Here is a 110,299-nt window from a genome sequence, read left to right as displayed (position 1 = left end):
CATCTGACTGCAGTGGGTGCGTCCGTCGCACCTGTAAAGCTCAGGCGCTGGCGGCATTGCTCCCGCAGCGTGCTCCGCCACGAAGCGATCACCGGAGCGCTCAGACGCATACCAGCCCACGGCGCCAATGCCCAGCAGCGCGAACAGTGCCGCCCGCCAAGAGCGGTTGGCGCGTCTGCCCGGCGAAGCGCGCATTCGGCCTTGAGGCGCCCGGGCGTGCTCATTGGGGCGGCGGACCCGCGTTGCGCGCAAGGCGCCCTTGGGATCGGCCTCGATGTCGAAGTGCAAGCGCTCGTTCACCACCGGGCGCGGGCTGTCGGCCGGCAAAGCCGACACATGCACGAAGACTTGAGGGCCGCCGCCGTCGGGCGCGATGAAGCCAAAGCCGCGGTCGTCGTTCCACCGCACCAAAGTGCCAGATGCGCGTTGACGTGCCTCCATCTTCCGCTCCCCCTCTCTGTCTCAGAGCCATACGAAATTTATGGCGTGGTGCGGACATGAATGGCTCTTCCGCCCTCCAGTCTGAAGCTGGTGCGACGGAACCCGACACCGTTCGCAGCCGAAACCGGGACACCATTCCGGCTCGCCTGTTCGTCACACGTGCGCACCAAATCTGTCATCCCATGTTCCTACGGTCCGCGTGATCGGCTTTCGGTGGGTGTGGCAATGGCGTCTCGAAAAAGTGTGGTGGCCAATGCCATATCCGACGGCCTGATGCCGGTGGCGGAATACGTGCGCATGTCGACCGACCACCAGCGCTACTCCACCGAAAATCAGGCAGACGCCATCCGGGCCTATGCGGCCGCCAACAATATGCGCATTGTCCGCACCTACCGCGATGAGGGAAAAAGTGGGCTGGACATAGGCGGGCGCGATGCCCTCAAGCAACTGCTTGCAGACGTGCGTTCTGGGCGCACTGACTTCAAGGCGATATTGGTCTACGACGTCAGCCGCTGGGGCCGCTTCCAGAATGCGGACGAAAGCGCGGCCTATGAATACGAGTGCGCGAAAGCCGGCATCAAGGTCGTCTACTGCGCGGAGCCTTTCGACAACGACGGCTCTCCACTGTCCACGATCTACAAAAGCATCAAACGCTCAATGGCCGGGGAATACAGTCGAGAGCTGTCCACCAAGGTCTTTGCCGGTCAGTGCCGTTTGGTCAAGCTTGGCTTCCACCAAGGAGGATTGGCGGGGTTCGGGCTGCGCCGCGCACTGCTCGATGAACAACGAAATCTCAAGGGCGAGTTGAACATCGGTGAACAAAAGAGCATCCAAACCGATCGCGTGGTTTTGGTGCCTGGCCCCCCTTGGGAGGTGGCCACGGTCGAACGGATCTACCGCCAGTTCGTGTGCGATGGAAGGAGCGAGCGGCAGATCGCCGATGAACTCAACGCCGAAGCCAAACGCACCGATTTGGACCGCCCGTGGTCGCGCGCCACCGTCCACCAAGTGCTCACCAACGAGAAATACATCGGCAACAACGTCTACAACCGCACTTCATCGAAGCTCAAGCAAGCAACGGTGCGCAATCCGCCTGAGCGCTGGGTGCGCTGCGACGGCGCGTTTGAAGGCATCATTTCTTTGGAGCTCTTCACCCAAGCCCGTCAGATCATTGCGTCCAGAAGCCTAAGGCTAAGTGATGCGCAGATGCTGGAGCTCTTGGCGACACTCTGGCGCCGCGCAGGCACGCTGTCAGGCCTTGTCATTGACGAAAGCGAAGACATGCCATCGAGCACCAGCTACCAAACCCGTTTTGGTGGACTGCTGCGGGCGTATGCGTTGGTGGGATACACCCCGGACCGCGACTACCGCTACTTGGAGATCAACCGGTCCTTGCGTGCTTCGCATCCGGACGTTGTGGCACAGGTGATGCAGGCCATTCGTGGCGGTGGCGGAGAAGTGGTGCAAAACGCCGGCAATGATCTGCTGCACGTCAATGGTGAGTGGACGGCTTCTGTCGTGCTCGCCCGAAGCCAAGTCGGGTCGGGCGGAAATCTGCGTTGGAGCCTCCGATTTGACACCAGTTTGGCCCCTGACATCACGTGTGCTGTGCGCATGGACAGCAGCAACGAAAATCCTTTAGACCACTACCTGATCCCCAGATTGGACATGGGCGCATGGCCCCAGCGCTTGGGCGAAGACAATGGCGGGTTGATCGATGGATACCGATTTGATTCGTTTCAGTCGCTGGCTGAACTGGCCGCACGGACACCTTTGGAGGACGCGGCATGACGCAACACGCGCGCGAGGAAGTGCACACCATCCCCATTCGGCAGATCTATGTGCTGAACCCCCGGTCGCGCAACAAGCGTGTGCAACAGGAAATGATCGAGAACATCCGCTCTGTGGGCCTTAAGCGCCCCATCACGGTGGCGCGGCGACCCAAGCCTGAGGGTGGATACCACTACAACTTGATCTGCGGCCAAGGGCGCTTGGAAGCCTTCCGGGCTCTTAACCAAACCGAGATTCCAGCATTCGTGCTCGACGCGACACAGGAAGATTCACTGGTCATGAGCTTGGTGGAGAACGTCGCCCGACGCAACCACACGCCACTGGAGCTGATGCAAGAGATTGCCCGGCTGCGCGAGCGCGGCCACACGGATGCCGACATCGCCAGCCGCATCGGCGTCAGCCCACCGTGGATCAGTGAGGTGGGGTCACTCTTGTCGCGTGGGGAAGAGCGCTTGGTGGCGGCTGTTGAATCGGGCGTTCTGCCCTTGAGCATGGCGATGGTCATTGCCAAAAGCAGCGAAGAGGGAGTCCGCGAGGTTCTGGCCGATGCCTATGAGAATGGATTTCGTGGGCGAAAGCTCGATGCTTTGCGCCGCCTTATTGAGTCGCGGAGCAAGTCTCAGCGTGCGCACAGTGGGCCCAACAGCAAGACCACCATCAAGAAGAAGCCGCTGACACTGGCGCAAGCCCGCCGTATGTTCGCCGAAGAGGCGGAGAAGCACCGCATCGTCATCCAGCGCGCAGAGTTCGCCAATGAAACGGTGTTGTTTTTGGTGCACGCGTTCAAGCATCTGGTTCGCACCAGCGAATTTGTGGAGCTGTTGAAGAAGCAAGGTGTGGAAAGCATGCCGTCCCAGCTCAATCGGAAGATGCAAGAATGAACGATGAGACAAGCGGGGTTCCCAAGCCGACATTCATGCGCAAGTGCATTCGTGTGCCGCTGTCAAAACTGATCGCGCTCAAACCCATCAAGCCTGATGTCAAGCGGGGAGGCAAGTATCAACAGATCCTCACCTCAGTGCGCGAGGTCGGCTTGGTCGAGCCCCCTGTGGTGAAACAAGCGCCACACAAGAAAGGATGCTATTTCGTTCTTGACGGACATTTGCGCGTTGAAGCCTTGCGGGATTTGGACGTGCCGGAGGTGGATTGCTTGATTGCCTTGGAGGACGACACCTACACCTACAACAAGCATGTCAACCGCCTGTCAGCCGTGCAAAACCACCGCATGATCGTCAAGGCTGCGAACAATGGCGCGTCGCCTGAGCGCTTGGCCAAGGCATTGGGCTTCACGCCTGAAACCATCCGCAAGAAGTTCAAGCTGCTCCAAGGCATCTGCGAAGAAGTGGCCGAACTGCTGGCAGACAGCAATTGCCCGCAAACGACGTTCGATGTCTTGCGGCGCATGAAGCCTGTGCGGCAGATCGAGGCAGCCGAGCTGATGCTCGGAAACCGGGATTTCAGTGCCGTGTTCGCCAAAGCGCTCCTCCTCACCACGCCGCCAGAGCAACTGGTTGCTCCCGACAGTCGGGCCAATAAGGCTGCTGGCGTTGGCCAAGCCACAGGCATTGAGCGGGAGCTGGCCACACTGCAAAGCCGCGCCAAAATCTTGGAGGACAGCTACTCCGATGACCTGATGGTCTTGACCGTCACCAAGGGCTATCTGACGACGCTCCTGAGCAACGCCCCGATCGTGCGCTGGCTGACCAAGCATCACCCCGAATACTTAAAAGAATTCGAGCGCATTGTGGACATGGAATCGCTGCCGGGCGTTGCGCGGGTGTCAGGCAACGGGGCCCGGCACGTCTCAAACAAGGCTCAGCCATCATTGTGAGTGGTGGTGTCGCGCCCAGTTCCACAGATGGGCGCTTGCCAACAGCAAGCCCGCGCGCACGGTAACAAGCACCTCGCGCCGCGGCAGCGGATCAGGGCGAACGCCCGCCGCATGCCGAATTTAAAGTGGTGCCAGACCCGGATGAGAGTACATGGCCGGCCAAGGCAGTCGATCCGAAGTTGGTGGCGGATCTTGATCGGCGCATAGCCCTCAAACGCGCCGGCATCGAGACCGTGTTGCTCAACGGGAGACGCGATCTCATAGGTCTGTGGGCAACTGTCTTGGCGCGAAGGCAGAGTGTGGAGTCTGCACTCAAAGAGGCGGTCGCACACTGCGCCCAAGCCGACGCGGATGTGTCGGGCGCGGCGCGATAGCAATGGGCACGTTCAGTCGTGTGCCGAATTGAAGGTGGCGCCCGACCCGTATACGTTAGCCGGCATGCGCCACTCCACGTCGTTGGCTTATTGGCTAGGCCCAACTCTCCAGACCGTCAAATTTTGGATCGTTCCTTCTGAGGTCTTTCGGGCGCGTGCGCGGGATCAATATAGCTGTCGATGGCTTGAGCAATAGCCTTCGCTTCCTCCTCACAAATAAACTCCAAGACCACCTTGTGGGCCGATGACTCAGGCCGCTCCCAGACCAAAGGTCCAAATTCGCGGGCATGCTCGACATAGGTCTCGCTGGCGTGGGCGGTCTCATCGAAGGCTATTTGGCACAGTTCCGTAGACAGAGGTGTGCTTCCGTCGAACGCGGCGAAAACGCGGATGTCGTCACGCAGGTCAGGGCGGGCATGCCACAAGTCTTTCACCCTGCGGGAGATGAGTTCGCACTGCGCTGCGCGCAGGAGGCTGTCATTCCACCACTCGATAAGTGCATCGAAGCTCTTGAAATATTGTTCCTCCGCGGCGCTCCCCTTTGGCCTGATATGAAATCCCGGTGCCGGATACCGCCCTTGACGAATATCGATGCCAATGGCGTGAAAATAACCATGTGTCAACAGTTGTGGGTGCATTGCAATTCTCCTTGTTTTTATTATTTGTAATTCTATTTTTGGCCTTGTCAATGATTGCTTTTGTTGGCGATAAGCCCGGAATCCCTTAAATTTTTCGTCTGCATATAGGCAAAGGCAATCTGGTTATTTGGTTTCTGCTTACTGAAATGGCAAAATGAAAAATTAATTTGTTGGGTGTCGAATTGGTCGTTTTGATCTGAACCGAACGACAGCGACTGCAGCGGCACTGTCGATGTCGCCAAAGGCATCCAACATCAGCTGCAGTGCCGCCTCTTCGTTGTAGCCGCCAGAGCCTGCACCAATGATCGGGAAGGCCGCTGACGCGAACTTGCGTTCCTCAACAATCGCCATCGCCGAACGCACCGAGTCCTGAATCGACTGCTGCGAACTGCGCCACAGCATGTTGATCCCAGCCACATGGATGATGTTCTTGAAGTCTAAGCGACCTGCCGACGTCAACACCGCGCCTCCCAGTGGGATAGCGCCGGCGCGGGCAACTTCTATGAAAGGGCGAACGCCGCCCCGGCGTTTGATCGCCCCTGACACGCCTTGCGGCAGCAGCATCCACCACGGAATAATGTTGCGATTCCAAGGGTTGACGATGGCCTCCACGCTCTGATCGAGCAAATCGCCTTCCACGACGATAGGGCGCATCCGCGGTGGGCGTATGTTGTCTTGGTTCATAAGCTTCTCCATTTGATGTTGGGTTGTGGTGTGTGTGCCGATCTCGATGGTCAAGTGAAATGCGCAGCCAGTCAGCGCGGACGAATCCGCGCTGACCGTGGTGGCTGTTACGGGTAGTGCTTGGACTTGTTCTTGAGCTGCGTATCGAACTGTCCTTTGGTGTAGACCGGTAAAGCCACGATCGGCTGATACTTCGACAACGTGATCACTTGCCGCCGCACGGTTTCCTCAGGCACCTCGCCGCGGTAGTGGTGGCTGATGACCTGCGATTGGTCGCGCATGGCGTGGCCTGTGATGAGAGAGATATCTCGGTCAGGAACCCCTTTGGCAGAAAGCATGCTCACCAGCGTGCGGCGGAAGGCGTGAAACCGGCAGTCGCCGTCAAAGCCGAGCGCAGCCATATATTTGCGGAACTGCTGCACCAAGCCTTGGCTATACAATGCGTTCGTCTCACCCGTTTTCTTGTTGTGCCCAGCCGTCAAATGCGGAAACAACCGCGTGCAAGTGGCATCCTTCAGGTCTTGGAGGTAGACAAGAAATCCTGCGTCGATGAGTGGTTGCGCGATGGGGATGTTGCGCTCTGCGCTTTTGCCTTTGAGTGTTTGCCGGCTGAGCGCGCCTGCGGTGTGGGCCAAGTCACTGTCCGCGGTTTTGCGGATGGCAAAGAACCACCGGCCGTTGATGCACACCACGTCCGACACCTTCATCTGTGCGACTTCACCAACCCGCGCACCGGTATACAGACCGATCATCGGCGCCCACCAACGGTGGGGGTGGTGTTTCGCCCACGCAATGAATGTCTCGGGATTGAAGATGCGCTGCAGTTCGTCGTCGGTCAGCCAGCGCGGACGCTTCCGTCGTTCGCTGGTCAAATCGCGTTTCGGTTTCGTGAAGCCATCCATTGGCGACATTGAGATCGCATGTGCGTCCTTCAATGAATTGAAAAACCGGCACAGAATCGCGTGGTGTTTCGACATCGTCCCGTCTGCGGTTGGCCGGACTCTTTCAAGGCGCCCCAACTGCATGAGGTCTTCAGCTTCTTTGCCTGCATAACGTGGATCCGTGAAGCAGTTTTTCGGTGCCCACAGCATCAGATCCCATAATTGTCGGATCTGATCGCGGTCGATGGTCGAGGCCAGCATGTCGCCATACAGATGTTTGAGCGCGGCCAATGACTGTCGATAGGCCGCAACGGAGTTGCGTGTCAAATTTCTGCGGCGCATGTCTTCCAGAAAATCATTGATCTCGACAGAGATCGCGCGTGCCGGCGCGCCAAGAGGAAGTGGTGGTGTTGTCCGCATCTCCTCAGCCGTGCGTCTCTGCCTTGGCTTTCGATTGAGACGCCGAAACAATCTCTCGAACTGCGTAACTGATGCTTCATCTGGGAAGGTGACGTTCTTGAACGAGACGTTCCTTCCTTCCACCAATTCGATCAGGAGAGCGGTTGGTGCTTTTCCTGCTGTGCTTGCTGTGTTGCTCATTTGTAACTCCAGTTGTGAAAAACCAACTGGTGATACGAGGTTATTTTATTCTGTCAACGGGTTGCCTCTGACTGGCTTGACGGACGTTCTGATGAGCTAATTGTGGTTGATATATTTCGTGCGTAGTGGCTCGCGAGGTGCATATTTTTCGTAGGAATTTCAGTCTGTTATCAATGCATAAGATATGCGAACGGATTTGCATTTGTTGTTCAGCGTAGAACTTTACATACTGTTTAACGTTCAGTTTTCTTGTTTGTGAGACCGGATACATTGTCTCCATTGCTCAAACTGGGCTGTCTTGATGACGTATTCCGTCGGCTCAACGGTCACAAACTCGACCTTCAAGCGGAAAATTGTCCCTGTGACTTGCGTAAAGGCGCCAGAACATGTCTTTCATGCCATTTTTGCACTCGGTTTCGTGGGAAATTCATTTTGGCTGCAAATAAGTGTGAGACCCTCGGCATTTTTATTTCTTTTTTTGTGAGCTGTCTCAATGTTTTATGGCGATGACTTTTGGGTCGAATTATTATCGGAGCCCTCAGCTAATACAATGTTTTGAAGGATCTCGTTGAGTGGGCGGTGCATCCAACTGTTCCATGGCATTTATGCGCCGCTTTGAATTGCGGAGTGTTGCGCGCGTTTCTTTTTTGAAACACCTTGGCATGCGCCTGCGATAGACATGGTGTCTATACCCGTTGCATGTTGGATGCGGGCATCAGACGGGGGATCAATATGGTCAGCAGTCGGTCCGTAGAGAGTTCGTCAGAAACGAGTTCTCCGAAGAAGAAGATCGCGTTCACGGCAATTGCAATATCACTTTTGGCCGTATTGGCTAATGGCTTCTCAGTGGCTGACAACGGCCTCAATTTATGGGATCGAATCAGCCGCCCCAGCAGTGTTGTTCCTAGTGGCGGGGTTCCCAGCGCACCCTCTCCTGCGCCCTCGAAGCAGCAGGGTGGGGCCAGCAGGGTGGACACTGGGGGCATTGCCGGCCCTATAGATGCTCCGACAGCAGCGCCAGGTCCGCCTGCAGGATCAAGCTCAGGCAACGCGACCGCCTCTGCACCTCCTGTGCCACAGGCCAGTCCCCAATCTTTCGCAAATCAGCATGTCGTCATAGAGCAGGCCCCAGCAGCCGAGCCTGCCGCGCCTGCAGGGCGCTCGCAGGTGCCAATCTATCCGCCCGGTCCTGAGCCGATCGATATCTCTGAGCCCACTTCGCTCATTTCGAATGCTTCCAATGCCATGGTTGCTTCGGTTTCCGGCGGCAATGCCTGTCGGCCCCACATCAACTACTCGGCCAACACCACGGTCGCCGCCACGGATGCCCTGACCCGCCCGGGCAACATCAAATGTGTCCAAGCTCCTCTCAGTGGAGAGATGACGGTTGTTCTTGAACTCTGCGGCGGGCAACGCAAACGCATCCAATCCATCACGGTGGAGCGCCGCGCCCACGACCAAAACAGATCCAGATCTACCGTCGGGGCGTTTTATTACTCGCTGCTCGACAACGGCGATGAAACTTTGCCGCAGCCGATGGAGGGCCGATACGGCGGAATACACACCGCAACATTTCCGCCGACTGAGGCAACGCATGTCCGCATCAATGTGCGCACCATGCCGCGACGAGGGAAGGGCGCACCGATCTACCAGCAGCTGTGCTCAATCGTCGCTAGCTAACGCAGGCCGCCGGCATCCCAATGGGGTGCCGGCGGTGCCAGTTGCGTTTAGGTCTCTCCGCTCTTCTTCAAAGAGCGCCTGACAGTCGTCAGCACCTTTTCTTGGGCCTCGGCCGGCAACTGCGCGAATGCCGTGATCAGCTCAGCCATAGCTCCTTCGGCAAAGAGCGCCGGCAGGGGAACGCCCAGTTCCTTGGCCATGGCGTCGAGCGTGTCCAAGTCGGGCACGTGGACACCCTGCTCATAGCGGTTGATCCGCGCCGACGCCACATCTGGCGGCAATCCCATGCGCACCCCCAAATCCGTCTGCGAGATGCCCTGCGCTTGGCGCAGGGCGCGCAAACGTTGGGCGAACCGGCGTCGGACGGGGCCAATAGGCATATCTGAACAGGATGCCTGTCCGACGATTCCCAGCATACTACGAATATCGTAGGATTGCTCCGCGGCCAGTTGGTCGCGCTGGCAGAGGATGGAACCGATGTTCAGAACCACAGCACGGGTGTTGGCTGTCGCCAGCCTGCTGGTGACCGCCGCCGCCCATGCCGCGGACGGCCGGGTCTGCACCAGTGACCCGTCGACCGGGCAAGAACTGATGAAGACCTTCGACGCCGCAACGGCTTTTACCTGTGAAGGCATGGACGGGAAGCACCGCATCTCCGGCCTCTACAAGCAAGGTTGGACAGTGGCGCACGTCCTGCCGGCCTCCCGCTCCGATGACGGCCCGATACGCACCTATTGGGTGCTTGTCATCGAAAAGCGCTGATCTTCAGCGCCACAGGAGGTTTTCATGCTGGCCGCATTCGGACGTTTGACCCTTGGCTCCACCACGCCCACAAAGTGGACGTTTTTGACACCGATGGTTGTCGGTGCACTCGGGGTGCCCATCGCTGTGCTGGACCCGCTCTTGAGCATGTTTTTCCCCGCCAGCGCGATCGCACTGATGGGTGGCGTGGTGGGGGCGATGTATTTGTTCTTTTTCGGCCACATCCGCCGTGCTGCGGTGTTTTTGGCTGGCGGCTTTGTCGGCATGGTCGTGTGGCTGCCGCTGTCCTTGTTCATGCAGTCCTTGTTCCATTAATCAAAGCGCACGCAGTCCACTTGGCCCCGCCTTTGGCGGGGCCCTTTTTATGTCAAATGTGGCGGAAGCGGCCTGCGCTTCAAGTAGGCGTCCCCAACACGCCGCGCTTCTTCTCTCAGTGTGGGGTCGCGCCCGTCCTCTGCAGCACGCAACAATGCTGCGACCAGTTGCGCGTCATCCAAGTGGTCCGCGCCCGCCAACACCACCAACTCCGCCCACCGCGCGCGTTGTATGCGCATGGTGCGACGCATGCGTTCTTGCGTGCGCAACGCCGCGCGCTGGCGTTTTAGAAGATCCAACGCCTGCACTTGTGCTGCACGCTCGCCTTTGTCCCGCGTTTCTCTCTTCATTGGAACGTCCGTTGTGGTGGACCGTCATTCAACGAATGCTGAACGTGTTGTCAAGTTGATGGTGCCAAAAAAGCGCAAGTATGAGGGCGGAAACGAGCAAAAAAAACGGCAAATCTGGAGCAAGAGCGCGCTTATGCATTGCCCCTGCGGGACAACGCGCGCCAAGAGCAAAAGCCTAAAAAAGCCCAAGCGAAAAGAGCGAAAACAGCTCTTGCCAAAGCGAAAAAAGCTGAAAGAACGCTGCGTGGCGGAACCAGAAACAACAACAAAACAACAACAAAAAACAACAACGGAGGCGACACCCGTGGCTATTTATCATGCAAGAGTGAAAACCATCAGTCGTTCAAAAAAGCACTCCGCGCTGGCTGCCGCAGCCTACCGCGCGGGCATGCTCATCGTGGACCACCGCACAGGCGAACGCCACGACTACCGCCACAAGCGCGGCGTCGTGGAAACGATTTGCGTTGCGCCAAAAAATGCACCTGCTTGGTCAGCGCAGCCCCAACAGTTGTGGGCCGCGGCAGAAGCTGCTGAGCGCAGGAAAGACGCAGCCGTGGCACGGGAGTTTGAAGTTGCGCTCCCGCATGAGCTGGACGCCAACCAACGCCATGCGTTGGTCAAAGACATCGCGTCGGCTTTGGTGCGGCGCTACAGCTTCGCAGTGCAGGCCAGCATCCATAAGCCCACCCAAGGTGGCGTCAACCACCATGTCCACATTCTGGCCACCACCAGACGGATTGCGGCTGATGGTCTCACCGAAAAGACGCGCGAGCTTGATGGAAAAATATCAGGCAGTGAAGAAGTGTCGTGGGCGCGGGAAATGATTGCCGATACGATCAACGAACACCTGATCCGCGCCGGTGTAGAAGAACGTGTCGACCACAGAACGCTTGAAGCGCAAGCGCAGGCGGCTTGGGAGCGCGGCGACCACGAAGAGGCTCTTGTCTTGGCTCGGCGTCCCCAACGCACGCTGGGCAAAAACGCCGCGGCCCTTGAGCGCAAAGGCGTGGCCACAGAGATTGGAAACGACAACATCAAGATTGAACTGAACAATGTGGAGCGCACCACAAAAGCGCTTGCCAAGCTGGCGCAGGCCAGCGCGTCACCAGAAGAGTTGGCAGACGATATTGCGGGCTCCACCCTTGAGGACTTCGTTGTTCCTGACGCCGACGCCATCAGCAACCGAGGTGGAGAGAAAGAGCAAAAGTTGACGGCTGAGGAAGCATGGAGCCAAGCACAAGAGGTTTGGAACCAGCACATCTTGCCCAAGATCTCGGTGCCCATGGAAAGAACAAAGAGGGTGATGGCCGAGATGGCGGAGCGTGTGCGCGTGTATCTGCACGACAACGCACTGCCGGCGGCGGTCAAAGAGCTGTTGCGGCGGCTTGAGGTGCTCAAGCGCCGCATCGAAACACCACAGAAAAATAGGCAGTCACATCAGCGGGCTCTTGATCTCGCGCGCCGCGCACAGTGGGCGCTTGAGAGGACCAACCGGGTCAATCCCACGGGGCGCGACATCGTGGCCCGGGTGCGCCGAGAAAAGTGGTTGACGCACCTTGGCGATTGTGTGCGGGTGGCCGGTCAGCGTTTGAGCCCAGAGCGTGTGCGGGCGGACAATGACGCCATAGAGATCGGGGCTGCGGAAGTTGAGCTTTGGAGCAGGCATGTTCTCAATCGTTTTCCCATTGAGGGGATTGCGCACGACAACAATGAAGAACCCAAAGAGAGTGGTGTGGTCTTGGCGTTCCGTCCGCCTTCTGGACCGGCATAAACAAGAACACCCCGCCTCGGCGGGGTGTTCTTTGACTGCGGTAGACTGGTCAGTGCACTTTCGGTCGCGGGACAGTGCCCGGTGGAGGCGCGTCTTTCGTTGAGTTCGGTGTGGTGTCTTCTTGTGGATCGGTGTCAATTTGCGGATCGTTGATGGGGAGGGCTCTGCGCAGTTCGTCTCGACGCTCATCAGAAATGCCGCGTGCGACAACGCTGACTTGAACCCCATTCTTTGTGTCTGTTGTTTTGGGTTTGAGGCTCGGTGCTGGTGCTGGTGCTGGTGTCGGTGCCGGGTTCGTTGTCTGTCCGCCGGCAGATTTCGTCTCGCTGGCGTCGATCAGTTCCTTGGCCAACACCAGTGCCATCCGGAGGCGGACGCGGTGGTCGTGCAAGGAGATGTCGTCGTCATACAGCATTCCTGATGTCAGCAGGCTTGTGGCGATTTGGGTCAAAGGTGTCAAAGACATGTGTCACACTCACTTTTGTTGTTTGGGAGTGCTCATCCAAACAAATAAATGTCGCGACACAAGACGTGTTGGTGGCCGTTCGGGGCGGAAAATTCGACACCTTATGCATCGCGGAATTTCCGCTGATTTTGTTCATTGTGGATTTACTTATTTCGCGGTCAACACCGCATCAATTGCTCAGAACCCTGCGCAGGCCATTGAGGTCGAGCCCATAGTTCAACACGCTCAGTCCGGCCGATCTCACATCGCCCGCACTGGTGCCGTGCAGCTTTTCCCGTGGCCTGAGGTCTCGGCTGTATGTGCTGTGGTGTTCGTCGCTCAGCTCATGCCCCACAATTTGCGCGCGCAGTTCGGACGCCACTGCCCGCCCTTGCATTTCTTGGATCATGGTCTTGCGCAATGAGTGGAAGCCCCGCTTCCCGGGGTCCCAATCCTGCGCAACCATCCCAAGGTGACGGCCAAAGGCCTTGGTGATCCAGTTGCCAGCACCGTTTTTTGCAGTTGGGCTTGCATTGGTGAACAGCCGGTCGTTCCCCTTTGACTTGAGTGTGTCCACCCATTGCTGAAACCCCAAGTCCAGCAGGTGCGGGTGGATGGGCACAACGCGCTTGCTGACATCCGTTTTGAGATGTTGGTGCTCGCCTTCGTCCGTGAAGTTGATGCATGGAATTCCATCTTTGACGAGGATGTCTGCAACACGCAGTTGCCCGACCTCCGAAACACGTGCTCCGGTGTATAGGCCAATAAGACACGCCCATCGGAACGGAAGCTTCTGTTTTTCCAAAGCCTCTGGGGCGAACAAGGCTTGAAGCTGCTCAGTGTCGTATGCCTTGAACGAATATTTCTTGCGCCGCTCACGCTTCTCACGGGATGAATAGTTGTTGTGTTCAGTGCATGGGTTCTGATCCTGCGGGTAGTGGCCCGTTGCCATAGCCCAACTGAAAAAGCTGTCTTCGCCACCGATGAAGCTTTGTTTGCTGTCCAACGTCGGCGAGGCGATGTGGTTGTCGCGCATGTGCTGAAACCACCGCGCAACATCATTGCGGGTGATGCTTCCCACTTTCTTGTTGGCGCCCAAGAACTCGGTCAGGTCCGTAATGGCGGTCGCCTTTGTGGACAGCGTTTTGGGCAGGGTGCGGCCGGCCAGTGACGCAAGCCATGCATCTTTCGCCTTGCCCAACGTGATGGGCACGATATCGGCCGAACTGGCGGACCGTGCAGGGACAGCACGTTGGGCAGGGGTTGCAACAACAGGCGTGGCAGAGGCGGTGTTGCGCGTCGCACTCCGATACAGGCGCGCATCCTCTGGCGTATCGATCTGCCAGATTTCCTTGATCGTCCCGTCCGGCTTGTGCACACGCTCAACGGTCAGGTCGCGGGTCTTGCCAGCGGTGACCCCGGCAATAAGAGCATCCACGCCCTTTTTATCTGACCAACCCATTGGCAGACCCCGCAAGAGAGTGAAGGCCTGAGCATATCCATCGGCCAGTGCCAAGGCATTGACTTGGGCTTGACGCAGGTCGGTCGTGCGCAAGGTGCGCTTGATGATCCGCCGCCCAACAACGAAGTGCAGGTCAGTGGGCACCCGTTGCCGGAACGACCAAAGGCCAGTGGACGAACGAACAAGATGGTGTGGGATGCGCATCGGGGCGATGTGTCCCGATTTGTGTCCTGCCCCCAGTTGGGCCCAGAAACGAAAAACCCCTGACGAGTCAGGGGTTTGCGTAATCTGGCGGAGAGAGGGGGATTCGAACCCCCGAAGCGCGGTTTAGACGCTTACACACTTTCCAGGCGTGCTCCTTCAACCACTCGGACACCTCTCCGGAGCCTGACAGGCCGCCGAGGCGGGCCGTGCAGGGCCGGGAATTCTAGCCGGCGCCGCGCCGGGGGACAAGTTGTGCCGGCGCGGTCCGCTCCCGGACCGATCGCGCCTGGGGAGCGAGGGTGGGGCATGGCACAATGCCGGACCGGTCCGCGCGCGCTGCGCCGCCGGCCGGCCCGATCCCGCCGCGGCGGCGTCGCCGGCCTTGCGCCGCGCTCGCCAGGCGCCGCGCGGACCGCCTCCCGCCACCACCCGTGTCCAAGGATCCGATGTCCTATCTCGTCCTCGCCCGCAAATGGCGCCCCAAGCGTTTCGCCGAACTGGTCGGGCAGGAGCACGTGGTGCGCGCGCTGACCAACGCGCTGAGCACCGGACGCGTGCACCACGCCTTCCTGTTCACCGGCACCCGCGGCGTGGGCAAGACCACGATCGCGCGCATTTTCGCCAAGTCGCTCAACTGCGAGCAGGGCACCTCGGCCGATCCGTGCGGCGAGTGCAACGCCTGCCGCGACATCGACGCCGGCCGCTTCATCGACCTTCTGGAAATCGACGCGGCCAGCAACACCGGCGTGGACGACGTGCGCGAGGTGATCGACAACGCGCAGTACATGCCCAGCCGCGGACGGGTCAAGGTCTACCTGATCGACGAAGTCCACATGCTGTCCAAGTCGGCCTTCAACGCCTTGCTCAAGACGCTGGAAGAGCCGCCGGGGCACGTCAAGTTCCTGCTCGCCACCACCGACCCGCAGAAGCTGCCGGTGACGGTGCTCTCGCGCTGCCTGCAGTTCAATCTCAAGCGTCTGGACGAGCAGCAGATCGCCGGGCAGATGACCCGGATCCTCGCGGCCGAGGCGATCCCGGTCGAGGATGCGGCGATCCGCCAGCTGGCCAAGGCCGCCGACGGCAGCCTGCGCGACGGCCTGTCGCTGCTCGACCAGGCCATCGCCTACAGCGGCGCCGGCAGCGCGGGCGTCGCCGGCGGCGAGCAGGCGCTGCAGGGCGCGGCGGTGGCGGCGATGCTCGGCTCGGTCGACCGCACCCGCGTCGGCGCGGTGCTGTCGGCGCTGGCCGAAGGCGACGGCCGCCGTCTGCTCGACGAAGTGGCGACCCTGGCCGAGTTCTCGCCCGATTGGGGCAACGTGCTCGAATCGCTCGGCGACGCGCTGCACCGGATCCAGGTGCGGCAGCTGGTGCCGGACGCGGCGGTCGAGGCCGACGGCGTCGATGTCGACGGCCTCGCCGCGCAACTGCGGCCCGAGCTGGTGCAGCTGTGGTACCAGATGAGCCTGGGCGGCCGCCGCGACCTGCCGCTGGCGCCGAGCCCGCGCGCGGGTTTCGAGATGAGCGTGCTGCGCATGCTCGCGTTCCGGCCCGGCGCGGGCGGCGATGCCGCGCCGCCGTCGGGCTCGGGCGGTCGCGGCGAACCGGCGCGCGCGGCCAATGCCGCGGCGCAGGCGGCCGCGGCGATGCGCGAGATGGGCGGCGGGCCGCGCACGGCCGCGGCCGAGGCGGCGCCGCCCGCGCTGGCGGTGCGCGAAGCGCGCCCGGCCTATGTCGCCGGCGAGCACGCCAGCGACGATGCGCCGCCGTGGGCGCCGCAGGAGCCGGCAACGGCGCCCGCCGGCAGCGTGTCCGCGCCGAAGCCCGCGGCCGCACTGAAGCCCGCGACCGAGCCGCCCGCGAATCCGATGCGCGAGGCCGCGCCCGCACGCGCGTTACCGGCGATGTCCAACCCGTTCGAGGACGCCCCGCGCGACGCAGCGCCGGTCGCGGCGCCGAAGCCCGCGCCGCCGGTCCGCGCCAATCCGTTCGAGGACGCCGCGCGCGACGCGGCGCCGGTCGTGGCGTCGAAGCCCGCGCCGCCGGCCCGCGCCAACCCGTTCGAGGACGCTGCGCCGGTCGCGGCGTCGAAGCCCGCGCCGCCGACCCGCGCCAACCCGTTCGAGGACGCCCCGCGCGACGCAGCGCCGGCCGCAGCACCGAAGCCCGCGCCATCGGCTCCCGCCAATCCATTCGAAGACGACCCGCGCGATGCCGACCAGCTCGCCACCGCATCGTCCGCGCGCGGCCCGATGTTCGAGGACGACCCGCGCGACGCGCCGCCGCCGCGCGCGGCCGTGGCGCCGCCCGTGCCCGTCGCGCCGCCGGCGCCCGCCGCGCGCGAGGACATCCTCGCTCCGGCCGAACCGATCACCATGCCCGCGCGCGCCGCCGCGCCGGCCGGCGCCGCCGCCATCGCCGACGACGGCGCCTGGCACGCGCTGATCGACGGCAGCGGCCTGCGCGGGCCGGCCCGGATCCTGGCCGAGCACGCCGCCTTCCTCGGCTATGCCGGCGGCGTGCTGACCCTGGCGCTGGGCCCGAACGACGAACACCTCAAGGCGCCGGCGCTGATCAAGCTGGTCGCCGACGCGCTGGCCGCGCCGTTGGGCGCGCCGCCGCAGATCCGCTTCGAGACCGCGGCGGACAGCGCCGGCCACGGCAACGGCGAGTCGGTGCACGCGCGCAACCTGCGCGCGCGCGACGAGCGCCAGGCGCGGGCCGAGGACGTGTTCATGAACGATCCGGACGTGCGCCGGCTGATCGAGCAATACGGCGCCCGGCTCGTGCCCGATTCGATCCGCCCGTTCGACGAAGCCTGACGGATCGGCGCGGCCGCCCTTGCGCGCGGCCGCCGCCGGCCCAACACCTGTAGCGTCGGCGCGGCGTGCCACACTCGCCGCGCGCGATCCGCCGGGACGCTCGGCCCGGATCGCCCGAGCGACCGGTTCGCCGTGCTCGCCGCGCCGACCCGATCACCGAACCCTTCACGAAAACAGCAGGACCACCACCATGCGCGGCAACATCGCCCAACTCATGCAACAAGCGCAGAAGATGCAGGAAAACGTGCAGCGCGCCCAGGAAGAACTGGCCAAGATCGAAGTCACCGGCAGTGCCGGCGGCGGCATGGTCAGCATCACCGTCACCGGCCGCATGGAGTGCCGCAAGGTGCGCATCGATCCCAGCGTGCTGAGCGACCAGGAAATGGTCGAGGACCTGATCGCCGCGGCCTTCAACGACGCGGTCAACAAGATCAACGCCGAGTCGCAGGCGAAGATGTCGGCGGCCACCGCCGGCATGCCGATGCCGCCCGGCATGAAGCTGCCGTTCTGAGCGGGCGGGGCTGAATCCCATGGGTTTCCATATCGGTATCACCGCCGCGCTGGTCGCGGCCGGCCTGCTCGGGCTGGATCTCTACGCCACCTGGGCGGTCTGGCGCGAGCCGGATCTCACCGGCGCGCAGAAGGGCCTGCAGTCGGCGATGGTCTGGCTGCTGCCGCTGCTGGGCGCGATCGTCGTGCTCAACGTGGTGCGCTCGATGAACCGCGAGCCGACCGCGCGCAGCACCTTCACCACCTCCGAGTGAACGCCGCCGCCGCGAAGGGCGCGCGCGCATGAGCAGCGCCCTGCTCGAACAACTGATCGACGCGCTGCGGGTGCTGCCGGGCGTGGGCCAGAAATCGGCCCAGCGCATGGCCTACCACCTGCTCGAGCGCGAGCGCGCCGGCGGCCAGCACCTGTCCGCGGCGCTGAGCGAGGCGATCGAGAAGATCGGCCACTGCGTGCGTTGCCGCGACTTCAGCGAAAGCGAGGTTTGTCCGACCTGCGCCAGCGCCGCGCGCGATGCGCACCTGCTGTGCGCGGTGGAATCGCCGGCCGACCGGCTGGCGATCGAGCAGGCCACCGGCTACCGCGGCCTGTACTTCGTGCTGCAGGGCCGGCTCAGCCCGCTCGACGGCATCGGCCCGCGCGAGCTCGGCCTGGACTCGCTGGTCGCGCGCCTGGCCGAGGGCGAGGTGCAGGAACTCATCATCGCCACCAACCCGACCGTGGAAGGCGAGGCCACCGCGCACTACCTAGCGCAATTGGCGCGCCAGCACGCGGTCAAGCCGAGCCGGCTGGCGCACGGCGTGCCGCTGGGCGGCGAGTTGGAATACGTGGATCGCGGCACGCTGTCGCATGCGTTCGGCAGCCGGACCGAGGTGTGACGATGTTCGGGATTCGGCTCGGTGTCGGTCGCGGTCGCGGCGCCGCCCGCGGCCGGCGCGGTCGGGGTAACGGCGCGGCTGGTACGCTTCGCCGGTCCCGAGTCCCAACGAGCCCGCCATGACCGACCCCACCATCTTCGGCAAGATCATCCGCCGCGAACTGCCGGCCGACATCGTCTATGAAGACGACGACCTGATCGCGTTCCGCGACATCGCCCCGCAGGCGCCGGTGCACGTGCTGTTCGTGCCGAAGACGCCGATCGCCACGCTCAACGAACTCAAGCCCGAACAGGCCGCGGTGGTCGGCAAGCTCGCCTACGCCGCCGCCCAGTACGCCAAGCGCGAGGGCTTCGCCGAAGACGGCTACCGCGTGGTCATGAACTGCAACGAGCACGGCGGCCAGACCGTGTTCCAGCTGCACCTGCACCTGCTCGCCGGCGACCCTCTCGGCCGCTTCGGCACGCCGCGCTGAGCCGCGGCGGGGCGTCGGCGACGCGGGCCGCGTCGCCTGCTGCGCGCGACCGCCGCCGCACAACGAACGAAGGCGCCCCAGGGGCGCCTTCGTCGCATCCAACGGGCGCGGCCTCAGCCGCGCGCGGGACTCACCACCAGCCCCACCACGGCCACGGCGACGGACGTTCGATCACGTCGACCTGCTGGCGCAGCGGCCACAGGTAGACCACGTCGGCGTCGAGCTTGGGCAGGCGATAGTCGTACTCGCCGATGCGGCGCGATTCGAAGCCGTCGATGCGGCCGGTGAAGGTCACCTCGCGGTTCTTCTCGAACAGTGCCGGATCGTAGAACCCGGTGCGGCAGGCCAGGAAGCGGCCGCCGGTGTCGTCGGTCGCCCAGTACGGGCGGCCGGTGTCGCCCAGCCGGGTCGAGATCATCTCGAAACAGGTGCGGTTGGCCTGCGGCTCGACGCCGACGATGCGTCCGCCCCAGCGCACCACCGAACCGGTGGCGTCGCGGGCGGCCGCGTCGGACGGAGTGATCGCGGTGAACGCCCCCTGCAGCGGCTGGGGCGCGGTGGCGCAGGCGCTGAGCAGCGCGGCGCCGGCGGCTAACAAGGCAAGACGGAGGCGGTTCATCGAGGTTCTCCAGTGCGGGTCGGGCGGTGCGCGCGTAGCGTCCGGACCAGTTCGTTGCGCAGTGCTCGGGCTTCGCGCCGCCCGGGTTGGCTGTCAGCGTACCGCCAATCGTTGAAACTTTGGCTGAGCCGGCGCAGCGGCGCGGCCAGATCCGGCCGCGCCTTGGCGACGCGTTCAGCCCAGGCCAGGGCCGGCTCGTGCGGCTCGCGCTCCAGGCCCAGCCGGCGGTAGCGGCGGCCCAGCGCATGCCAGGCGCGCAGCACCGGGTCGCGCTCGCGTTCGCCGCGGCTGCTGAGCCAGATCATCCAGGCGCCGGCGAGGCTGGCGAACAGCACGAACAGCGCGAGCAGGCGCGGGCCGTCGAGCCGGTCCACGCCGAACGGGCGCAGTAGCCGCTCCTGCCGGCTGGCGTCGAAGCCGAGCACGAAATCGTTCCAGCCGCGGCGCAGCCAGTCGCCGACGTTGAACAAGGGCGTGGACGCGCCGATGCCGCCGAACAGGCCGCCGGCGCCCGGGGTGCGGTCGGCGAGGGTGTCGTAGATGCGTTCGGGCGCGATCGCGGCGGTCGGGTCCATGCGCACCCAGCCGCGCCCGCGCAGCCACACCTCGGCCCAGGCGTGGGCGTCGGAGCGGCGCACCAGCCAATAGCCGCCGACCGGGTTGTAGTAGCCGCCGGCGTAGCCGGTGACCACCCGCGCCGGAACCCCCGCCGCGCGCATCAGCACCACGAACGAGGAGCTGAAGTGCTCGCAGAAACCGGCCTTCTGCTCGAACAGGAATTCGTCCACCGAGTGCCGGCCCAGCAGCGGCGTTTCCAGGGTGTAGGCGAACTCGCGGTGGAACATGCGCATCGCCCGCTCGACCACGGCGGCATCGTCGGCGCCGGCCTCGCGCCGCCACTGCGCGGCCAGCGCCAGGGTGCGCGGGTTGTAGCCGGCCGGCAGTTCCAGCGCGGCGCGGCGCAGCAGCGGCCGCAGCTCCGGCTCGAACGCGCGCGGCGGCGAGGAGCGCAGGCGCCAGCGGCTGAGCGAGGTCAGCGAGCGCTCCGCGTACAGGCCGTAGTCGTAACTCAGTTGCGAGCGCGCCGGCGCGGCCAGCGGCAGGTCGAGGGCGACGAACTGGCGATTGTCGGTCGCCTCGACTTCCAGGTCGTAGTCCCAGACCGTGGCCGAGGCCTGGAACGGCGCCGCCGGCAGGCCGCGGAACCAGCGCGGCTGGGTCCAGGTGCGGCCGTCGAAGTCCCATAGCACCGGCCCGCGCCAGTACATCTGCGAGGTCGGCGGCGCGGCGCCGTGGAAGCGCGCGCGCAGGGTCACCGTCTCGTCGTTCATCAGTTCGATCAACTCGCCCGGCGACATCCGGTCGGACAGGCCGGGGCGGGCGAGGGCGCGGTCGGGCACGCCCCACAGCGGCGCGGCCAGGCGCGGGAACAGCCAGAACACCGCCAGCGCCAGCGGCAGGCCGATGCCGATCAGGCGCGCGATCGACCACAGTTGCTGGCGCACCGGCGCGGCCGGCTCGGGCGGCTGGCCAGGCAACGCCAGCGCATCGAGTTGGGCCAGCCGCTGCAGGGTGACCAGGGCGAACGTCGAGGCCGCCAGGCCCAGGGTCAGCGACAGCGGGCCCTGGTCGAGCAGGAAGGTCGCGAACGGGCCGAACAGGGCGAAGCCGATCAGGCTGCGCGCATCGCGCAGGGTGTAGGTCTCCGAGGGTTTCAGCGCGAACATCGCCGCCAGCAGCGCGCAGCCGGTGTCGCGGCCGACGGCGAAGCGCGCCAGCACCAGCACCGTGCCGACCAGGGCGATCACCAGCAGCAGCCGCACCAGCGCCGGCAGCGGCCGCCGCCAGGACAGCGCGCCGACGACCAGGCCGGTCGCGGCGACGACCGCGGCGATCTTCGCCGGCAACTGCAGCAGCAGCGGCAGCAGGCAACTGGCGCCGGCCAGCAGCGCCCAGCGGCGCGCGCCGGGTTCCAGCGCCGCGGCGGGCAGGGCCTCAGCCATGCGGCATCAGCGCCAGCGCGCGCAGGCAGGCGTGGCGATGGGCGGCGCCGTTGCCGGGGCCGAGCGGGTTGTGGCCGGGCAGGGTCAGGCGATAGCGGCAGCCGTCGCGCTCGGCCTCGTCGACCCAGCGCGCCAAGCGCGAGATCCGGGTTTCCTGCGGCAGGCCGTGCAGGCGGTGCCAGTCGAGTTCGACGTCGGCGCCGAGCGGTTGTTCGTACTCGCGCACCAGCAGCGTGTCGCGCCGCGCCGAATGCTTCCAGGCGATCGTACGGCGCGCGTCGCCGGGGCGATAGTTGCGCAAATGGTGGACGTCGTCGCCGCTGGGATGCAGCCGGGTCACGGTCGGATCGCCGCCGCCGACCGGCAGCGGCGGCCCGTGCGCTTCCGGCGCCGGATACACCAGCAGCGGCGCTTCCGGCCACACGTGCGACCAGGCCCGCGCCAGCCCGAGCGGACGAGTGGTGGACACGCGCAACTTGGGCAGGTCGAACCAGCCGCGGCGGTGGGTGGCGATGCGCAGCTCGGCTTCGCCGGCGCCTTGTTCCAGGTCCAGCCGCGCCGGTTCGAGTTCGCCGGCGAGCCCGTCGTCGACCTGCAACCCCTGGCGCGGCCGGTCCGGCGCGGCGCGCGCGTGCACCCGCACCCGTATCGCGCTGCCGGCCGGCACCGGCTCGGCGTCGACCGCGACGATGCGCAGCCCGGCCAGTTGCAACTGCGCCGCGATCAGGCTGGCCAGCCCGGCGCCGCCGAGCAGCAGCGCCAGCAGGAAGGCCGGGTTGTTGTTGTAGTTCAGCGCGCCCAGGATCATCGCCGTCAGCAGCGCGCCGTAGAACGCGCCGAAGCCGGTCGGCAGCACGTAGATGCGGCGACGGTCGAACTGGACCGGCAGCGCCTCGGGCAGGCGCGGCCGGGTCCAGGCGTGCATGCGCGCGCGCCCGCGCCGCCATAGGCTGCGCGCGGCGGGGGCGGGCGCGGCGTCGGCGCGGGCCGGGGCCGCGCTCAATCCACGGCCACCGCGTAGAGGATCGACTTGGCCAGGTCGGCGGCGGCGTCGGCCTCGGCGACCAGGCGATGGGTGGCGACCGCGGCGAACAGCGCCTGCACGTCCTCGGGCACCACGTGGCCGCGGCCGAGCAGCAGCGCGTAGGCGCGCGCGGCGCGCAGCAGCGCCAGGCCGGCGCGCGGCGACAGGCCCACGCGCACGCCCGGGTGCTTGCGGCTGCGCGCCAGCAGCGCCTGCACGTAGCCGATCAACGCCTCGCTGGCGTGGACCGCGTCGACCGCGCTGCGGATCGCCTGCACGTCCGGCGCGCTCAGCAGCGCGCGCGCTTGCGCGATCAGGTGGCGGCGGTCGGCGCCGGCGAGCAGGTCGCGCTCGGCGGCTTCGTCGGGATAGCCCAGCTGCAGGCGCAGCAGGAAGCGGTCGAGCTGCGAATCGGGCAGCGGGTAGGTGCCCGACAGGTCGACCGGGTTCTGGGTGGCGATGACGAAGAACGGATCCGGCAGCCGGTGGCTGCGCCCGTCCACGGTCACCTGATGCTCGGCCATCGCTTCCAGCAGCGCGCTTTGCGTGCGCGGCGGCGCGCGGTTGATCTCGTCGGCGAGCAGCACCTGGGCGAACACCGGGCCGGGATGGAACTGGAACTGGCGCGAGGTCGGATCGAACACCGACACGCCGACCACGTCGGCCGGCAACAGGTCGGAGGTGAACTGCACGCGCTGGAACTCCAGGCCCAGCGTCGCCGCCAGCGCATGCGCGAGCGTGGTCTTGCCGAGGCCGGGCAGGTCCTCGATCAGCAGGTGCCCGTCGGACAGCAGCGCGACGAAGGCCAGGCGCACCGCCTGCGCCTTGCCGAGCACCAGCGCGTTGACCTGCGCCTGCGCTTGTTCGAGGGCGCTGCGCAGGCCATCGGTTAGGATGGCCGCGTCGTGCGTCGCGCTGCTTGCGGTGATCTTGCCTGCGCTCATCGGGCCTGCCGTGGTGTGGTAAAGACGGGTGAAGTCGAAGATGTCGTTTTTGTCAGGTTCGTGAGGGTCGGCGATGCGGCGCACGCGCTTATGCGATGCGCGTCAACAAATCGCGGCGCGATCGCGTTCTCGCCGGCGCGGACGATCCCCAAACATTCGAGAGTGTAGCGAGGTCGGGTGCCGATGCGGGACAGGGACGAAGCCAGCGCGATGCGCAATGTGTTCTGGGCGCTGTGGACGCTGGTGTTGCTGCTCAAGCTCGCCGTCGCCGCCAAGCTGCCGCTGTTCGTCGACGAAGCGTTCTATTGGCAGGAAGGCCGCCATCCCGCCGCGGCCTATTCCGACCTGCCCGGACTGACCGCGTGGCTGGCGCGGCTGGGCGTGGAGTTGGGCGGCACCCGCCCGCTGGCGCTGCGCGCGCCGTTCCTGGCCATCGCCGCGTTGGTGCCCTGGCTGCTGGCGCGGGTGACCGCGCGCGAGTTCGGCGCGCGCAACGGCTGGATCGCCGGCAGCTATGCCTTGCTGTTGCCGCTGTCGGGCACGCTCGGCTTGCTCGCCTTGCCCGATGCGATGATGGCGCTGGCGACGCTGCTGTGCCTGGACGCGGGCGCGCGCCTGCTGCGCCAGGTCGATGCGCGCAGCGCGGTCGAACTCGCCGCGGGCCTGGCCTTGGGCGCGCTCAGCCACTACCGCTTCATCGCGGTCATCGGCGTCGGCTTCCTGGTGCTGATGCTGCTGCCCGAAGGCCGCCGCGCGCTGCGCGACGTGCGCGTGCTGACCGCGGTGGCGATCGGCGCCTCGGCCTGGGCGCCGCTGGTGGCCTGGAACCTCGACAACGCCGATGCCGGCCTGCGTTTCCAGTTGGTCGACCGGCATCCGTGGGCGTTCCACACCGACGGCCTGTGGTTCGTCGCGATCCAGGCCTTGCTGGTCACCCCGTTCCTGTTCGCCGCGCTGCTCGCGGCCGGTTGGCGCGGTGCGCGCGATCCCTCGCCGGCGACGCGCTACTTCGCCTTGCTCGGCAGCCTGATCGTGCTCGGCTTCTTCGTGCTCGGCTTTTTCGCCGACACCGAGCGGGTCAGCTTCCACTGGCCGTTGCCGGGTTTCATGGCGTTGCTGCCGTTGCTGCCGCTGGTGCTGGCGCGCTGGCCGGAATGGGCGCGCGGGTTGTGCGCGGGCCTGGCCGGCGCGGCGCTGCTGGCGATGCTGGGCTATTACGTCGCGGTGTCGCGGCCGGAGTTGCGCGCGCGCAGCGCCGGCGAGAAGTGGTACCCGGCCAACTTCGCCGGCTGGGACGAGCTGGCGCGCGCGGTGCGGGCGAAACTCGCGGCGATGCCGCCGGGCACGCGCCTGGTCGCCGACAATTTCAAGGTCGGCGCCGAGCTCGGCTTCGCCCTCGACGATCCGCGCATCGCCGTGCTCGATCATCCGATCAACCACAAGCACGGCCGCGCGCCGCAACTGCGCTTGTGGGGCCTGCACCGCGACGGCCGCGCCGACTGGGGCGAGGGCCCGGTGCTGCTGGTGGTCGGCGCCACCGAGGTCGCCTACAAGAATCTGCTGCAGCGCTATCACGACCTGTGCGCGATGGTCGGCCCGCTGCCGCCGCCGCAGGTGCTCAACGTCGATCACGGCCGCCAGCGCTTCGTCCTGTTCGCGTTCGACGGCGCGCCGCGCAGCGGCGACTGCACGACGCCGGCGATGGCCTGGATCGACCAGCCCGCGGCCGGCGCGCGGGTCGGACCGGGCGCGTTCGCGGTCACCGGCTGGGCGTTCAAGGACGGGGTCGGGCTGGACAAGGTCGAGGTCATGCTCGACGGGCGGGTGGTGGCGCAGGCCCATTACGGCCGCGAGCGCATCGGCGTGCGCGAGTACTGGACGCTGCGCGACGGCCGCCGTTCCAGCGACCCGCAGCATCCGCAGGTCGGCTTCGAAGCCACCGTGCAGCTCGATGCCGAGCCGCCCGGCCGCCACTGGCTGGGCCTGCGCCTGCACGGGCGCGACGGCAGCGTCGAGGATTGGGCCGAGCAACCGATCGATCTGCGCCGGCCCTGAGCCGGCGCGGCGCGGGGTAGGGCGCTCTCGTGCAGCGTCCGGCGCGATGGCGCCGCTCGATGCTCGCTGCCGCACGACGTCCGCTGCCGCGCGCGCGGCGCGGCGGATCGCTCAGGGCAGGGCGTAGCCCGCGCGCCGCAGCAGCCGCGCGGTGGCGATCAGCGGCAGTCCGACCAGCGCGGTCGGGTCGCGCGACTCGATCGCCTCGAACAAGGCGATGCCGAGGCCTTCGGATTTGAAGCTGCCGGCGCAGTCGAAGGGGCGCTCGGCATCGACGTAGCGCTCGATCTCGGCCAACGCCAGTTCGCGGAAGCGCACCACGGTGACATCGAGTTCGCTCAAGCCGGCCTCGCCGTCGCGCAGCACGCATACGCCGGTGCAGAAGCGCACCTCGCGCCCGGACATCGCGCTCAGTTGCGCGATCGCCTGGTCGCGTCCGCCGGGCTTGCCGATCGGCCGGCCGTCGAATTCGGCGACCTGGTCGGAGCCGATCACCCACGCCCCGGGGCGCTGCGCGGCGACCGCGGCGGCCTTGGCTTCGGCCAGGCGCCAGGCCAGCGCCGCCGGCGCCTCGCCGGGTTGCGGGGTTTCGTCGGTCTCGGGGCGGGCGACGTCGAAGTCCAGGCGCAGGCGGGCGAGCAGTTCGCGCCGGTAGACGGAGGTGGAGGCGAGGATCAGCGGGGTCATGGCTCAGTTCAGCCGGGCCTGTTCGATCTGCACCAGTTGCTGTTCGATCCGCCCACGCGCGGCGTCGATCGAAGCGCGGACCTCGCCGAGCTGGTTCAGGCTGGCCTGGCGGCCGTGGTCGCGCAGCCACAGGCGCTGGCGCAGCATCTCGCGCATGGCCTCGCCGACCGGGTCGCGGCCTTCGTCGCCGGCCACCGCCTCGATCTCGGCGCGGGCGGTGCGCAGGCGCTCTTCCAGGGCGTCGGCGGCGTCGAGAACCTCGCGCACCGCGCGCTGGCGCTGCAGCGGCCGGTACAGCAGGGCGGCGGCCAGGATCGCCGCGGCCGCTGTGGTCAGGAAGATTAACAGGGCGATGGCCAAGGTCGGGCCCGTGGCATGGATCGAGGCCGGGCAGTCTGCACGTCCGGGCCGGCCAGGGGCAAATCCCTGACCGGCCCGGGACTTGCGCCGCGTCACCGGTTTGACACAGGCCCGCGCCATCTCTACCATTTCGCGGCTTATGTCAGCCGAAGTGCCACCTGGGCGGGTGCCCGAAGTTCTGGATGCCTGGCGCCTGGTGGCGGCACGGCGCGGTGTGGAAGGCCGTCTGCCGTTGTCGGCGCTGACGCGCCTGCAGGGCCTGCTGTACGACGTCGACGGCGAAGTCCGGTTCTCGCTGGACTTCGACACCGACGAGCTGCGGGTGCCCTACGCCGAGCTGAAGATCGAAGCCGGACTGCCGCTGCTGTGCCAGCGTTCGCTGGAGCGGTTCGTGATGCCGGTCCGGATCGAGCAGCGCCTCGGCCTGATCCGCGACGAGGCCGACGAAGCCGCGCTGCCGCCCGGTTACGAGCCGCTGCTGATGCCCGAAGACGGCATGCTGCGGCCCGCGGAGATGGTCGAGGACGAATTGATCCTGGCCGTGCCCGTGGTCCCGGTGGCGCCGGACAGCGAGGCGGTCGAGCGCGACTTCTCGGCCACCCAGGTCGAGCTGGACGCCGCCAACCCGTTCGCCGCGCTGTCGTCGCTGAAGAAGAACAACTGACCCAAACCCGTTGGGTTGTTGCAAAATATCCAGTTCCACATCCGACCTGCAGGCATCGAGCGAGTCCTGCTAATCGGGCTTACGCTATCCACCTCAGGTTTCCACCGCTTTTCCGGAGCAAGACCATGGCCGTTCAGAAGTCCCGCGTCACCCCGTCCCGTCGCGGCCAGCGCCGTGCGCACGATGCGCTGTCCAGCAAGCAGCTGGCCACCGACCCGACCACCGGCGAGACCCACATCCGCCACCACGTCACCGCCGACGGCTACTACCGCGGCAAGAAGGTGATCGACACCAAGTCGCGCGTCGCCGACGAGGAGTAATCCTCCCGGTCCGCCGCGGCGCGCGCTGGAGTTGGCGCGCGTCGCCGCGATCTGGGCCGGCGGAGGATGCCCGACGGCATCGCGCCGGCACCGATCGGGCCGCCCCCGCGGCGGTCCCGCGCGACCACAGACCTGCGGCTTCCGCGGTTTCGTCTTCCGCCAGCTTTGCGCTGGCGGTCCTGTTTTCCGGTGGCCTGCGGGTGCGCGCGCGTTCGCGCCTTCGTCCCCGCACAGGCCGCCCCGGCAACTCCGCGGAGCGGTGATGACAGATCGGATTTACGCCCGGATCGCGGGCACCGGCAGCTACCTGCCGGCCCAGGTGGTGACCAACGACGAGCTCGCCAAGCGCGTCGAGACCAGCGACGAATGGATCCGGACCCGTACCGGCATCCGCCAGCGCCACGTCGCCGCCGAAGGCGAGACCACCGTCGACCTGGCCTACCAGGCCTCGCTGCGCGCGCTCGAAGCCGCCGGCACGACGCCCGAGGAGATCGATCTGATCATCCTGGGCACCACCACCCCGGACCTGATCTTCCCGTCGAGCGCCTGCCTGCTGCAGCACCGCCTCGGCGCCAACGGCTGCCCGGCGTTCGACGTCAACGCGGCCTGCTCGGGCTTCGTCTACGCGCTGACCGTGGCCGACAAGTTCATCCGGTCCGGCGCGGCCAAGACCGTGCTCGTGGTCGGCGCCGAAACCCTGACCCGCATGCTCGACTGGACCGATCGCTCGACCTGCGTGCTGTTCGGCGACGGCGCCGGCGCGGTCGTGCTCAAGGCCGACAGCGAGACCGGCATCCTCAGCACCCATCTGCACGCCGACGGCGGCAAGAAGGAGCTGCTGTGGAATCCGGTCGGCGTCTCGGCCGGGTTCAAGCCGGAAGAGCACAACGCCGGCGTGCGCGTGCTGATGACCGGCAACGAAGTGTTCAAGCACGCGGTCAAGGCGCTGGATTCGGTGGTCGAGGAGACCCTGGAAGCCAACGGCCTGGACCGCCACGAGATCGACTGGCTGATTCCGCACCAGGCCAACCTGCGCATCATCGAGGCCACGGCCAAGCGCCTGGACATGCCGATGGAGCGGGTGATCGTCACCGTCGACAAGCACGGCAACACCTCCTCGGGTTCGGTGCCGCTGGCGCTGGACGAAGCGGTGCGCTCGGGCAAGGTCCAGCGCGGCCAGCTTTTGCTGCTTGAGGCCTTCGGCGGCGGTTTCACTTGGGGGTCGGCGCTGCTGCGTTACTAATGCGTTAACAGGGGCGTCCGCTCCTGCGTGGAGCGGCGTCCCGTCCACGGGCCGGAGCGCCCGCGCGCGGCGCCACGCACAAGGACTCGCGTCATGGTGACCCGTCTGAACCTGCAAGGCCGCACGGCCTGGCTCAAATCCTATGGCGGCGGCAGCCGCCGCCTGCGCCTGCGCGCGCTGGAACTGACCGCGCGCCGGCTCGGCGTGCCGTCGCTGCGGCCGCCGCCGCACCGGGTCGGCGCCGACGCGCGCCAGACCGAGCAGCGCCGCCTGCAGGAACTGGCCGCGGTCGACGTGCGCGTGCCCAGCATCCTCGGCGAAGGCGACACCTACCTGTTGCTGAGCGACATCGGCGAGACGCTGTCGGCGCGCCTGCGCCGGTCTTCGCCGCCAGAGGCCTACCGTCTGGTCACCGAAGCCGCGCGCGCGCTGGCCCAGGTGCACGCGCGCGGCGGCTACATCGGCCAGCCGCTGGCGCGCAACCTCACCGTCGACGAGCACGGCCGCATCGGTTTCATCGATTTCGAGGAAGACCCGGCCGAGGTCATGAGCGTGCAGCAGGCGCAGATCCGCGACTGGCTGATCTTCGCCGCCGGCACCTCGCGTTACTTCCGCGATCCCGACCGCGAGCTCAGCGCGATCATCGCCGAGTCGTTGCGCGGCGGCGCCGAGGAAGTGCGCCGCGGCCTCGGCGACGCCGCCGACCGGCTCGGCTTCGTGCAATCGCTGACCCGCTGGCTCGGCCGGCGCGCGCGCGGACTCGGCGGCGCGGTGCAGGCGCTGCGTCGCGCGGCCTGGGTGTGGGCGCTGTGCGCGGTGCTGATCGGCCTGGGCGTGGACTTCGCCCCGGACCGCGATTTCGATTCGATCCGGCAGATGGCCGAGTTCATCGACTGATCCCGGCGCTGCTGGCGGCGCACCGAAGGCCGCGGGGCGACCCGCGGCCTTCTGCATCCAGCCGATCGCCGCGCCGCTGAAGGCCCGACTGTAGGAGCTGCGCGAGCTGCGACCGCGAAATCTCGCTTGCGTCGTAATTGCGGATTCGCGGTCGCAGCTTGCGCAGCTCCTGCAGTCGGACTTCCATCTGCGTCGAGGTCGGCGATGCGCGCGACGAAACCGCCGATCGCGCACAACCGCTCGCGTCACTTTGCGACGCGCTGTGACGCCGTACCGCCGGGTACAGACGTTCGCCGCGGTTCGCCCGTATCATGCGCGCTCCCTATCGATACGGCAGTGCGCGTGAGCGACCAGCGACTTTCTTTCGTCTTCCCCGGTCAGGGCTCGCAATCGCTGGGCATGCTGGCCGAGCTGTCGGAACTGCACGCGGGCGTGCGCGAATCCTTCGCCGAGGCCAGCGACGGCGCCGGCGTCGACCTGTGGGCGCTGAGCCAGGGCGGCCCGGAAGAAATGCTCAACCGCACCGAATACACCCAGCCGGCGTTGCTCGCGGCCGGGGTGGCGGTGTGGCGGCTGTGGCAGGCCGGCGGCGGCGCGCAGCCGGCGCTGCTGGCCGGGCACAGCCTCGGCGAGTACACCGCGCTGGTCGCCGCCGGCGCGCTGTCGCTGCGCGACGGCGCGCACCTGGTGCGCCTGCGCGGCCAGCTGATGCAGGAAGCCGCCCCGGCCGGGGTCGGCGCCATGGCCGCCGTGCTCGGCGCCGAGGACGCCCTGGTCGAGGAGATCTGCCAGGCCGTGTCCGGCAGCGAGGTGGTGGTCCCGGCCAACTACAACTCGCCGGGCCAGATCGTGATCGGCGGCCACGCCGGCGCGGTCGACAAGGCCCTGACCCGGCTGGCCGAATCCGGCGTGCGCAAGGCGGTCAAGCTGGCCGTCAGCGTGCCCTCGCACACCCCGCTGATGCGCGAAGCCGCCAACCGCCTGGCCGAGGCCATGGCCGGGCTGGAGTGGCGCCTGCCGGGCCTGCCGGTGGTGCAGAACGTCGACGCCCAGGTCCATGCCAGCGTCGAGGCGATCCGCGACGCCCTGGTCCGCCAGCTGTACCTGCCGGTGCAGTGGACCGGCTGCGTCCAGGCGCTGGCCGCCGCCGGCGTCCAGCGCACCGCCGAGTGCGGGCCGGGCAAGGTCCTGACCGGGCTGGTCAAGCGCATCGACAAGTCCATCGACGGCCGCGCCATCGGCACCCCGGCGGAGTTCGAGACCGCCCTGGCCGAGTGGCGCTGAGCCCGCACGGCCGCACCTTTCGCGCCGCGCGCGCTACTCAACCGCGACGCCAGCCTGTAGGCTGGCCGCGCCCGGGCCGCGCGCCCGGCGGGCGGGATCGCAGGACGCGGCGGTTACCAGCAGCGGCGCAACCACGAGCCAGCACTACGGAGTGAGACAAATGAGCACGACCCCGCTTTCGGGCGAAATCGCGCTGGTCACCGGCGCCAGCCGCGGCATCGGCGCGGCGATCGCCGACGAACTGGCCGCGCAGGGCGCGACCGTGATCGGCACCGCCACCAGCGAATCCGGCGCGGCCGCCATCGGCGAGCGCCTGGCCGCGCACGGCGGCCACGGCCGGGTCCTGAACGTGGCCGATCCGGCCTCGGTCGAGTCCCTGCTCGACGCGGTGGCCAAGGAGATCGGCGCGATCTCGATCCTGGTCAACAACGCCGGCATCACCCGCGACAACCTGCTCATGCGGATGAAGGACGAGGACTGGCAAGCGATCCTCGACACCAATCTCAGCAGCGTCTACCGCACCAGCAAGGCGGTGATGCGCTCGATGATGAAGGCGCGCAAGGGCCGGATCATCAACATCGCCTCGGTGGTCGGCGTGACCGGCAACCCGGGCCAGGCCAACTACGCCGCCGCCAAGGCCGGCGTGATCGCCTTCAGCAAATCGCTGGCGCGCGAGATCGGCAGCCGCGGGGTCACCGTGAACGTCGTCGCGCCCGGATTCATCGACACCGACATGACCCGCGACCTGCCGCAGGACGCGAAGACGGCCATGTTCGACCAGATCGCGCTGGGCCGCTTCGGCGAACCGGCCGACATCGCCCGCGCGGTGGCGTTCCTGGCCGGCCCCGGGGCCGGCTACATCACCGGCGAAACGCTGCACGTCAATGGCGGCATGTACATGCCGTAAGGCCTTGACGTAGGCTAGTAAGCGATTGAACCCAAAGGGGTTTCGCCGATGCCGGGCGCCGGTCTCGCGAAACATCCCGATTCCATTAGACTATCCCATCGAAAAACCCCTCACGGGAGGAGCAGCATCCATGAGCAGCATCGAAGAACGCGTCAAGAAGATCGTGGTCGAACAGCTGGGCGTCAAGGAAGAAGAGGTCACCAACAACGCTTCGTTCGTCGACGACCTCGGCGCGGATTCGCTCGACACGGTCGAGCTGGTGATGGCGCTCGAGGAAGAGTTCGAGTGCGAGATCCCGGACGAAGAGGCCGAGAAGATCACCTCGGTGCAGCAGGCGATCGATTACGTCAAGGCGCACGTCAAGTCGTAATCCGCCGCGACGGGCCCGCGCACGAGCTTTCGCGCGCGGCGTCCGACGGCATGCGTTGCGGCGACCATCGCACGACCATCGCAATGGATCGACAAGCAACCAACCGGGGCCGCATTGCGGCCCCGTGCTTTTCCGGCCGGTCGATACGCCGGCGTAGCGTCGGGCGGCGTACGGTCGCCGCGTCGCGCGGGCCGCGCGGCCGGGACGCGGCGGGCCGATCGGCCCGGATCGCGCTCGACCTGGCGCCGGCAAGACCGACCCGCTCCGAACCAGACCGATCCGTTCCAAACAAGATTGCTCCCAAGAGGTAAGGCTGAATGTCCAACCGTTCCTTCAACCGCCGCGTGGTCGTCACCGGCCTCGGCCTCGTCTCTCCGCTCGGCAACGACGTCGCCAGCAGCTGGGACGGCATCGTCAACGGCCGCTGCGGCATCGGTCCGATCACCCATTTCGATCCCGCCGCGTTCACCACCCGCATCGCCGGCGAAGTGCGCGACTTCGACATCACCCGCTACGGGGTGAGCACGAAGGACGCGAAGAAGATGGACGAGTTCATCCATTACGGCGTCGCCGCCTCGCTGATGGCGTTGCAGGACGCCGGCATCGTCGTCGACGACTCCAACGCCGAGCGCATCGGCGCGCTGGTCGGTTCGGGCATCGGCGGCCTGCTCGGCATCGAAGAGCAGACGATCAAGTACCACGAGGGCGGCCCGCGCAAGATCTCGCCGTTCTACGTGCCCAGCACCATCATCAACATGCTGCCGGGGCAGATCTCGCTGATCACCGGCGCCAAGGGCCCGAACTTCTCCGCGGTCTCGGCCTGCGCCACCTCCAACCATTCCATCGGCGTGGCGATGCGCATGATCCAGTACGGCGACGCCGACGTGATGGTCGCCGGCGGCGCCGAGCGCGGCTCCTCGCCGACCTCGGTCGGCGGCTTCTGCTCGATGAAGGCGATGTCGACCCGCAACGACGATCCCGCCCGCGCCTCGCGGCCGTGGGACAAGGATCGCGACGGCTTCGTCCTCGGCGACGGCGCCGGCATCCTGATCCTGGAAGAGTACGAACGCGCCAAGGCGCGCGGCGCGCGCATCTACTGCGAGCTGGCCGGCTTCGGCGCCAGCTCCGACGCGTTCCACATGACCGCGCCGAGCGAGAACGGCGAGGGTCCGGCGCGCTGCATGGTCGCCGCGTTCAAGGACGCCGGGATCAATCCCGAGCAGGTCGAGTACCTCAACGCGCACGGCACCTCGACCCCGCTCGGCGACCTCGCCGAGACCCTGGCGATGAAGCGCGCGCTCGGCGATCACGCCTACAAGATGATGGTCAGCTCGACCAAGTCGATGACCGGGCACCTGCTCGGCGCGGCCGGCGGCGCCGAGGCGATCTTCTCGGTGCTGGCGCTGCACCACGGCATCATCCCGCCGACCATCAACCTCGACGAACCGGGCGAGGGCTGCGATCTGGACTACGTGCCGAACGTGGCGCGCGAGAAGAAGATCGACGTGGCGGTATCGAACGGGTTCGGCTTCGGCGGCACCAACGGCACGCTGGTGTTCAAGCGCGTCTGACCCTGGGTTCGGTTGTTCGGAAAAACCCGCGGAGCTTCGGTTCCGCGGGTTTTTCTTTGCGCGATGGCGCCGCAGCCGGCGCGGCGGTCCGGCGGGCCGCGTAGGATGGCCGCCATGTCCGCAGCCGACGACCTTCCCGAAGCGCGTTTCTTCCGCGGCGGCGTCCGCCTCCCGGCGCTGCCGCCGTTCGACCGCGGCCAGGCCTACGGCGACGCCCTGTTCGAAACCCTGCGCGCGCACCGAGGCGAACTGCCGTGGTGGGACGCGCATTGGGCGCGGCTCGCGCACGGCGCGCAGCGCCTGGGCCTGGCGCTGCCCGATCCGGAGCGAGTACGCGCCGAGGCGCTCGAACTGCTCGCCGGCGCCGACGCGGTGCTCAAGCTGATCCTGAGCCGCGGCGCGGGCGGGCGCGGGTACGCGCCGCCGGCGCGGGCCGAGCCGGTGTGGACCCTCTCGCGCCATCCGCCGCCGCCGCCGCCGCGCGCCGGCGGCCTGCGCCTGCGCTGGTGCGAGCTGCGCCTGGCCGAGCAGCCGGCGCTGGCCGGGCTCAAGCACTGCAACCGCCTGGAGCAGGTGCTGGCGCGGGCGGAATGGGACGATCCGGACATCGACGAGGGCCTGCTGCGCAACGCCGCCGGCGAGGCGGTCTGCGCCACCGCCGCCAATGTGTTCGTCCTGCACGGGCGGCAATGGACCACGCCGCCGGTGGATCGCTGCGGCGTGGCCGGCGTGTGCCGGCAGCGCCTGATCGAACTCGGCGCGGCGCGGGTCGCGGCGGTGGCGGCCGACGAACTGCAACGCGCCGATGCCATTTTCCTGTGCAACGCCGTGCGCGGTATCCTGCCCGTGGCGCGGCTCGGCGAGCGGCAGTGGGTGCCGCATCCGGCCGTGGCCGAATTGCGGCGCCGGCTCGGCGACGCCCATCCCGCCTTCGTCCCCGGCGACGACTGAGCCGCCGCATCCGCGGCCGCCGGTCCGCGGCGGCGCGGCGGGCCCGGATCGTTCGACGGAGGTTGCGTGGCGGCAAAGGAAAAGAAAGGCAAGCGCGGCTGCGGTTGCCTGATCGTGATCGTACTGTTGCTGGCGGCGCTGGCCGTGGGCGGCGGGTGGGCGTGGCAGCGTTACCTCGGCTTCGCCGACGCGCCGTTGCGCGGGCTGGCGCCGGATCAGAGCCTGCTGGTCGAGCGCGGCGATTCTCTGCCGACGGTGGTGCGCAAGCTGCGCGCGTCCGGGGTGGAGGTCGGCGAGGAACTGGAGTGGCGCCTGCTGGCCAAGCAGCTCGGCGCGGCCGGGCGGCTGCAGGTCGGCGAGTATTCGCTGGCGCCGGGCACCAGCCCGCGCGCGCTGCTGGTCGCGATGCGCGACGGCAAGGTGGTCAGCCACCGCTTCGTGATCGTCGACGGCTGGAACGTGCGCGACCTGCGCACGGCGCTGGCGCGCGCGGATAAGCTCAAGCAACAAGCGGCACAGCTCGACGACGCGGCGCTGATGAAGGCGCTCGGCAAGGGCGGGCAGCACCCGGAAGGGCGCTTCCTGCCGGAAACCTATTTCTACACCGGCGGCGACAGCGATCTGGACGTGCTCAAGCGCGCGGCCGCAGCGATGGACAAGGCGCTGGCGGCGTCGTGGTCCGGACGCGACAAGGACAGCGTGCTCAAGACCCCGTACGAGCTGCTGACGATGGCCTCGATCGTGGAGAAGGAAACCGGCGTGCCGGCCGAACGCGCGCAGATCGCCGGCCTGTTCGAGCGCCGGCTCAAGCTCGGCATGCGCCTGGAGACCGACCCGACCGTGATCTACGGCATCGGCTCGGCGTACGACGGCAACATCCGCAAGCGCGACCTGCAGACCGACACGCCGTACAACACCTACACCCGCGCCGGCCTGCCGCCGACGCCGATCGCCATGCCCGGGCTGGCCGCGCTCAAGGCCGCGGCCAATCCGGCGCCGGGCGATGCGCTGTTCTTCGTCGCCGCCGGCGACGGCAGCGGCCGCAGCCTGTTCGCGGCGACCTACGCCCAGCACCAGGCCAACGTGCGCCTGTACCTGCAGCGCTATCGCCAGAACCAGGGCCGCGGCCAGCCGGAGGAGGGCAAGGCGGTGCTGGAGGAAGCGGCCGAAGCGTCGCCGGCGTCCGCGGCGCCCGCCGCCCGGCCCGCGCCGGGAGCGAGCCGATGAGCCTGCGCACCTGGCCGCGCCTGGTCACCCTGGAGGGCGGCGAAGGCGCCGGCAAGTCGACCGTGCTGGCCGCGTTGCGCGGCGCGTTCGAAGCCGCCGGCATCCAGGCCGTCTACACCCGCGAGCCCGGCGGCACGCCGCTGGCCGAGCAGATCCGCGGGCTCATGCTCGACACCCAGCACGAGCCGGCCACCGACGAAACCGAACTGCTGCTGGCGTTCGCCGCGCGCGCCCAGCACGTGCGCGCGACCGTGCTGCCGGCGCTGCAGCGCGGCGCCTGGGTGGTCAGCGACCGCTTCACCGACGCCAGCTACGCCTACCAGGGCGCCGGCCGCGGCGGCGACGCGGCGTTCATCGCCGAACTGGAGCGGCGCGTGGTCGGCATCCGCCCGGCCCTGACCCTGCTGCTGGACGTGCCGGTCGACGTCGGCCTGGCGCGCATGCGCGGGCGCGGCGCCGCCGACCGCATCGAGAGCGAGCGCAACGAGTTCTTCGAGCGCGTGCGCCAGGGCTATCGCGACCGCGCCGCGGCCGAGCCGGCGCGGTTCGAAGTGATCGACGCCGCCCAGCCCGCCGAGGCGGTCGCCGCGCAGGCGGTGGCGCGGCTGCGCGCGTTGATCGCCGCGACCGCGGAGGACGCCGCATGAGCGCCGTTTTCGCGCCGTGGCAACGGCGCATCTACGACCAGGCCCAGGCCTCCATCGGCGCCGGCCGGCTCGGCCACGGCCTGTTGTTCTGCGGCCCGGCCGAACTGGGCAAGCGCGCGGTCGCGCAGCGGCTCGCCGAGGGCTTGCTGTGCCGCGAGCGCCTGTCCGACGGCGGCCCCTGCGGCCGTTGCCGCAGCTGCCTGCTGCTGGCCGCGGGCACGCATCCGGATTACCAACTGGTCAGCTTCGTGCCGAACAAGGAAGGCACCAAGCTGCGCAGCGAAATCGTGATCGAACAGATCCGCAACCTGTCCGAACGGCTGGCGTTGACGCCGCAGTACGGCGGCGCGCAGATCGCGATCATCGACCCGGCCGACGCGATCAACACCGCCGCCTGCAACGCGCTGCTCAAGACCCTGGAAGAACCAGTGCCGGGCCGCTACCTGTGGCTGGTGAGCTCGCACCCGGCGCGGCTGCCGGCGACCATCCGCAGCCGCTGCCAGCGCCTGGAATTCCGCTTGCCGCCGCAGGACGAGGCGCTGGCCTGGCTCAAGGCCCAGGGCCATGCCGACGCGGCCGCGCGCGAGGCCTTCGATGCGGCGCGCGGCCATCCCGGATTGGCGCACGAATGGTTGACCGGCGACGGCCTCAAGCTGCGCCGCGAAGTCGCCGCCGACCTGGCCAAGCTCGGCCGCGGCGAAACCTCCGCGCCCGAAGTCGCGCAGCGTTGGGTCGGCGACGAGCATGCGGTGTTGCGTCTGCGACACGCGTCGGACATCGCGCTCGCCGAAGCCAGCGCCGGCTTGACCGACCCGGCGCGCGCGCGCAGTCTTGCGTCCTGGTTCGACCGGGCCAACCGGACCCGCGAACTGCTGCGGACCACGGTCCGCGCCGATCTGGCGGTCACCGAATTGTTGATGGCCTGGCGCAGCGACGAAGCGCGCCGCGCCGGGGGAGGAAGGGCATGAACGCACCAGCGGGCGCAGCGCGGCAGGGCATCCTGTCGCTGACGATCAAGGACAAGGCCGCGCTGTACAGCGCCTACATGCCGTTCCTGAAATACGGCGGCATCTTCATCGCCACGCCCAAGCGCTATTTCCTCGGCGACGAGGTGTTCCTGCTGCTGACCCTGCCCGAGTCGGGCGAGCGCATGCCGGTCGCGGGCAAGGTGGTGTGGGTGACGCCGACCGGCGCGCAGGGGCACCGCACCGCGGGCATCGGCGTGCAGTTCGCCGAGACCGCCGAGGGCGATGCGATCAAGGGCAAGATCGAGGCCTTGCTGGCCGGTACGTTGAACGCCGAGCGGCCGACGCACACGATGTGACGCGGCTGCGGCCGTTTCCTGTCGGAGGCGGCCGGGATGGCGGGCGCGAGGTAATCCGTCGCGACGATCCGATGCAACCGAGTCTGCGGCTGCCTTTCTCGGGAAGGGCGGAATGCTGTTGCTGTTGCCTTGCCCTTGTCTTGCATTTGCTTGGACGAAAACCTCGCCGCAGGCCCTGGCTCCGAAGCCCCGGAGGGCGCGCGCATGGATGCGCGCGTGCGCCATGGGACAGGATGTCCCTTATGGCGCAGCCCCGCGCAAGGTGCTGGACTTAGTGGCTTGTGACCTTGAACAAGCGTTTTTCTTTGGCTACTTTCTTTTGTCGCGCTGACAAAAGAAAGTAGCTCGGCCGCTTGCGGACGAAAGCTGTTGATGGTGGCTTGTCGTCGCGCGAAACATCGGTAACGGCGAAAGCAGCAGCAACGTCAACATGGGTTCCGGCTTTCGCCGGAATGACGGACGCGGGGTTGCGTATCCGACTGTAGGAGCGGCGCGAGCCGCGACCGCGACAACGCAACTACGACGAAACTTTCGCAATCGCCGCGATGGCGCGGTCGCGGCTTGCGCTGCTCCTACAGGGGGCGTGCCGCGGTGGGGTTCGTCTTTGCGTGTGCGTACTTGTGACGACAAGCGAACATCAACAGCTTCCGTCCGCAAGCGGCCGGGTCACTTTCTTTGTCTTAAGCCACAAAGAAAGTAACCAAAGAAAAGGCCTTGTTTTTTCGGATCAATAGCCACTATGGCTCGCAGCGGCGCGGGGCCGCGCCATAAGGGGCATCCTGCCCCATGGCGCGCGTGCGCATCCATGCGCACGCCCTCCGGGGCTGCGGTACGACTGCATCGGGCTCGGGGGCGAGCAAATGCAAGTGCAAATGCAACGGCAGGAGCAACATGGATTCCGGCTTTCGCCGGAATGACGGTGCGTGGGGCGCGGGGATTACGGCGGGTCGATGCGGCAAGGGCGTGGACAGATTTTGCCGCCCTCGCGATGGCTTCGATCGAACGCAAAGAAAAAGCCGCGCTGGGCGCGGCTTTTTCGTGGAAGTGCGGCTCAGGTTACGGACGCAACGCCGGCGAATCCCAGCCCGGACGCGGAGCGAAGCGCTCGCCGTAGCGCGCCTGCAATTGCTTGAGCCGCGTCAGCACGTTGTCGACGCCGGTCTCGCGCACGTACTGGATCGGACCGCCGCGGAACGGAGCGAAGCCGGTGCCGAAGATCACGCCGGCGTCGAGCAGGTCGCCGTCGGCGACCACGCCGTCGTGCAGGCAGGCCACCGCTTCGTTGACCATCGGCAGGATCAGGCGGTCTTCCAGGTCGGCCGGCGCCTTGTAGTCCTTCGCCAGCTCGGGCTTCTGCGCGCGGCCGTTCTCCCACTTGTACAGGCCTTGCCCGTCCTTCTTGCCGCGCTTGCCGGGCTCCACGCCCGCCAGCGCCGCCGGCACGGTCAGGCCGAGGAACGGCGCGAGTTCGGCGCCGACGCCCGCGGCCACGTCCAGGCCGACGGTGTCGATCAGTTCGATCGGGCCCATCGGCATGCCGAACTTCACCGCCGCCTTGTCGATCGCCGCGCCCGGAATGCCTTCGGCGAACGCGGTGCCGGCTTCGAGCATGTACGGGAACAGCACCCGGTTGACCAGGAAGCCGGGCGTGCCGGCGACCGGCACCGGCAGCTTGTCGAGCGCGCGGCAGAACGCGGCCAGGCGCTGCTCGGTCTCCGGCGCCATGCGGTCGTGGCGGATGATCTCCACCAGCGGCATCAGCGCGACCGGGTTGAAGTAGTGCAGGCCGGCGAACTGCGCCGGACGGCGGATGTGTTCGCGCAGTTCGTCGAGCGGGATCGACGAGGTGTTGGTGGTCAGCAGCGCGTCGGGCTTGAGCTGCGGTTCGACCGCGTCGTACAACTCGCGCTTGGCTTCGGGCTTTTCGATGATCGCCTCGATCACCAGGTCGGCGTCCTTGACGCCGTCGCCGGCGAGGTCGCCCTTGAGCCGCGCCGCCACCGCCGGACGTTTGGCCTCGTCCTTCACTTTCTTGGCGAACAGCGCCTGCGCGCGCTCCAGCGCGCCGTCGATGAAGCGTTGCTCGCGGTCGCTCAGGGTGACTTCGAAACCCTTGTAGGCCGACCACGCGGCGATGTCGCCGCCCATCACGCCGGCGCCGACCACGTGCACGTTCTTGATCTTGTGATCCTTGCCGCCCTGGCCCTTGAGCCGCTCTTGCAGGAAGAACACCCGGATCAGGTTGCGCGCGGTCGGTGTGCCGGACAGCTTCACCACCGACTTGCGCTCGGCCGCGAGCAGCGCCTGCACGCCGCCGCTGGCGCGCTCCCAGGTCGAGATCAGCGCGTACGGCGCGGGGTAGTGGTCCTTCTTGGCCTTGCGCGCGACCTGCTTGACCAGCATCGGCGCGAGGATCTTGCGCGCGAGCCAGGTGTTGCTGGCCCAGGCGGTGAAGCGTTGCTTGAACGGACGCTGCGCGCCGCGCAAGGCCAGCGCGGCGGCGGTGTCGACCAGCACGGCGGGCTCGGCGGTCTTGTCGACCAGGCCGATCGCGCGCGCGGCCGAGCCCGACAGGCTGCGGCCGGTGAGCATCATGTCGAACGCGGCCGGCGCGCCGACCAGGCGCGGCAGGCGCACGCTGCCGCCCCAGCCGGGATAGATGCCGAGCTTCACTTCCGGCAGGCCGATGCGGGTCGACGGATCGGTGCTGGCGACGCGGTAGCGGCAGGCCAGCGAGATCTCGGTGCCGCCGCCCATGCAGAAGCCATGGATCGCCGCGACCGTGGGGCAGGGCAGCTCGGCCAGGCGCTGGAACACCTGCTGGCCGCGCCGGATCGCGTCGCCGACCGTGCCCTTCTCGTCGAAGGTCTGGAATTCCTTGATGTCGGCGCCGGCGATGAAGCCCGAGGCCTTCGCCGAGCGCAGCACCAGGCCCTTGGGCGGGTCCAGGGCGAGGCGCTCGAGCAGGCTGTCGAGTTCGATCAGCACTTCCTGGGCGAAGGTGTTGACCGGGGAGCCTTCGCGATCGAAGGACAGCACCAGGACGCCGTCCTCGCGCAGTTCGGTATGCCAATGGCGGGCGCGGAGCCCGTCAAACGCGGGGAGGCCGTCGAGGGCTGCAGTCATGCCGCACCATCCGTTCAGGTATGGAATAGGCCGCTATCATCCCGATCTGGTTCGGCTGCCGTCAAATCGGCGACGCCGGCACCCCGCCGCGCGGCCGCCCGGCGGGCCTTTCAGCCGGCGTGCGGGCGGCGAGGGCGCCGGTTGTGTGACACTTGGCGGTTGCGAGCGGTCGCCGGCGGCCCCATTACTCCGGCGATTGAACTTTTGCCCCGACAGGGTTGTCCCATTGCTCGGCCCAGCGCCGAGCCGACAGGAGTGCCGGCGCGGTATGGCCGATAACGAGTTGTTGGACCAGGAGCTGGTCAGGCGTGTCCAGCGCGGCGACAGCGCGGCCTTCGATGCCTTGGTGCGCAAGTACCAGCATCGGATCACCGCGTTGATCGGGCGCTACATTCCCGACTGGAGCGAATGCCAGGACGTGGCCCAGGAAACCTTCATCCGCGCCTACCGCGCGATGGCGAATTTCCGCGGCGACGCCCAGTTCTATACGTGGTTGCACCGTATCGCCGTGAATACCGCCAAAAACTACCTCGTCGCCCAGAACCGTCGCCCGCCGACCGACGACATCGACGCCGGCGACGCCGAGCAGTTCGAGACCGGCGTGCGCCTGCGCGACACCGACACCCCCGAACACGAACTGCTGCGGCAGGAGATCGAACGCACGGTCATGCGCGTGGTCGACTCCCTGCCGGAGGAACTGAGATCGGCGATCACCCTGCGCGAGGTGGATGGCCTGAGCTACGAAGAGATCGCGCAGAAGATGAATTGTCCGATCGGCACCGTGCGTTCGCGCATCTTCCGCGCCCGCGAGGCGATCGATACGGAACTTCGGCCCCTTCTGGACAATCAAGACCAGGGTACTCACCGCACCAGGGAGCGCGCTCACTGATGACTTCCACCATTCACTCAGGCGACGACAACGAGACGCTGAGCGCGCTGTTCGACGGCGAGCTCGACGGCGATGCCGCGCGCTTCGCCTTCAAGCGGCTCAGCCACGACGGACAATGGCGCGAGGCCTGCGGCCGCTGGCAGCTGTGCGGCGACGTGCTGCGGCGCCGCGCCCACGGCGCGGCCGAGCCGGCGCCGGGCTTCGCCGCGACCGGCTTCGCCGAGCGCGTCGCCGCGGCCATCGCCGCCGACGCGGCGCTGCAGGCCAGCCAGGCCGCCGCGGCCCCGCCGGCGCAAACCGAAATCAAGCCGCGCAAGGCTGCCGGCTCGCGCCGCGGCTGGATCGGCGGCGCGGCGCTGGCGGCTTCGGTCGCGGTCGCGGCGCTGTTCGTGGCGCGGCCGTTCTCCGACGAGGCCGCCGGTGGCGTGGCCGATCCGGCCCAGGTCGCGGCGCAGGCCGCGCCGGGCGCGGCTCCGGCCCAGCCCGCCGCTCCGGCCGTACCGCAACCGGCTCCGGCCCAGGCGCCGCAAGCGCTGGCCGCGCAGACGCCGGCGACCGCCGAGACCGGGCTGACCTCGGCCGATGCGTCCGGCATCGCCGCGGGCGCGGCGGTGGCCGTGGCCGAGCTGCCGCGCCGCCTCAACGAACGCCGTTCGCGCGGGCAGAGCCAACGCGCCGCCGTGCGCGCATCCGAGCGTCAGACCCAGGAGGCGCCGTTGCAGGTCGCCGCCGCCGGCGCGCCGATGACCGCCGTCGCCGATGCCGGCCACGCCAACCCGTTCCGGCCGCAATCGGGCGAAACCCCGGCGGCGCGGCCGTGGCCGCGCGCGGCGTTGCCGAACTACCCGAGCAGCAGCGCCTACAGCGCGAGCTACGGCAGTTCCGGGCTGGTGTCGCCGTCGTTCTACCCGTTCGAGCCGGCGCAGGATGCGTCCGCCGCGCGAACCCGGCCGCCGGTCCAGGAACCGCAGCCGCCGCAGCCATAGGCTGTCCGATCGCTTGCTGATCGATGCGGGCCCGCCCGCATCGCGCCGGCCGGGTCCGCGCCGACGACGATGGCCGGACCCTCCCCGAATTCCCTCCCGCCTGCGCGGCCCGCCCGCGCAACGGGGTCGGTTTGCCGCGGTTTTGCCGCCAATCGCCCCTCACCCTGGACAACCCCAGCCGTACCGAGGCCGCCGTCATGACCCTGCCGATCCACGTTCCGACCCAGACTTCCCCCGCACGCCGCCGGCCGCTCCAGTCGCTAGCCCTGGTCGGCGCGATCATCGCCGCGCTGCCGGTGGCCTGCACCGCGCAGCCGCCGACCGCGCCGATCGCGCCGCCGCCGTCGGCGACGCCGTCCGCGCCCATCGTCGCCGGCCTGCCGGACTTCACCGCGCTGGTGCAGCGCGTGGGCCCGGCGGTGGTCAACATCAGCGCCGAGATCACGCCCAAGCGCCAGGCGCGCTCGCGCAACCAGATGCCCGACGAGGACCAGATCCCCGAATTCTTCCGCCGCTTCTTCGGCCCCGACTTCCCCGGCCCGGGCGGCCAGGGTCCCGGCCAGCAGGGCCCGCGCCAGCCGCGCGGCGGCGGGCGTTCGATCGGCAGCGGCTTCCTGATCTCGCAGGACGGCTACGTGCTGACCAACCACCACGTGGTCGACGGCGCCGACAACGTCACCGTCAAGCTCACCGACCGGCGCGAGTTCAAGGCCAAGGTGATCGGTAGCGACGAGCAGTCCGACGTCGCCCTGCTCAAGATCGACGCCAAGGGCCTGCCGTTCCTGCGCAGCGCCAACGCCGGGCTGACCAAGGCCGGCCAGTGGGTGGTGGCGATCGGCTCGCCGTTCGGCCTCGACCATTCGGTCACCGCCGGCATCGTCAGCGCGGTCGGCCGCGCCAACCCGTACGCCGACCAGCGCTACGTGCCCTTCATCCAGACCGACGTGGCGATCAACCAGGGCAACTCCGGCGGCCCGCTGCTCAACACCGCGGGCGAGGTGGTCGGCATCAATTCGCAGATCTTCTCCAACTCCGGCGGCTACATGGGCGTGAGCTTCGCGATCCCGATCGACGTGGCGATGAACTCGGCCGAGCAGCTGCGGGCCAAGGGCAAGGTCAGCCGCGGCCAGTTGGGCGTGGTGGTGCAGGCGATGACCATCGACGGCGCCAAGAGCCTGGGCCTGCCCGACGCCAACGGCGCGCTGATCTCGCAGGTGGTGCCGGGCGGCCCGGCCGAGAAGGCCGGCCTGCAGGCCGGCGACGTGATCCGCAGCGTCAACGGCACCGCGGTGCGCGAATCCAGCGACCTGCCGCCGCTGATCGGCAACATGGCGCCGGGCTCCAAGGCCCGGCTGGGCGTGTTCCGCGAGGGCAAGACGGTCGAGCTCAACGTCGCCGTCAACGAACTCGACGCGAGCCTGGCCGGCGGCGCGGCCGGTTCGGAGCCGTCCGACCGCGACGATGCCTCGGCGCCGAACGCCAAGGGCAATCCGCTCAACCTGATCGTTCAGGACGTCGACCAGGCCGCGCGCCAGCGCCTGGGCCTGAAGGCGGGCGAGGGCGTGCTGGTGCGCGATCCGGGCGACGCCGGCGATGCCGGGGTGCGCCCGGGCGACGTGGTGCTGTCGGTCGGCCGCACCGCGGTCGGCAACGCGGCGGCGCTGAACCGGGCCCTGGCCGGGGTGCGCCCGGGCCAGACCGTGATGCTGCTGGTCCGGCGCGGCGCCCAGACCCAGTTCATCGCGGTCCAGGCGGCCGAAACGAAGTGAGGCGCGCCGGCGTCGCGGCCGCGCGGACCCGCACGGGCGGGGCCGGCGCGGTCGCCGGCGCCGGCACGGATCGGACGCCCGCCGCATCGCGGCGGGCGTCTTCGCATCCGCCGCCGGGCCTTGCCGGGCCGGGCGGACAGGGCGATCCGTGAACGCGGACGCCTGTCGCCGCGCGCGGATCGCCGCCCGGGCGCCAACTCCCGTCGAGGGCTGTGCGATAATGTCCCGTTAATTTTCCTGTCCGCTCAACCTTGGAGCCGGCGAGTCCCGCGTCGCCCTGCATGCACCTGATCAGAAACTTCTCCATCATCGCCCACGTCGACCACGGCAAGTCGACGCTCGCCGACCGCATCATCCAACTGTGCGGAGGCCTCGAAGCGCGCGAGATGGAAGCGCAGGTGCTCGATTCCAATCCGATCGAGCGCGAACGCGGCATCACCATCAAGGCGCAGTCCGTTTCCTTGCCGTACAAGGCCAAGGACGGCAACACCTACCAGCTCAACTTCATCGACACCCCCGGCCACGTCGACTTCAGCTACGAAGTCAGCCGTTCGCTGGCCGCCTGCGAGGGCGCGCTGCTGGTGGTCGACGCCGCCCAGGGCGTGGAAGCGCAGTCGGTGGCCAACTGCTACACCGCGGTCGAGCAGGGCCTGGAAGTGGTTCCGGTGCTCAACAAGATCGACCTGCCCACCGCCGACATCGAGCGCGCCAAGACCGAGATCGAAGCGGTCATCGGCATCGACGCCGAGGACGCGGTGGCGATCAGCGCCAAGACCGGCCTCAACGTCGAACTGGTGCTGGAGGCGATCGTCCACCGCATTCCGCCGCCGAAGCCGCGCGACACCGACAAGCTGCAGGCGCTGATCATCGATTCGTGGTTCGACAACTACCTCGGCGTGGTCTCGCTGGTGCGGGTCATGCAGGGCGAGATCAAGCCGGGCAGCAAGATCCTGGTGATGTCGACCGGGCGCACCCACCAGGTCGACAAGGTCGGCGTGTTCACCCCCAAGCGCAAGGAGTTGCCGAAGCTCGGCGCCGGCGAAGTGGGCTGGATCACCGCCTCGATCAAGGACGTGCACGGCGCGCCGGTCGGCGACACCCTGACCCTGGCCGGCGATCCGGCGCCCGGGCCGCTGCCGGGCTTCCAGGAAATGCAGCCGCGCGTGTTCGCCGGCCTGTTCCCGGTCGACGCCGAGGACTACCCGTCGCTGCGCGAGGCGCTGGAAAAGCTGCGCCTCAACGACGCCGCGCTGCGCTTCGAGCCGGAAAGCTCCGAGGCGATGGGCTTCGGTTTCCGTTGCGGCTTCCTCGGCATGCTGCACATGGAGATCGTGCAGGAGCGGCTGGAGCGCGAGTACGACCTCAACCTGATCAGCACCGCGCCGACGGTGATCTACGAGGTGCTCAAGACCGACGGCACCACGATCCCGATGGACAATCCGGCCAAGCTGCCGCCGGTGAACATGGTCGAGGAGATCCGCGAGCCGGTGATCCGCGCCAATATCCTCACCCCGCCGGACTACATCGGCAACGTGATCAAGCTGTGCGAGGAAAAGCGCGGCGTGCAGATCGGCATCACCTATATGGCCAGCCAGGTGCAGATCAGCTACGAGCTGCCGATGGCCGAGGTGGTGCTGGACTTCTTCGACAAGCTGAAGTCGGTGAGCCGCGGCTACGCGTCGCTGGACTATCACTTCCTGCGTTTCCAGGAAGGCCCGTTCGTGCGCGTGGACACGCTGATCAACGGCGACAAGGTCGATGCGCTGTCGATCATCGTCCATCGCAGCCACGCCGACCGGCGCGGCCGCGAGCTGTGCGAGAAGATGAAGGACCTGATCCCGCGGCAGATGTTCGACGTCGCCATCCAGGCCGCGATCGGCTCGCAGATCATCGCCCGCAGCACGGTCAAGGCCATGCGCAAGAACGTTTTGGCCAAGTGCTATGGTGGCGACATCACCCGCAAGAAGAAGCTCCTCGAGAAGCAGAAAGAGGGCAAGAAGCGGATGAAGCAGGTCGGTCGGGTCGAAATTCCGCAGGAAGCGTTCCTGGCGGTGCTCTCGACCGACAGCAAGTAATCCGGACGGGAATAGGGAGTGGGGAATCGGCCATGGCCGGCGCGCTGCCGGCGCCGCGGGTTCGCTGAGGTTTTCGTCTTCATCAACTAACCACGGATCGGGCGGAGGATCGGCGGAACACGAGGGCGGCGCGGCCGCTTCCCGGTTCCCCGTTCCGGCTCCCGGCCCGGACAAGGAACAAGCATGCGTTGGTTCGAAATCGTCCTGGTGTCGCTGACCCTGTTCACCGGCGTGATCTGGCTGCTCGACAAGCTGGTGCTGGCCAAGCGCCGCGCCGCGCGCGAGGGACTGCTCGACGACGGCAAGGAGCCGGTGGTCGTCGACTATTCCAAGGCGTTCTTCCCGGTGCTGTTCGTGGTGCTGATCCTGCGCAGCTTCATCGCCGAGCCGTTCCGGATTCCGTCGAACTCGATGATGCCGACCCTGCTGACCGGCGACTTCATCCTGGTCAACAAGTTCACCTACGGCCTGCGCCTGCCGATCAGCAACCAGAAGGTGCTGCCGATGGGCGAGCCGGCGCGCGGCGACGTGGTCGTGTTCCGTCCGCCGCACCATCCCGAGCAGGACTGGATCAAGCGCATCATCGGTCTGCCGGGCGACAAGATCAGCTATCGCGACGGCCGCCTGACGGTGAACGGCGAACCGGTGCCCTACACTCCGATCGGCACCTACCAGGGTCGCGGCAAGGGCGTCGAAATGACCGGCGCGCAGGAGTTGAGCGAGCAGATCGGCAACCACGTGCACCGCATCCTGCTGCGCACCGAGTCGCCGCTGCTGGACCAGGGCGAAGGCGATTGGGTGGTGCCGAAGGGCGAATATTTTGTGATGGGCGACAATCGCGACAACAGCGAGGACAGCCGATACTGGGGCTTCCTGCCGGAGCAGAACCTGCGCGGCCGGGCGTTCCTGATCTGGATGAACTTCGACGAAGGCGTGGATTTTTCCCGGATCGGTAATAGCATTCCTTGACGGCCGGGCCGTCGCGGCGGGGGTTCGCGACGGCGGGGTCGGGCGGTAGGGAGCGGCGTGCCCTGGATGGCAAGCACGATCGGCAATCGGGATCCAATGGGGATACAGGCTCATGAAGCGTAATCAGCGCGGCATCACTCTGCTCGGTTTCATCATCACGCTGGCCGTGGTCGGCGTTTTCGCCTACGTCGGCATGAAGCTGGTGCCGATGTACACCGACTACTACTCGGTCAAGCGTTCCCTCGCCGATCTGGCCAAGGAACCCGGCGCCGGCCAGATGGATGCGGCCAAGGCGCGCGACCTGTTCTTCCGCCGCATGGACATGAGCTATGTGGACAGCGTCAAGCAGGAGCACTTCAAGGTGCAGCGCAACGACCGCGGCCTGGAAATCACCGTCGCCTACGAAGTGCGTCGTCCGCTGATCGCCAATCTCGATGTCGTCGGCCATTTCGAAGCCAAGCAAGCGTTGACCAGCAAAGAAGGTGACTGATCCGATCTCCCATCGCTTCGCCAACCCGGCCCTGCTGGAGCAAGCGCTGACCCACCGCAGCGCCGGGGCGCCGCATAACGAGCGCCTGGAGTTCCTCGGCGACGCGTTGGTGAACCTGATCGTGGCCGAGGCGCTGTACCAGCGCTGGCCGCAGGCCGACGAGGGCGCGCTGACCCGCGCCCGGGCCGAGTTGGTGCGCGAATCGGCGCTGGCGCCGATCGCGCGCACCCTGGAACTCGGCGCCCGGTTGACCCTGGGCCCGGGCGAGATGAAATCCGGCGGCCACCGCCGCGACTCGATCCTGGCCGATGCGCTGGAAGCCGTGGTCGGAGCGATCTACCTCGACGCCGGCTTCGAGACCTGCCGCGCCCAGGTGCTGCCGTGGTTCGTGCCGGCGATGGAGGCCCTGCCGCCGGCGCACAAGGTCGGCAAGGACGCCAAGACCCGTTTGCAGGAATGGCTGCAGGGCCGGCAGAAGCCGCTGCCGCTGTACGCGTTGCTGGCGGAGAGCGGCGAAGACCACGCCAAGACCTTCCGGGTCAGCTGCACCGTCGGCCAGCCGCCGCTGAGCGCCGAGGGCGAGGCCGGTTCGCGCCGCGCCGCCGAGCAACTCGCGGCCGAAGAGGTCCTGCGCTTGCTCAAGGCCGACGACTGAGGGCGCGGGTTCGGGGTTGTTGGACGCTTGAGGCCCGCTTTTGGCGGGCCTTGCCGTTTGCGGGGGCGGGTGGGCGGTCGCCGGCCGCCCGAGCCGTCGAATCCGTCCGGATGCGGCGACCTGCGCCTAGCGTCATCCCCGCGAAGGCCAGTATCCAGGCAGGGCGCTGAAGTCTCTGGATTCCCGCTTTCGCGGGAATGGCGGCAGGCGGGGCCGGGCGGCTCGCGGCGTTACCCGATTCCGAATCCCCGATCCCTAAATTTGCCGTCCCCGCCGCTCAAGCGGACAATTCCCCCATGACCTCCACTCCGCACCGCGCCGGCTACGTCGCCGTCATCGGCCGACCCAACGTCGGCAAATCCACCCTGACCAACGCCCTCGTCGGCGCCAAGGTCAGCATCGTCTCGCCGCGTCCGCAGACCACGCGCCACCGCTTGCTCGGCATCGCCACCTTCCCCGAAGGCCAGGTGTTGCTGGTCGACACCCCCGGCATCCACCGCGAACAGAAGCGGGCGATGAACCGGATGATGAACCGCGCCGCGCGCGGCTCGCTCGAAGGCGTCGACGCCGCGCTGCTGGTCGTGCGCGCCGGCCAATGGGACGACGAGGACACGCTCGCCTACGACGCCCTGCGCGGCGCCGGCCTGCCGGTGGTGCTGGTGGTCAACCAGGTCGACCGCATCGCCGACAAGACCAAGCTGCTGCCGTACCTGGCGCAGATCACCGAAGGCCGCGAGTTCGCCGGCGTGCATCCGATCTCCGCGCTCAAGCGCAGCGGCCTGGAGGCGCTGGTCAAGACCGTGCTGGCGCTGCTGCCCGAGCAGGGTCCGCTGTACGGCGAGGACGAGATCACCGACAAGAGCCAGCGCTTCCTCGCCGGCGAGATGGTGCGCGAGCAGCTCATGCGCCAGCTCGGCGAGGAACTGCCGTACGCGACCACGGTCGAGATCGAACGCTTCGAAGTCGACGGCGCGATGCTGCGCATCGGCGCGGTGATCTGGGTCGAGCGCGACGGCCAGAAGGCCATCGTCATCGGCAAGGCCGGTTCGCGCCTGCGCGAAATCGGCGCCAAGGCGCGGGTGCAGATGGAGCACCTGTTCGGCGCCAAGGTGTTCCTGGAAACCTGGGTGCGGGTGCGCGAGGGCTGGTCGGACGACGAAGCGGCGCTGCGGCAGTTGGGTTACGAATGATGGTTCGGGACCCGGGACCCGGGACACGGGACCCGTAGGCAACAGTCGAGATCCCGGGAATATCGCCATGAAGGCAGTAGTTCCCACGGTTGTGTTTTTTAGCCTTTCCCGAGTCCCGAGTCCCGAGTCCCGAGTCCCGAGTCCCGGGTCCCGGGTCCCGGGTCCCGCCCCCGAGCCCATGCGCCTGACCGCCGAACCCGCCTACATCCTCCACGTCCGTCCCTGGCGCGAGACCAGCGTGCTGGTGGAAGCGCTGAGCGAGCAGCACGGCCGGATCGGCCTGGTCGCGCGCGGGGTGCAGGGGCCGAAGAAGCAGGTCCTGCGCGCGGCGTTGCAGCCGTTCCAGCACGTGCGCCTGGATGCCTTGCTGCGCGGCGAACTGGCGCGGCTGGCGACGGCCGAAGCGATCGACGCGGCGCCGCGCCTGCACGGCGACGCCGCGCTGGCCGGGTTCTACGTCAACGAACTGCTGCTGCGGCTGGTGCCGCGCGGCGACCCGTTCGCGGAGCTGTACGATCTCTACGGCCGCACCCGCGCGCGCCTGGACGGCCCGCACCTGGCCTGGACCCTGCGCCGTTTCGAGCGCGACCTGCTCGACGCGCTGGGCTCGGGCCTGGACTGGAGCGCGGACGCCGACGGCGCCCCGATCGATCCGGCCGCACGCTACCGTCTCGACCCGGAGCAGGGCGCGCGCCGCCTGCTCAGCGACCGCGGCCACGGCGAACGCAGCGCCGCGGCGACCGGCCGCGCCCTGCTGGCCCTGGCCGAAGACCGCCAGCCCGAGCCCAGCGACCTGCCGGGCCTGCGCTACGCCTTGCGCTCGGTGCTGGTCCACCACCTCGGCCCGCGCGGGCTGAAATCCTGGGAAATGATGGCCGACCTGGCGCGCGTGTCCCGCCCCGCGGTGCGCGACGACAACCCCTGAGCCGCCGCGGGCTACGCCTGTAGAGCGCGAGCCCGACCTGTAAACCGCGCCTGCAGACTTGGTCTCGTGGGAGGGCCTTCAGGCCCGATGCTTTTCGCTCAGATCACGACAAAACCACCCGAGCCAGTCGGCGCTGTGCGCAGCGACGCGCCAAGCACCGGCCCGCATCGCTTCTGTGGGAGGGCCTTCAGGCCCGACGCTTCCCGCTCAGATCACGGCGAAACCACCCGAGCCAATCGGCGCTGTCCGCAGCGACGTGCCACACACCGGCCCGAACCGCTTCTGTGGAAGGGCCTTCAGTCCCGACGCTTCCCGTTCGGATCGCCGCTTAGCCCGTGGTTCAACCCGCCAATTCGATCGTCTCGCGCGCCACCTGATCGAACCGCGCCAGCCCTTCGGCCGAATCCAGCTGCGCCTGCAGCGCCTGCACCGTCTGCCCCAACCGCGCCGCGCCGACGAAGCCGCAACTGGCGCGCAGCTTGTGCAGTTCGCCGCGCAGGGCGTCGAGGTTGCCGAGCTGGGCCGCGGCCAGGATCGAGCGTCGCGCGTTCGGCAATTCCTGCACGAACAACCCGCGCAGGGTCAGGATGTGGGCGCGGTTGCCGTTGAGCGCGCGAGCGGCGGACTCGTCGTCCCAGACCGGCGCGGTGTCGGCGTCGGCCGCGCACGCGGAAGCCGGCGCATCGGGTTCGGGCAGGCCCAGCAGGCGCCGGATCGCGCCGCGCACCGCGGCCGCCGGCAAGGGCTTGACCAGCACTTCGCAGAAGCCCGAGGCGATCAGGCGGTCGCGCACCTCGCTCTCGCCGGTGGCGGTGTGCGCCAGCGCCGGCGTGGCCGGGTGCGAGCGGCGCAGGCGCTCGAGCAGTTCGCTGCCGCTGCCGTCGGGCAGGTGCGCATCGAACAGCCACAGTTGGTAATCGGTCGAAGCGCCCAGCGCCATCGCCGCGGCCAGACTGTCGGCGCCGTCGACCTGCGCCGGCACGGCTTCCACGGCCGCGGTCAGAAAGGCTCGGCTGGTGGGGTCGTCCTCGACCAGCAACACGCGTGGGACCTGGGAATTCTTCATTGCCGGTTCGCTTCCGCCCGCTATCCTGCTTCCATGCTGCGGACCATGTTACGCCTACTGATGGGGTTGTCGCTGCCCCTGCTCGGGGCGGTCTGCCTGTGGGCGCTGCCGGCCGATGGTGAGGCGCGCACGCTGAACGCCAGGATCGCCCGCGTCGCCACCGGCGTGGCCCAGCTGGAACGGGTGCAGGTGCGCCTGTCCTGGCCCGACGGCGCGGCGCAGGGCGAACTGGAGCTGCGCGCCGGCCGGATCGATGCGCCGGATCTGGGCTACCGCTTCGACGAGGTCGCCTGGCGTTGCCCGCTGCGCCGCGACGGTCGCGGCGGCTGGCGGTGCGAGGGCGAAGTGCGCGGGCAGGGCGGGGCGCCGATGAAGTTGGCGCTGGACCTGGGCGTGGCCAGCACCGACGCGCGCCTGAGCCGCGGCGCCAGCGTCATCTCGCTGCAGCGCGCCGCCGCCACGCCCGACGCCACCCGCATCGACCTGGCCCGGGTGCCTCTGGCCTGGGCCCAGGCGTTGGCGGCGAAGGCCTGGAGCGAGGGCCGGATCAAGTCCGGCAGCGTCGACGGCCGCCTCGATCTCACCGCGCCGGCGCGCGCGCCGCTGCGCATCGCCGGCGAACTGAGCGTGGACGGCGCCGGTTTCGACACGCCCGACGGCCTGGTCGCCGGCGAGAAACTGGCCGCGCGCCTGCGCGTGGACAGCGAGCTGGGCGCGGTCACCCGCCTGCGCCTGGGCGGGCGCCTGCTCGACGGCGAGATGCTGTTCGGCAACGCCTACATCGCCCTGCGCGGCAAGCCGGTGGCGCTGGACCTGCAGGCCGAGAGCGGGCCCGGCGGCGGCTGGCGCCTGCCGCGCATCGCCTGGCGCGATCCCGGCGCGCTCGATGCGGAAGGCAGCGCCGCGCTGCGCGGCGATGCGAGCCTGGACGCGCTCGACCTGCAATTGGCCAGTCCGGACTTGGCGCCGCTGCGCGAACGCTACCTGTCGGGCTTCCTCGGCCTGGCCGGGCTGTCCAAGCTGGAACTGTCCGGCGGCCTCGATGCCCAACTGAGCCTGCGCGGCGGCGACCTGTCGCAGGCGCGCGCGCAGTTGCGCGAGGTGCGCCTGCGCGACGAACAGGGGCGGTTCCGTTTCGACGGCCTCGACGGCAGCCTGGCCTATTCCGACGCCGCCTCGCGCGAGAGCGAACTGAGCTGGCGCAGCGGCGCGCTGTACGGCCTGGAATTCGGCCCCACCCGGCTGCCGTTCTCCAGCGACCACGGCGAATTCCGGCTGCAGCGCGCGATCTCGTTCCCGATGCTCGGCGGCCGGGTCGGCGCCGACAACCTGCGCCTGCGTCCGCCGGCCGGCGGCAAGGGCCTGGACCTGCGTTTCGGCCTGAACCTGGACCGGCTCGACGTCGCCCAGCTGTCCAAGGCGCTGGACTGGCCGGCCTTCACCGGCGAGCTCAGCGGCCGCATCCCCGAGGCGCATTACGCCGACGAGCGACTGGAACTCGACGGCGGCCTGGCGATGCAGTTGTTCGGCGGCACCGTCGAGGTATCGTCGCTGGCGATGGAGCGGCCGTTCGGCGTCGCGCCCACGCTGAGCTCGGACCTGGCGCTGCGCAACATCGACCTGGAGTCGCTGACCGGCGTGTTCGGCTTCGGCAGCATCACCGGGCGCCTGTACGGCCGCATCGACCAGCTGCGCCTGGTCGACTGGCAGCCGACCGCGTTCGACGCCGAACTGCATACCGAAAAAGCCCGCGGCGTGCGCCAGCGCATCAGCCAGCGCGCGGTGCAGGACCTGTCCAGCGTCGGCGATTCGTCCTTCGTCGGCAGCCTGCAGGACCGGCTGATCGGCTTCTTCGACGACTTCGGCTACGCCCGCCTGGGCATCTCCTGCAAGCTCGCCGACGAGGTCTGCCAGATGGGCGGGCTCGGCGCGGCCAAGGCCGGCCCCGACGGCAAGCCCGGCTTCACCATCGTCCGCGGCGCCGGCGTGCCGCACCTGGACGTGGTCGGCTACAACCACCGGGTCGACTGGCCGACCCTGCTCGAACGCATGGAGGCGGTCAGCAAGGGCGAGCTCAAGCCGGTGGTGCAGTAAGGCCGCCGCGCGCGGCCGGGCGGGACGGGGCCGCGGCGCGGCCGGCCGGCCGGCGTAGCCTTGCCGTTCAACGCCGCCGTGGTTCAATGGCGGGCATTCGTTCACTGCCGCGGACGGACCGGCGGCCCGCCGCGCCGGACGCGCACAACCAGAAGGATCCGCTCATGCGCCGTTGGATGGGAGTACCGGTCGCCGCCGTGATGTTGACGGCCTGCGTGACCATCAACGTCTACTTCCCGGCCGCCGAGGCCAAGGAAGCGGCCAAGGAATTCGTCGAGAAGGTCATCGGCGACACGCCCGCGGCGCAGCCGCAGGCCCAGCCGTCGGAAGGCGGCAAGTCCGGCGGCAGCGCCGCGCTTGATCGCCCGTCGCTGCGCTGGGGCGAACTGGCCAGCCGCATCGACTGGTGGTCGGTGGCCGGTATCGGCAGCGCCCGCGCGCAGTCGCCGGACATCTCGATCAAGACCCCGGCGATCCAGGCGATCCAGTCGCGCATGGCCCAGCGCTTCGATTCGCAGCTGCGCGCGCAGTTCGACTCCGGCGCGCTCGGCTTCGCCAGCAACGGCACCGTGAGCGTGCGCGACGCGGCCAAGATCCCGCTGTCCGACCGGGTCGGCGTCAATCAGGCGGTGGCCGACCAGAACCGCGATTCCAATGCGGTCTACAAGGAAATCGCCGTGGCCAACAACCATCCCGAATGGGAAGGCCAGATCCGCCAGGTGTTCTCGAAGCAGTGGATCGAGAGCGCCAAGGGCGGTTGGTGGTACCAGGACGCGGGCGGGGCCTGGAAGCAGAAGTAATCGGGACCGGGGACCGGGGACCCGGGACCCGGTGAAAGCGAGAGCCCGCCGCTTGGCGGGCTTTTTCTTGCGGAGCCGGTTTGCGTTCGCTCCCCGGTCCCCGGTCCCGAACATGCGACAATAGCCGGCCGTAAAACCCCGCCAGCCGCTGTGGCCCGCATCGACCAGACTCCTTTCGAGATCGCCATTTCCGGTCTCACCCACGACGGCCGCGGCGTTGGCCGCCGCCCCGATCCCAAGGCCCCCGACAGCGCCGGCAAGGCGATATTCGTCGCCGGCGCGCTGCCCGGCGAGCGGGTCATGGCCAAGCAGACGGCGCGTTCGCGCAGCTTCGACGAAGCCGTCGCGGTGCAGGTGCTGCAGGCCTCGCCCGACCGCGTCGATCCGCGTTGCGCGCATTTCGGCGTGTGCGGCGGCTGCGCGTTGCAGCATCTGGCCGAAGACCAGCAGATCCTGGCCAAGCAGCGCGTGCTGATGGAGAACTTCGAGCGCATCGGCCACGTCATGCCCGAGCGGGTGCTGCCGGCGCTGACCGACTCGGCCTGGGGCTACCGGCGCAAGGGCCGGTTCTCGGTGCGCCGGGTCGAGAAGAAGGACAAGACCCTGGTCGGTTTCCGCGAGACCGATCCGCGCTTCGTCGCCGACATTTCCCGCTGCGAAACGGTGATCCCGGCCATCGGCGACAAGGTCGCGGCGCTGGCCGCGCTGATCGACGGCATGGACGGGCGCCGCGAGATTCCGCAGGTGGAGTTCATCGGCGGCGACCGCATGGACGATCACGACGGCATCGCGCTGACCTTCCGCCACCTCGCGCCGCTGTCGGACGGCGACCGCGACAAGCTGGCCGCGTTCGGCCGCGAGCACCGCTTCGCGATCTTCCTGCAGCCCGGCGGCATCGACACCGTGCATCCGCTGTGGCCGGCCGATCCGCAACTGCAGTTCTCGCTGCCGGACTGGGACCTGCGGCTGAAGTTCCGTCCGCTCGATTTCATCCAGGTCAACGCCTCGCTCAACGGCCGCATGATCCAGCACGCGCTGGACCTGCTGGAGCCGCAGCCCGAGGATCGCGTGCTCGACCTGTTCGCCGGCCTCGGCAACTTCACCCTGCCGCTGGCGCGGCGCGTGCGCGAGGTGGTCGGGGTGGAAGGCGAGGCCGGGCTGGTGCAGCGCGCTCGCGAGAACGCTGCGCACAACGGCCTGGGCAACGCGCAGTTCTACGCCGCCGACCTGGGCAAGGACCTCAGCGGCGAGCGCTGGATGCGCGAAGGCTTCGACCGCCTGCTGCTGGACCCGCCGCGTTCGGGCGCCGACTTCGTGCTGACCCAGCTGCCGCTGAAGCAGTTCAAGCGCATCGTCTACGTCAGCTGCCATCCGGCCTCGCTGGCGCGCGACGCCGGCTACCTGGTGCGCGAGAAGGGCTGGAAGCTGCGCGCGGCGGGGGTGATGGACATGTTCCCGCATACCGCGCACGTGGAATCGATCGCGATGTTCGAGCGCTGAGGCGCGCGGCTCGCGTCGCGACTGCAGCCGCCCGCATCTTTCGCAAGTCTCGCAGACCTCGCACGCCTCACGCGCCTCACACGCCGTCATTCCGGCGAAAGCCGGAACCCATTTTGCTGTTGCGGTTGGCTGCTGGGCTTGGAAAGCAAAGGCAAAATCAAAATGGGTTCCGGCTTTCGCCGGAATGACGGCGAGGGCGAGGGCGAGGGGACGGCGACGGACCTGCCGCGGCGCGGGCAGTGGTGGATTCCGCCGGCGATGGTTGCGGCGGCTGCGCGCGGACGATGGGTTCGGCGTGGTTTTTACTTGAGGACATTCCCGTGGGCATCGAAATCGAACGCAAGTTTTTGGTCACTTCCGACGCCTGGCGCGCCGCCGCGCACAAGGTGGTGCCGATGGCGCAGGGCTATCTCAACGATCTGGCGGCGATGGACACCGGCGCGATGAAGGCCTCGGTGCGCGTGCGCATCGCCGGCGAGGACGCCTTCCTCAACCTCAAGTCGCGCGAACTCGGCCACACCCGCCAGGAATTCGATTACCCGATCCCGGAGCGCGACGCGCGCGACCTGCTGGCGCTGTGCGTGGGCGGGCTGGTCGACAAGCGCCGCCACTACGTCGAACACGCCGGGTTTGTGTGGGAAGTCGACGAGTTCCTCGGCGACAACGCCGGGCTGGTGGTGGCCGAGGTCGAGCTGCCGAGCGCCGATGCGGCGTTCGACAAGCCCGTCTGGGCCGGGCGCGAGGTGACCGAGTCGGCGCGTTACTACAACCTGGCGCTGGCGACCCGGCCGTTCTCGCAGTGGAGCCAGGCCGAACGCGACGGCGAGGGCTGATCCAGACCGGGCTGCTGGCTTTCGTGGGCCGCCCGACTCGTGGGGCAGGGACCCTCGTGGGAGGGACTTCAGTCCCGACGCTTTCGGCTCCGATCGCCCCGAGCTGGCACGAAAGCGTCGGGACTGAAGTCCCTCCCACAAGAGCGCCCAGACGGGCGCCTCTCCCATCGGAGCATCCCGACTCAAGCGCTTCCCATGAACGCCGGGCGCGAGGCCCTTTCCGCCGCCGGCCGCCCCGGGATGCCCCGCCGCCGCATCTGCGCGACAATGCCCACGGCGCCGACCGCGCCGCAATCCTCCTCACAGGAGTCTCCGCATGCTCGTGATCGGCGTCGCCGGTACCGAACTCAACGAACAGGAACGCGACTGGCTGCAACACGAAGCGTGCGCCGGCGTGATCCTGTTCGCCCGCAATTTCGCCTCCAGGGCCCAGGTCGCCGAGCTCTCGCAGGCGATCCGCGAAGCCGCGCCGCGTCCGCAACTGGTCTGCGTGGACCAGGAAGGCGGCCGCGTGCAGCGCTTCCGCGAGGGCTACAGCGCGCTTCCGCCGTTGCAATCGCTCGGCAAGCTCTACGCCCAGGACCGCGAGGCCGCGCTCAAGCTGGCCGAGGAGCACGCCCAGCTGATGGCGGGCGAAGTCCAGGCCAGCGGCGTCGACCTCAGCTTCGCCCCGGTGGTCGACCTGGGCCGCGGCAACCTCGCCATCGGCAACCGCGCCTTCGACGCCGATCCGCAGGTCGTGGCCGAGTTCACCCGCGCCTACATCCGCGGCATGCACGCGCGCGGCATGGCCGCGACGCTGAAGCATTTCCCCGGCCACGGTTCGGTCCTGGCCGACACCCACTTCGACCAGGCCGCCGACCCGCGCAGCCTCGAGGACCTGCGCAAGACCGACCTGATCCCGTTCGTCGCCGGCATCGAGGCCAAGGCCGACGCGGTGATGATGGCGCACGTGTCGTATCCGGCGGTCGCGCCGGAACCGGCCGGCTATTCGCGGCTGTGGATCGAGGACATCCTGCGCAAGGAGATGGGCTTCCGCGGCGTGGTCTTCAGCGACGACATCGGCATGGCCGCGGCGTTCTCCGCCGGCGGCGTGCGCGCGCGCATCGACGCGCACCTGGACGCCGGTTGCGACGTGGTGCTGGTCTGTCATCCGCAGTTGGTAGAAGAGTCGCTGCAGGCGGTCGCCGGCCGCCCGCTCAACACCGCCGCGCTGGTGGGCCTGATCGGCCGCGGCGCGATGGGCTGGGACGGGCTGATCGCCGACGCCCGCTACGCCGACACCCGCACCCGTTTGGAAGGACTGGCTTGATGAGCAACCACGACCTGGCCGCCGCGTTGGAAAACGCCGACCTGATCTTCGACCGCCGCAGCCTGGAGCGCGAGATCGCGCGCATGGCCGTGCGCATCCGCAACGACTACGCCGGCGCGCGCCCGGTCTACCTGACCGTCATGCACGGCGGCCTGCCGTTCGCCGCGCAACTGGCGATGGAACTGGGCCAACGCGGCCTGGACCTGGAATTCGACTACCTGCACGCGACCCGCTACCGCGGCGCCACCACCGGCGCCGACCTGGTGTGGAAGCACCGCCCGGCCACGCCGCTGCGCGGGCGCCGGGTGCTGCTGGCCGACGACATCGTCGACGAAGGCCACACCCTGCACGCGATCCGCGCCTGGTGCCTGGAGCAGGGCGCGGCCGAGGTGCGCATCGCCGCGCTGGCGGTGAAGGCCCACGACCGCTGCGTCGAAGGCCTGTGCGCCGATTACGTCGGCGTCGAAGTGCCCGACCGCTACGTGTTCGGCTACGGCATGGACTTCCACGAGCAGGGCCGCAACCTGCCGGCGATCTACGCGCTGCGCTGAACGCTTCAGCCGCGTTCGCGGCAACCCGTCACACGGCTCGCGCGCGCCCGGCGCGCGCGGCCTTCCCCGCATCGATCCGGATCCGCATCCCATGACCCAACCCATCGACCTCGCCGTGATCGGCGGCACCGGCCTGTACCGCATCGCCGAACTGCAGGACGTCGAATCGCATCTGCCGGTGACGCGCTACGGCGCGCCGTCGGGCCCGGTCCGCATCGGCCGCCTCGGCGAGCGCCGCGTCGCCTTTCTCGCGCGCCACGGCGAAGGCCATTCGCTGCCGCCGCACCAGATCAACTACCGCGCCAACCTCGCCGCGTTGCAGGCGCTGGGCGCGACGCGCGTGCTCGCGCTCAATACGGTCGGCGGCATCACCGAGCGGTTCGGCCCGCGCGTGCTCGGCTGCCCGGATCAGCTGATCGACTACACCTGGGGCCGCATCTCGACGATCTGCGAGGTCGCTTCCGAAGGAAGCGGGGGCACCGAAGTGCTGCACGTGGATTTCGGCGAGCCCTACACCCGCGCGCTGCGCGCCGCGGTGCTGGCGGCGGCGCAGCGCGCCGGCGTGGCGCTGGTCGACGGCGGCTGCTACGGCGCGACCCAGGGCCCGCGCCTGGAAACCCGCGCCGAGATCGCGCGCATGCGCCGCGACGGCTGCGACCTGGTCGGCATGACCGGCATGCCCGAAGCCGGCCTCGCGCGCGAGCTGGGGCTGGACTACGCCTGCCTGGCGATCGTCGCCAACTGGGCGGCCGGCGCCGGTCCCGATCCGGACGAAGTGATCACCCTGCAGGATGTGCTCGACAACGTCGCCGCGGCATCCTCGGGCTTGCCGGCGCTGCTGCAGGCGCTGTTGGACGCGCCCTGAGTGATCGCGGTCGCATAAATGCGATCGCGCATGCGCGAGGTGACCGGAAATTCCCTCATTTCACGTGTTCGATGCCGTCACGCTGAGCCGTTGTCATCCAATGGCACAGTTTGCATACTCGCCGGTGCGTCAAACGCCACGCGGCGGCGACGCACGTCAACGCATCCAGCATGAGGTCAATAAGGATATGCAGTACGGCACCGTGAAGTGGTTCAACGACGCCAAGGGCTTCGGTTTCATTTCTCCCGAAGATGGCAGCGCGGATGTATTCGTGCATTTCTCCGCGATCAACGCCAAGGGCTTCCGCAGCCTGCAGGAAGGCCAGCGCGTCAGCTACCAGCTGACCCAGGGCCCGAAGGGCGCGCAGGCTTCGGAAGTCACCCCGCAGGCCTGATCGATCGTATTGCCCGTCGCGCGGGCTTCGGCGTATCGCCTTACCGTTCCACATGGACAGGTTCGTTTCGGACAGGTTCGTCGGACAGTTTCCAAGGCCTCGCTTCGGCGGGGCCTTTTCTTTTGCGGGGCTGTTGTGGCAGGGCCACCGGGCCCGACGCTGTCCGGCCCGATCGCGCTGTGAAGCCGGTATGGAAGCGCCGCTCTAATCGCCGGGGTCTAGAATCGACTGGGTCTAGAACCGCCTGGGTCTAGAACCGCCTGGATCTAGAATCGCGAAGAACCCGCAGGAGCAACGCAACTCATGGACACGTCCGCCGAACTGCCGCCGTTCGCCACCCACGCGGTCGCCAACCAGCCGCCGCCGTTCGCGCCGCGCGACCTGTGGGCCGACGACGCGGCCCTGCGCGAAGCGGTCGAGCGCGAGGGCGGCGGCGCCTTCACCGCGCGCCTGCAACGCTACGGCGCCTTCGCCGGCGACGGATTGCTGGCGCTGAGCGTCGACGCGCACCGCGACAAGCCGCGCTTGCGCAGCCACGACGCCTTCGGCCATCGCATCGACACGGTCGAGTTCCATCCCAACTATCACGCGATCATGGGCGCGGCGATCGAACACGGCGTCGCCGGCCTGTCCTGGCACGAGCCGGCGCCCGGCGCGCACGTCGCGCGCGCGGCGCTGAGCTACCTGCACCATCAATCCGAACCCGGCACCAGCTGCCCGCTGACCATGACCCACGCCAGCGCGCCGGTGCTGCGCCACGCGCCGGCGCTGGGCGAGTGGATGCGCAAGGCCGCCGCGCCGCATTACGACGGCCGCGACGTCGCCGCCGCCGACAAGCCCGGGCTGACCCTCGGCATGGGCATGACCGAGAAGCAGGGCGGCTCGGACGTGCGCGCGAACCAGACCGTCGCCACCGCGATCGGCAACGACGAGTACGAACTGGTCGGCCACAAATGGTTCTTTTCCGCGCCGATGTCCGACGGCTTCCTGGTCCTGGGCCAGGCGCCCGCCGGCCTGACCTGCTTCCTGCTGCCGCGTTGGCATCCGCACGGCGGCAAGAACGCGCTGCGGCTGATGCGGCTCAAGGACAAGCTCGGCGACTGGTCCAACGCCTCGTCGGAGGTGGAGTTCCAAAACGCCTGGGCGCAGCGCGTGGGCGAGGAAGGCCGCGGCGTGGCGACCATCATCGAGATGGTGATGTTGACCCGGCTGGACTGCATGCTCGGCTCGGCCGGCGAGATGCGCATGGCGCTGAGCCAGGCCCTGCACCACACCCGCCACCGCCGCGCGTTCGGCAAGCCGCTGGCCGAGCACGCGCTGATGCGCAACGTGCTGGCCGACCTCGCGCTGGAATCCGAAGCCGCCACCGCGCTGACGATCCGGGTGGCCGGCGCGATCGACCGCGCGCCGCGCGATCCGCGCGAGGCCGCGTTGGCGCGCATCGCCACCGCGATCGGCAAGTACTGGATCTGCAAGCGCGCGCCGGCGTTCGTCAACGAGGCGCAGGAATGCCTGGGCGGCGCGGGCTACGTCGAGGAATCGCTGCTGCCGCGCCTGTACCGGCAGGCGCCGCTGAATTCGATCTGGGAAGGCAGCGGCAACATCCAGTGCCTGGACGTGCTGCGCGCGCTGGCGCGCGAGCCCGAGGCCGGGCAGGCGCTGCTGGCCGAACTCGACGCCGCGCGCGGCCGCGACGATTGGCTCGATGCGCGGATCGATCCGCTCGCCGACGCCTTGTCGGGCCGCACGCCGCTGCCGGAAGCGCAGATGCGCAGCTGGGTCGAACGCTTGGCGCTGGCGCTGCAGGGCGCGCTGCTGCTGCGCGCCGGCAGCCCGGTCGCGGCCGCGTTCTGCCGCAGCCGCCTCGGCGGCGGCCACGGCCTGGGCTTCGGCACCTTGCCCGACGAACTGGATTTCGTCGCCATCGCCCAGCGCGGAGTGCCGGCATGAGCGCGTCCCTGCGTTCGAACCGCGCGATCGGCGCGATGCCCGCGATGGCAGCGGCCGCGCTGCTGGCCGTCGCGCTGGCCTGGGCCGCGCCGGCGTCGGCGCGCACGCCGCCGGCGATGGCGGCCAAGGCCGAGCAGGCCGACTTCATCGTGGTCGACAAGTCGGCTCGGCGCATGCAGTTGCTGCGCGGCGGCAAGGTGCTCAAGAGCTACGCGATCCTGCTCGGCGACGCGCCGACCGGGCACAAGCGCCAACAGGGCGACGAGCGCACGCCCGAGGGCGAGTACCGCATCAGCGGGCGCAACCAGAACAGCCGCTTCCATCTGTCGTTGCGGGTGTCGTATCCGAATGCGGCCGACCGCAAGCAGGCGCAGGCGCGCGGCGTCGATCCGGGCGGCGACATCATGATCCACGGCGGTACGCCGCCGGGCTATCGGCGCGACTGGACCGACGGTTGCATCGCGGTGACCGATCGCGAGATCGAAGACATCTGGAGCCGGGTCCCGACCGGCACGCCGATCCGCATCGATCCCTGAGCGCGTCGCAAGCCCGGACCGCGGTCCGGGCTTGCGCGTCGCACCGCGCGCACCGATTCGTATCGACGATTGAGATGCGCGCGGTGCACACTGGCGCGATCGTCCGACACTGGAGCCGTTGGGTATGGGCATGACCTGGAGCGCCACCGCCATGGATCCCGCGCGCGCCGCCGCGCTGCTGGAACAGTCGCGGCAGATCGAGGAAGCCTTGTACGAGCGCGACGATCAGGCCGCGCAGGACGCCTATCTCGACAAGGCCTGGCATGCGATCCATTTCGTCCTGACCGGCTCGGCCTGGACCGGCGAAGCGCCGTGGGCCTGGGCGATCCTCGGCGGCACGCCGGTGAACGAGGACGACGACGCCAGCTGGCGCCACCTGCCGGCCGAGCAGGTGCGCGAAATCGCGCAGGCGCTGGCCGCGCTGCCGCCGGCCGAATTCGCCGAGCGCTTCGACGCGCAGGCGCTGGCCGACGCGCAGATCTATCCCGACGTGATCTGGCTGCGCGACGGCGAGGACGCCAAGCAGTACGTGCTGGATTACTACGCGCAGCTCAGCGGCTTCTACGCGGCCGCCGCGGCGCGCGGCGACGACGTGTTCGCGACCATCGGTTGAGCCGGGCGAAAGACGGCATGCGCGGGAACCGGCGATGAAGGCGGACGCGGCCACGCGCCGATGGCGCATCGCCTCGTGGCTGGCCGCCGCGGCGTCGCTGGCGCTGCCGGTCGCCGCCTACCTGCTGCAGAAGCGCGAACTGGACGCAGCGATGCACACGCACCATGGCTACGTTTGCGGCTTGCCGTACCTGGCGGCGATGCTGTCCAGCGTGCTGTTCGCGGCGGTGTTGTCGCTGGCGGCGATGCTGTGCAGCTGGCGCGCCTGGCGCCGCCTGCCGCCGCCACGATCGATAGCGCGCACCTTGGAGGTCGCCGCGGTCGGCATCGCGCTCTGGTTGCTGTTGCTGCTGGCCGGCGCGATCAGCGCGCTGTACTGAGCGCTTGCGCGTCGCATGCCGCGCAGGGCCGGCGGCGAATGCCGGTGCTGCGATCGACGAGGTGCGCATGCCGAATGGCCCGCTGCGTATCGCGCTGCGGCGATGGGCGCGGCCGCCCGGCGCGTCAGCGCAATCGCTCGGCGTAGCGCTCGCGTACGTGTCGATTGATGTAGGTGGCCAGTCCGCGCCCGGCCTCGGCCAGGGCCTGCATGTGCGCGATGGCGGCCGAGCCGGCGCTGGCGCGGGTGTAGAGATAGACCGAGCCGTCGGCGAACTCCACCGAGATCGCGTCGAGGCCGAGTTGATAGGCGCGCACGCCGGAGCGCCCGCTCAGGTTCCGATAAGGTTTCATCGCGTGATCGATTCGCCTGAATACGCCTGTCGACGTGTTTTCTCGCGCGCCGACGATACCGCCGGTCGCGCGTAGCCGGACCAGACCTTCAGCTTCGCGCGATTGGGTGTAAGGTCGGGTGAGACGGCATCGTGCCGTCGCGGGAGGTGCGCCATGCGTGGTTCACGTAAATCCCAAGCCCTGGCCTTGCTGGCCCTCGCGGCGGTGCCGCCGCCGGCGCACGGTTCGGACTTTTCCTTCGCCCTGTTCTGGCTCGGCCGCGGCGTCGGCGTATTCGCGCTGTGCGCGTTGGCGGCGTGGATCTGGGCGCAGAGCCGGCATTCGTCGTAGCGCTTCGGTTCGGGCGAAAAGCGTCGGGGCTGAAGCCCCTCCCACAAAAGCGGACCCGAAGTTGGCGATGCTTCCGTAGAAGGAACTTCGCTTTGGCGGAAGGGTTTGGCTTTTGTGAGAGGGCTTGGCTTTTGTGGAAGGACTCGGCTCTTGTGGGAGGGGCTTCAGCCCCGACGCTTCCGTTTCCGCTCGCCTTGAGCTGCAACCCAAGCAAACTCCATCGACCGCGCGCGCGAACGCAGCGCTTTCGTGGCCCATAGCGCACATGCACGAACAAACACACTCGCGCCGATGCGTTGCATCGCAACACGCGAGCGCACGCGATTCGTGCCGAATTTACGCGCGTCTACTCGATCGATGCGAACTCGCGCGATTCGATGAACGACTCGCTCATCTTCCGCAATGCGCTACCGAATGCGCGATCTTGTGACACGCCTCGAACTGTGCGTGTGACCCGGCCTTGCGCGCGCATCTTGCACGCGCGGCGCAGTTCTTTTTAGCTGACACAGCCTCGCGAATCGAACGCCAAGGGATGGCGCGCGCCTTCGCCGATCACGGGCCGCCGTTTGCGCAACGGCGTCGCGAAGCCGCCAGGCTTCATCTTCGATCCATGTCAGATTCCCTCAGGAGTTCCTCGCATGTACGTATCGAACCACCGTTCGCGCCGGATCGCGCGCGCTTCCGTCTTCTGCGTCGCCGCCGCGCTGGCTGCGATGTCTTCCGGCGCCGCGCTGGCGTCCGAGCAGGTCAGCCCCGAGCTGAAATTCGCCATGCAGCGCGATCTGGGCATCTTCCCGGCGCAGCTGCCGCAGTACCTGCAGACCGAAAAACTCGCCCGCACCCAGGCCGCGGCGATCGAGCGCGAGTTCGGCGCGCAGTTCGCCGGCAGCTGGATCGAGCGCAATCAAGACGGCAGCTTCAAGGTCGTCGCCGCGACCTCGGGCGCGCGCAAGTCGACCACGCTGGGCGGGGTGGAAGTGCGCAACGTGCGCTACAGCCTCAAGCAGCTGCAGGCCTCGATGGATCAGCTCGACGCCGGCGCCAACGCGCGGGTGAAGGGCATCAGCAAGCCGCTCGACGGCGTGCAGAGCTGGTACGTCGACGCGCAGACCAATTCGATCGTGGTCAAGGTCGACGAAGGCGCGACCGACGCCGGCGTCGATTTCGTCGCGCTCAGCGGCGCCGACAGCGCGCAGGTGCGGATCGAGCGTTCGCCCGGCAAGCTGCAGACCACGGCCAACATCATCGGCGGCATCGAATACTCGATCAACAACGCCTCGCTGTGCTCGGTCGGTTTCTCGGTGACCCGCGGCGCGACCAAGGGCTTCGTCACCGCCGGCCATTGCGGCACGGTCAATGCGGTCGCGCGCATCGGCGGCGCCCAGGTCGGCACCTTCGCCGCGCGCGTGTTCCCGGGCAACGACCGCGCCTGGGTCAGCCTGACCAGCGCGCAGACCCTGCTGCCGCGCGTGAGCAACTACAGCGGCGGCTACATCACCGTGCGCGGCAGCAGCGAAGCCGCGGTCGGCGCGGCGGTGTGCCGTTCGGGCCGCACCACCGGCTACCAGTGCGGCACCATCACCGCCAAGAACGTCACCGCCAACTACGCCGAAGGCGCGGTGCGCGGCCTGACCAACGCCAACGCCTGCATGGGCCGCGGCGATTCCGGCGGCTCGTGGATCACCAGCGCCGGCCAGGCGCAGGGCGTGATGTCGGGCGGCAACGTCCAGTCCAACGGCAACAACTGCGGCATTCCGGCCTCGCAGCGCAGCAGCCTGTTCGAGCGCCTGACGCCGATCCTGAGCCAGTACGGCCTGACCCTGGTCACGGGCTGATCCGCTCGCCGAGCCATCCGCGGCGCCGCGCCTGCAGCGCCGTCGATGCGAACGCCCCGCCGTGTGCGGGGCGTTTTTTTGTGAGCCGCGTTTGCGCGCGCGTGCGCGTGGCGAAACGCGCGTTGCGTTTCGTGCGCCGGCGACGCGTAGTCGCGCGAACGTCGATGCGCGATGCGGCTGGCGTTCTAGGATTCGTCCGAATCTTGCGCGTTCTGTGACTGCATGCGGCGCGAGCGCGCAGCCATCGCGCCGGATCGGCTTGTGCGGCCGCGGCGCTTGCTTCTATCTGGAAACGGCCCCGCGCAGCCGCGTCGCGCTCGATCTGAGCCGGCGTCATCGACGGCTGCATCGGAGGCCGCGGACCGGCGCGCCGGTCCATCCCCGTCCTGTCCAAGGAGTTCCCGCATGACCGTTTCGCAATCCGTTCGTCGCCCCGTGGGCCGCTCGCTGTTGCTGGCGCTGGCCTCGACCGCCGCATTCGCGTCCGTCCAGGCCGTCGCCGCCGAGCCGATCGACCCGCGCCTGCAGCAGGCGATGCAGCGCGATCTCGGCGTTTCCGCCGAGCGCTTGCCGCAGTACCTGGCGACCCAGCGTCTGTCGCTGCAGCAAGGCGCCGCGGCGCAGCGCGCGTTGGGTTCGACCTTCGCCGGCAGCTGGATCGAGCGCAAGGCCGACGGCAGCTTCGGTTTCGTGGTCGCGACCTCGGGCACCGGCAAGGCGGCGCGCAGCCTTGCCGGGGTGGAAGTGCGCAACGTGCGCCACAGCCTGCTTCAGCTGGAGCGATCGTTCGCGGCCCTGGATGCGCAGTCGAACGCGCGCGTGCCGGGCATCAGTAGGCCGTTCGCGGGCGTGCAGTCCTGGCGCGTCGATCCGGTCAGCAACGCGGTCGTGGTGACCGTCGCGCCCGGCGCCATCGGCGAAGGCGTGGAGCTCGTCGCGCTCAGCGGCGCCGATGCCGGCGCGGTGCGCTTCGAGACCGGCGAAGGTTCGCCGCAGCTCACCGCCGAAGTCGTCGGCGGCATCGAATACAGCTGGCCGGTCGGCAGCCAGTTCGGCGTGTGCTCGGTCGGCTTCCCGGCGACCAAGGGCTCGGTCCGCGGTTTCGTCACCGCCGGCCACTGCGGCACCGTCGGCAAGAACGTGAACGTCGGCAACCGCGCCAGCCTGATCCCGCTGGGCACCTTCGCCAACTCGGATTTCCCCGGCACCGACATGGCCTGGGTCACGATCAACGCCAACCACACCTTGTCCGGCCGGGTCAGCAACTACAGCGGCGGCTTCGTTTCGGTGAAGGGCAGCGTCGAGGCGCCGATCGGCGCGGCGTTGTGCCGCTCCGGCCGCACCACGTTCTACAAGTGCGGCACCATCCGCTCGAAGAACGTCACCGTGAACTACCGCGAGGGCACCGTCCGCGGCCTGACCGAATCCAACGTCTGCACCGGCGGCGGCGATTCGGGCGGCTCGTGGATCACCGCCGACGGCCAGGCTCAGGGCGTGACGTCCGGCGGCCAGATACCGTTGGGCGCTCCCGACAATTGCTCGGTCGCGGCGTCTTCGCGGGTGACCTGGTTCCAGCCACTGAAGCCGATCCTCAGCAAGTACGGCGTCACCCTGGTCACCCACTGATCGGGCGATGCCGCCGGCGGCGTCCCGCGCCTTGCGGGATGTCGCCGGCGCCGGCGCGCCCGGGCGCGCGCAGGGCGTTTACGGCGAGCGGACGGCGAACGCGGACGCGCCGCGGGGCGTTACCACTGCGGCCCGTTCGGCACCGGCTCGGCCAGCCATTGCGCGCGGCTGGCCGGAGCCAGCTCGCCCGCGTCGCGGCTGCGCTGCGCATCGCGCTTGAGCGTCACCATCTGCCGCTCGCCGGCCTCGCTTGGGGCATAGCCGCTGCGATGGAGCAGGGCGCCGCTGAGGGTCTTCGCGCCCAGGGTGCCGTCGAACTCGAACAGGTCGCGGCTGGGGCGGCCGTCGGGGCCGGAATCCTTGCTGAACTCCTGGCCGATCGTGAGCTTGGCGCGGAACGACAGCTTGCCGCTGGCGGCGTCGTAGCGCACGTCCTGCAGGCGCCCGCGCGGGGTGTCGCCGACCATGCCCTGGGAGGAATAGAACAGGCCGAACACGACGCCGTTCTCGCGGTAGAGCTCGACGTCGTAGCCTTCGGCATGCGGGTCCTCGCCGCCGCTCACGCGCACGTTGCTGTAGACGCCGACGGTTTCCACCGCGGCTTGCGCGGCGGCCGCCGGCGCGCGCGCGGCCAGCGACGGCGTCGCGGCGAACGCCAGGGCGAGAGAAAACGCGAAGCTCGCGATCCGATGCATGTTTGGTTCCATTAGAGGCGGTGCGGCCGAGCGCCGGCCGCTGCGTTCGTTCGGCTGCGCCCGAGCGGCGCGGTTCAATCCAGGAACTGCAGCTTGGCCAGTTCCGCGTACAGGCCGCCCTGCGCCAGCAGCGCCTCGTGGGTGCCCTCGGCGACGATGCGGCCGCGATCCATGACCACGATCCGGTCGGCCTTGAGCACGGTCGCCAGGCGATGGGCGATGACCAGGGTGGTGCGGCCCTGCATCAGCGCTTCCAGCGCCTGTTGCACGGCGCGCTCGCTCTGCGCGTCGAGCGCGCTGGTGGCTTCGTCCAGCAGCAGGATCGGCGCGTCCTTGAGCAGGGCGCGGGCGATCGCGATGCGCTGTTGCTGGCCGCCGGACAGGCGCGCGCCGCGCTCGCCGAGTTCGGTCGCCAGGCCCTGCGGCAAGTCTTGGATGAAGTCGGTGGCGTGGGCCGCGCGCACCGCTTCGTCGAGTTCGGCGTCGCTGGCGTCGAGGCGGCCGTAGCGGATGTTCTCGCGCGCGGTGGTGGCGAAGATGGTTGCCTGCTGCGGCACCAGGGCGATCGCGCCGCGCAGCTGGCCGAGGTCGGCCTCGCGCACGTCGACGCCGTCGACGCGCACCGCGCCGTGCTGCGGGTCGTGGAAGCGCAGCAGGATCGAGAACACCGTGCTCTTGCCGGCGCCGGACGGGCCGACCAGGGCCACGGTCTCGCCGGGGTTCACCCGCAGCGTGAAGTCCTGCAGCGCCGGCAGGTCGGGGCGCTGCGGGTAATGGAAACCGACCTGGTCGAACACGATCTCGCCGCGCACCGGCTGCGGCAGCGGCCGCGGCTGCGCCGGCGCGACCACCGCGCTGCGTTCCGACAGCAGTTCGCCGATCCGGCCCATGCCGCCGGCGGCGCGCTGCAGGTCGTTCCAGACCTCGGCCAGCGCGCCGACCGAGCCGCCGCCGATCAAGGCGTAGAGCACGAACTGGGCCAGGGTGCCGCCGGTGAGGCGGCCGGCGACGACGTCGTGCGCGCCCGACCACAGCACCAGGGTGATCGCGCCGAACACCAGGGTGATGGCGATGGCGGTGACCCAGGCCTGGGCGCGGATGCGCTTGCGCGCGGTCTTGATCGCGGTCTTCAGCGATTCGCTGAAGCGGCCCTGTTCGTAGGATTCGCGCGCGTGCGCCTGGACCGTGCGCACCGCGCCGAGGGTTTCGCTGGCCAGGGTGTTGGCGTCGGCGATGCGGTCCTGGCTGGAGCGCGAGATGCGCTGCAGCCGGCGCCCGCCGGCGACGATCGGCAGTACCGCCAGCGGAATGCCGACCAGGGCGTAGGCGGCCAGGCGCGGGCTGGTGACGAACAGCATGCCGAGGCTGCCGACGAAGGTGACCAGGCTGCGCAACGCCACCGACATGCTCGATCCGACCACGCTGCGCAGCAGCTCGGCGTCGGCGGTCAGGCGCGAGACCAGTTCGCCGCTGCGGTTGCGGTCGTGGAAACCGGCATCGAGCGCGATCAGGTGGCGGTAGAGCTGCTCGCGCAGGTCCGCGACCACTTTTTCGCCCAACACAGAAACGAAGTAGAAGCGCGCCGCGGTGGCCAGGGCGAGGGCGATGGCGACCGCGAACAGCAGCAGGAAGGCGCGGTCGATCGCGCCGCTGCCGCCGCCGGCCGCGCTCTGGGCGAAGCCTTGGTCGATCATGGTCTTGAACGCGACCGGCAGGGTCAGGGTGACGGCGCTGGAGGCGGCCAGGGCGAACAGCCAGGCGACGAACAGGACGCGGTACTTGCTGACGAACGGCCACAGGATGCGCAGGCTGCCGATCGGTGCGGTGTCGCGGGATGGGTCGGCCTTCGGGCCGGCGCTGGCATCGGTCATCGGAATTTCAGGCAGGGGAGGGTGGCGCGTCCGGTTCGGACAGACGCACGCGATTACGGGTGGCGTCGCGCAACTGCGCTTTCAAGGCATCCAGCTGCGCGGCCGGCAGTCGCACGCGCACCCGCGCGCCGGCGGCGTCGAAGCGCTCGTCGGCCTTGTCCGCGCCGAAGGCGTTGAGTGTCGCATGGACCGCGCCGGTGTCCGCGAACGGATACGCCAGTTCCAGTTCGGCGTAGGTCACCAACTCGCGACGCGGCGCGCGCCGCAGGCATTCGGCCGCGGCGCCGCCGTAGGCGCGGACCAGGCCGCCGGCGCCGAGCTTGATGCCGCCGTACCAGCGGGTCACCACGACCACGGCCTGGTCGCAGCCCTGGCCGTCGATGGCGGCCAGGATCGGCCGGCCGGCGGTGCCGGAGGGCTCGCCGTCGTCGTTGAAGCGGTATTGGGCGCCGATCCGGTAGGCCCAGCAGTTGTGGGTCGCGGCCGGGTCGGCGACTTCGGCCAGGAACGCCAGCGCCGCCTCGGGCGTGGCGACCGGCGCGGCCAGGGCGAGGAAGCGGCTGTGCTTGACCTCGATCGCGTGGCGCGCGCGTTCGGCCAGGGTCGTGGCCGCGCTCATCGCGGCGTTCCGCGGCGGCGCGCGAGCGGCGCGCCCATCAAGGCGCGCTCATTCGAGCAGCGACCGCAGGTCCTTGGGAATGCGGGCGCGCGGGTGGGCGCGGCGGAACTCGCGCAGGTCCTGGCGGGCGAGATCGAGCTCGCCGTCGTCGCGGTACTGGCGGATCCGCTCCAGCCATTGTTCCGGCGCCAGGGCATTGGCGTGTTGCGACGGGCCGATGCGCGAGCCGGTGATCTGGACCCGCTCCAGAACGGTGGCGTCGGCGGCGTTCTGCTGCGGCGGCGCGGCGCGTTGGGCCTCGGCGGCGATCTGCGCGTTGGCCGCGGCTTCGGCCGGCGGCGCGGCGACCGGGCGCTCGGCTTCGCGACGGCTCAGGCCCTCGACCTGGCCGGCGGCGCGCTTGCTCTCGGCGGCCGGCTGGCCTCGCGCGCGGGCGGCGCCAGCCGCGCCGCAGCGGCGGGAGCGCTGTAGCCGTAGCCCTGCGCGGCGGGCGGCGCGATGGCCGGAGCCGGCGCGGGCGGCGGTGGCGGGGCCGGCGGAGCATCGGCCGGCGCGGGCATCGCCTGGGTCGATTGCGCCTGGGCGGCGCGCGGGGCCTCGCTCTTGGCGCGGCGGTCGAGTTCGCGTGCTGCGGGCGGCGCGGCATCGGCGGCCGCGCGCTTTTCGGCCGCGTGGTTCTCCACCGCCTTGCTGGCCGCGGCGCGGCTTTCGAGCGCACGGTCTTCGACCGGCGGGGACTCGGCCCGTGCCGGGGCGGGGGCGGGTTTCGCCAGCACCGGCGCGGGCGGGAGGTCCTCGATCGGCATCGGCTCGGGCGGTTGCGGCGCGGCGAGGACATCGGCCGCCGGAGCGCGTTGCGCCGGCGCCGAGGCGGGCAGGCCGGGCAGGGCGGGCGCCTGTGCGGCGGCGCCGGCCGGCATCTCGGGCACGGCGATCGCGGCGTCGGCGGCGGCATCGGCGCCGGCCTCGGCCTGCGGCATCGCCGCCACGGCCGGGGCGGCCTGTTCTTCGCTGGGCGCCGAGGGCGCCTTGTCGAGCGGGCGCAGCTGCCACGCCACGCCGACGGCCAGGGTCAGCGAGGCGGCCACGCCGATCCACGCCGGCCAACGGGTCTTGTTCGGCCGGGCGCGCGGCGCGCCGGCCTGCGGCGCGGTCGGGCGCGCCGGTGCGGCCTGGGGCGCGGCAGCCTGTGGGGCTGCGGCTTGCGGGGCTGCGGCTTGCGGCGCCGCGGCCAGCGGCGCAGCGGCCAACGCCGCGGCCGCCTGGGACGCCGCGTCCGGCACCGGTTCAGCCGCCACGGCGGCACGCGCCGCGGCGAGGATCGCGGCGTCCAGCGCCGCCGACGGACCATCGTGCGGACCCAGCCGCAGCAGCCGCTCGGCCAGGTCGCGCTCTTCCGGCGACAAGGGATCGGGAGCGTCGGGACGGCGGTTCATTCGGTCAACCTCGCGCGCAGCTTGTCCATCGCGTACCGCAGCCTGGACTTCACCGTTTCCCGACCCACCCCCGTAATGGCGCCGATTTCTTCCAGGCTCAACTCTTGTTCCAGGCGCAGCAGCACCACCTCGCGCTGCTCCTCGGGCAATTCCTCGATCGCGCGCTGCAAGCGGCGGCGCTGCTCGAATTCGGACAGCTCGCGCTCCGGCGTGGTCGGATCGGGCACGCGCGCGGCGCGCTCGTCGCCGTCCTCCGGCGTCGCCGGGCGGTGCTTGAGCCCGCGCCAGTAGTCGTTCAGCCGGTTGTGCGCGATCCGGAACAGCCAGGTATTGAACTGCGCGTCCGGCTTCCAGCCCTGGCGCGCGCCGATCACCCGCTGCCACACGTCCTGGAAGAACTCGTCGGCCAGGGCCGAATCGCGCAGCTGGCGCAACAGGAAGCGGTACAGCGGGCCGCGGTGGCGTGAGTACAGGACTTCGAACGCGCCGGCGTCGCCGGCCGCCCAGGCCAGCATCAGCACGTCGTCGCTCGTGTCCGCAGCGGTGTTCATCGGCGGCAGGTTACGGGCAGACGGCGCCGACGGGAAGCGCTTGCTTGCCGCGGCCGGGTCGTATAGCGGGAGCTGGAGCGCCAGGATCATGACGGGAACAACGGATCACGACGCCGGGCGGGGTTTGCGGCCTGCCGTCGGTGTAAAGCTCGCGTTATCCTTCGGGGGCTCGAAAACGGGCGGTAGTGGACAGGCGGTCCGGTGCACGGCGATCGGGTGCGGAATGATGCGATGCGAACGGCAACGGTGAGCGACGCGGCCGAGGGCGCCTGGCCCGGCCAGGCGTTGGCGGCCGCGCTGCTGGAAGCGCTGCCGGCCGGTTCGCAGATCGCGGTGAGCTGGCGCACCGCCCAGGGCCAGGTGGCCGAATCCTTCACGCCCGGCGCCGACGGCGCCCTGCGCGCGAGCGCGCTGGACCGACTGGAATGCGACCCGCCGGCCATCGGCGCTTCCGACGAACGCTACGCCGACCGGATCGAGGCGGCGTGGTGGCTGCAAGACCGCAGCCGCGCCAGCCTGGCGGTGCAGATGCCGCGCGCGCTGCCGGCGTGGCTGCGCGCCGGCTGGCTGGCGATGGCGCGCGGGTTGGTCGCGGCCGAACTGGCGGCGCTGCGCGCGCACGCCCGCGCCGAGGCGCTGGAGAAGTCCGAGCGCCTGCAGCAGGCGCTGTTCGGCATCGCCGACCTGGCCGGTTCCGGGCTGGAGATGAGCGACCTGCTCAGCCGCATCCACGGCGTGGTGTGCGGGCTGATGTACGCCGAGAATTTCTACATCGTGCTCTACGACGACATCGCCGACACGATGCGTTTCCTCTACTTCGCCGACCGCCACGACCCGTACGTGGCCAACCCGCTGCAGGTCATCCGCGGCGAGGACATGCCGACCAGCCTGACCCTGGCCCTGTTGCGCCACGGCGAGCCGCTGCAGGGCAGTTCGACGCAGCTGCGCGAACGGCTGAGCGTGCCGCACGACGAGCGCCACGGCCCCGACAGCGCCGACTGGCTCGGCGTGCCGATGCGGCGCGAGGAACGGGTGTGCGGCGCGGTGGTGGTGCAGAACTACGACAGCGCCGACAGCTACGGCGAGGAAGACCGCGCGCTGCTGGCGTTCGTGGCCCAGCACATCCTCACCGCGCTGGACCGCTATCGCGCGCGCGAGGAACTCGAACGGCGGGTCGCCGAGCGCACCTATGCGCTGCAGCTCAGCAACCGCGACCTGCAGGCCGAGATCATCGAGCGCCAGCGCGCCGAACGGCTGCAGCGCGCGCTGTTCCGCATCGCCGAACTGACCATCACCTCCGACACCCTGGAGCGGTTCTACTCGCAGGTCCACGACGTGGTCAGCGAGCTGCTGTACGCGCGCAATTTCTATATCGCGCTGCTGTCCGACGACGGCGAGCGGCTGCAGTTCCCGTATTCGATCGACGAACGCGACATGATCCGCGAGGCGCGCCAGTTCGCCGGCGGCCTGACCGAGTTCGTGATCCGCCAGGGCCGTCCGCTGCTGGCCGACCGCCACCGCATCGCCGAACTCAACAGCCGCGGCGAAGTGCGCAGCCACGGTTCGGCCGCGCACTGCTGGCTGGGCGTGCCGCTGTACCGCGACGACGCCGTGGTCGGGGTGATCGCGATCCAGAGCTATTCGCGCGCGATCAGCTTCAACGCCCGCGACCAGGAGCTGCTGACCTTCGTCGCCCACCACATCAGCATCGGCCTGGCGCGCAAGCAGGCCCAGGACCGGCTGCTGACCGCGCACGGCGAACTCGAACAGCGCGTCGCCAGCCGCACCCGCGAGCTGGCCCACACCAACGCCGAGTTGGTCGCGCAGATCGGCGAACGCGAGAGCGCCGAGCGCAAGCTCACCCACCTGGCCCTGCACGATCCGCTGACCGAGCTGCCCAACCGCAGCCAGCTGCTGGAACGGCTCGACCACGCCATCGCCCGCGCGCGTCGCGAACAGCGTCCGTTCGCGGTGCTGTTCCTCGACCTGGACCGGTTCAAGCTGGTCAACGACAGCGTCGGCCACGCCGCCGGCGACGAGCTGCTGGTGGAAAGCAGCCGCCGCATCGTCGGCGCGGTGCGCGGCGAGGACATGGTGGCGCGGCTCGGCGGCGACGAATTCGCGATCCTGGTCGAACACATCGACGGCCTCAACGTGGCCGAGGAACTGGCCCAACGCGTGCTGCGCGCGCTCGGCGAGCCGTGCTGGGTGGCCGGGCGCGAGGTGTTTCCCTCGGCCAGCGTCGGCATCGCCTTGTGGCATCCGCGCTACCGCAACGGCATCGAGCTGCTGCGCGACGCGGATGCGGCGATGTACCGGGCCAAGGGCGCCGGGCGCGGCCGCTTCGCCGTGTTCGACGAGGAAATGCGCGAGCAGGCGGTGCGCATCCTCGACCTGGAAGCCGACCTGCGCCGGGCGATCAACTCCGACGCCTTCATCGCCTACTACCAGCCGATCGTGCGGCTCGACGACGGCGTCGCGATCGGCCACGAGGCGCTGCTGCGCTGGCGCCACGAAAAACGCGGTTTGCTGCTGCCGCGCGAATTCATCGGCCTGGGCGAAGACAGCGGCCTGATCGAGGAAGCCGACTGGATCCTCTACGGCCGGGTGATCGAGGAACTGGCGCGCGGCGGCGAGGGCTATATCTCGGTCAACGTCTCGCCCAAGCACTTCCGCGCCGGCGACTTCGCCGACCGCCTGCTGCGCATGCTCGACCGCGCCGGCGCCGACCCGCACCGGCTGCGCATCGAGATCACCGAGGTGGCCTTGCTCGACGACGTGCCGCGCGCGTTGCGGATGCTGCGGACCTTGCGCAGCCATGGGGTGCTGGCGCAGTTGGACGATTTCGGCACGGGATTTTCCGCGTTGTCGTACCTGCATCGATTCCCGATCGAATGTCTGAAGATCGATCAGAGTTTCGTCGCGGGCTTGGTCGGCGAATCGCGGCCGGAGAGCGTGGCGGTGGTGCGCGCGATCCAGGCCCTGGCCGGCACCCTGGGCATCCACACCATCGGCGAAGGCGTGGAGACGCCGGCGCAGCGCGCGGTGCTGCGCGAACTGGGCTGCGCGTTCGGCCAGGGCTATCTGTTCGGCCGCCCGGCCGAGCGCATGCGTAGCGTGCAGCCCGCCGTGGGCGAATAGTCGGTGCCTACAGGGACTTCGGCCATAAAAAACGCCGCCGGAGCCGATCGCGACGGGCCTGACTGCGTCGCGAATCGAACCCCGGCGGCGTGCACCACGCCTTAGTGGCTGATCGCCACGTCCGCGGTCGGCTTGAGCTCGCCGATCTGCGCCTTGGCCCGCTCGACCAGGCGCACGAACTCGGCGCGCTGGCCCGAGGCATCGGCCGTCTTCACTCCACGCGCGGCGCCGAGGATCTGCTCCCAGCCCCAGCCGTCGTATTGGCTGCCGCCGCGCAGCGCGTCGGCGAAGGCCGCGACCGAGGCGGCCATGCGCAGCGAATCGCTGGCGACGGCGCGGCGGCTGGAATTCAGGATCGGGGTTTCGATCAGCTGGCTGCGGTCTTCGCCGGGACGCTTGTAGCGCAGCTTGAGGTTGGCCATCTCGCCGTTGCCGCCGCTCGCGGCCGGCGCGGCCTGGGCGTAGCGCAGCGGCGGCAGGCGGTTGGCCTTCGAGCCGACCGGGGTGATCTCGTACAGCGCGGTGACTTCGTGGCCGGCGCCGATGTCGCCGGCGTCGACCTTGTCGTTGGCGAAGTCCTCGCGCTTGAGCAGGCGGTTTTCGTAGCCGATCAGTCGGTACTCGGCGACCTGCGCCGGATTGAACTCGATCTGGATCTTGACGTCGCGGGCGATGGTCATCAGCGTCGAACCCATCTCCTGCACCAGCACCTTGCGCGCTTCCTGCACGGTATCGATATAGGCGTGGTTGCCGTCGCCGACGTCGGCCAGCTTCTCCGACAGTTCGTCGTTGTAGTTGCCGGCGCCGAAGCCCAGCGTGGTCAGGGCGATGCCGGTCTTGCGCTGGTCGGCGACCAGGGTTTCCAGCGCGTCGGTGCCGACCGTGCCGACGTTGAAGTCGCCGTCGGTGGCCAGGATCACCCGGTTGACGCCGTTCTTGATGAAGCCCTGGCGCGCGGTCGCGTAGGCCAGGCGGATGCCGTCGCCGCCGTTGGTGCTGCCGCCGGCCTGCAGGCGTTCGAGCGCGTCGAGGATCTCCTGCTGCTTGTCGCCCGGCGTCGGCGCCAGCACCAGTCCGGCGGAGCCGGCGTAGACCACGATGGAGATGCGGTCCTGCGGCCGCAGCTGCCGGGCCAGCATCGAGAATGCGCTCTTGAGCAGCGGCAGCTTGTCGGGCGAGTTCATCGAGCCGGAGGTGTCGATCAGGAACACCAGGTTGGCCGGCGGCAGGTTCTGCTTGGGCACCTCGAAGCCCTTGATGCCGATCATCAGCAGCTGCCGCTGCGCGTTCCACGGCGCCGGCGCCAGTTCGGTGGAGACCTTGAACGGCACCGCGCGCGAGGTCGGCGCCGGGTGGCCGTAATCGAAGTAGTTGATGAACTCTTCCGCGCGCACCGCGTCGGCCGGCGGGCGGATGCCGTCGTTGAGCATGCGCCGCACGTTGGCGTAGCTGCCGGTGTCGACGTCGATGGAGAAGGTCGACAGCGGCTGCTCGCTGGCGCGCTGCACCGGATTGTCCTCGCGCGCGGCGTACTTCTCGGTGTTGGCTGCCTGCTGGTAGAACGGCGGGGGCGGCGGCGGGGCCGGCGCGGGCGCGATGAAGCCTTGCGGCGCGGCGGCGAGCTTGGCGCGCGCATCGGAGCGGCGCATCGGCGCCGGCGCGACCCGCGAGCCGGTGACCTGGACGCGTTCCAGGGCGTCGGCCATCGGCTTGGCCGTCGCCGCCGGCGCGGATTGCTCCACGATGGGCTGCGCGGGCAGTGTCTGTATCGCCGGCGACTGGACGTTGGCGGCGGCGTCGACCGGCGCCGCGGCCGGCGCGGCCTCGGCCTGCTTGTCGGCCGGACTGCCGGTGGACTGGCAACCGGCCAGGGCGAAGGCGGCGAGCAGCGCCGCGCTGAGGCAATGGAGGGCGAGGCGCGGCGACTGCGGACGGGCGACGGCGGACATGGTGGCTTCCCTGGTGTGTGGACCTGGGAAGGCGAACGGGCGGGGTCGGTGGGTGGGGTTAAGCGGGGCGATTTTTTTGGAGGGGGCGTTTCCCTCAGACCGTCACTTCCCCCACAGCCCGTCACTTTTCCCCAGCCCGTCATTCCGGCGAAAGCCGGAACCCATTTTGATCTTGCCTTTCCGCTCTTCCCGCACGAAAAGTCGGAGCGAAAATCAACATGAATTCCGGCTTTCGCCGGAATGACGGGGAGGGGGATGGGCGCTTGCGGAGGGTGGCGCGGCGTGGCTGGTGGCGGAGTGAGGCAGAGCGAGGCGGGGTGGTTCCGGGCTTCGGATGCGGCCGGGGTTACACCGCTTCGGCTGGATCGCGTATCACCAGCAACCGCTGCTCGCTCATGTCCTCGATCGCGTAACGCACGCCCTCGCGGCCCTGGCCGGAATCCTTGACTCCGCCGTACGGCATGTTGTCGACGCGGAAGCTCGGCACGTCGCCGACGATCACCCCGCCGACGTCGAGCCGGTCCCAGGCGCGCATGGCGTGGTCGAGGCGGCCGGTGAAGACGCCGGCCTGCAGGCCGAAGTCGCTGTCGTTGACTCGGTCGATCACGGCGTCGAAATCGTCGAACGGCTCGATCAGCGCGACCGGGCCGAAGGCTTCCTTGCGGTACAGCTCGGCGTCGCGCGGCACGTTCTCCAGCAAGGTCGCCGGGATCATCGTGCCCTGGCGCGCGCCGCCGGCGATGCGCTTGGCGCCGCCCTTGAGCGCGGCGTCGATCCACGCCTGGATGCGCTGCGCGGCCTGTTCGTCCACGACCGGGCCGATGAACGTGCTCTCCTCGCGCGGATCGCCCATGCGCAGCGCGCCGACCGCGGCCTTGAGCTTCTTGCGCAGCTTGTCGTAGACATCGGCGTGGGCGTAGATGCGCTGCACGCTGATGCAGCTCTGGCCGCTTTGGTAGTAAGCGCCGAACACCAGCCGCTCGACCACGTGGTCCAGGCTCGCGCCGGGATCGGCGTCGACGATGCAGGCCGCGTTGCCGCCCAGTTCCAGGGTCACTTTCTTCTTGCCGGCGCGGGCCTTGAGGTCCCAGCCGATCAGCCCGCCGGTGAAGCTCAGCAGCTTGATCCGCTCGTCCTCGACCAGCAGCGAGGCGTCCTCGTTGGAGCAGCACAACACCGAGAACGCGCCTTCGGGCAGGTCGGTCTCGGCCAGGATCTCGGCGATGATCAGCGCGCCGACCGGGGTCTTGATCGCCGGCTTGAGCACGAACGGGCAGCCGGCGGCGATGGCCGGGGCGACCTTGTGCGCGACCAGGTTCAGCGGGAAATTGAACGGGGTGATGAAACTGCACGGGCCGATCGGCACGCGCTTGACCATGCCGCGGTAGCCGCGCGTGCGCGGCGAGATCTGCAGCTCCAGCAGCGTGCCCGGGTCGCGCGTGGCCTCGCCGGCGGCGATGCGGAAGGTATCGATCAGGCGGGTCACTTCGCCGCGCGCGTCCTTGATCGGCTTGCCGGCCTCGATGCACAGCGCCAGCGCCAGTTCCTCGAAGCGCTCGCCGAAGCGGCGCACGCAGTGTTCGAGCACGTCGCGGCGGCGGTCCGGGGCGAACTGCGCCATCGCCTCGCGCGCCTTGTGCGCGGCGACGATGGCCTTGCGCACCGCCGCCGCGTCGGCCATCGCCACGCGGGTGGCGCGCTTGCCGCTGTATTTGTCCAGCACGTCGAGGTCGCCGTTGGCGGCGACGGCGCGGCCGGCGAGGTAGTAGGGATAGCTGCTCTTCAGTCCCTTGGCGGGCTTGGCGGCTTTGCTTTTCTTCTCGGACTTGGCCATGAGGATGCTCCGTAGGTTGCGCCGCGCTCAGACCACCGCGGCGGCGCGCTGGGGAATGTCTTGGTTGAGGATCGTATCGTCGTCGCTGTAGTCGATCGGCACTTCGATCAGATCGACGCCGGGCGTGTCCAGCGCGCGCCGCAGTAGCGGCGCGAACTCGTCGGCGCTGGCCGGGCGATGGCCGCGCGCGCCGTAGCTGTGCGCGTATTCGACGAAATCCGGATTGCCCAGGTCCATGCCGAAGCTCGGGTAGCGCTCGTGCGCCTGCTTCCACTTGATCATGCCGTAGGCGTCGTCGCGCAGCACCAGCACCACCAGGTCCAGGCCGAGGCGTACCGCGGTTTCGAGCTCCTGCGAATTCATCATGAAGCCGCCGTCGCCGCACACCGCCACCACCTTGCGGTCCGGGCAGACGATGCGCGCGCCGATCGCCGAGGGCAGGCCGGCGCCCATCGTTGCCAACGCGTTGTCGAGCAACAACGTGTTGGGCTCGCGGCAGCGGTAGCTGCGCGCGAACCACAGCTTGTACAGGCCGTTGTCGAGACAGACCACGTCGCGCGGCGACAGCTCGCGGCGCACGTCGGCGACCAGCCGCTGCGGCGCCATCGGGAAGCGGTCGTCGGAGGTGCGTTCGGCGAGTTGCTCCAGCAGCGCCGCGCGGACCCGGTCGAAATAACCGAAGTCCCAGTGCGCTTGCGGCTGCAGCGCCTCGCTCAGGCGCCAGACCGAATGGGCGATGTCGCCGATCACCTCGATCTGCGGGAAATACACCGCATCGACCTCGGCCGCGGCGTAGTTGACGTGGATCACCGTGCGCCGGCCTTCGCGCATGAAGAACGGCGGTTTCTCGATCACGTCGTGGCCGATGTTGACGATGCAGTCGGCCGCGTCGATGGCGCGATGGACGAAGTCGTGGTCCGACAGCGCCGCGTTGCCCAGCCACAGCGGCCCTTCCTCGTCGAGCACGCCCTTGCCCATCTGGGTGGTGAAGTAGGGGATGCCGAGCTTGGCGACGAATTGTTCGAGGGTCTTGGACGTGGTCTTGCGGTTGGCGCCGGCGCCGACCATCAGGATCGGGTGGCGGGCCTGGGCGATGGCCTGCGCGGCGCGCTCGATGGCCTTGTCCTCGGCCACCGGGCGGCGCGAGAACGAGGCCGGGATCAGCCGCGCCTGGGTCGGATCGCCGGCGATGTCCTGCGGCAGTTCCAGGTGGGTCGCGCCGGGGCGCTCTTCCTCGGCGCGGCGGAAGGCCTCGCGCACGCGCGCCGGGATGCTGTCGGCGGCGACGATCTGGCGGGTGTACTTGGTCAGCGGACGCATCGTGTCGACCACGTCGACGATCTGGAAATGGCCCTGCTTGCTGGTCTTTATGGGTTTTTGCCCGGTGATCATCAGCATCGGCATGGCGCCGAGCTGGGCGTAGGCCGCGGCGGTGACCAGGTTGGTGGCGCCCGGGCCCAGGGTCGACAGGCAGACGCCGGCCTTGCCGGTCAGGCGGCCGTAGGTCGCGGCCATGAAGCCGGCGGCTTGTTCGTGGCGGGTGAGGACGAGCTCGATCGTCGAGGTGCGCAGCGACTCGAGCAGGTCGAGGTTCTCTTCGCCGGGAATGCCGAACACGTACTGCACGCCTTCGGCTTCGAGCGCGGCGACGAAGAGGTCGGACGCCTTGGTCATGCGGAACTCCGGGGACGGAAACGCAGGACCGCAAGGATCGCGCAAACCACGTGAGCGAGGGGCGACGGTGGTGGAACGGTGCGGGCCGGCGGGCGCTGTGGCCCGATCCGGAAAAGCGCTGGCGCGCTCTTGTGGGGAGGGCCTTCAGGCCCGACGCTCTTCGGTCGATTCGCGGCGATCCGCAACAAAAGCGTCGGGCCTGAAGGCCCTCTCACGAAAGCCTGAGGCATAGCAAATGCCGGGGTGTTTGTGGGAGGGGCTGCAGCCCCGACGCTCTTCTGTCGGATGGTCGCGAACTGAAACGAAAGCATCGGGCCTGAAGGCCCTCCCACGAGAGCGAAGGCCCTCACACGACCGCAGATGGATCAGTCTTCGCGCGGTTCGACCCTGACCCGGATCTGGCCGTCCTGCACGCGCGCGCTCAGGCGGTCGCCCGGCGCGGCGTCGAGCACGCTGCGCACCACCCGGCCGTCGTCGTGCTGGACGATGGCGTAGCCGCGCGCGACCGTCGCCAGCGGGCTCACCGCTTCCAGCGAGCGCGCCAGCCCGCGCAGGCGCAGCGCATCGCCGTGCAGGCGCCGGGCCAACGCCGCGCGCGGGCGCGGCGCCAGCGCGGCCAGACGCTCGCGCAGGCGGGCGATGCGCCGCTGCGGATGGTGCGCGCGCAGCACCGCGTCGCTGTGGCGCAGGCGCGCGGTCTCGCGTTCGATGCGCAGGCGCCAGGCCTGTTCGAGCCGGCGCAGCGCGTCCTGCTGGCGGTTGCGCAGCGCCGCCAGCCGCGCCTGCGGACGCAGCGCGTTCAAGCGCAGGCCGGCGCGGTCGGTGCGCTGCATCGCCTGGCGCAGGCGCTGGCTGTGCAGGTTCCCCAGGCGCGCATCCAGCACGCGCAAGCGGTGCAGCAGATCGTCGCGCTGCGGCACCAGCAACTCGGCAGCCACCGAAGGCGTGGGCGCGCGCACGTCGGCGGCGAAGTCGGCGAGGGTGAAGTCGGTTTCATGGCCGATGGCGGAAACCACCGGCACGTCCGACGCGGCGATGGCGCGCGCCAGCCGCTCGTCGTTGAACGCCCACAGGTCTTCCAGCGAACCGCCGCCGCGGGCGAGGACGATCACGTCGTAACGCTGCGCGGCCTGGGCGCGCTGCAGCATCGCCACGATCTTCTCGGCCGCGCCGTCGCCCTGTACCGGCACCGGCAGCACCTCGGCCTGGGCCAGCGGGAAGCGCCGGCCGAGCACGCTGAGCACATCGCGCACGGCTGCGCCGCTGGGCGAGGTGATGATCGCGATGCGTTCGGGGAAGCGCGGCAGTTCGCGCTTGCGCTCGCGGTCGAACAGGCCCTCGGCGGCGAGTCGCGCCTTGAGTTCCTCGAAGGCGCGGCGCAGCGCGCCTTCGCCGGCCTCTTCCATGTGGTCGAGCACCAACTGGTAGTCGCCGCGCGCTTCGTACAGGGTCAGCCGGCCGCGCGCGAGCACGCGCAGGCCTTCGCGCGGGACGAACTTCAGCCAGCTGCTCTTGGGCTTGAACATCGCGCAGCGGACCTGGGCGCGCGCGTCCTTGAGGGTCATGTACAGATGGCCCGAGGACGGCCGCGACAGATTGCCCAGCTCGCCCTCGACCCAGATCAGCGGGAAGGTGTCCTCGAGCAGGTCGCGGGCCAGGGTGTTGAGCTGGCTGGGGGTGAGGACTTCGTCGGGGGAACTGGGGGGCATGAGCGAGCGATAGCGGCGCCAGCCGCCCGGAGCGAAACAGTTGCGCCGATGTTAACCCGTCCCGCCGCGTGCTTCCGGGGCCGGCTTTGCCGAGTCGGATCGGAGAGCATCGGGCCTGAAGGCCCTCCCACGACAGCCGAGCCCTTATGCCAGGGCCAAGCCCTTGTGGGAGGGCCTTCAGGCCCGACGCCTTTCGGCCCGATCGCCCTGTGGCCCAAGCCTCCCGCCGCGTCAGCCCCGCTTCACCCCCGCCGCACCTGCGCCCACCGCCCCGGCGCTACAATGCGGCCCATGAATTCCGACGCCGTCCTGCCTTGCTCCGTCCCCGATTTCGGCCCCTTGCCGCGCCGCCTGACCCGCAGCGTCGCCATCGGCGGCGTCCAGGTCGGCGGCGGCGCGCCGGTGGTGGTGCAGTCGATGACCAACACCGACACCGCCGACGTCGCGTCCACCACCAAGCAGGTCGCCGAACTGTGGCGCGCCGGTTCCGAATTGGTGCGCGTCACCGTCAATACCGTCGAGGCCGCCGCGGCGGTGCCGCGGATCGTCGACAAGCTGGCGATGATGGGCATCGAAGTGCCGATCATCGGCGACTTCCACTACAACGGCCATCAGCTGCTGAGCGCCGAGCCGGCCTGCGCCGAAGCCCTGGGCAAGTACCGCATCAACCCCGGCAACGTCGGCTTCGGCAAGAAGAAGGACAGCCAGTTCGCGACCCTGATCGAGTTCGCGATCAAGTACGCCAAGCCGGTGCGCATCGGCGCCAACTGGGGCTCGCTCGACCAGGCGCTCGCCGCCCAGCTGATGGACGAAAACGCCAACCGCGTCGAACCCTGGGACGCCGGCCGGGTGCTGCGCGAGGCGCTGATCCGTTCGGCCCTGGATTCGGCCGCGCGCGCGGTCGAACTGGGCCTGCCGGCCGAGCGCATCGTGCTCAGCGCCAAGGTCAGCGGCGTGCAGGAGTTGATCGCGGTGTATCGCGAACTGGCCTCGCGCGGCGACTACGCGCTGCACCTGGGCCTGACTGAGGCCGGCATCGGCAGCAAGGGCATCGTCGCGTCCAGCGCCGCGCTCGGCGTGCTGCTGCAGGAAGGCATCGGCGACACCATCCGCATCTCGCTGACGCCCGAGCCGGGCCAGGCGCGCAGCAACGAGGTCATCGTCGCCCAGGAACTGCTGCAGACCATGGGCCTGCGCGCGTTCACCCCGATGGTCACCGCGTGTCCGGGTTGCGGCCGCACCACCAGCACCTTCTTCCAGGAACTGGCGCAGACCGTGCAGGAGCACGTGCGCGCGAAGATGCCGGAGTGGAAGATCACCCATCCCGGCGCCGAGAACCTGACCCTGGCGGTGATGGGTTGCGTGGTCAACGGCCCCGGCGAATCGCGCCACGCCAACATCGGCATTTCGCTGCCGGGCACCGGCGAGGCGCCGTCGGCGCCGGTGTTCGAGGACGGCGAGAAGACCGTGACCCTGCGCGGCGAGAACATCGCCCGCGAGTTCGTCGCCCTGATCGACGGCTACGTCGAGCGCCGCTACGGCGTGACGGCGGCCGGCGGAGCGGCGTGAGCGAGGACCCGCGCGCGGACGCCGCGCCGCCGCGTTCCGCGGCGGCGAGCGCGGAAAGCCCGCACCCGCAAGGCCCGCGCTCGCAAGAGCAGCATGCCGCGCGCCGCCGCGGCGCCGACGACAGCGCATTCGAACAGGAAGCGCGCTTCGGCGCGGCGCTGCTGCGCCGCCACGGCTGGACCCTGTTGCTGGTGTTCGCCGGACTGCTGCTGCCGCTGTGGGCCTTCGCCGAACTGGCCGACGACATCCACCGCCAGGAGTCGCTGGTGTACGACGTGCCGGTGCTGGAATACGCGCACGGCCTGTCGCGGCACAGCCTGGACCTGTTCTTCAGCGTGATCGCCAAGCTCGGCTACCAGTGGGGCGTGGTGCCGTTCGACATCGTGCTGGTGATCGCGCTGACGGTCACGCGGCGTTTCCGCGAGGCCAGCTACGCGGCGATCGCGCTCGGCGGTTCGGGCCTGCTCAACATCGCCGCCAAGCAGTTCTTCGCGCGCGAGCGGCCGTCGCTGTGGGAGTCGATCGCGCCGGAGCACAACTACAGTTTTCCCAGCGGCCACGCGATGGGCTCGATGACGCTGGCGGCGGTGCTGATCCTGCTGTGCTGGCCGACGCGCTGGCGTTGGCTGGTGGTGGCTTTGACGGTTCCGTTCACGGTCCTGGTGGGTTTCTCCCGCCTGTACCTCGGCGTGCATTACCCCTCCGACATCCTCGCCGGCTGGGCGGTGGCCACGGCCTGGGCGGTCGCGGTGTACCTGCTGGTCTATCGCGGCGGCGTGCGGCGGCCGTGGCAGGCGCGCGAAGGCTGAGCGCGGCGGCCCGCGCGCGGCCGTTCGCCCGCGCGGTTACGCGCACGAACGATCCGGCGCCGAGACTGGTTTAGCCAAGTGAAGTTGCAGCGCCGCAACACGCCGGCGGCGAACCTGTAACCAAATGCGATTTGTGCGCGAGGTCACGCCGAAATTCCGCCGGCTCGCGCAGTGTGGCCGTGGGCAGGAGGTTCGGTCCGCGTGGCGACGCCGCGCGGCACGGTGGCAGGAGCGATCGGCCGGTGCGTCCGCACGACGCGCCGGTTCACGGACGACGCTCGATCACGGCGATCCCTCCCGGCCCGCCCCCGGAACCGCGACCTGCCTGTTGACAGGGGACAGGCGTGCAGCGGCTTCTTCGCGAACGATACGTGGAGGACCACCCGATGCCCAACGCAAAGAACCGGCTGACCATCGCCATCGCCCTCGGACTGAGCGGCCTGACCGCGCTCGCCGCGGCCGCCGCCGTCGGCGGCCTGAACCGGCCCGCGGCCAGCGCCGACGCGTCGGTCGGCGGCGCGCCCGCGCCGCAACGCGCGGCCCCGGCCGATTCCGCCGGCCAACGCTATGTCGTGCTGTACCAGGAGGCGCCGCTGAGCGTCTACAACGGCGAAGTCGCCGGGCTGGCGGCGCCGCAGCGCGTGGCCGGCGCGCAGAACGCCAACAGCGCCGCGGCGCGCATCGCCGGCGGCGGCAACGCCCGCATCGACGTGCGCGGCGCCCAGGCGAGCAGGTATCTGAACTATCTCGACAACGTCCAGCGCAACCACGAGCGCAGCATCAACGCCGCGCTCGGGCGCACGCTCAAGGTCGAGCGGCGCCTGCGCCATGCGGTCAACGGCGCGGTGGTGCGGATGAGCGCGAGCGAGGCCGCGCGCGTGGCCAAGCTGCCCGGCGTGGCGCTGGTGCAGGCCAGCCGCGACTATCCGCTCGACACCGACGTCGGCCCGCAGCTGATCGGCGCGCCGGCGCTGTGGAACGCCAAGCCGACCCAGTGGCGCGGCGAAGGCGTGGTGGTCGGCATCCTCGACACCGGCATCAACTTCGGCAGCCCGGCGTTCGCCGCGATCGACGACAGCGGTTACCGCCACGTCAATCCGAACGGCGCCGGCCAGTACCTGGGCACCTGCGCGCCCGGCGGCGTCGACGAAGGCCGCTGCAACGACAAGCTGATCGGCGGCTGGGACTTCGTCTGCGGCGAGCCGGCCAACATGTGCGGCCAGCCGGGCATCCGCGAGGAGCCGGGCTTCGGCGACACCAACGGCCACGGCAGCCACACCGCCTCGACCTCGGCCGGCAACGCCTGGACCGCCAACTACAAGGGCCGCGACATCCGCATCTCCGGCGTCGCCCCGCACGCCAACATCGTCGCCTACGACATCTGCTACACCGACGCCGCCGGCCAGGGCTGGTGCCCGGATTCCGCCGCGCTGGCGGCGATCGACCAGGCCGTCGTCGACGGCGTGGACGTCATCAACTACTCCATCGGCGGCGGCGGCGAGCCCTGGGGCGAAGCGGTATCGCTGGCCTTCCTCAACGCCTCCGACGCCGGCATCTTCATCGCCGCTTCGGCCGGCAACAGCGGTCCGGACCCGAGCACCAACGGCCACCAGCAGCCGTGGGTCTCCACCACCGCGGCGAGCACCCACGGCCGCGGCAACTTCGCCACGCTGCTGCAGATCACCGGGCCCGGCACGGTGCCGTCCGACCTGCAGGCGGTGCAGCTCAACGACGGCAGCGGCGGCGTTTCGCTGACCGCGTCGATTCCGCCGAACACGCCGGTGCGGATCAGCGCCGGCATCGACAGCGCCGACGACGGCTGCGCGGGCTTCGCCCCCGGCGCGTTCGCCAACGCCATCGCGGTGGTGCGGCGCGGCACCTGCAACTTCTCGATCAAGGTCAACAACGCCGCCGCCGCCGGCGCGATCGCGGTGGTGATCGCCAACAACCAGGCCACCGGGGTGACGCCGAGCGTGCCGGGCACCACGGTGCCGGCGTTCGCGGCGGCGCAGGACGACAGCAACGCCTTGCGCGATTTCGCCGCCGGCAACGGCAATACCTCGACCGGCGGCATCGGCTTCCCGCCGACGCCGGTGCCGAACACGCCCGACCTGATCGCCGATTTCAGCTCGCGCGGCCCGGGCGGGTTCAACCTGATCAAGCCCGACGTGGCCGCGCCCGGCGTCAGCGTGCTGGCGGTGTTGGCCGGCACCACGATCGGCGGCAGCGAGAACCTGGTCGGCCTGCTCAGCGGCACTTCGATGGCGTCGCCGCACCAGGCCGGCTCGGCGGCGCTGCTGCGCCAGGCGCGTCCGAACTGGACCGCCGCGGAGATCAAGTCGGCGCTGATGATGACCGCCAGGGAAGGGATGCTGCTCGAGGACGGCGTGACCGCGGCCAATCCGTTCGACACCGGCTCGGGCCGGATCCAGGTCGATCAGGCGGTGAAGTCCGGGCTGGTGCTCAACGAGACCACGGCGCGTTACCGCGCGGCCGACCCGGCCGCCGGCGGCGATCCGGCCCAGCTCAACCTGGCCAGCATGCAGCAACAGGACTGCAAGCGCTCGTGCACCTTCCAGCGCAGCTTCCGCCACGCCCAGGGCGTGTTGCCGGAACTGTGGCTGGCGCAGGTGGAGGGCGTGGACGGCATCGCCTTCCCGCCGGTGTTCGTCTCGGCGCCGGGCAGCAAGACTCCGGTCAGCGTGTTCGTGTTCAGCCGCAAGTACGCGGCCGACGGCAGCTGGCATTTCGGCAAGCTGCAGCTCAAGCCGTTGCTGGGCCGCAAGTCGCCGAGCCTGCATCTGCCGATCGCGGTGTCGGTGCCGGCGCCGACGGCGGCTGCGGTTGCGGCAGCGGCAGCGGCAGCGCCGAAGGCGGTGCGTGCCGACCGCCTCGGCGCCAGGCCGGTGGAACCGGAGCGCAGCGCGCGTTGAGCCGGGTCGCGACCGACCCTTCGCGGGTCGGTCGCGATTCCGCAATCGCGTTTGCGTCAACCCAACGCCGGGTCCCATGCGGGCCCGGCGTTTTCATCGGCGTCGATCGGGTCCGGCCGACGGGAGCGGGGCGCGCGGCGATCCGGCGTGCCGCGCACGCGCACGGCGGTGCGGGAGCGGCGAACCTGCAGCGGCGAATCCGAAGCTGCGAATCCGAAGCGGCGAAGGGGGAACGGCGAATCCGAAACGGTGCGCGACGCGCGGCTACCACTCGCGCCACGGTTCGGTCGGATCGTCCTGGCCGCGCAGCGCGCCGATGCCGGCCAGGGCGCTGCGCACCAGTTCGCACAGGCCTTCGCGCTGGTCGGTCTCGATCAGGTTGTAGCGGCAGCGCGCGTTGAGCGCGTTGAGCGCGCGCACGGCCTGTTCGACCGCGGCGCGCGCGCTGCGGTCCAGTTGCGCGGGGGAGGGCACGCGCTCGCCGTCGCCGACCGCGTTGCGCAGCGCGGCGAGCAAGGCGTCGATGACGCGTTCGCATTCGTCGATCTCGGCCGCGCCGTAGCCGGCGTCGGCGCCGTCCTGGGCCAGGTCTTCCATGTAGCTGCGCATGCCGTCGAGGATCTCGTGCTTGAGCTCGACGTAATCGTTGGTCTCCACCTGCACCCCGCTGCCTCCTCGTCGCCGCCGCGCCGTGCGCGCCCCGCGCGACGACCGGAACGCGAGTCTAGCCGCGCGACATTGCAGGCGAAGGAAACCGCGCCGTGCCGGCGTCGCGGCCGCGTTGTGACCGCCATCGCCGCTTCGCCGATCCGTACGCGCCGGCGCTTGACGGCGGCGCATGCGGCGGCTCCGAGAGCGCGCCGCCGACGCCGCGCCGGCGCTTGCTAGACTGGCCGGCGTCGGTCGCCCGCATCGCGCGGGCGGCCGCGCAAGCCCCGTTTGGAAGCCGACCGCGCCCGTCGCGACCGTCATCGTCCGGACACCGCCGTGCAAAAACCTCCGACTCCCGTCAACGAAGCCCAGCGCCTGCAGGCGCTGCGCAGCTACGACATCCTCGACACCCCGCCGGAGCGCGACTTCGACGACCTGGTGGCGATCGCCGCGGCGGTGTGCGACGCGCCGATCGCGCTGGTCAGCCTGATCGACGAGCAGCGCCAGTGGTTCAAGGCCCGCACCGGCCTGGCCGCGCGCCAGACGCCGCGCGAACTGGCGTTCTGCGCCCATGCGATCCTGCGTCCGGACCAGACCCTGGTGGTGCCCGACGCGCGCGACGACGCGCGCTTCGCCGGCAATCCGCTGGTGCTCGACGATCCCAACATCCGCTTCTACGCCGGCGCGCCGCTGGTGACGCCGGAGGGCCACGCGCTGGGTACGTTGTGCGTGATCGACACCAAGCCGCGCGACCTCGCCGACAAGCAGCACCAGGCGCTGACCGCGCTGTCGCGGCAGGCCTCGCGGGCGATGGAACTGCGCCGGGTGAGCCGCGCGCTGGCGCGGCAACTGCAGGAGAGCGAGTGGTACGAGCATCGCCTGCTGCAGTACCAGTCCGAACTGGAGGCGAGCAACGCGGCGCTGGAGGCCAGCAATGCCGACCTGGCCGCGTTGACCCGCACCGATCCGCTGACCGGCCTGCCCAACCGGCGCGCGTTCGCATTGGCGCTGGAGCAGGCGGTGGCGCGCAGCCACGCGGCCGCGCCGCTGCAGGTGGCGGTGCTCGACATCGATCACTTCAAGACCATCAACGACGTCCACGGCCACGCCGAGGGCGACCGGGTGCTGCTCGCTGTCGCCGACGCGCTGCGGTTGTACGCGCCGGGGCCGGGCAGCGTGGCGCGCTACGGCGGCGAGGAGTTCCTGCTGCTGTTCGAGGCGCCGCAGCCGCAGGCGCAGCTGCAATGCGAGTTCGTGCGCGAGGCGATCGCCAATTTGCCGCTGGGCCTGCCGCTGACGGTGAGCATCGGCCTGGCCGCGTATCGCACCGGCGAGGAACCCGCGGCGACCTTCGCCCGCGCCGACCAGGCGCTGTACGCGGCCAAGCGCGGCGGGCGCAACCGGGTGGTGCTGGCCGAGTCGGAGTGAGCGGTGCGCCGCAGGGGCGGCTTTGGCCTGGTCGCGGCGGAGTGCGCGAAAGGCTTCCGGGCGGCGGCTTGCTAGCCGTGGATGGGGCTTTCGCTGCGGCACGGTGTTGCTCAGTGGAAGGGCCTTCAGGCCCGACGCTCTTCGCTCAGGTCATCGCGATCTGAGCGAAGAGCGTCGGGCCTGAAGGCCCTCCCACAGATTCAGCCCGTCGGGCCCGAAGGCGGGCCTGCAGGTTCAATGCATCGAGCCGGCAAACCCTCCCGCAAGGTTCAGCGGTAGATCCGCTCGCGTTCGGCCTGCAAGCGCTGGCGCAGGTATTCGTCGCGGGTCAACCCGCCCGGAATCTGCTGCATCGCCATCGTTTCGGCGACGATCCGCGCTTCGCTGCGTTTGTAGGCCTGGAACTTCGGATCGCGCGCCTGCTGCTCGACGAAGGCCTGTTCGTGCTGCGCGGCCTGGCTGCGGTAGCGCTGCGCCAGTTGCTGCACCAGCAGCGCCTGGCGCGCTTCGTCGGGCACGGTGGCGCGGATCAGGCCCACGCGCAGCAGCATGGTCTCGCCGGCCGACAGTTCGTCGGCCTGCTCGTAGCGGTCGATCTGCGCCTGCAAGGCCTGCGCCCGCCGCTCGCGTTCGGCCGGCCCCAGCGCGGCGGCGTCGCGGAAGAAGCGCTTGGCCTCGTCCTGGAACTGCCGGCGTTGCTGGAAGCGCCGGCCTTGCGGCGTGGCGAGCATCGCGTGCACGCCGGAGCCTGCTTCCGCAGCGGACGCGGCGCCGGCGTCGCCGCCGGCCTGCGCGGTCGCTGCGGCGCGGCTGGCGGAAAACGGCCACGAGCCCAGGCTGACCGCCGCGGCGAGCGCCGCGGCGGTCAGGGCCAGGCCCAGCATGAGAGTGTTTCGCTTCATGCCGCGTCGCCGGTCAGATCAGCTGGTCCACCAGCCAGTACAGGAAGTTGAAGGGCTTGGCCTTGTCGGCCGCATCGCTGGTTTCGCTGGCGTCGAGCACCTTGCCGTTGCCGTCGAGCACCGAGTCGATGAAGTTCTTCAGTTCCAGGTTCTGCGCCTGCACGTCGCCGTTCTTGAAGTCGACGATGGTGGTGCAGTGGCTTTCGTTGAGCGCGCGGTACTGCGGGAAGTAGCCGCCGAAGTTGTCCAGGCCGTTGAGGCGCGCGGACAGGCGCTGGGTGTCGGTGCCCCACTTGGCGTGGATCAGCGCTTCCTTGGCCGCCTGGTTCGGCGCCTGGGCGATGTCGTCGTGGAAACGCTCGTACGAGTACGACGAGTAGTTCAGGTCCTGCCAGAAGTGGGTGTGGCCGAGGCGGTCGCCGGTGTGCTTGCTCGACAGCGCCGGGTAGATCGAACCCAGTTCGTTGAGGTCCATCTGCGGCAGGCCGGCGGCGAGGAAGGCCAGCGGGCCGTTGGGCGCGTCCAGGCCCCACACGTCGCGGATCTTGGTCATCAGCGGCTGCGAGGGATACTCGGCCGGGTTGGCGTTCTTCGGGGTCGGGAAGATCGGGCCGGAGTCGTCGATCAGGAAGCCCTGGGTCGGCGCGACGTCGGTGCGGAAAGTGTCGTAGGAGATCAGGCTGCCGGCGCCGCCGGCGCTGCAGCCGGTGTTGAGCATCTGGCCCGGGCGCGGCAGGTTGTCCTTGAGCCAGGCGATGATCGCGCGGGTGTTGCGCAGGCCGTTGTGGTGCCACACCAGCGGCGGCTTCTGCCCGCTCGGATCGTCGTACACCGCGACCTTGTCGCCGCTGTAGATGTCGCCGGTGCAGTACGGCACGTAGACCATGTTCCAGCCCTGGGTCTTGACCGCGTCGAACGGGCTCACGCGGGTCACGAACGGGCTGACCAGGCTGGCGCCGGGATTGAGCAGCTTCATGTAGTCGTCGGGCACGCCGTTGGGATTGCGCGCGCCGCGCACGCCGGTGGCGCCGGTGCAGCTGGCGTAATCCCAGCACGCGCCGCCGCCTTCCATGTAGATGATGGTGTTGGTGGTGTCGGGAACGCGGTTGACGAAGATCTTGTACGGCGAACCGTTGCCGCAGATGGCGCCGGTCTCGGCCGGCAGCTGCACGGTCTGCCACTGGTAATAGGCGCCGGGGTCGAAGCCGCTGGCGCGGCCCGCGTCGGCGCTCAGCAGCGGGTACTGGCCGGTGCGCTGCTTGGGCTGCACCTTGTTGTCGGGCTTGGGCGGGGACACCAGGTTCTTCAGGGTCTGGAAGAACCCGTAATCGCCCTGTTCGGCCTGCGAAGGCAGGCTGGAAAACGCGACGGCGCCGCCCATCAGGGCGACGGCGACGTAACGGCTCAATGCGGCCATGAACTCTCTCTCCTGTGATCGTCATGAAGGCAGAGCGAAACGCGCATCCGGCGCGTGCTAGGGCGTGCGCGCGGCCGGTTCCTCTCCGTACTGCTGCGTCTGGATAACGGTGGGGAGATGACGGGTCAATCGGCGCCGGCGGGGTTTTTCGACCGTGGACCAGATTGGCCGCGAATGTGGCCGCGGGTGGCCGTTTTTGCCCCGATAGCGGTCACGCAACCGGGTCCGCCGGGTGAGCGGTCGTGCGCTGCAACATGTGACCGGGTTCGATGAATGCGTCGATGTGCCCGCGGTCAAGCGCGCGTTGTGACGTCGAGAATCCGCGCGGCGCCGCCTGCGGCCGCGGCTTGGGTGCAGGCCGGGTCGATGCTGGCGCGTAGCGAATCTAGCTGGCGCCGGAGAGCGTCGGCGGCCATGCGAGGAACGCCGTCGCAGTCGAAGAAATAATGCGTAAAAAGAGTGCTGAAATTACGTGCCAGTAGGTGATTTTTAGATGACTTTTTGCTCATTGGTGCGCTGTTGGCGCGTCGATATAATCGCCGCCTTTCCACCGCCCGTTGCGCCATGATCGTCGACAAAGCGTCCTTGCTCGCCCTCGTCCTCGCAGCGATGTGCCTCCCGCTCGATTCCCTCGCGGCGCCGCCCGATCGCGAAAGCCTGCCGGACTTCGTCTGCGGCGCGCTGGAGAAGATCTACTTCGATCCGGTCAAGGCCAAGGCCCTGTGCAAGGCGGCGCGCGAGACGGGCAAGTCCCCGGAATTCGTGCAGGCCGTTCCGGCCGACCAGGCCAGGCAACTGACCCAGGCGCTGCGCAACCGCAGCCACGACAAGCATTTCTACGTGGGCATTCCGAAGCCGGCCGGTACCGCCGCGGCCGTCCCGCCAACGGCCACGGCGCCGGCGCCGGCGCTGCCCGCCGACGCGAACGGCGGTTGGGTCGAAGTGCGCATCCTTCCGGGCCAGATCGGCTACGTGAAGTGGACCCAGCACGTCGCCGACGACGCCGCCTTCGCCAAGATCACCGCGGCGCTGCATTTCCTCAGCGGCGTCAAGGCGCTGGTGTTCGACATCAGCCGCGACGGCGGCGGCGACGGCCGCGCCAACGGCTTCGTCTACCAGCATCTTTTCCAGGACGAGGCCTATCAGGGGTTGCTGCAGAAGAAGTGCAAGGGCGAGACGGCCTGGAAGAACGGCGAGGTGCCTTATCACTATTCGCCGGCGCCCAAGTTCTACCAGACCCCGGTCTACATCCTGGTGTCGGAGAAAACCGGCTCGGCCGCCGAGTACTTCGCGCTGATCGGCCAGGACAGCGGACGGGCCACCGTCCTGGGCACGACCACCGCGGGCGCGGGCAATCCGGTCGCGCAGATCGCCACCGACGACTACTTCGCCTATATCCCGAACTGCGAGATCCGGACCCGCTCCGGCAGGAGCATCGAAGGCGTGGGCGTGGTGCCCGACGTCGTGTTGAAGTCCGACGACCGGGTGCAGGAAGCGCTGGCGTTCGTGCGCCAGGATCTGGCCCGCAAGTCCGCCGCCGGCGCTCCTTGAGCGCGCGCGGCGGCGCCTATTCGCCCGGCGCCGCCCCCGCGGTGGCCGCCGCCGATGCCTTCTTGCGCGCCAGCAGCGCCTCGCGATGGGCGATGTACGCGTTCGAGCCGAGGATGATCGCTGCGCCGATCACCGTGTAGCGGTCCAGCGTCTCGTGGAACCACAGCCAGCCGGCGACCGACACCAGCGGCAACTGCACGAAGCTGATCGGCGTCAGCGCCGAGACTTCGCCGAGCTTGAGCGCATGCGTCCACAGCACCTGGCCGCCGGTGCCGAACACGCCGGCGGCGACGATCCAGACCCAGGCGACGCCGTGCGGCCACTGCCACACGAACAGCGCGGGAATCAGCGACATCGGCACCCAGAACGCGTAGGTGTACAGGACGATGGTGTTGGCCGAGTCGATCCGGGACAGTTGCTTGATCTGGATCGAGATCACCCCGCCGAGCACCGCCGCGGCCAGCGCGGCGAGGCTGTCGACCGAGAACTCGGTCGAGCCCGGACGCACGATCACCAGCACGCCGAGGAAGCCGGCGGCGACCGCCGCCCAGCGCCGCGCGCGCACCTGTTCGTGCAGGAACAGCGCCGCGGCGATGGTGACGAAGATCGGAGTGGAGTAGGTCAGCGAGATCGCCTGCGCCAGCGGCAGGTGGCCGATCGCCCAGAACCCGCACAGCATCGACACCATGCCGATCGCGCAGCGCACGAAATACTTGGGCAACTGGCGCGTGCGCAGTTCGGCGCGGCGCGCGCTCAGCAGCAGCGGCAGCACCGCCATCAGCCCGAACAGGTTGCGGAAGAACGCGACTTCGAAGGTGTGCAGCGATTGCGAGGCCAGGCGGATGGCGATGGCCATGATGCCGAAGCTCAGCGTGCTCGCCAGCATCAGGCCGGCGGCGCGCATCGGCTGGGTGGTGGAGGCGGCGGGCGCGCCCGCGCTCACCAGCGCGCGCCGACGATGCGCGGTTCGGGTTCGATCGCCACCCCGAAGCGCTCGCGCACCGAGTCGGCGATGCGGCGGGCGAGGTCGAGCAGTAGCGCGCCGCTGGCGCCGCCGTGGTTGACCAGCACCAGCGCGTGCGCGGCGGACACGCCGGCGTCGCCGTCGCGGTGGCCCTTCCAGCCGCAGCCGTCGATCAGCCAGGCGGCCGAGAGCTTGCGCGTGGCTTCGCTGTCGCCGCGGAACGCCGGCATCGACGGGTATTGCGCCAGCAGCGCCTGCGCCTGCGCCGCCGGCACGATCGGGTTCTTGAAGAAACTGCCGGCGTTGCCGAGCACGGCCGGGTCGGGCAGCTTGCGCCGGCGGATGGCGACGACCGCGTCGGCGACGTCGCGCGGCGTCGGCGCGCTCACCCCGCGCGCGGCCAGTTCCTCGCCGATGCCGGCGTAGTCGAGCTTGGGCGCGGCGTGGCGCGGCAATGCGAATTCGACCGCGGCGATCAGGTAGCGGTCGGCCTCGCGCTTGAACCGGCTGTCGCGGTAGCCGAAGGCGCAGGCGGCGTTGTCGAAGCGGTGCCACTGGCCGGTGCCCGGCTCGTAGGCCTCGACCGCATGCACGAACTCGCGCACTTCCACGCCGTAGGCGCCGATGTTCTGGATCGGGCAGGCGCCGACGGTGCCCGGGATCAGCGCCAGGTTCTCGAGCCCGGCGTAGCCTTGCTCCAGCGACTGCATCACCAGCCCGTGCCAGGGCACGCCGGCATCGGCGCGCAGGATCGCGCGTTCGCCGTCGTCGTCCAGCACCCGCACCCGGCGGCCGCTGAGTTCGAGCACCGCGCCGTCGGGATCGCCGGCGAACAGCAGGTTGCTGCCGCCGCCGATGGCCAGGGCGAGGCCTTCGCGCAGCGGCGGCGCGGCCAGCGCCTCGGGCAGGGCACGGGCGTCGTCGACCGACACCAGCCACGGCGCGCGCGCGGCGACGCCGAAGGTATTGCGGGTTTGCAGCGGCGCATCGCGCACGATGCGGACGTTCGGGCTCATGCGCGCGCGGACTTCAGGTTGGGGGCGGAAAGCGGAATGACGGCGGCTCGCTGCGGGCTCGGGCGGTGGCGGTTCGGCGCGGGCTCGCGCCGATTCAAATCTGCGGCGGCACGTGGCCGCGGCTGGGGGCTTCCTTGCGCCGGCGGATCGCGTCGACGCATTCGCCGATCAGCGCCGGGCCGCGGTAGACCAGGCCCGAATAGACCTGCACCAGGCTCGCGCCGGCGGCCATCTTGGTGACCGCGTCGGCGCCGCTGAGGATGCCGCCGACGCCGATCATGGGAATGTGCTCGGGCAGGCGCGTGCGCATCCGCCGCAGCACCGCGGTGGCCTGGGCCATCAGCGGCCGGCCCGACAGCCCGCCGGCCTCGCCCGCGTGCGCGCTGCGTTCCACGCCTTCGCGCGCGACCGTGGTGTTGGTGGCGATCACGCCGTCGACCCGCAGCTCGGCCAGCACCCGGCTGGCGGCCTCGATGTCGTCGTCGGACAGGTCCGGGGCGATCTTGACCAGCATCGGCACGCGCCGGCCCTCGCGCGCGGCGAACGTTTCCTGCGCCTCGCGCAGGTTGCCGATCAGCCGGCGCAGCGACTGCTCTTCCTGCAATTCGCGCAGGCCCGCGGTGTTGGGCGAGGAGATGTTGACGGTGATGTAGTCGGCCAGCGGATAGACCCGTTCCAGGCAGTGCAGGTAATCGCGCTCGGCCTGGTCGTTGGGGGTGTCCTTGTTCTTGCCGATGTTGATGCCGAGCAGGCCGCCGCCGCGGCGGCGCGCCTTGGACACGTTGCGCACCAGCGCGTCGACGCCTTCGTTGTTGAAGCCCAGGCGGTTGATCACCGCTTGCTGCTCGGGCAGGCGGAACATGCGCGGACGCGGATTGCCCTGCTGCGCGCGCGGGGTCACGGTGCCGATCTCGACGAAGCCGAAACCCAGCGCCAGCAGGGCGTCGATGTGGGCGCCGTTCTTGTCCAGGCCGGCGGCCAGGCCGACCGGGTTGGGAAAACTCAGGCCCAGCACCTTGGTCGGCAGCGGCTTGGGCGCGCGCGCCACCAGCGGATTGAGGCCGCTGCGATAAGCCGTTTCCAGCGCGGAGAGGCCGAGGCCGTGGGCTCGTTCGGCATCCAGTCCGAACAAAAAGGGGCGGGCGAGGCTATACACGAGTTCGTTGCGGGCCGCTCGGACGGGGAACGCCGATTATCGCCCAATCGATACCGCCCGGGCGAGCGCGAGCGAACGGTTCGTACGCAGATCGTGGGCGTGGCGGCGGATCGGCCGCGGCGACCGCCGCAACGGCTGCGTTGCGGCCGTACCCGGCGGGCGGCGCCCGCGCGGGAACCGCGCCGGCCGCGGCCGGCGCGGCGAGGCTCAGGCTTCCGGCGCCGGGCAGTCGATCGGGCTCATGCACTGGCCGTAAGCGCGGTCGCAGGCCTGGGTCTGCGCCTGGTTCTCGGCGTGCAGCAGGCAGTCCTCCCAGACCACGCGGCAACGCTCGCATTGGTCGATCTGGGCCGAGGCGGTCAGCGAAGCGGCGAATCCGAAAACGGCGACGGCCAGGGCGGCCAGGGCGGTGGGCTTGCGCAAGCTCATTGGGGTTTCTCCGGGCGGGTGGTCGGGTGGCGAAGCGCGAACGCCGCGGCGGCCGGGATCGTGGCCGGGCCGTCGTGGCGACGCGCGCGAGCATGCGGCGGCGCGGCGCGGACCCGCCCGCACGGCGCCCGCTCCGGCGAACGCAGCGGGGCAAACGAGAGGCGGGTCGTCCGCGGCCGCGGCGCGGCTCAGGGCTCGATGACGATCTGGCAGCGGTTGGCGGTGAGACAGGCGCGGTACTGCACCCAGCAGCTCGGCGTGGCGTTGGGCGTGTTGGCCTGGCACGGCAGCAACAGGTCGGTGTAGCACTGGTGGCAGCGATCGACCGCGGCGGTCGCTGCGAGCGAAGCGGCGAAACCGAACACGGCGGCGGCGAGCGCCGCCAGGTGGGCGCGGCGGCGGCCGGCCTTCAACAAGCGCAGTTCCATGGGGTGCGTCCTATGCGTGGCGCCAGTCCATCTGGCCGGGCCACGCTAGTGGCGCCGGCCGGCACGCGGCAAGCTGCGCCGCAGCACGCCTTTCGCGCCGCGGGCGCGCTCAGTGCTGGCCGGAGAACGCCAGCAGCGCGGCGATGCCGCCGAAGAACAACACGATCACCACCACCGTCAGCACCGCGATGATCACCGACGACCAGCCCAGGATCAGGCCGCCGATGGCGAGGCCGGCGCCGTCGTAGCGTTGGGGTTCGCGGCGGATCTGCCCGCGCGCGATGTGGCCGGTGACGATCGCGGCGAGGCTGCCGAGGACCGGCAGCAGGGTCCAGCCGAGGATGCCGGCGATGAGGCTGAGAATGGCCAGGACATTGGTTTCCCGGGCGGGGACTTGCATGCGGACGTTCCTTCGCTTGAGTGAAATCGGTCACAGCATACGGCCCGGGCTGCGCGCGGGCCAGGATCGGGCCGGCGCGGGGCCGGCGCGGGGCCGGCGCGGCGGCGACGAAAAAGCCCGCGGACTCGCGCCCGCGGGCCTGGACATCGACGTCCGACGCACGCGCCGGATCAGTACTCCGGCGGCAGGCTGATCATGCAGCCGTTGGACGTCTGGCACTGCCAGAACGCGTTGACGCAGCTGTCGTAGTCGCCGCCGGCGTCGCGGCAGCCGTAGTACTCGGGCAAGCAGTGATCGCAGCCGAACCCGGCGGCGGTCGCGGTCATCGTCGCGGCGAAGCCGAACGCGGCCAGCGCGAACGCGCCCAGGCGCAGGCGGATGCTACGGTTCCGTGTGTTCACAAGACCCTCCTTCATGTGTCGCCAGTCCATCTGGCCCGCCCATGCTAGGCCGCCTGCGCCCTGCACAAACGCAACAGGCGTCGCGGTCTGCGAAGACGGCGCGGCGGCGTTTTCGCCGCACGAACGATCAGATTTCCGGCGGCTCCACCATCGGGCAGTGGTTGGCGCGCTGGCAGAACATCAAGTCGTTGCGGCAGGAGTCGTAGTCGAAACCGGCGGCGCGGCAGTCGTAGTAGCCGGCGATGCACTGCTCGCAGCGCGGAGTGGCGGCGAGCGCGGCGCCCAGGCCGAACGCGGCCGCGGCGAAGGCGAGCAGGCGCGGGCGGATGCGACGGTTCCGCGTGTCCACAAGCTTCCCTCATGTGTCGCCAGTCCTTCTGGCGAAATCACGCTAGGCAGCTCACCGGAGCCGGTCAAGCGACGGCGCCGGGGTTTGCGACCGTCGGCTCATGCGCGGCGGCAAGCCGGATCGGATCGGCCTGCTGCTCGACCGAGCGGTCTTGCGGCCATCGCCCGCGGCCCCGGCGCGGACGGCGCTCAGCGCTTCACCGCCGCCTTGCCGTCGGCGACCGCCTGGCGGTAGTCGTACACGTCGCGGTGGCGCTCGCTGGATTGGCGCAGCAGTTCCGGAGTCTCGACCGCTTGCATGCGTCCACTGCGCAGCGCCTGCCGGTTCGCGCGGATGAAGCCCAAGTGCTTGCGCATTTCCACATCGCCGATCCGGTACCGGGACAGATCGACCCGATGCGGATCGGCGAACCCGAGCAGGCGCAGCGGCCCGTTTTTCGATGGCGAAGGCCGGTCCATCCGGTAATCGGCCGACAGGGCCATGGCGCCGAACACGATCGCGTTGCCGATCAGTAGCCACGACTGCGCTTGCGCCAGTGCGGTCAGCGGCAGGCCCTGGGCCCAATACGCCAGCGCGCAGAGCAAGGCCGAGCCGACGTAGCTGCAACAAAACAGCCGCAGCGCGAGTTTGCGCTCGGCTTTCGCATCCGCCGCGCTGCCGCGCGGATGGTGTATCCACAGCCAGCCTTGCTGCGGGTCGAGTATCGCGTGCGCGCGCAGCGCGTTGCCGCTGCGCGAAACCGCGGCTTTCACCCGATGGCCCGGCTTGAGCTTGTCGGCGCCGGCGAATTGGCCGCACACCGGCCGGCCGTCGATGAGGCCGGCGAAGTACTGCAGGTCTTCGGCGAAATACAGCGCGCGTTCGATGCCGTCCGCGGCTTGCTCTATCGCCGCGGCGTCGCGGGCCTGGGCGTCAGCGCCGGCGACAGGTTGTCGTGCGATTCGCGACAGCAGCCGATCCGGCTCGTCTTCGACCCACAGTAGATCGAGCACGCCTTCGATCGCGAACAGCGCGTCCTCGCGTTGGGGCGGCGGCGGATCGTTTTCCTGGATGCCGATCTTCATGCTCCTCGATCGCGACGCGCGGTCGAAATCCCTCGACTCCACGATCGGCGCCTGGCGTCAGCCAGTACGCCGCGGAGCTTGCCGGCCGTCGTTCCGGCGAAAGCCGGACTCCCTCTCGATGTCGTTCTAACCGGCCAGCACGCAGCCGTCTTGCCGGCGGCTCTGGCGCGGCCGCAATCACGTCTTGAGCCGGCACGTCTTGAGCCGGGTCGCGAAGAGGCCGCTATGGCATGCGCGCAGTCCGCACCCGTTCGCTTGCAACGATGGGACGGACCCGGATATCCATCGCCGCCGGAGTACACCCCGGCGGCGACGGACCTTGCGGCGGAGCGAGGCAGGGCCCCATCCGCCGCTTCGTCTTACAGGTCGAACTTGATGCCCTGGGCCAGCGGCAGCGCGTCGGAGTAGTTGATCGTGTTGGTCTGGCGGCGCATGTAGGCGCGCCACGCGTCCGAACCCGATTCGCGGCCGCCGCCGGTCTCCTTCTCGCCGCCGAACGCGCCGCCGATCTCGGCGCCGGAAGTGCCGATGTTGACGTTGGCGATGCCGCAGTCCGAGCCGGCCGCCGACAGGAACGCCTCGGCGGCCTTGAGGTTGGCGGTGAAGATCGACGAGGACAGGCCCTGCGGCACGTCGTTCTGCAGCGCGATGGCGTCTTCGAGCTTGCTGAACTTCATCACGTACAGGATCGGCGCGAAGGTCTCGGTCTGCACGACTTCGGCGTCGTTGGTGAGGCCAGTGACGATGGCCGGCAGCACGAAGTTGCCCTTGCGGTCGATGCGTTCGCCGCCGGTCTCGACCTTGCCGCCGGAGGCCTTGGCCTTGGCGATCGCGTCGAGGTAGGCCTGCACGCCGTCCTGGCTGTTGAGCGGGCCCATCAGGTTGGCCGGGTCGGTCGGGTCGCCGATCTTCTTCTCGACCTGCTTGTACGCGGCGACCAGCTTGGCCAGCACGTCGTCATGGATCGACTCGTGCACGAACAGGCGGCGGGTGGTGGTGCAGCGCTGGCCGGCGGTGCCGACCGCGCCGAACGCGATCGCCGGGATCGCCAGCTTCAGGTCGGCGCTGGCGTCGACGATGATCGCGTTGTTGCCGCCGAGTTCCAGCAGCGAACGGCCCATGCGGCGGGCGACGCGCTCGCCCACGGCGCGGCCGACCTTGGTCGAGCCGGTGAAGCTGACCAGGCCGATGCGCTTGTCGTCGACGAAGTTCGAGGCCAGCTCGGTGCCGGCGTCGTTGAACAGGAAGAACAGGTCGGGGAAGCCGCCGGCGCGCAGCGCCTCGTTGCAGATCTTCATCGACGCGATCGCCGACAGCGGGGTCTTCGGCGAGGGCTTCCAGATCGAGATGTCGCCGCAGATCGCCGCGATGAAGCTGTTCCAGGCCCACACCGCGACCGGGAAGTTGAACGCCGAGATGATGCCGACGATGCCGAGCGGGTGCCACTGCTCGTACATGCGGTGGCCCGGACGCTCGGAGTGCATGGTCAGGCCGTAGAGCTGGCGCGACAGGCCGACGGCGAAGTCGCCGATGTCGATCATTTCCTGCACTTCGCCGTCGCCTTCCGGCTTGGACTTGCCCATCTCCAGCGCGACCAGCGAACCCAGCGCGTCCTTGTGCTTGCGCAGCGCGTCGCTGCACAGGCGGATCGCTTCGCCGCGGCGCGGCGCCGGGGTGGTGCGCCACACCGCGAAGGCGGCCTGGGCGCGCTCGACGATGGTGTCGTAGTCGCTCTGCGAGGACGCCTGCACGCGCGCGAGCACTTCGCCGTCGGTGGGATTGACGGGTTCCAGCACGCCGGCGTCGGCGGTCTTGGACCATTCGCCGTGGCCGAGGTAGGTGCCGGACTCGTTGTCTTTGAGTCCCAGGGCGGCGAGAACGGGGTGGGTCATACCGAAAGCTCCATGTGGTGGCACGCCGGGGGCGTGGCGAGCGGATTGAACTGGGTGGGCGGCGAGCGGGCCTGGCGGCGGCGCGCGGCGCCGAAAGATGGCGACCCCGACACGATTCGAACGTGTGACCTTCCCCTTAGGAGGGGGATGCTCTATCCAGCTGAGCTACGGGGCCGGCTTTTAAAATCAGATACTTAGGTCAGCCACTCCAAATTGCTGTGCTAGCCGCGTGCTAGAACCGGAGCTTATCCACAGCGCCCTTGGCCCCTTCGGGCGCCAAATGGGCATAGATCTCTGTGGTCTTGTAGTCGGCATGGCCGGCCAATAATTGTACCCGTCGTAGCGGCACCCCGGCCATGACCAGGTGGGCGCAGAAGGTGTGCCGCAGCCGGTGCAGGGTGCCGCCGAGTTTCAGCGCCTTGGCGTCCGCGGCAAACCAGTCCGACAGCGTATCGGGGTGGCACTCTGCGATCCGGTCCGGAAGCGCCGCCAGGGCTTCCAGGGCCCGGGCGTTCAGCGGCACTTCCCGCCACTTGCCCGATTTGGTCCGCCCTTCGCCCGACTCGTCTGGTGTGGACTCGATCCGAAGCCGCCACTGCTTGCCGACGCGCACCACGTCGCGGCTCTTGCTGGCCTTGACGGCCTCGCCACGCCGTAGGCCAGTACAGGCCATCAGCAACCACAGCGCGCCGCGGTCAGCCTTCTTGTGTAGCATCCGCACCTGCGCTGCGGTATAGAACTTTACAGCCACCGAACGCGTGCCCCGCGGGGCCGATACCTTGGCGAACGGATTGCAGTCGATCTCCTCCCACTGAATGCCGCAGTTCAACGCAGCTCGAAAGCGGCGCAACTCCTTCCCGACCGTTTCCCGCGCCCGGACCTTGAGTCGGTCCGCCTTCCACTGCTCAATCTCTGTTGGCCGGATCGAGTCAATTTGACGGTGCCCAAAGCGCTCTAAAAGCTGCTTGATCTCGGATCGGAACTGCGCCTTCGTCGTCGGGTGAGAGGCGACATACCATTCCGTGTACGCAGTCATGAAGTCCTGCAGCGTCGGCAGTTTCGCGATGATGCGAACACCATGCGTCAACTCGGCTTCTTTCGCGGAACAAATTTTCGCAGCCTCACCGGCTGTAATCGGGCCGAGAGAGCGTCGGTATTGACGACCGCCCTCGCTCCAGCTGAGCTGCCAGGCGTTGCCGCGTTGTTTGACGTTTGCCATGCGGGGGAGTTTCGAATCGCGTCGTTGAGTTCGAGTCGGGAGTAGAGCTTCTTTCCGAGAAATCGCCGCGGCTTGATGCCCTGCGCCCTGTAGCCCTCGCGAAGCGTCGAGACACACACGCCGCAATAGGCAGCGGCCTCGGGCTCGGTGAACCAGTCCTTTCCTTCCAGGTGAAGGTTCTCAGCCGCCCCCATCGCCCCTCTCCTCGTTAGTGTTCGCCGGCTCGCGGCGCTCGGTCAGGTGGCGGGCGTTCATGCGAGCTCGACCTCGGTGATGCTGAAGTCGGTCCGGTAGTGGGCCCATGTCTCGCCGGCCGGGTGTTTCTTGGCTAGCCGCTTCAGGCGGCGCTCCCATCTTTCGTAGGCCGCTTGGTCTGCATCCTCATCCCCCGTGTCATGCGGCGGCGGTTCGTAGGATTCGTCGTGCGCGCGGATGCGCTGAAGGAAGATGTCCGCGCCCTCCCGCTCTGAGAACGCGCAGATCGGCGTGCGGGTCTCGTACTCGGCATCAGCAGTGATCACGTAAATCTTGGCCATCATCCACCCCCATTCCCGGCATCCACCCGCCGAAACGAGATCACCCACACCCACGGGTTGGCGCGCACCATCGGGGCGCTGAAGAGGATTGGGAGTTCACGCATGGCTGCCACCCCCGCCCGCGCCCCGCGCGGCGTCGATGGCGGAGTCGAGCGCCATGGTTCCAATGCGATCACTTGGCCCTGTGTATGCGATGCCGTGCCTGCCATCGCCTGCATCGGCGTAGTAGACGATTACCTGGGCGCCATTGTGCGGTCCGCTCCCGCTATATCCGCAGTTCTGCCGCAGCCACCGATACCGCTCCGCATCCTCGCGATCCCGCGCCGAGTCGGTGACCGGCTTGCGCCCGGCCAACTCGCATTCGCAACCATTCCCATCGAGACAGCGAATTTGATCGCCCGTGCAAACGAAGGCCGCTTTCGTAGGCCGGGCAATGGCGCGGTCACGGCGCTTCTCAAACTCGTAGATCGTGCTACGCAGGTCGCTGCTGGCTTCAGCCACGCATTCCTCAGCGACGTGCATGTCGTAGTCATCAACTTCCTCGCCTTGCTCGCGGCGAAGCACCAGGGCGTCGAGATCATTGCGGGCCTCAAGAAGGCGGCTCGCGGAATTGGCCAGGTACCCGCCATGCTCAATGGCATAGTCAGCCGGAGTCCGGTCCCGCGCCGCTTCCTGGCTTACCAGGGGATTGCCGTTCCCGACGCCTTGAACGCTGCCTCGATCACCGCCTGCCATGCCGCCCAAAACTTCAGGTACTCGTCCTCCGGTAGAGACTGCTTCGGGATGAGGCCCTGTGCTTGCGCTTCCTTGATTGCGGCCGCAATTGCATTGACCTTGGTATCCATGGCGTCCGACCTCTTCTGAGTTCCTGGAAATTGTACTTGGGGCGAGCGCCGCTTCCGTGGGCTGGTGCGGGGTGGTGTAGAGCGCGCGGACCTCGCACGGCTGCCCGTTGTCGAAGCCGGCGTAACGCCCGGTGCGCAGCGTCGCCTCGTACAGCTCCTTGGTACAGGGTTCCCAGCCCCACAGATCCTGCGTTGCGGATCGAGTAAGGCCGGTCCTGCGTACTTGCCACTCCACCGCCCCCTGCGCGCCCTCCGGCGCTGCTGCGTCGATCTCGCGCAGGAGTGCCGTTCGGTACTGGCCGAGCGACTGGAACGTCGCCGCGTGAGAGTCGTTGGCGATGAGGGCTCGCAGGTCACGCATAGCTCAAGTCCTCGATCACTGCGTCGTGCGGGTGCGTTTCCGAGTCGTAGTAGTCGGCCCACGGCTCATCGCCGCTGGCGGCCCATGCCTCGTTCAGGTCGAGCAGGCCGTAGTAGCGGTAACGGATCAGATAGCGGACCAACCGGACGCGCCACCAGAAGTGATGCAGCTTAGAACGGTCGTTCATGGCTGTTCTCCATCGCATAGAAGGGGTGACCGCAACCGATGCAGCGCTTCTCCGGGTCTGAGTTGCCGCAGCCGCCACAGGCTGATTTGGCGTCGATATCGCGGGCGCGGAACTGGACAAATTCTTGCACCGGATTTATCGCCTGCCAGCGCGGCGATTCGGCGCACCAATCGCGGAACGCCTGCGCAATCGCGCGATCCGTAGGCTTAGTCATGGCGGTTACTCCGGAGAATTTGCGCATATCGGCGACGGAGTTTTCGTCCTTCCTCCGGCTCTGGCAGTGGCTGCCAGCAGCCGGGAGTGATCGCGATCATCTTCCAGCGGTGAGGAATCGAATCTTCGTGCCGGTAGGCCGCAACGGCGCCCCACCATCCCGCCTCCGAATGCTCATGTTCGGGCTTTACCCATGCCGCGATGCACACGAACGGCTGATCGGTGCCTATGAACTCGCACACCAGAATCTCGGTTCCGTCCTTCGGCGCGGTGCTGATCGGCATCCACGGTGACTCACCCACGGCCCACCTCCCGCCCTAGCGCCGCGGCGAGGGCTGCCAAGTCCTTCGCGATAAGTCCTGAAATGTGCCTGCCCATTGATGCCGATATCTGGCCGCAAAGCCCCTGCTTCGTGGCATGGAGCCACTTCAGGTCGTTGGGGTCGGGCTCGGGGAACATGTCAATCGGGTACGCCTTGCCCCAACTTTCAAGCTCCCAAAGGATCGAGTCGATTGCTTCGTCTCTCGCCTCATCGACCTCCACCGCCGGCGCAGCGGCCACCCTGACGTTGTCCGCCATCGGCACCGGCGCGTCGTGCAGCGTGTAGGTCTCGTCGCCGCTCTCGCTGGTGTCGCCGGTCGGGACGGCGTAGACCGCAGCCACCGGCGCAGCGGGCGCGGCGGAGAGCATGGCCGTCCAGCACTCGGTGACATCCGGGCGCGTAGCGCCTTCGTCGCTGTCGTGGCTCCAATCGACCAAGGCGCCCAGGGGATTGAGCCGGTGCAGCGCCGAGACCTTCATCTCCTCGGTCGGCTCCCTCGGCACCACCACCCACCCCTCCGCCGCTTGCCCGACCGCTGGCGCCTGGTTGAGGAGGGATTCGAATTTCTTCACCTGTTCGCGCATGTAGCTATAGGCGAGGTCATGGCCAGCCGAACGGGCGGCGTTAGCGCTCTCGCGCATACCCTCCACCAACCCCCGCAGGCTTTCGCTGTTCATGGCTTCCTCTTCTTGTTGTTCGGGCCGCACTGGCATCATTGGGGGAATCCGTTGCGACACTCAGGGCAGAGCCCGTGTCCGTAGCGCAAGCAATACTTGCCCGGCGCCGGAATCTGGCGCGGCTTGGTCTTATCCATTGCCTTGTCCTTGGTCGTTGAGGGCGGCGCGGATCAACTCGGCGCACACGTGCTTCGTTTGATCTTCGTTGTCTGCGTTGGCCCATTTGCCGGAATAGGTGAGGCTGGCGGCAAGTTCTTCGACTCGCGACACCCTGGCCTCGGCCGCGGCTGCTTGCTCAAGCGCAGCAAGGCGTCCGTCTCTGTGCTCGTCGGCCTTCGCCCGCAACCTCTCCACCCCCGCGCGCAGGACTTCGAGCGCTTCGTAGTCTTCGAAGAGTACGTAGTCGCCAGTCGGATCCTCGTACACGCCGAGACCGTCCTGATCGAGCGAAAATCGGACCACCGGCCGCGCTTTGTCGTGGGCGGTCATGGGCGGGGCTCCAGAAGTTGACGCTGGCGCTTGCTCATCGGCTTTCCTTCCTGCTTCGCGACGTGAGCGATAGCGAGATGCGCGGCGTCAAACCACTCCTGCGAGGGCTGGCCGTCTTGGCACTGGCCGGGCCGGTAATGGCTGCACACGGCGGTCTTCGCTGCGCCGGGCACCATCGCCCAGTGTTTAGGGCACATCAGGTGTTCAGGTCGGCATGGCGTGTTGCAGAAGTTCGCGTGACAGTGGTGGCCCATCACACCCCCTCCTTCTGCTGCACCGGGGTATGGGTGGCTTGCGCATCGACAGCCGCCACCATCCCCTCGGCGACGGCGCGGTGCTGCAGCAGGTAGGCCATCGCCGGCACGGGCTCGCGCAGCAGGTGCGCGGTGCCGTTGATCACGATTGCGTCAAGCGGCCGGCTGTCGAGCCCGAAGATCGTCAGCACGGCGCAGCCCCAGTTCTTGCAGTCGGGGCCCTGGGTGTGGCTGCCGTCGGCCTCGATGTAGCGGACGGCGTAGCGGTCGGGGGCGGTCATTCGAAGTCCTTGGGCGTGCCGAGCACGCGTCCTGTGTGGTGGCTGCCGGCGGCGAAGCGCCTTGGGGGAGGTCGTGGTGGCGTTCGGTGCCGCCGGCTGCTTAGAACGGGATGTCGTCGTCCGCGAAGTCGTCCGGCTCTTGGTGATTGCCGTTGACGGGTTCGGGGCGCTCGCTCTTGCTGCGGGCTGGCGGAGTGCTTCGGGTAGTACGCTCACCGTCGCCCCCGCCCAACATCTGCATCTCGTCGGCGATGATGTCGGTGAAGTATTTTTCGACGCCGTCCTGGCCCGTGAACTTGTCGTAGCGGATCGAGCCTTCGATGTAGACCTGGCGCCCCTTGCGCAGGTACTCGCCGGCGATCTCGCCGAGCTTGCCGAACAGCTTCACCCGGTGCCACTCGGTGCGTTCCTGGTTGTTGCCGTCGCGGTCCTTGCGGACGCTGGTGGTGGCCAGGCTGATCGTGCAGACGCACATGCCGCCGGCCGTGTGCTTGGTTTCCGGGTCATTGCCCAAATTGCCAACAAGGGTTACTCGGTTTATGCCACGTGCCATGGTTAGGCCGCCTTCTGCTTGAGGTGTTCGACTTCGGCGCGGACCAGCTCAAGGAATCGGTCACGCCGCTCGGAAAGTTGCGCCAGCTCGGCCTCCACCTCGGATCGGTAGGTGCGGAACACGGCAAGCTGCTTGTGTTCGGGGTAGTCAGAGCAGTAGCTAACGAAGTCAACCCATTGGCGGCCAGTGCCATCCAGATGGCCCACGATCTGCCACTTGTAGGCCGGGTCTGGCTTGCCGCGGCGGATATTGGCTCGATGGGTGGACGCTATAACGCACTTGATTTCAATCACGCCGTCATCGTCGATGAGGCCATCAGGCGAATCACCGTAGTCGCCCCAGTCAAAGAATCCGCCACGCGCGACATCCGCGAATTGGACTTCCTCATAGAGCATCCGGGCGATGGGCTCCTGCTCATGCCCCCGCTCCATGTCCTCATTTCGAAAGCTGTACTCGGCCTTGTTTCCGGTGACTCGTTCCAGGGCGATCTGCAGGGCATAGCTCTTCGCCGGCTCGCCGAATGCTTGGTCATAGTTCGCCATGAACTTCCCGTAGTTAGATGCCGTTGCCTTGCCCAGTCGCAGCGCGTCCCATTCCGGGGTGTTCTGTTCCACGTCGTGCCACTTCATGCGGCATCCTCCTCAGGAGGCGCGCACTCTCGCTTGAGCTGCTCAATGTGCTCGTCGCTCATGTCCGCCTTTGCGAGAACTTTGGCTAGATTGCCGTCCCGCACATATGCGGCTTTTGCCGCCTCCCACATCCGGCTATCGGGCGTGATCCACTTTCGTTCCGGTGCGGGTAGGATTCTCAGGCCGTCCACGGTGTCGCGCCCGAACTTGATTCCCTTCTCGACATAGACCCGAATGCGGATGCCAGCCCAGTCCTCGATGAAAGGGGAATCGGCCAACTTGGCCATCATCTTGCTGTTCGTGGCGTTCAGAATCATCGGCTTGAGCTTTTCGCCTTGACGAATGAACTTCTCCGCAAAGTAGGCCGTGTTGAATGTGTCCTTAGATTTCTTCGTCTTGTCCGACTCTTGAGTAACCCGCTCGATGGTTAGGTCTATCGGCTCAACAACATCCATCGAACTCAAGTAGGGGGAGTCGAACACCTTGCGATAGTGAGTGCTCTTTTCGGCGTTCATGCCACGTCTCTCAAGTCGTTAGGGTTTTGCCCGAGACCCAGCAGCACCGCATCCGACCAGCGAACTGGCTGCGCCTTGAGGCCCTGGGATGACGGGTCATCGCCGATGGCGAGGCCCATGGTTATCGCGTCCTGCGCCTGCTGCTTGGTCAGCTTCAGACTGCTGCTGCCGAGGAGAATTGCGCCAAAGCGGCCATCTCCTTGATCGATCATCGGCACAGGACGCCAGCCGGCTGCAGTACCGCTCAACATGTGGCGGTAGTCGTCC

111 protein-coding genes, 2 tRNA genes and 3 pseudogenes (2 of these 116 only partly in view) are annotated in these 110,299 nt (G+C 68.8%); 58 read left to right on the top strand and 58 right to left on the bottom strand.

What is annotated here, in order from left to right:
• A protein-coding gene (locus RDV84_RS23805; RefSeq protein ID WP_309151848.1) for a cold shock domain-containing protein crosses the window boundary here: on the bottom strand, nt 1-441 show its 5' portion. Its footprint begins 102 nt before the window's first position; only the first 441 of its 543 coding nucleotides appear in the window; its start codon is at nt 439-441; its stop codon lies off the left edge, out of view.
• A gap of 246 nt (nt 442-687) precedes the next feature.
• Between RDV84_RS23805 and RDV84_RS23800 the strand changes: the two genes are divergently transcribed.
• Genes RDV84_RS23800 through RDV84_RS23790 form a run of 3 tightly spaced genes read left to right on the top strand, consistent with a single transcriptional unit; the run spans nt 688 to nt 4,063 of the window.
• A complete protein-coding gene (locus RDV84_RS23800) occupies nt 688-2,232 on the top strand; it encodes a recombinase family protein (protein ID WP_309151847.1) in 1,545 nt (514 codons plus the stop codon).
• Entirely contained in the window at nt 2,229-3,113 is an 885-nt protein-coding gene (locus tag RDV84_RS23795; protein WP_309151846.1) for a plasmid partitioning protein RepB C-terminal domain-containing protein, read from the top strand. The genes RDV84_RS23800 and RDV84_RS23795 overlap by 4 nt, the downstream gene beginning before the upstream one ends.
• Nucleotides 3,110-4,063, top strand: a complete 954-nt coding sequence (locus RDV84_RS23790) for a plasmid partitioning protein RepB C-terminal domain-containing protein (RefSeq protein ID WP_309151845.1) — start codon at nt 3,110-3,112, stop codon at nt 4,061-4,063. The genes RDV84_RS23795 and RDV84_RS23790 overlap by 4 nt, the downstream gene beginning before the upstream one ends.
• A gap of 490 nt (nt 4,064-4,553) precedes the next feature.
• Here the strand turns inward: RDV84_RS23790 and RDV84_RS23785 are convergent, their stop codons facing one another.
• From RDV84_RS23785 to RDV84_RS23770, 4 genes are all read right to left on the bottom strand, one after another.
• Nucleotides 4,554-5,075: a hypothetical protein gene (locus RDV84_RS23785; protein WP_309151844.1), complete on the bottom strand. Its 522-nt coding sequence runs from the start codon at nt 5,073-5,075 to the stop codon at nt 4,554-4,556.
• Between the two features lie 162 nt (nt 5,076-5,237).
• Nucleotides 5,238-5,813 (bottom strand): macro domain-containing protein, encoded by a 576-nt coding sequence (locus tag RDV84_RS23780; RefSeq protein WP_309151843.1) that lies wholly within the window; start codon nt 5,811-5,813, stop codon nt 5,238-5,240.
• A gap of 53 nt (nt 5,814-5,866) precedes the next feature.
• Nucleotides 5,867-7,240: a site-specific integrase gene (locus tag RDV84_RS23775; protein WP_309151842.1), complete on the bottom strand. Its 1,374-nt coding sequence runs from the start codon at nt 7,238-7,240 to the stop codon at nt 5,867-5,869.
• 686 nt (nt 7,241-7,926) lie between these two features.
• Nucleotides 7,927-8,217, bottom strand: a complete 291-nt coding sequence (locus tag RDV84_RS23770) for a hypothetical protein (protein WP_309151841.1) — start codon at nt 8,215-8,217, stop codon at nt 7,927-7,929.
• Between the two features lie 190 nt (nt 8,218-8,407).
• Here RDV84_RS23770 and RDV84_RS23765 point away from each other — a divergent pair, with 190 nt between their 5' ends.
• Complete coding sequence (locus RDV84_RS23765; protein WP_309151840.1) at nt 8,408-8,920, top strand: hypothetical protein; 513 nt, start codon at nt 8,408-8,410, stop codon at nt 8,918-8,920.
• 47 nt (nt 8,921-8,967) lie between these two features.
• On the opposite strand, the gene RDV84_RS23760 is transcribed toward RDV84_RS23765, so the two are convergent.
• Nucleotides 8,968-9,336, bottom strand: coding sequence for a helix-turn-helix domain-containing protein (locus RDV84_RS23760; RefSeq protein ID WP_309151839.1), 369 nt, complete (start codon nt 9,334-9,336; stop codon nt 8,968-8,970).
• A gap of 61 nt (nt 9,337-9,397) precedes the next feature.
• On the opposite strand from RDV84_RS23760, the gene RDV84_RS23755 reads away from it, so the two are divergent.
• A complete protein-coding gene (locus RDV84_RS23755; protein ID WP_309151838.1) occupies nt 9,398-9,682 on the top strand; it encodes a hypothetical protein in 285 nt (94 codons plus the stop codon).
• Between the two features lie 24 nt (nt 9,683-9,706).
• Nucleotides 9,707-9,997, top strand: coding sequence for a hypothetical protein (locus RDV84_RS23750; protein ID WP_309151837.1), 291 nt, complete (start codon nt 9,707-9,709; stop codon nt 9,995-9,997).
• Nucleotides 9,998-10,044: 47 nt separating this feature from the next.
• Here the strand turns inward: RDV84_RS23750 and RDV84_RS23745 are convergent, their stop codons facing one another.
• Complete coding sequence (locus RDV84_RS23745) at nt 10,045-10,347, bottom strand: conjugal transfer protein TraD (protein WP_309151836.1); 303 nt, start codon at nt 10,345-10,347, stop codon at nt 10,045-10,047.
• A gap of 16 nt (nt 10,348-10,363) precedes the next feature.
• Here RDV84_RS23745 and mobQ point away from each other — a divergent pair, with 16 nt between their 5' ends.
• Complete coding sequence (gene mobQ, locus RDV84_RS23740) at nt 10,364-12,118, top strand: MobQ family relaxase (RefSeq protein WP_309151835.1); 1,755 nt, start codon at nt 10,364-10,366, stop codon at nt 12,116-12,118.
• A 49-nt stretch (nt 12,119-12,167) separates the two neighbouring features.
• On the opposite strand, the gene RDV84_RS23735 is transcribed toward mobQ, so the two are convergent.
• The 3 genes from RDV84_RS23735 to RDV84_RS23725 all read right to left on the bottom strand — a co-directional run bounded on the left by RDV84_RS23735 (nt 12,168) and on the right by RDV84_RS23725 (nt 14,407).
• Entirely contained in the window at nt 12,168-12,584 is a 417-nt protein-coding gene (locus RDV84_RS23735) for a hypothetical protein (RefSeq protein ID WP_309151834.1), read from the bottom strand.
• Between the two features lie 169 nt (nt 12,585-12,753).
• The gene (locus RDV84_RS23730; protein ID WP_309151833.1) at nt 12,754-14,229 is read right to left on the bottom strand and encodes a DUF6538 domain-containing protein; all 1,476 of its coding nucleotides are present in this window, start codon (nt 14,227-14,229) and stop codon (nt 12,754-12,756) included.
• Between the two features lie 85 nt (nt 14,230-14,314).
• A tRNA-Ser gene (locus tag RDV84_RS23725) sits at nt 14,315-14,407 on the bottom strand.
• A 268-nt stretch (nt 14,408-14,675) separates the two neighbouring features.
• Between RDV84_RS23725 and dnaX the strand changes: the two genes are divergently transcribed.
• From dnaX to RDV84_RS23700, 5 genes are all read left to right on the top strand, one after another.
• Nucleotides 14,676-17,048: a DNA polymerase III subunit gamma/tau gene (gene dnaX / locus RDV84_RS23720; protein ID WP_309151832.1), complete on the top strand. Its 2,373-nt coding sequence runs from the start codon at nt 14,676-14,678 to the stop codon at nt 17,046-17,048.
• Between the two features lie 190 nt (nt 17,049-17,238).
• Nucleotides 17,239-17,559 carry a YbaB/EbfC family nucleoid-associated protein gene (locus tag RDV84_RS23715; protein WP_057946968.1) on the top strand — a complete coding sequence of 107 codons (321 nt, stop codon included), beginning with the start codon at nt 17,239-17,241 and terminating at the stop codon, nt 17,557-17,559.
• Between the two features lie 19 nt (nt 17,560-17,578).
• On the top strand, nt 17,579-17,812 hold the full coding sequence (locus RDV84_RS23710) for a hypothetical protein (protein WP_057946969.1): 234 nt from the start codon (nt 17,579-17,581) through the stop codon (nt 17,810-17,812).
• A 28-nt stretch (nt 17,813-17,840) separates the two neighbouring features.
• Entirely contained in the window at nt 17,841-18,434 is a 594-nt protein-coding gene (gene recR, locus RDV84_RS23705; protein ID WP_309151831.1) for a recombination mediator RecR, read from the top strand.
• Nucleotides 18,435-18,552: 118 nt separating this feature from the next.
• Nucleotides 18,553-18,906 carry a histidine triad nucleotide-binding protein gene (locus tag RDV84_RS23700; protein ID WP_057946971.1) on the top strand — a complete coding sequence of 118 codons (354 nt, stop codon included), beginning with the start codon at nt 18,553-18,555 and terminating at the stop codon, nt 18,904-18,906.
• 130 nt (nt 18,907-19,036) lie between these two features.
• On the opposite strand, the gene RDV84_RS23695 is transcribed toward RDV84_RS23700, so the two are convergent.
• From RDV84_RS23695 to RDV84_RS23680, 4 genes are all read right to left on the bottom strand, one after another.
• A complete protein-coding gene (locus tag RDV84_RS23695) occupies nt 19,037-19,525 on the bottom strand; it encodes a Slp family lipoprotein (RefSeq protein ID WP_057946972.1) in 489 nt (162 codons plus the stop codon).
• A complete protein-coding gene (locus tag RDV84_RS23690) occupies nt 19,522-21,528 on the bottom strand; it encodes a transglutaminase TgpA family protein (protein ID WP_309151830.1) in 2,007 nt (668 codons plus the stop codon). Before RDV84_RS23690 ends, RDV84_RS23695 begins: the two co-directional genes overlap by 4 nt.
• Entirely contained in the window at nt 21,521-22,453 is a 933-nt protein-coding gene (locus tag RDV84_RS23685; RefSeq protein WP_309151829.1) for a DUF58 domain-containing protein, read from the bottom strand. The genes RDV84_RS23690 and RDV84_RS23685 overlap by 8 nt, the downstream gene beginning before the upstream one ends.
• A gap of 74 nt (nt 22,454-22,527) precedes the next feature.
• Nucleotides 22,528-23,496, bottom strand: a complete 969-nt coding sequence (locus RDV84_RS23680) for an AAA family ATPase (RefSeq protein ID WP_057946974.1) — start codon at nt 23,494-23,496, stop codon at nt 22,528-22,530.
• Between the two features lie 210 nt (nt 23,497-23,706).
• Here RDV84_RS23680 and RDV84_RS23675 point away from each other — a divergent pair, with 210 nt between their 5' ends.
• Entirely contained in the window at nt 23,707-25,551 is a 1,845-nt protein-coding gene (locus RDV84_RS23675) for a glycosyltransferase family 39 protein (RefSeq protein WP_309151828.1), read from the top strand.
• A gap of 111 nt (nt 25,552-25,662) precedes the next feature.
• Here the strand turns inward: RDV84_RS23675 and RDV84_RS23670 are convergent, their stop codons facing one another.
• Nucleotides 25,663-26,238, bottom strand: a complete 576-nt coding sequence (locus RDV84_RS23670) for a Maf family protein (RefSeq protein WP_057946976.1) — start codon at nt 26,236-26,238, stop codon at nt 25,663-25,665.
• A gap of 3 nt (nt 26,239-26,241) precedes the next feature.
• The gene (locus tag RDV84_RS23665; RefSeq protein WP_057946977.1) at nt 26,242-26,598 is read right to left on the bottom strand and encodes a hypothetical protein; all 357 of its coding nucleotides are present in this window, start codon (nt 26,596-26,598) and stop codon (nt 26,242-26,244) included.
• Between the two features lie 139 nt (nt 26,599-26,737).
• Here RDV84_RS23665 and RDV84_RS23660 point away from each other — a divergent pair, with 139 nt between their 5' ends.
• The 13 genes from RDV84_RS23660 to RDV84_RS23600 all read left to right on the top strand — a co-directional run bounded on the left by RDV84_RS23660 (nt 26,738) and on the right by RDV84_RS23600 (nt 38,003).
• Entirely contained in the window at nt 26,738-27,262 is a 525-nt protein-coding gene (locus RDV84_RS23660) for a YceD family protein (protein WP_057946978.1), read from the top strand.
• A 125-nt stretch (nt 27,263-27,387) separates the two neighbouring features.
• Nucleotides 27,388-27,582 (top strand): 50S ribosomal protein L32, encoded by a 195-nt coding sequence (gene rpmF, locus RDV84_RS23655; RefSeq protein WP_057946979.1) that lies wholly within the window; start codon nt 27,388-27,390, stop codon nt 27,580-27,582.
• Between the two features lie 262 nt (nt 27,583-27,844).
• On the top strand, nt 27,845-28,825 hold the full coding sequence (locus RDV84_RS23650) for a beta-ketoacyl-ACP synthase III (RefSeq protein WP_057946980.1): 981 nt from the start codon (nt 27,845-27,847) through the stop codon (nt 28,823-28,825).
• Between the two features lie 93 nt (nt 28,826-28,918).
• Nucleotides 28,919-29,722 (top strand): BUD32 family EKC/KEOPS complex subunit, encoded by an 804-nt coding sequence (locus RDV84_RS23645; RefSeq protein WP_250443606.1) that lies wholly within the window; start codon nt 28,919-28,921, stop codon nt 29,720-29,722.
• A gap of 342 nt (nt 29,723-30,064) precedes the next feature.
• Nucleotides 30,065-31,006 (top strand): ACP S-malonyltransferase, encoded by a 942-nt coding sequence (gene fabD / locus RDV84_RS23640; RefSeq protein ID WP_309151827.1) that lies wholly within the window; start codon nt 30,065-30,067, stop codon nt 31,004-31,006.
• A gap of 160 nt (nt 31,007-31,166) precedes the next feature.
• The gene (gene fabG, locus RDV84_RS23635) at nt 31,167-31,913 is read left to right on the top strand and encodes a 3-oxoacyl-ACP reductase FabG (protein ID WP_057946982.1); all 747 of its coding nucleotides are present in this window, start codon (nt 31,167-31,169) and stop codon (nt 31,911-31,913) included.
• Between the two features lie 130 nt (nt 31,914-32,043).
• Nucleotides 32,044-32,283 carry an acyl carrier protein gene (gene acpP / locus RDV84_RS23630; protein ID WP_031373652.1) on the top strand — a complete coding sequence of 80 codons (240 nt, stop codon included), beginning with the start codon at nt 32,044-32,046 and terminating at the stop codon, nt 32,281-32,283.
• A gap of 317 nt (nt 32,284-32,600) precedes the next feature.
• Complete coding sequence (fabF, locus tag RDV84_RS23625; RefSeq protein WP_057946983.1) at nt 32,601-33,854, top strand: beta-ketoacyl-ACP synthase II; 1,254 nt, start codon at nt 32,601-32,603, stop codon at nt 33,852-33,854.
• A 114-nt stretch (nt 33,855-33,968) separates the two neighbouring features.
• The gene (pabC, locus tag RDV84_RS23620; RefSeq protein WP_309151826.1) at nt 33,969-34,805 is read left to right on the top strand and encodes an aminodeoxychorismate lyase; all 837 of its coding nucleotides are present in this window, start codon (nt 33,969-33,971) and stop codon (nt 34,803-34,805) included.
• Between the two features lie 66 nt (nt 34,806-34,871).
• Nucleotides 34,872-36,032, top strand: a complete 1,161-nt coding sequence (mltG, locus tag RDV84_RS23615; protein ID WP_309151825.1) for an endolytic transglycosylase MltG — start codon at nt 34,872-34,874, stop codon at nt 36,030-36,032.
• Entirely contained in the window at nt 36,029-36,679 is a 651-nt protein-coding gene (gene tmk / locus RDV84_RS23610) for a dTMP kinase (protein ID WP_309151824.1), read from the top strand. The genes mltG and tmk overlap by 4 nt, the downstream gene beginning before the upstream one ends.
• Nucleotides 36,676-37,647: a DNA polymerase III subunit delta' gene (locus RDV84_RS23605; protein WP_309151823.1), complete on the top strand. Its 972-nt coding sequence runs from the start codon at nt 36,676-36,678 to the stop codon at nt 37,645-37,647. The genes tmk and RDV84_RS23605 overlap by 4 nt, the downstream gene beginning before the upstream one ends.
• Entirely contained in the window at nt 37,644-38,003 is a 360-nt protein-coding gene (locus RDV84_RS23600; RefSeq protein WP_057946987.1) for a PilZ domain-containing protein, read from the top strand. The genes RDV84_RS23605 and RDV84_RS23600 overlap by 4 nt, the downstream gene beginning before the upstream one ends.
• 1,056 nt (nt 38,004-39,059) lie before the next feature.
• Here RDV84_RS23600 and RDV84_RS23595 read toward each other — a convergent pair.
• Entirely contained in the window at nt 39,060-41,129 is a 2,070-nt protein-coding gene (locus tag RDV84_RS23595; protein WP_057946988.1) for a 3-hydroxyacyl-CoA dehydrogenase NAD-binding domain-containing protein, read from the bottom strand.
• 268 nt (nt 41,130-41,397) lie between these two features.
• Here RDV84_RS23595 and rpoE point away from each other — a divergent pair, with 268 nt between their 5' ends.
• The 9 genes from rpoE (at nt 41,398) to recO (ending at nt 51,077) form a co-directional block, all read left to right on the top strand.
• Complete coding sequence (gene rpoE, locus RDV84_RS23590; RefSeq protein WP_057946989.1) at nt 41,398-42,018, top strand: RNA polymerase sigma factor RpoE; 621 nt, start codon at nt 41,398-41,400, stop codon at nt 42,016-42,018.
• Nucleotides 42,018-43,004, top strand: a complete 987-nt coding sequence (locus RDV84_RS23585) for a sigma-E factor negative regulatory protein (RefSeq protein ID WP_078997354.1) — start codon at nt 42,018-42,020, stop codon at nt 43,002-43,004. Before rpoE ends, RDV84_RS23585 begins: the two co-directional genes overlap by 1 nt.
• A 197-nt stretch (nt 43,005-43,201) precedes the next feature.
• A complete protein-coding gene (locus RDV84_RS23580) occupies nt 43,202-44,773 on the top strand; it encodes a Do family serine endopeptidase (protein WP_309151822.1) in 1,572 nt (523 codons plus the stop codon).
• 281 nt (nt 44,774-45,054) lie between these two features.
• On the top strand, nt 45,055-46,848 hold the full coding sequence (lepA, locus tag RDV84_RS23575; RefSeq protein ID WP_057946991.1) for a translation elongation factor 4: 1,794 nt from the start codon (nt 45,055-45,057) through the stop codon (nt 46,846-46,848).
• A gap of 183 nt (nt 46,849-47,031) precedes the next feature.
• Nucleotides 47,032-47,817, top strand: a complete 786-nt coding sequence (lepB, locus tag RDV84_RS23570) for a signal peptidase I (RefSeq protein ID WP_057946992.1) — start codon at nt 47,032-47,034, stop codon at nt 47,815-47,817.
• Nucleotides 47,818-47,929: 112 nt separating this feature from the next.
• Entirely contained in the window at nt 47,930-48,307 is a 378-nt protein-coding gene (locus RDV84_RS23565) for a DUF4845 domain-containing protein (protein ID WP_078997357.1), read from the top strand.
• Complete coding sequence (gene rnc / locus RDV84_RS23560) at nt 48,300-48,962, top strand: ribonuclease III (protein WP_078997358.1); 663 nt, start codon at nt 48,300-48,302, stop codon at nt 48,960-48,962. Before RDV84_RS23565 ends, rnc begins: the two co-directional genes overlap by 8 nt.
• A 296-nt stretch (nt 48,963-49,258) precedes the next feature.
• Complete coding sequence (gene era / locus RDV84_RS23555; protein ID WP_250443581.1) at nt 49,259-50,152, top strand: GTPase Era; 894 nt, start codon at nt 49,259-49,261, stop codon at nt 50,150-50,152.
• Between the two features lie 178 nt (nt 50,153-50,330).
• Nucleotides 50,331-51,077 carry a DNA repair protein RecO gene (gene recO, locus RDV84_RS23550; protein WP_309151821.1) on the top strand — a complete coding sequence of 249 codons (747 nt, stop codon included), beginning with the start codon at nt 50,331-50,333 and terminating at the stop codon, nt 51,075-51,077.
• Nucleotides 51,078-51,417: 340 nt separating this feature from the next.
• Here the strand turns inward: recO and RDV84_RS23545 are convergent, their stop codons facing one another.
• Nucleotides 51,418-52,143 carry an Hpt domain-containing response regulator gene (locus RDV84_RS23545; protein ID WP_309151820.1) on the bottom strand — a complete coding sequence of 242 codons (726 nt, stop codon included), beginning with the start codon at nt 52,141-52,143 and terminating at the stop codon, nt 51,418-51,420.
• A gap of 45 nt (nt 52,144-52,188) precedes the next feature.
• Between RDV84_RS23545 and RDV84_RS23540 the strand changes: the two genes are divergently transcribed.
• From RDV84_RS23540 to RDV84_RS27080, 5 genes and pseudogenes are all read left to right on the top strand, one after another.
• A complete protein-coding gene (locus RDV84_RS23540) occupies nt 52,189-54,237 on the top strand; it encodes a translocation/assembly module TamB domain-containing protein (RefSeq protein WP_309151819.1) in 2,049 nt (682 codons plus the stop codon).
• A 164-nt stretch (nt 54,238-54,401) separates the two neighbouring features.
• A complete protein-coding gene (locus tag RDV84_RS23535; protein WP_057946999.1) occupies nt 54,402-55,037 on the top strand; it encodes a DUF1318 domain-containing protein in 636 nt (211 codons plus the stop codon).
• Nucleotides 55,038-55,187: 150 nt separating this feature from the next.
• A complete protein-coding gene (gene rlmD, locus RDV84_RS23530; RefSeq protein ID WP_309151818.1) occupies nt 55,188-56,537 on the top strand; it encodes a 23S rRNA (uracil(1939)-C(5))-methyltransferase RlmD in 1,350 nt (449 codons plus the stop codon).
• Nucleotides 56,538-56,857: 320 nt separating this feature from the next.
• Entirely contained in the window at nt 56,858-57,370 is a 513-nt protein-coding gene (locus RDV84_RS23525) for a CYTH domain-containing protein (protein ID WP_057947001.1), read from the top strand.
• Nucleotides 57,337-57,504 (top strand): annotated as a pseudogene (locus RDV84_RS27080) (DUF6053 domain-containing protein); the annotation flags it as partial. The gene RDV84_RS23525 and the pseudogene RDV84_RS27080, both read left to right, overlap by 34 nt.
• Here RDV84_RS27080 and RDV84_RS27075 read toward each other — a convergent pair.
• A pseudogene (locus RDV84_RS27075) lies at nt 57,435-57,674 on the bottom strand (DUF6053 domain-containing protein); the annotation flags it as partial. The pseudogenes RDV84_RS27080 and RDV84_RS27075 overlap by 70 nt on opposite strands.
• A 12-nt stretch (nt 57,675-57,686) precedes the next feature.
• Between RDV84_RS27075 and nagZ the strand changes: the two are divergent.
• From nagZ to RDV84_RS23485, 8 genes are all read left to right on the top strand, one after another.
• Complete coding sequence (nagZ, locus tag RDV84_RS23520) at nt 57,687-58,682, top strand: beta-N-acetylhexosaminidase (RefSeq protein WP_057947002.1); 996 nt, start codon at nt 57,687-57,689, stop codon at nt 58,680-58,682.
• Nucleotides 58,682-59,233 (top strand): hypoxanthine-guanine phosphoribosyltransferase, encoded by a 552-nt coding sequence (locus RDV84_RS23515; protein WP_057947003.1) that lies wholly within the window; start codon nt 58,682-58,684, stop codon nt 59,231-59,233. The genes nagZ and RDV84_RS23515 overlap by 1 nt, the downstream gene beginning before the upstream one ends.
• A 91-nt stretch (nt 59,234-59,324) precedes the next feature.
• The gene (locus RDV84_RS23510; RefSeq protein WP_309151817.1) at nt 59,325-60,098 is read left to right on the top strand and encodes an S-methyl-5'-thioinosine phosphorylase; all 774 of its coding nucleotides are present in this window, start codon (nt 59,325-59,327) and stop codon (nt 60,096-60,098) included.
• A 187-nt stretch (nt 60,099-60,285) separates the two neighbouring features.
• On the top strand, nt 60,286-60,492 hold the full coding sequence (locus RDV84_RS23505) for a cold-shock protein (RefSeq protein WP_057947005.1): 207 nt from the start codon (nt 60,286-60,288) through the stop codon (nt 60,490-60,492).
• Between the two features lie 303 nt (nt 60,493-60,795).
• Entirely contained in the window at nt 60,796-62,442 is a 1,647-nt protein-coding gene (locus RDV84_RS23500; RefSeq protein ID WP_309151816.1) for an acyl-CoA dehydrogenase family protein, read from the top strand.
• On the top strand, nt 62,439-62,978 hold the full coding sequence (locus RDV84_RS23495; protein ID WP_309151815.1) for a L,D-transpeptidase family protein: 540 nt from the start codon (nt 62,439-62,441) through the stop codon (nt 62,976-62,978). Before RDV84_RS23500 ends, RDV84_RS23495 begins: the two co-directional genes overlap by 4 nt.
• A gap of 124 nt (nt 62,979-63,102) precedes the next feature.
• A complete protein-coding gene (locus tag RDV84_RS23490; protein WP_309151814.1) occupies nt 63,103-63,591 on the top strand; it encodes a YfbM family protein in 489 nt (162 codons plus the stop codon).
• 34 nt (nt 63,592-63,625) lie between these two features.
• Nucleotides 63,626-63,970 carry a hypothetical protein gene (locus RDV84_RS23485; protein ID WP_309151813.1) on the top strand — a complete coding sequence of 115 codons (345 nt, stop codon included), beginning with the start codon at nt 63,626-63,628 and terminating at the stop codon, nt 63,968-63,970.
• Nucleotides 63,971-64,094: 124 nt separating this feature from the next.
• Here the strand turns inward: RDV84_RS23485 and RDV84_RS23480 are convergent, their stop codons facing one another.
• Nucleotides 64,095-64,322, bottom strand: coding sequence for a hypothetical protein (locus RDV84_RS23480; RefSeq protein ID WP_057947010.1), 228 nt, complete (start codon nt 64,320-64,322; stop codon nt 64,095-64,097).
• A gap of 153 nt (nt 64,323-64,475) precedes the next feature.
• Here RDV84_RS23480 and RDV84_RS23475 point away from each other — a divergent pair, with 153 nt between their 5' ends.
• The 3 genes from RDV84_RS23475 (at nt 64,476) to RDV84_RS23465 (ending at nt 68,113) form a co-directional block, all read left to right on the top strand.
• A complete protein-coding gene (locus RDV84_RS23475; RefSeq protein WP_158229844.1) occupies nt 64,476-64,652 on the top strand; it encodes a hypothetical protein in 177 nt (58 codons plus the stop codon).
• Between the two features lie 638 nt (nt 64,653-65,290).
• Nucleotides 65,291-66,487 (top strand): S1 family peptidase, encoded by a 1,197-nt coding sequence (locus RDV84_RS23470; RefSeq protein ID WP_250443555.1) that lies wholly within the window; start codon nt 65,291-65,293, stop codon nt 66,485-66,487.
• 405 nt (nt 66,488-66,892) lie between these two features.
• Nucleotides 66,893-68,113, top strand: coding sequence for a S1 family peptidase (locus tag RDV84_RS23465; protein WP_309151812.1), 1,221 nt, complete (start codon nt 66,893-66,895; stop codon nt 68,111-68,113).
• A 119-nt stretch (nt 68,114-68,232) separates the two neighbouring features.
• On the opposite strand, the gene RDV84_RS23460 is transcribed toward RDV84_RS23465, so the two are convergent.
• From RDV84_RS23460 to RDV84_RS23450, 3 genes are all read right to left on the bottom strand, one after another.
• Nucleotides 68,233-68,808 carry a hypothetical protein gene (locus tag RDV84_RS23460; protein ID WP_309151811.1) on the bottom strand — a complete coding sequence of 192 codons (576 nt, stop codon included), beginning with the start codon at nt 68,806-68,808 and terminating at the stop codon, nt 68,233-68,235.
• A 74-nt stretch (nt 68,809-68,882) separates the two neighbouring features.
• Nucleotides 68,883-70,679, bottom strand: a complete 1,797-nt coding sequence (locus tag RDV84_RS23455) for an ABC transporter transmembrane domain-containing protein (protein ID WP_309151810.1) — start codon at nt 70,677-70,679, stop codon at nt 68,883-68,885.
• Between the two features lie 7 nt (nt 70,680-70,686).
• Complete coding sequence (locus RDV84_RS23450; protein ID WP_123648828.1) at nt 70,687-71,298, bottom strand: IMPACT family protein; 612 nt, start codon at nt 71,296-71,298, stop codon at nt 70,687-70,689.
• On the opposite strand from RDV84_RS23450, the gene RDV84_RS23445 reads away from it, so the two are divergent.
• On the top strand, nt 71,242-71,769 hold the full coding sequence (locus RDV84_RS23445) for a hypothetical protein (protein WP_309151809.1): 528 nt from the start codon (nt 71,242-71,244) through the stop codon (nt 71,767-71,769). The genes RDV84_RS23450 and RDV84_RS23445 overlap by 57 nt on opposite strands.
• Here RDV84_RS23445 and RDV84_RS23440 read toward each other — a convergent pair.
• Nucleotides 71,670-72,734 carry a hypothetical protein gene (locus RDV84_RS23440; RefSeq protein ID WP_309151808.1) on the bottom strand — a complete coding sequence of 355 codons (1,065 nt, stop codon included), beginning with the start codon at nt 72,732-72,734 and terminating at the stop codon, nt 71,670-71,672. The two genes, RDV84_RS23445 and RDV84_RS23440, sit on opposite strands and share 100 nt — an antisense overlap.
• A complete protein-coding gene (locus RDV84_RS23435) occupies nt 72,731-73,285 on the bottom strand; it encodes an RNA polymerase sigma factor (RefSeq protein ID WP_057950039.1) in 555 nt (184 codons plus the stop codon). Before RDV84_RS23435 ends, RDV84_RS23440 begins: the two co-directional genes overlap by 4 nt.
• A 231-nt stretch (nt 73,286-73,516) precedes the next feature.
• Here RDV84_RS23435 and RDV84_RS23430 point away from each other — a divergent pair, with 231 nt between their 5' ends.
• A complete protein-coding gene (locus tag RDV84_RS23430; RefSeq protein ID WP_309151806.1) occupies nt 73,517-76,426 on the top strand; it encodes a bifunctional diguanylate cyclase/phosphodiesterase in 2,910 nt (969 codons plus the stop codon).
• 101 nt (nt 76,427-76,527) lie between these two features.
• On the opposite strand, the gene RDV84_RS23425 is transcribed toward RDV84_RS23430, so the two are convergent.
• The 5 genes from RDV84_RS23425 to xseA form a co-directional block, all read right to left on the bottom strand.
• Nucleotides 76,528-78,375: a vWA domain-containing protein gene (locus tag RDV84_RS23425; protein WP_309151805.1), complete on the bottom strand. Its 1,848-nt coding sequence runs from the start codon at nt 78,373-78,375 to the stop codon at nt 76,528-76,530.
• Nucleotides 78,376-78,721: 346 nt separating this feature from the next.
• Nucleotides 78,722-80,209: an aldehyde dehydrogenase family protein gene (locus RDV84_RS23420; RefSeq protein WP_309151804.1), complete on the bottom strand. Its 1,488-nt coding sequence runs from the start codon at nt 80,207-80,209 to the stop codon at nt 78,722-78,724.
• Nucleotides 80,210-80,236: 27 nt separating this feature from the next.
• Nucleotides 80,237-81,883 (bottom strand): acetolactate synthase large subunit, encoded by a 1,647-nt coding sequence (locus tag RDV84_RS23415; protein ID WP_057947020.1) that lies wholly within the window; start codon nt 81,881-81,883, stop codon nt 80,237-80,239.
• Nucleotides 81,880-82,215 carry a DUF6053 domain-containing protein gene (locus tag RDV84_RS27065; RefSeq protein WP_425608185.1) on the bottom strand — a complete coding sequence of 112 codons (336 nt, stop codon included), beginning with the start codon at nt 82,213-82,215 and terminating at the stop codon, nt 81,880-81,882. Before RDV84_RS27065 ends, RDV84_RS23415 begins: the two co-directional genes overlap by 4 nt.
• Nucleotides 82,216-82,248: 33 nt before the next feature.
• Complete coding sequence (xseA, locus tag RDV84_RS23410; protein WP_309151803.1) at nt 82,249-83,592, bottom strand: exodeoxyribonuclease VII large subunit; 1,344 nt, start codon at nt 83,590-83,592, stop codon at nt 82,249-82,251.
• A 291-nt stretch (nt 83,593-83,883) separates the two neighbouring features.
• Between xseA and ispG the strand changes: the two genes are divergently transcribed.
• The 3 genes and pseudogenes from ispG to RDV84_RS23395 form a co-directional block, all read left to right on the top strand.
• Nucleotides 83,884-85,161 carry a flavodoxin-dependent (E)-4-hydroxy-3-methylbut-2-enyl-diphosphate synthase gene (gene ispG, locus RDV84_RS23405; RefSeq protein WP_309151802.1) on the top strand — a complete coding sequence of 426 codons (1,278 nt, stop codon included), beginning with the start codon at nt 83,884-83,886 and terminating at the stop codon, nt 85,159-85,161.
• 158 nt (nt 85,162-85,319) lie between these two features.
• On the top strand, nt 85,320-85,970 hold the full coding sequence (locus RDV84_RS23400) for a phosphatase PAP2 family protein (RefSeq protein ID WP_309153770.1): 651 nt from the start codon (nt 85,320-85,322) through the stop codon (nt 85,968-85,970).
• Nucleotides 85,971-86,356: 386 nt separating this feature from the next.
• Nucleotides 86,357-88,372 (top strand): annotated as a pseudogene (locus RDV84_RS23395) (S8 family serine peptidase); the annotation flags it as partial.
• A gap of 795 nt (nt 88,373-89,167) precedes the next feature.
• Here the strand turns inward: RDV84_RS23395 and RDV84_RS23390 are convergent.
• Entirely contained in the window at nt 89,168-89,566 is a 399-nt protein-coding gene (locus RDV84_RS23390) for a hypothetical protein (RefSeq protein ID WP_057947024.1), read from the bottom strand.
• A gap of 324 nt (nt 89,567-89,890) precedes the next feature.
• On the opposite strand from RDV84_RS23390, the gene RDV84_RS23385 reads away from it, so the two are divergent.
• Entirely contained in the window at nt 89,891-90,982 is a 1,092-nt protein-coding gene (locus RDV84_RS23385) for a GGDEF domain-containing protein (RefSeq protein WP_309151800.1), read from the top strand.
• Between the two features lie 269 nt (nt 90,983-91,251).
• On the opposite strand, the gene RDV84_RS23380 is transcribed toward RDV84_RS23385, so the two are convergent.
• The 3 genes from RDV84_RS23380 to RDV84_RS23370 all read right to left on the bottom strand — a co-directional run bounded on the left by RDV84_RS23380 (nt 91,252) and on the right by RDV84_RS23370 (nt 93,879).
• Nucleotides 91,252-91,884, bottom strand: coding sequence for a hypothetical protein (locus RDV84_RS23380; RefSeq protein ID WP_139381925.1), 633 nt, complete (start codon nt 91,882-91,884; stop codon nt 91,252-91,254).
• Nucleotides 91,885-91,897: 13 nt separating this feature from the next.
• Nucleotides 91,898-93,301: a pectin acetylesterase-family hydrolase gene (locus tag RDV84_RS23375; RefSeq protein ID WP_078997383.1), complete on the bottom strand. Its 1,404-nt coding sequence runs from the start codon at nt 93,299-93,301 to the stop codon at nt 91,898-91,900.
• A gap of 293 nt (nt 93,302-93,594) precedes the next feature.
• A complete protein-coding gene (locus tag RDV84_RS23370) occupies nt 93,595-93,879 on the bottom strand; it encodes a hypothetical protein (RefSeq protein WP_309151799.1) in 285 nt (94 codons plus the stop codon).
• Nucleotides 93,880-93,886: 7 nt separating this feature from the next.
• Between RDV84_RS23370 and RDV84_RS23365 the strand changes: the two genes are divergently transcribed.
• Complete coding sequence (locus RDV84_RS23365; protein ID WP_309151798.1) at nt 93,887-94,852, top strand: S41 family peptidase; 966 nt, start codon at nt 93,887-93,889, stop codon at nt 94,850-94,852.
• A 16-nt stretch (nt 94,853-94,868) separates the two neighbouring features.
• Here RDV84_RS23365 and RDV84_RS23360 read toward each other — a convergent pair whose 3' ends face one another.
• The 24 genes from RDV84_RS23360 to RDV84_RS23245 form a co-directional block, all read right to left on the bottom strand.
• On the bottom strand, nt 94,869-95,756 hold the full coding sequence (locus RDV84_RS23360; RefSeq protein ID WP_309153769.1) for a DMT family transporter: 888 nt from the start codon (nt 95,754-95,756) through the stop codon (nt 94,869-94,871).
• A 35-nt stretch (nt 95,757-95,791) separates the two neighbouring features.
• A complete protein-coding gene (gene murB / locus RDV84_RS23355; protein WP_309151797.1) occupies nt 95,792-96,832 on the bottom strand; it encodes a UDP-N-acetylmuramate dehydrogenase in 1,041 nt (346 codons plus the stop codon).
• A 94-nt stretch (nt 96,833-96,926) separates the two neighbouring features.
• Nucleotides 96,927-97,988 carry a quinone-dependent dihydroorotate dehydrogenase gene (locus tag RDV84_RS23350; protein WP_309151796.1) on the bottom strand — a complete coding sequence of 354 codons (1,062 nt, stop codon included), beginning with the start codon at nt 97,986-97,988 and terminating at the stop codon, nt 96,927-96,929.
• Nucleotides 97,989-98,195: 207 nt separating this feature from the next.
• On the bottom strand, nt 98,196-98,417 hold the full coding sequence (locus tag RDV84_RS23345) for a hypothetical protein (protein ID WP_057947030.1): 222 nt from the start codon (nt 98,415-98,417) through the stop codon (nt 98,196-98,198).
• Nucleotides 98,418-98,605: 188 nt separating this feature from the next.
• Complete coding sequence (locus RDV84_RS23340; RefSeq protein WP_309151795.1) at nt 98,606-98,845, bottom strand: hypothetical protein; 240 nt, start codon at nt 98,843-98,845, stop codon at nt 98,606-98,608.
• Between the two features lie 109 nt (nt 98,846-98,954).
• Nucleotides 98,955-99,245, bottom strand: coding sequence for a DUF4190 domain-containing protein (locus tag RDV84_RS23335; protein WP_057947032.1), 291 nt, complete (start codon nt 99,243-99,245; stop codon nt 98,955-98,957).
• Nucleotides 99,246-99,415: 170 nt separating this feature from the next.
• The gene (locus RDV84_RS23330) at nt 99,416-99,646 is read right to left on the bottom strand and encodes a hypothetical protein (RefSeq protein ID WP_057947033.1); all 231 of its coding nucleotides are present in this window, start codon (nt 99,644-99,646) and stop codon (nt 99,416-99,418) included.
• A 127-nt stretch (nt 99,647-99,773) separates the two neighbouring features.
• Nucleotides 99,774-99,995, bottom strand: a complete 222-nt coding sequence (locus RDV84_RS23325; protein ID WP_309151794.1) for a hypothetical protein — start codon at nt 99,993-99,995, stop codon at nt 99,774-99,776.
• A gap of 188 nt (nt 99,996-100,183) precedes the next feature.
• Complete coding sequence (locus RDV84_RS23320; RefSeq protein WP_309151793.1) at nt 100,184-101,059, bottom strand: hypothetical protein; 876 nt, start codon at nt 101,057-101,059, stop codon at nt 100,184-100,186.
• 359 nt (nt 101,060-101,418) lie between these two features.
• Nucleotides 101,419-102,951 carry an L-piperidine-6-carboxylate dehydrogenase gene (gene amaB / locus RDV84_RS23315; RefSeq protein WP_309151792.1) on the bottom strand — a complete coding sequence of 511 codons (1,533 nt, stop codon included), beginning with the start codon at nt 102,949-102,951 and terminating at the stop codon, nt 101,419-101,421.
• A gap of 98 nt (nt 102,952-103,049) precedes the next feature.
• Nucleotides 103,050-103,126: transfer RNA gene (locus RDV84_RS23310), tRNA-Arg, on the bottom strand.
• A gap of 57 nt (nt 103,127-103,183) precedes the next feature.
• Nucleotides 103,184-104,170, bottom strand: coding sequence for a tyrosine-type recombinase/integrase (locus tag RDV84_RS23305; RefSeq protein ID WP_309151791.1), 987 nt, complete (start codon nt 104,168-104,170; stop codon nt 103,184-103,186).
• A gap of 251 nt (nt 104,171-104,421) precedes the next feature.
• Nucleotides 104,422-104,709 carry a hypothetical protein gene (locus RDV84_RS23300; protein WP_309151790.1) on the bottom strand — a complete coding sequence of 96 codons (288 nt, stop codon included), beginning with the start codon at nt 104,707-104,709 and terminating at the stop codon, nt 104,422-104,424.
• A gap of 93 nt (nt 104,710-104,802) precedes the next feature.
• Entirely contained in the window at nt 104,803-105,912 is a 1,110-nt protein-coding gene (locus RDV84_RS23295; RefSeq protein WP_309151789.1) for a hypothetical protein, read from the bottom strand.
• The gene (locus tag RDV84_RS23290) at nt 105,905-106,099 is read right to left on the bottom strand and encodes a hypothetical protein (protein ID WP_309151788.1); all 195 of its coding nucleotides are present in this window, start codon (nt 106,097-106,099) and stop codon (nt 105,905-105,907) included. The genes RDV84_RS23295 and RDV84_RS23290 overlap by 8 nt, the downstream gene beginning before the upstream one ends.
• Nucleotides 106,083-106,313 carry a hypothetical protein gene (locus tag RDV84_RS23285; RefSeq protein ID WP_309151787.1) on the bottom strand — a complete coding sequence of 77 codons (231 nt, stop codon included), beginning with the start codon at nt 106,311-106,313 and terminating at the stop codon, nt 106,083-106,085. Before RDV84_RS23285 ends, RDV84_RS23290 begins: the two co-directional genes overlap by 17 nt.
• Entirely contained in the window at nt 106,306-106,596 is a 291-nt protein-coding gene (locus RDV84_RS23280; protein WP_309151786.1) for a hypothetical protein, read from the bottom strand. Before RDV84_RS23280 ends, RDV84_RS23285 begins: the two co-directional genes overlap by 8 nt.
• A 10-nt stretch (nt 106,597-106,606) precedes the next feature.
• On the bottom strand, nt 106,607-107,311 hold the full coding sequence (locus RDV84_RS23275) for a hypothetical protein (protein WP_309151785.1): 705 nt from the start codon (nt 107,309-107,311) through the stop codon (nt 106,607-106,609).
• Between the two features lie 129 nt (nt 107,312-107,440).
• Entirely contained in the window at nt 107,441-107,800 is a 360-nt protein-coding gene (locus tag RDV84_RS23270) for a hypothetical protein (protein WP_309151784.1), read from the bottom strand.
• Nucleotides 107,801-108,053: 253 nt separating this feature from the next.
• Nucleotides 108,054-108,335 (bottom strand): hypothetical protein, encoded by a 282-nt coding sequence (locus RDV84_RS23265; RefSeq protein WP_309151783.1) that lies wholly within the window; start codon nt 108,333-108,335, stop codon nt 108,054-108,056.
• A gap of 100 nt (nt 108,336-108,435) precedes the next feature.
• A complete protein-coding gene (gene ssb, locus RDV84_RS23260; protein WP_309151782.1) occupies nt 108,436-108,888 on the bottom strand; it encodes a single-stranded DNA-binding protein in 453 nt (150 codons plus the stop codon).
• 2 nt (nt 108,889-108,890) lie between these two features.
• Nucleotides 108,891-109,517: a lambda exonuclease family protein gene (locus RDV84_RS23255; protein WP_309151781.1), complete on the bottom strand. Its 627-nt coding sequence runs from the start codon at nt 109,515-109,517 to the stop codon at nt 108,891-108,893.
• Nucleotides 109,514-110,032 (bottom strand): hypothetical protein, encoded by a 519-nt coding sequence (locus tag RDV84_RS23250; RefSeq protein WP_309151780.1) that lies wholly within the window; start codon nt 110,030-110,032, stop codon nt 109,514-109,516. The genes RDV84_RS23255 and RDV84_RS23250 overlap by 4 nt, the downstream gene beginning before the upstream one ends.
• Nucleotides 110,029-110,299, bottom strand: the 3' portion of a protein-coding gene (locus RDV84_RS23245; protein WP_309151779.1) for a recombination protein NinB. 104 nt of this gene lie beyond the right edge of the window; the window shows 271 of its 375 coding nt (coding positions 105-375); the start codon falls outside the window, past its right edge — the gene reads right to left on this strand; it ends in the stop codon at nt 110,029-110,031. The genes RDV84_RS23250 and RDV84_RS23245 overlap by 4 nt, the downstream gene beginning before the upstream one ends.

This window comes from Lysobacter yananisis (genome assembly GCF_031199375.1).
In the GTDB taxonomy this organism is placed as follows: Bacteria; Pseudomonadota; Gammaproteobacteria; order Xanthomonadales; family Xanthomonadaceae; genus Lysobacter; species Lysobacter yananisis.
Note: the sequence above shows the minus strand (reverse complement) of the source record. Positions and strands in the feature narration are given on the sequence as shown.

Bases quoted from the DNA above. Each gene is read 5' to 3' on its own strand.
- RDV84_RS23795 (WP_309151846.1), top strand. From the start codon at position 2,229: ATGACGCAACACGCGCGCGAGGAAGTGCACACCATCCCCATTCGGCAG.
- RDV84_RS23790 (WP_309151845.1), top strand. From the start codon at position 3,110: ATGAACGATGAGACAAGCGGGGTTCCCAAGCCGACATTCATGCGCAAG.
- RDV84_RS23785 (WP_309151844.1), bottom strand. From the start codon at position 5,075: ATGCACCCACAACTGTTGACACATGGTTATTTTCACGCCATTGGCATC.
- RDV84_RS23775 (WP_309151842.1), bottom strand. From the start codon at position 7,240: ATGAGCAACACAGCAAGCACAGCAGGAAAAGCACCAACCGCTCTCCTG.
- RDV84_RS23760 (WP_309151839.1), bottom strand. From the start codon at position 9,336: ATGCTGGGAATCGTCGGACAGGCATCCTGTTCAGATATGCCTATTGGC.
- RDV84_RS23755 (WP_309151838.1), top strand. From the start codon at position 9,398: ATGTTCAGAACCACAGCACGGGTGTTGGCTGTCGCCAGCCTGCTGGTG.
- RDV84_RS23750 (WP_309151837.1), top strand. From the start codon at position 9,707: ATGCTGGCCGCATTCGGACGTTTGACCCTTGGCTCCACCACGCCCACA.
- RDV84_RS23745 (WP_309151836.1), bottom strand. From the start codon at position 10,347: ATGAAGAGAGAAACGCGGGACAAAGGCGAGCGTGCAGCACAAGTGCAG.
- RDV84_RS23735 (WP_309151834.1), bottom strand. From the start codon at position 12,584: ATGTCTTTGACACCTTTGACCCAAATCGCCACAAGCCTGCTGACATCA.
- RDV84_RS23730 (WP_309151833.1), bottom strand. From the start codon at position 14,229: ATGCGCATCCCACACCATCTTGTTCGTTCGTCCACTGGCCTTTGGTCG.
- dnaX (WP_309151832.1), top strand. From the start codon at position 14,676: ATGTCCTATCTCGTCCTCGCCCGCAAATGGCGCCCCAAGCGTTTCGCC.
- RDV84_RS23715 (WP_057946968.1), top strand. From the start codon at position 17,239: ATGCGCGGCAACATCGCCCAACTCATGCAACAAGCGCAGAAGATGCAG.
- RDV84_RS23710 (WP_057946969.1), top strand. From the start codon at position 17,579: ATGGGTTTCCATATCGGTATCACCGCCGCGCTGGTCGCGGCCGGCCTG.
- recR (WP_309151831.1), top strand. From the start codon at position 17,841: ATGAGCAGCGCCCTGCTCGAACAACTGATCGACGCGCTGCGGGTGCTG.
- RDV84_RS23700 (WP_057946971.1), top strand. From the start codon at position 18,553: ATGACCGACCCCACCATCTTCGGCAAGATCATCCGCCGCGAACTGCCG.
- RDV84_RS23695 (WP_057946972.1), bottom strand. From the start codon at position 19,525: ATGAACCGCCTCCGTCTTGCCTTGTTAGCCGCCGGCGCCGCGCTGCTC.
- RDV84_RS23690 (WP_309151830.1), bottom strand. From the start codon at position 21,528: ATGGCTGAGGCCCTGCCCGCCGCGGCGCTGGAACCCGGCGCGCGCCGC.
- RDV84_RS23685 (WP_309151829.1), bottom strand. From the start codon at position 22,453: ATGCACGCCTGGACCCGGCCGCGCCTGCCCGAGGCGCTGCCGGTCCAG.
- RDV84_RS23680 (WP_057946974.1), bottom strand. From the start codon at position 23,496: ATGAGCGCAGGCAAGATCACCGCAAGCAGCGCGACGCACGACGCGGCC.
- RDV84_RS23675 (WP_309151828.1), top strand. From the start codon at position 23,707: ATGCGCAATGTGTTCTGGGCGCTGTGGACGCTGGTGTTGCTGCTCAAG.
- RDV84_RS23670 (WP_057946976.1), bottom strand. From the start codon at position 26,238: ATGACCCCGCTGATCCTCGCCTCCACCTCCGTCTACCGGCGCGAACTG.
- RDV84_RS23660 (WP_057946978.1), top strand. From the start codon at position 26,738: ATGTCAGCCGAAGTGCCACCTGGGCGGGTGCCCGAAGTTCTGGATGCC.
- rpmF (WP_057946979.1), top strand. From the start codon at position 27,388: ATGGCCGTTCAGAAGTCCCGCGTCACCCCGTCCCGTCGCGGCCAGCGC.
- RDV84_RS23650 (WP_057946980.1), top strand. From the start codon at position 27,845: ATGACAGATCGGATTTACGCCCGGATCGCGGGCACCGGCAGCTACCTG.
- RDV84_RS23645 (WP_250443606.1), top strand. From the start codon at position 28,919: ATGGTGACCCGTCTGAACCTGCAAGGCCGCACGGCCTGGCTCAAATCC.
- fabG (WP_057946982.1), top strand. From the start codon at position 31,167: ATGAGCACGACCCCGCTTTCGGGCGAAATCGCGCTGGTCACCGGCGCC.
- acpP (WP_031373652.1), top strand. From the start codon at position 32,044: ATGAGCAGCATCGAAGAACGCGTCAAGAAGATCGTGGTCGAACAGCTG.
- fabF (WP_057946983.1), top strand. From the start codon at position 32,601: ATGTCCAACCGTTCCTTCAACCGCCGCGTGGTCGTCACCGGCCTCGGC.
- pabC (WP_309151826.1), top strand. From the start codon at position 33,969: ATGTCCGCAGCCGACGACCTTCCCGAAGCGCGTTTCTTCCGCGGCGGC.
- tmk (WP_309151824.1), top strand. From the start codon at position 36,029: ATGAGCCTGCGCACCTGGCCGCGCCTGGTCACCCTGGAGGGCGGCGAA.
- RDV84_RS23605 (WP_309151823.1), top strand. From the start codon at position 36,676: ATGAGCGCCGTTTTCGCGCCGTGGCAACGGCGCATCTACGACCAGGCC.
- RDV84_RS23600 (WP_057946987.1), top strand. From the start codon at position 37,644: ATGAACGCACCAGCGGGCGCAGCGCGGCAGGGCATCCTGTCGCTGACG.
- RDV84_RS23595 (WP_057946988.1), bottom strand. From the start codon at position 41,129: ATGACTGCAGCCCTCGACGGCCTCCCCGCGTTTGACGGGCTCCGCGCC.
- rpoE (WP_057946989.1), top strand. From the start codon at position 41,398: ATGGCCGATAACGAGTTGTTGGACCAGGAGCTGGTCAGGCGTGTCCAG.
- RDV84_RS23585 (WP_078997354.1), top strand. From the start codon at position 42,018: ATGACTTCCACCATTCACTCAGGCGACGACAACGAGACGCTGAGCGCG.
- RDV84_RS23580 (WP_309151822.1), top strand. From the start codon at position 43,202: ATGACCCTGCCGATCCACGTTCCGACCCAGACTTCCCCCGCACGCCGC.
- lepA (WP_057946991.1), top strand. From the start codon at position 45,055: ATGCACCTGATCAGAAACTTCTCCATCATCGCCCACGTCGACCACGGC.
- lepB (WP_057946992.1), top strand. From the start codon at position 47,032: ATGCGTTGGTTCGAAATCGTCCTGGTGTCGCTGACCCTGTTCACCGGC.
- RDV84_RS23565 (WP_078997357.1), top strand. From the start codon at position 47,930: ATGAAGCGTAATCAGCGCGGCATCACTCTGCTCGGTTTCATCATCACG.
- era (WP_250443581.1), top strand. From the start codon at position 49,259: ATGACCTCCACTCCGCACCGCGCCGGCTACGTCGCCGTCATCGGCCGA.
- recO (WP_309151821.1), top strand. From the start codon at position 50,331: ATGCGCCTGACCGCCGAACCCGCCTACATCCTCCACGTCCGTCCCTGG.
- RDV84_RS23545 (WP_309151820.1), bottom strand. From the start codon at position 52,143: ATGAAGAATTCCCAGGTCCCACGCGTGTTGCTGGTCGAGGACGACCCC.
- RDV84_RS23540 (WP_309151819.1), top strand. From the start codon at position 52,189: ATGTTACGCCTACTGATGGGGTTGTCGCTGCCCCTGCTCGGGGCGGTC.
- RDV84_RS23535 (WP_057946999.1), top strand. From the start codon at position 54,402: ATGCGCCGTTGGATGGGAGTACCGGTCGCCGCCGTGATGTTGACGGCC.
- nagZ (WP_057947002.1), top strand. From the start codon at position 57,687: ATGCTCGTGATCGGCGTCGCCGGTACCGAACTCAACGAACAGGAACGC.
- RDV84_RS23515 (WP_057947003.1), top strand. From the start codon at position 58,682: ATGAGCAACCACGACCTGGCCGCCGCGTTGGAAAACGCCGACCTGATC.
- RDV84_RS23510 (WP_309151817.1), top strand. From the start codon at position 59,325: ATGACCCAACCCATCGACCTCGCCGTGATCGGCGGCACCGGCCTGTAC.
- RDV84_RS23505 (WP_057947005.1), top strand. From the start codon at position 60,286: ATGCAGTACGGCACCGTGAAGTGGTTCAACGACGCCAAGGGCTTCGGT.
- RDV84_RS23500 (WP_309151816.1), top strand. From the start codon at position 60,796: ATGGACACGTCCGCCGAACTGCCGCCGTTCGCCACCCACGCGGTCGCC.
- RDV84_RS23495 (WP_309151815.1), top strand. From the start codon at position 62,439: ATGAGCGCGTCCCTGCGTTCGAACCGCGCGATCGGCGCGATGCCCGCG.
- RDV84_RS23490 (WP_309151814.1), top strand. From the start codon at position 63,103: ATGGGCATGACCTGGAGCGCCACCGCCATGGATCCCGCGCGCGCCGCC.
- RDV84_RS23485 (WP_309151813.1), top strand. From the start codon at position 63,626: ATGAAGGCGGACGCGGCCACGCGCCGATGGCGCATCGCCTCGTGGCTG.
- RDV84_RS23480 (WP_057947010.1), bottom strand. From the start codon at position 64,322: ATGAAACCTTATCGGAACCTGAGCGGGCGCTCCGGCGTGCGCGCCTAT.
- RDV84_RS23475 (WP_158229844.1), top strand. From the start codon at position 64,476: ATGCGTGGTTCACGTAAATCCCAAGCCCTGGCCTTGCTGGCCCTCGCG.
- RDV84_RS23470 (WP_250443555.1), top strand. From the start codon at position 65,291: ATGTACGTATCGAACCACCGTTCGCGCCGGATCGCGCGCGCTTCCGTC.
- RDV84_RS23465 (WP_309151812.1), top strand. From the start codon at position 66,893: ATGACCGTTTCGCAATCCGTTCGTCGCCCCGTGGGCCGCTCGCTGTTG.
- RDV84_RS23460 (WP_309151811.1), bottom strand. From the start codon at position 68,808: ATGCATCGGATCGCGAGCTTCGCGTTTTCTCTCGCCCTGGCGTTCGCC.
- RDV84_RS23455 (WP_309151810.1), bottom strand. From the start codon at position 70,679: ATGACCGATGCCAGCGCCGGCCCGAAGGCCGACCCATCCCGCGACACC.
- RDV84_RS23450 (WP_123648828.1), bottom strand. From the start codon at position 71,298: ATGAGCGCGGCCACGACCCTGGCCGAACGCGCGCGCCACGCGATCGAG.
- RDV84_RS23440 (WP_309151808.1), bottom strand. From the start codon at position 72,734: ATGAACCGCCGTCCCGACGCTCCCGATCCCTTGTCGCCGGAAGAGCGC.
- RDV84_RS23435 (WP_057950039.1), bottom strand. From the start codon at position 73,285: ATGAACACCGCTGCGGACACGAGCGACGACGTGCTGATGCTGGCCTGG.
- RDV84_RS23430 (WP_309151806.1), top strand. From the start codon at position 73,517: ATGCGAACGGCAACGGTGAGCGACGCGGCCGAGGGCGCCTGGCCCGGC.
- RDV84_RS23425 (WP_309151805.1), bottom strand. From the start codon at position 78,375: ATGTCCGCCGTCGCCCGTCCGCAGTCGCCGCGCCTCGCCCTCCATTGC.
- RDV84_RS23420 (WP_309151804.1), bottom strand. From the start codon at position 80,209: ATGGCCAAGTCCGAGAAGAAAAGCAAAGCCGCCAAGCCCGCCAAGGGA.
- RDV84_RS23415 (WP_057947020.1), bottom strand. From the start codon at position 81,883: ATGACCAAGGCGTCCGACCTCTTCGTCGCCGCGCTCGAAGCCGAAGGC.
- xseA (WP_309151803.1), bottom strand. From the start codon at position 83,592: ATGCCCCCCAGTTCCCCCGACGAAGTCCTCACCCCCAGCCAGCTCAAC.
- ispG (WP_309151802.1), top strand. From the start codon at position 83,884: ATGAATTCCGACGCCGTCCTGCCTTGCTCCGTCCCCGATTTCGGCCCC.
- RDV84_RS23380 (WP_139381925.1), bottom strand. From the start codon at position 91,884: ATGAAGCGAAACACTCTCATGCTGGGCCTGGCCCTGACCGCCGCGGCG.
- RDV84_RS23375 (WP_078997383.1), bottom strand. From the start codon at position 93,301: ATGGCCGCATTGAGCCGTTACGTCGCCGTCGCCCTGATGGGCGGCGCC.
- RDV84_RS23360 (WP_309153769.1), bottom strand. From the start codon at position 95,756: ATGCGCGCCGCCGGCCTGATGCTGGCGAGCACGCTGAGCTTCGGCATC.
- murB (WP_309151797.1), bottom strand. From the start codon at position 96,832: ATGAGCCCGAACGTCCGCATCGTGCGCGATGCGCCGCTGCAAACCCGC.
- RDV84_RS23345 (WP_057947030.1), bottom strand. From the start codon at position 98,417: ATGAGCTTGCGCAAGCCCACCGCCCTGGCCGCCCTGGCCGTCGCCGTT.
- RDV84_RS23340 (WP_309151795.1), bottom strand. From the start codon at position 98,845: ATGGAACTGCGCTTGTTGAAGGCCGGCCGCCGCCGCGCCCACCTGGCG.
- RDV84_RS23335 (WP_057947032.1), bottom strand. From the start codon at position 99,245: ATGCAAGTCCCCGCCCGGGAAACCAATGTCCTGGCCATTCTCAGCCTC.
- RDV84_RS23320 (WP_309151793.1), bottom strand. From the start codon at position 101,059: ATGAAGATCGGCATCCAGGAAAACGATCCGCCGCCGCCCCAACGCGAG.
- amaB (WP_309151792.1), bottom strand. From the start codon at position 102,951: ATGACCCACCCCGTTCTCGCCGCCCTGGGACTCAAAGACAACGAGTCC.
- RDV84_RS23305 (WP_309151791.1), bottom strand. From the start codon at position 104,170: ATGGCAAACGTCAAACAACGCGGCAACGCCTGGCAGCTCAGCTGGAGC.
- RDV84_RS23300 (WP_309151790.1), bottom strand. From the start codon at position 104,709: ATGATGGCCAAGATTTACGTGATCACTGCTGATGCCGAGTACGAGACC.
- RDV84_RS23295 (WP_309151789.1), bottom strand. From the start codon at position 105,912: ATGCGTGACCTGCGAGCCCTCATCGCCAACGACTCTCACGCGGCGACG.
- RDV84_RS23290 (WP_309151788.1), bottom strand. From the start codon at position 106,099: ATGAACGACCGTTCTAAGCTGCATCACTTCTGGTGGCGCGTCCGGTTG.
- RDV84_RS23285 (WP_309151787.1), bottom strand. From the start codon at position 106,313: ATGACTAAGCCTACGGATCGCGCGATTGCGCAGGCGTTCCGCGATTGG.
- RDV84_RS23280 (WP_309151786.1), bottom strand. From the start codon at position 106,596: ATGCCGATCAGCACCGCGCCGAAGGACGGAACCGAGATTCTGGTGTGC.
- RDV84_RS23275 (WP_309151785.1), bottom strand. From the start codon at position 107,311: ATGAACAGCGAAAGCCTGCGGGGGTTGGTGGAGGGTATGCGCGAGAGC.
- RDV84_RS23270 (WP_309151784.1), bottom strand. From the start codon at position 107,800: ATGACCGCCCACGACAAAGCGCGGCCGGTGGTCCGATTTTCGCTCGAT.
- RDV84_RS23265 (WP_309151783.1), bottom strand. From the start codon at position 108,335: ATGACCGCCCCCGACCGCTACGCCGTCCGCTACATCGAGGCCGACGGC.
- ssb (WP_309151782.1), bottom strand. From the start codon at position 108,888: ATGGCACGTGGCATAAACCGAGTAACCCTTGTTGGCAATTTGGGCAAT.
- RDV84_RS23255 (WP_309151781.1), bottom strand. From the start codon at position 109,517: ATGAAGTGGCACGACGTGGAACAGAACACCCCGGAATGGGACGCGCTG.
- RDV84_RS23250 (WP_309151780.1), bottom strand. From the start codon at position 110,032: ATGAACGCCGAAAAGAGCACTCACTATCGCAAGGTGTTCGACTCCCCC.